We start from the raw sequence: 115,343 nt of genomic DNA on the forward strand, positions 1-115,343 counted from the left end.
CTTTTTTATCATCAATAGTATCTGTACAAATAATAGCAAATGTTTCTGCTAATGCCATCATTACGTTAGTATGGTAAATTGGCATACGTTTCCCATCTACGGTTTGGTTTGCCGTAAAAATTACTGGGAAATAATCAAAATCTTCACAGAATTCAATAAACAATTCCTCATCTGCTCTGTCTGACAATGCACAATAGGCTTTTTTATTTAATCTATCTAAACATATGCTTCCTGTTCCTTCTAAAAAGAAATCATCCTCTTCGGCTGAAGTAAAATCAACAACATCTTTTATTTCAAAACCTTCTTCTTCTAAAATATCTAATATATCTTCACGACGCTCATTTCTTCTATTTTCAGCAAACATTGGATACAAACCAACAATACCTTCTTTATGGAAAGACACCCAATTGTTTGGGAAAATAGAATCTGGAGTATCCGGACTTAGCGTATCATCAACAACAATTACATGTACTCCTTTTTCTTTTAGCACAGTTACAAAAGCATCAAATTCTACTTGTGCTTTTTTATTAATTTCAACATTTTTAAGATCAAGATCTTCTTGAAAAAAATTATTTACAGCCGTCTGTTCGTTCATACGAAAAGCAACTGGTCTTATCATTAAAATAGTATTGGTAACTTGCATAAAACTGCTTTATTTTTTTTGAGTAAAATTATACTTTTATATCAATTCGTTATTAACTTCCAGAGAATTTTACGCTCTAATTAACGGCATTGTACTACAGCGCAACAAACCTTCTTGTTTAGAAATTTCAGCATAAGGAATTTCCTCTACCACAAAACCTTTTACCCTTAACCAAGTATTCAAACGCGTGAAACTTTTTTCTGAAACTACTACTTCTTGAGAAATTGAAAAAACATTACTAAACATCGTATACATTTCATCACTTGTTATTTCAAAAACGTTTTCTTTTCCAAAATAAGCTACCAACCACTGGTACTCTTCTTCAACTAGAAAACCATTTTTATGTAAGATGGCTTTATTATTTCCAATAGGCTGAAAACAACAATCTAAATGCAATGCATTTTCACGTGCATTGGTTGATTTTCTAAGCTCAAAGGATTTAATCTTTTTATTTGGAAAAAAACTTTTAATATACTCCACCGCAATTTTATTAGTTCTTGCGGTGATATGATGTGAATAGTTTTCTGCAGTATATGTTCCTATAAATATATACTCATTCCATGGCATTACATCACCACCTTCTATATGGGCCTCTTCTGGAAGAATAATTACCTTATCCGGAGCTATTTGCGAAATGACGTCACCAATTGCTAAATACTCTTCTTCTCTATCTGGAAGTATATTTGCTTTAAAAAAGAAATCATCAATAACAAAAGCTATATCTCTTGAAAATATCTGATTGCAATCCTTAAGTATTTTCGGCCTAAATATCTGTACATCATACTTATTTAATACTTTTTCAAAAGCATCCATTTCTAATACCATATCAGCTTCAACAGGATAGGTTCCTGCAAGAATATGTTCTAAGGATTTTGGATCGTAAGCTTCTTCTGGTTTTGGAGTAGGCCCACAACTTTTAGCAGTTCCTAAAATAACTGCTAAAAGTTTTGACGTCTCATCCTTAATGTTCAAATCAAGCATAAAATAATATAAAATGAATAATTAGTAATTATTGAGCGTAAAAATAAGAATCTAATAATAAAAAAACTGCCTTTTTGCAAAAAACAAAAAGGCAGTTTAAATTATAATTTGATAAAATATTTATCTTTTTTCTACAGGGATAAAAGATCTTAAGTTTTCACCAACATAAACTTGTCTAGGACGACCAATTGGCTCACCATTTAATCTCATTTCTCTCCATTGAGCGATCCAACCTGGAAGTCTTCCTAATGCAAACATTACTGTAAACATTTCTGTTGGGATGCCTAAAGCTCTGTAAATAATTCCTGAGTAAAAATCTACGTTTGGATATAATTTTCTATCAACAAAATATTGATCTTCTAATGCTTCTTTCTCTAATCCTTGCGCAATAGATAAAATTGGATCTTCAATACCTAAAGCACCTAAAACTTCATCAGCAGATTTCTTGATAATTTTTGCACGAGGATCAAAGTTTTTATATACTCTATGTCCAAAGCCCATTAATCTAAATGAATCTTCTTTATCCTTAGCTTTAGCCATGTACTTTTTAGTATCACCACCATCAGCTTCAATGGCTTCTAACATTTCCAAAACAGCTTGGTTAGCACCACCATGAAGGGGTCCCCATAATGCAGAAATACCAGCAGATAAAGAAGCAAATAAACCTGCATGAGAAGAACCAACTATACGTACCGTAGATGTAGAACAGTTTTGTTCGTGATCTGCATGTAAAATTAGAAGTTTATCTAATGCATCAATTATAGTTTTGTCTTTTTTATATTCTTGGTTCGGTTTCTTGAACATCATTTTATGAATATTCTCTACGTACCCTAAAGAATCATCGCCGTAATCTAAAGGCAAGCCTTTTTTCTTACGTAACGTCCAAGCAACTAATACCGGAAATTTTGCCATGATACGTACAATTGCCCAATACATTTCTTTTTCTGAACTTACATTTACAGAAGTTGGATTAAAAGCAATCAATGCACTTGTTAAAGAAGACAATACACCCATTGGATGAGCCGACTTAGGAAAACCATCTAAGATTTTTTTCATTTCCTCATCTACATGAGATTCAGATTTAATATCTGAATGAAATTTCTCTAGTTCTTCGCTATTAGGAAGTTCTCCAAAAATTAACAAATAAGCAACTTCTAAAAAGTCTGCTTTTTCAGCCAATTCTTCTATTGAATATCCTCGGTAACGCAATATTCCTTTTTCACCATCTAAGAATGTTATAGCACTTTCACAAGAGCCCGTATTTTTATACCCTGGATCAATAGTAATCATTCCAGTTGATGCTCTTAAACTTTTAATATCTATTGCTAATTCATTCTCTGTACCTTTAATTACTGGGAATTCAAATTTATTCCCTTGGTATTCTAATATAGCTTTGTCTGACATGTGTTTTTTTAACTTTTAGTACTCCGTAAATTTAAGAAAAAGACGTGCCATTAACAATTCAAAAAAAATCATTTATTGTATTATTAACAAATGAAGATTTCTTTTGATTATTTTCAATAAATAGCAACAAAAGTCTACTATATCGTTATAGCATAAAGAAATTTATAATACTCATCTACACTTTTCTCCCAAGTAAAGCGTTCTTTTTTTGCACTTAATTTAATTTTATTCCATTGCGGTTTGTCATTTAGAAAAATATCTAAAACCAAATCAAAAGAATCTACCATATTTTTTATCTTATCATCGGTAGTTTTGCCATCAAAAGTAAAGCCTGTTTTTAGATGTTTAACCGTATCTTTTAAACCTCCTGTGTAATGAACTAAACAAGGATGCCCATTTCGCATAGCTAACATTTGACTTATCCCGCAGGGTTCAAAAAGACTAGGCATAAAATATAAATCTGATTCCAAATAAATACTATCTATCAAATCTTCTGATTGCCCATTCGTGAAAATAAAATTTTTATGCTTATAACTTATCTCTCTAAACATCTCCTCGTATTCTGGCGCTCCTGTACCTAATAACATAAAGACACCATTAACTTTTTCTAGCTTATCTAATATGGCTACAAAAGCCTCAGGAGAATGCTTAATGTAATAAAACTTCTGCTCTGTTAACCTTGCTACGCTTGAAACGATAAAGGCGGGTTTTTTCTCTACATAATCCATTATTTTTTCACCAGTATGCGCTAGGAAATCATATTTGTATTGTTTTGATTCCTCTTGTAACCATCCAAATAATGCTCTAATGATATTGCGATACAATCTACCTTTTTCTACAGAGCGAATATTATTATAGTTGGAACCGTTTAGTATACCAAACAATCTTCCTTCCCGGTCTGCATTTTGCAAGTCTATCTCCAAGCTTTCTCCTCCTATAAAATCTGGCGGGTTACTCGGTAATAAAATATCTTCTTTATACGATGGAGAAACCGTATGAACAGCATCTGCAAGACGAACACCTACGGCCATTAAATTAATACAGTCGTGATAACGATAATCTCTTAAGTTATCATAATCAATAGAAATTTCTGGAAAGAAATTATGAATAGATGAATAATTACCTCCAAACGGACGAATACCTTGAATAGCTAAATTATGAATCGTATACACAAAACGTAATTGTTTTAATTTTTCGAATGCTGGATGGTACTTTCTTAAAAATAAAAGCAAACTTGAATGCCAATCATGTAAATGAACAATATCTAAATGACCAAATGCATTCTGATTCACTGCTTCTGCCACAGCGGTACAAAAAATAAAATATTTTACTGCATCATTATAAAAAGGTTCTGTTGGATCATTATGATAAATGTGAGCAATATCACCAGGTTGTATTTCCGGATGATGAATAACATAATGAGATAAATTCTCAAATTCTTTTTTAGGCTGCACTTTATAGAGTTCTGCAGTATACGTTTGATCTCTTAATTGAAAGTTTAAGTTCATAAGAAACTCACCATTCTCATGGAGTCTAGAATACGCAGGAACTACAACATGGGCAGCATCACCTCTCATTGAGATTTGGCGTGGAACATCTCTGACGACATCACCCATTCCCCCAGCTTTACATTTAGGTATAGCATCATTTTCTGCGGCAACAAAAAGAAAGTTATTCATTTAGGAGGGTATTGTATTATAATCTACGTTCAAGATAATTATTTAATTCCTAAAATAATTGATAGAATAAATTTTTCTCAAAAAAAAAGCCTTTCTAAATTAGAAAGGCTTTTAAATAACAGTAAAATTATTGCTTTATCTTGAAAGCTTTCTCCTTTGGATAATAGGCTACGCTGCCTAATTCCTCTTCTATTCTTAATAATTGATTGTATTTAGCCATACGGTCAGATCTTGAAGCAGAACCCGTCTTAATTTGACCAGTATTTAATGCTACTGCTAAATCTGCAATAGTATTATCTTCTGTTTCTCCAGAACGGTGAGACATTACAGAAGTATATCCTGCATTTTTAGCCATATTAACAGCAGAAATAGTTTCTGTTAAGGTACCAATCTGGTTTACTTTAATTAAAATAGAATTAGCGATACCGTTTTCTATTCCTTTAGAAAGACGCTCAACATTAGTTACAAATAAATCATCACCAACTAATTGAACTTTATCACCAATTTTGTCCGTTAAAGATTTCCAACCATCCCAATCGTTTTCATCCATTCCATCTTCAATAGATATAATAGGATATTTAGCCGCTAGATCTGCTAAGTATTGCGCTTGCTCTTCAGAAGTTCTAATTACTCCTTTATCGCCTTCAAATTTTGTATAGTCATATTTACCGTTAACATAGAATTCTGCAGCAGCACAATCTAAAGCAATCATTACATCATCGCCTAATTTGTACCCAGCTTGATCTACTGCTTTAGCGATGGTATCTAAAGCATCTTCAGTACCACCCGCTAAATTAGGAGCAAAACCACCTTCATCACCAACTGCTGTACTTAAACCTCTATCATGTAAAACTTTCTTAAGGTTATGGAAAATTTCAGTTCCCATTTGCATTGCATGAGAAAAGCTTTCTGCCTTCACAGGCATTACCATAAATTCCTGAAAAGCAATAGGAGCATCTGAATGCGAACCTCCATTGATAATATTCATCATTGGTACTGGAAGTGTATTAGCGCTTACCCCACCAATATATCTATATAAAGGCATTCCTAACTCTTCAGCAGCAGCTTTTGCTACAGCCAAAGAAACACCTAAAATTGCGTTAGCTCCTAATTTTGATTTATTAGGAGTTCCATCTAAATCAATCATTGTTTGATCAATAAGATTTTGCTCAAAAACAGACATACCAATTATTTCTTCAGCAATATCAGTATTAACATTAGCAATAGCTTTTGTTACTCCTTTACCCATAAAAGCTTTACCGCCATCACGAAGTTCTACAGCCTCATGCTCACCAGTAGATGCTCCGGAAGGAACTGCAGCTCTTCCCATTATACCATTTTCAGTAAAAACATCTACCTCAATAGTAGGGTTTCCTCTTGAATCTAAAATCTGTCTTGCATGAACACTAATTATGATACTCATATATTTTATTTTTTTATATTGAAAACACAGCAAAGATACAAAAGTAAGGTGTTAGAAAACACTCTCAATACCCTAAAAACTGTGACAAATAACCTTTATTTAAACTATAACGTTTTAGTTAACCTTAACTTTAATCATCTCAAAAAATTGATCAAATAAATATTCAGCATCATGTGGCCCAGGACTAGCTTCTGGATGGTATTGAACAGAAAAAACCTTTTTATTTTTCATTTTGATGCCCGCAACCGTCTTATCATTAAGATGTACATGAGTAATCTCAATGTTTTTATTCGCTTCAGCCTCTTCTCTATTGATAGCAAAGCCATGGTTCTGAGAAGTAATTTCTCCTTTACCAGTTAAAAGATTCATAACAGGGTGATTAATACCTCTATGACCATTATGCATTTTATATGTAGATATCTCATTAGCTAAAGCTATAACTTGGTGCCCTAAACAGATACCGAATAAAACTTCATCATTAGCAATAATATCTTTAGCTGTTTTTATAGCATCTACCAATGGCTCAGGATCGCCCGGTCCATTTGAAATAAAATAACCATCCGGATTAAATGCTTTCATTTCCTCAAAAGAAGCGTTATACGGAAAGACTTTAATGTAAGCCCCTCTCTTAGCTAGATTTCTTAGAATATTTTTCTTTATACCAATATCTAGTGCAGAAATTTTAATAGATGAATTTTCATCACCATAATAGTACGACTCTTTGGTTGACACTTGTGATGCCAACTCCAAACCATCCATACTAGGTATATTTTTCAATTGCTCCTTTAGACTTTCAATATTATCAACTTCAGTAGAAATTACCGCATTCATTGCTCCGTTGTCACGGATATAACTTACTAGAGCACGCGTATCTACATCCGAGATAGCAAATAAATTATTTTTATTTAAAAACTCTTCTAAAGATTGATCTGCAATAGCTCTAGAAAACGTGTAACTAAAATTCTTACAGATTAAACCTGATATTTTAATAGCATCTGACTCTACTTCTTCAGAGTTAGTCCCATAATTACCAATGTGAGCATTCGTAGTCACCATTAACTGACCAAAATAAGATGGATCTGTAAAGATTTCTTGGTACCCAGTCATTCCAGTGTTAAAACACACTTCCCCGAATGCTGTTCCATTTTTATCACCAACTGCTTTACCATAAAAAATAGTTCCATCAGCCAATAACATAAGAGCTTTCTTTCTAGTTTGATACTTCATTTTTAGGAATTATATTAAATATTTTTACAAAATAACACAAAAAAAAGGATAAGCTTTTCAACTTATCCTTTTCTAATATTAAAACTTATAAAACAACCATTTTATTCTTCTGAACTTTCTGGTTGAGTTGTTTCTTGTGAAGCATCAGCAGCCGGAGCTTCTGTTTTCTTAGCTCTACCTCTTCTAGTTGTTTTCTTAGCTGGCGTTTTAGAAGCATTGTATAGCTCATTAAAATCTACCAACTCGATCATCGCCATATCAGCGTTATCTCCTAAACGAGTACCTAGTTTTATTATTCTAGTATAACCCCCTGGACGGTCAGCTATCTTCTCTGCTACATTACTGAATAACTCAGTAACAGCATATTTATCTCTAAGGTTTTTAAAAACAACACGTCTATTATGTGTTCCTTTTTCTGTCGTCTGATTATTCTCAGCCTTTGCCTTAGTGATTAATGGCTCAACAAACTGCTTTAAAGCTTTAGCTTTAGCAACAGTAGTGTTTATTCTTTTATGTTCGATAAGAGAACAAGCCATATTTGCAAGCATCGCAACTCTATGAGCTTTTTTCCTACCTAAGTGGTTAACTTTTTTACCGTGTCTCATTACTTTGTTCTATTTTCTTCCTTATCCGAGATTTTCTCTTCCAACAGAAGTAAAATTAATCTTTATCTAATTTATATTTTGACAAATCCATACCGAAACTTAAACCTTTATTGATTACAAGTTCTTCTAGCTCTGTCAATGATTTTTTACCGAAGTTTCTAAACTTCATTAAATCATTCTTATTAAAAGAAACTAAGTCTCCTAAAGTATCTACTTCCGCAGCTTTTAAACAATTTAGAGCACGAACCGAAAGATCCATATCTACTAATTTTGTTTTTAATAACTGACGCATGTGTAGGGACTCCTCGTCATAAGTTTCAGTTTGTGCAATTTCATCAGCTTCTAAAGTAATACGCTCATCAGAGAATAACATAAAGTGATGAATTAAAACCTTAGCACCTTCTGTTAATGCATCCTTTGGTGTAATAGATCCGTCAGATTCAATTTCGAAAACTAATTTTTCGTAATCAGTCTTTTGTTCTACACGAAAGTTTTCAATACTATATTTTACATTTTTAATAGGTGTAAAAATAGAATCAATTGCGATTGTACCAATTGGTGCTCCAGACTTTTTATTTTCTTCAGCAGGAACATATCCTCTTCCTTTTTCAATAACTAACTCCATATTGAAGTTAACTTTAGCATCCATATTACAGATTACTAAATCAGGATTCAATACTTGAAATCCAGAAATAAATTTCTGAAAGTCTCCAGCTGTAAGTTGATTTTTACCGCTTACTGAAACTGAAACAGTTTCAGAATCTACGTCCTCTATTTGTCTTTTAAAACGAACTTGCTTTAAATTAAGAATTATTTCAGTTACATCTTCTACGATTCCTGATATAACAGAGAACTCATGCTCTACTTTATCTACACGAATAGAAGTAATTGCAAAACCTTCTAAAGAAGATAGTAAAACTCTTCTTAAAGCATTTCCAACAGTCAATCCATAACCAGGTTCCAAAGGGCGGAATTCAAACTTCCCTTCGAAATCTGTCGAATCAATCATTATAACTTTATCAGGTTTTTGAAAATTAAATAATGCCATAATTGGATCAGTGTTATTTATTTAGAGTATAACTCGACGATTAATTGTTCTTTGATATTCTCTGGAATCTGAAGTCTTTCTGGAACAGCTACGAACGTACCTTCCATTTTCTCAGTATTCCAAGTCATCCATTCGTAAACGCTGCTATTAGAAGCTAACGCATCCTGAATAGTTGAAATTGATTTAGACTTTTCTCTAACACCAACAACATCACCAGATTTTAATGAATAAGAAGGAATGTTTACCAACTCTCCGTTTACCGTAATATGTCTATGAGAAACTAGTTGTCTAGCTCCACTTCTAGAATTAGAAACTCCCATTCTAAAAACAACGTTATCTAAACGACATTCACATAATTGAAGTAAAATTTCACCAGTAACACCTTCTTTTCTTTTTGCAGATGCAAAAATGTTTCTAAATTGTTTTTCTAATATACCGTAAGTGTACTTAGCTTTTTGCTTTTCCATTAACTGAACAGCATATTCAGATTTTTTTCCACGACGTCTAGCGTTTCCGTGTTGTCCTGGAGGGAAATTTCTTTTTTCAAAAGATTTATCATCTCCGAATATTGCTTCGCCAAATTTACGAGCAATTTTTGTTTTTGGTCCTATATATCTTGCCATCTTCTTATTGTTTGAAAGTATGATTATGAATTAAGGCTTATCCTTCGATAATCGTATCAATACTTTCTGTGAAATATCCTATTTTAAAAGGACTATTAGTAATTAAAATTATACTCTTCTTCTTTTTGGTGGTCTACAACCATTATGAGGAATTGGTGTAACATCGATAATCTCTGTTACTTCAATACCTGCATTATGTAAAGATCTGATTGCAGATTCTCTACCATTACCTGGTCCTTTAACGTAAACTTTCACTTTTCTTAATCCTGCTTCATGTGCTACTTTAGCACAATCTTCAGAAGCTATCTGAGCTGCATAAGGAGTGTTCTTTTTAGAACCTCTAAAGCCCATCTTCCCTGCAGAAGACCAAGAAATAACGTCACCTTTTTTATTTGTCAAAGAAATAATAATGTTATTGAAAGATGCTGTTACGTGAGCTTCACCTACAGATTCTACAATTACCTTACGTTTCTTTGCAACTTTTGTATTTGACTTTGCCATATTTTTAAGTTTCTAGTTGTTAGTTCTTAGTTATTGGAATCCTAAACCTTTCGATTTCAGACAGATTCTTCTAACGTCCAAATACTAATGACTGTCTAATTATTATTTAGTTGCTTTTTTCTTGTTCGCAACAGTTTTTCTCTTACCTTTTCTAGTTCTAGAGTTATTCTTAGTTCTTTGTCCTCTTAATGGAAGACCAGATCTATGACGAATACCTCTATAACAACCAATATCCATTAAACGTTTAATGTTTAATTGAGTTTCAGAACGAAGTTCTCCTTCTATAGTAAAAGCCGAAACTGATTCACGAATACGACTAATCTCATCATCGTTCCAATCAGACACTTTAGTATCCTCACTTACTTGGGCATTTGCTAAAATTTCTTTAGCTCTACTGTTACCTACTCCGAAGATATAAGTAAGAGCAATTACCCCTCTTTTTTGTTTTGGTATATCAACACCTGCAATTCTTGCCATAACTACCCTTGTCTTTGTTTAAATCTAGGATTCTTTTTGTTTATTACGTACAATCTACCTTTTCTGCGAACAATTTTGCAGTCGGCACTCCTTTTTTTTAATGATGCTCTAACTTTCATCCTATTATCTTAATATCTATATGTAATTCTTGCTTTACTCAAATCATAAGGGCTCATTTCTAATTTTACCTTATCACCCGGAAGTAATTTTATATAATGCATACGCATTTTGCCTGAGATATGGGCTGTAACAACATGACCATTTTCTAACTCTACACGGAACATTGCATTTGACAATGCTTCAATGATGCTACCGTCTTGCTCTATTGCTGATTGCTTAGCCATAACTTATGCTACCTTTCTATTTTTACCTGTCTTCATTAAACCATCATAATGACGATTTAACAAATACGAATTAACTTGTTGTACTGTATCTATTGCCACACCCACCATAATTAAAAGTGAAGTACCACCATAAAACATTGCCCAACCTGGTTGAACATCCATTAGCTTAACAACTATTGCAGGCAATACAGCCAGCAAAGCTAAGAAAATAGATCCTGGTAACGTAATTAAAGACATAATCTTATCTAAAAAATCTCCAGTTTCTGCTCCAGGCCTAATTCCAGGGATGAAACCGCCGCTTCTTTTTAAGTCATCGGCCATTTTATTCGTTGGAACTGTGATTGCAGTGTAGAAATATGTGAATACAATGATTAAAAATGCAAATAATAAATTATAAGCCAATCCAAAAATATCTTGGAATTGAACTTCCATCCATGCACCCCATACCGTATTATTAAATGTTTTCCCAATTAATCCTGGCGCAAACATAATTGCCTGTGCAAATATAATTGGCATAACACCTGATGCATTTAATTTTAATGGAATATACTGTCTAGTTCCCATTGCATCTTTCTCATAACCGCCAGAAGCAGATCTACGAGCATATTGCACTGGTATTTGCCGTGTAGCCATTACCAATAAAACACTTAGTAAGATTACAACAAACCAGATGATAACTTCAATTAAAACTAACATTGGACCTCCTGTACCTTCCCATCTAGAAATAGCTTCTTGAGCGAAAGCTTGAGGCAATGTTGCAATAATACCAACCATAATTAATAAAGAAATACCATTACCAATACCTCTATCAGTAATCTTTTCGCCTAACCACATTGCAAACACCGTACCTGTTACTAAAATAATAACCGCAGGTATCATGAAATCTAAACCTTTTCCAAGAACAAAAGCACTATCTGGAACACCAAACTGACTTAAACCCAATAAATAGGTTGGAGCCTGCAGGATACAAATACCAATAGTTAACCATCTTGTAATTTGGTTGATAGTTTTTCTTCCACTTTCACCTTCTTTCTGAAGTTTTTGCAAGTAAGGAATAGCTATTCCCATTAATTGTACTACAATAGAAGCAGAGATATAAGGCATAATACCCAATGCAAAAACAGAGGCTTTTGCAAAAGCACCCCCTGTAAAAGCATTTAATATTCCAAAGATTCCGTTTTCAGTACCAGAAGTCAAAGCTCCTAGTTGCGTTGTATCTATCCCTGGAAGCGCAATTTGCGCTCCAAATCTATATACTAACAATAAACCAAGAGTAACAAGAATTCTTCCTTTTAACTCTTCAATCTTCCAAATATTAGATAATGTCTCGAAAAATTTCTTCATAGTGTATTTCTTATAAACTTATTGCTTCGCCACCAGCAGCTTCAATAGCCGCTTTAGCAGTAGCAGTAAATTTATGTGCTGATATTTTAAGAGAAGTTTTTAACTCACCTCCACCTAATATTTTTACTAAATCAGATTTTCTAGCTAATCTAGTTTGAATTAAAACTTCTAAGTTAACAGCATCTTTAACGATTCCATTATCTACAAGTAGTTGTAATTTATCTAAATTAATACCTGCGTATTCCTTTCTGTTAATATTTGTAAAACCAAATTTAGGAACACGTCTTTGAAGAGGCATTTGACCACCTTCAAAACCAATCTTTTTAGAATATCCAGATCTAGATTTAGCACCTTTGTGCCCTCTAGTGGCAGTACCACCTTTTCCAGTACCCTGTCCACGTCCTACAATCTTACCTGCACGGTGAACTGAGCCTTCAGCTGGTTTTAAACTATTTAAATTCATCTTTATATTTTTTTAAGCTTCCTCAATTGAAACTAAGTGGTTAACTTTAGCTATCATACCCATAATACTAGGAGTATTCTCATGTTCTACAACTTGACCTAATTTTCTTAAACCAAGTGCTTCAAGAGTTTTTTTCTGTCTAAGAGGTTTTTTAATACCACTCTTAACCTGTTTTACTTTAACTTTTGCCATAATACCTTAATTTATCCCTTAAAAACTTTTTCAAGAGAAATTCCTCTTTGTGAAGCAACTGTTTTAGCATCTCTAATTTGCAATAAAGCATCAAAAGTAGCCTTAACAACATTATGTGGATTAGAAGAACCTTGAGATTTAGATAATACATCATGAACCCCAACTGCTTCTAATACCGATCTTACAGCACCACCAGCAATTACTCCAGTACCATGAGATGCAGGTTGAATATAAACTCTAGCACCACCGAACTTACCTTTTTGTTCGTGAGGAATAGTTCCTTTATTTAAAGGAATTCTAATCAAGTTTTTCTTAGCGTCATCAATAGCCTTAGAAATAGCAGTAGCAACTTCTTTAGACTTACCTAAACCTTGACCAACTACACCATTTTCGTCACCGACAACAACTATAGCAGAAAAACCAAATGCTCTACCACCTTTTGTTACTTTAGTAACTCTTTGTACACCAACTAAACGATCTTTTAAATCAAGACCTCCTGGTTTTACAACTTCTACGTTTTTGTATTTCTGGTACATATATATTAGAATTTAAGTCCTGCTTCTCTAGCTCCTTCAGCCAATGATTTTACTCTTCCGTGGTATAAACAACCACCTCTATCAAAAGCTACTGTCTCAACACCAGCTTTTATTGCTTTCTCTGCAACAGTTTTACCTACTAAGTTAGCAATATCAGTTTTTGTTCCTTTAACATCAGCAATCTCCTTATCTCTAGAAGATGCAGCAACTAAAGTTACCCCACTGTTATCGTCTATAACTTGTACATAAATTTCCTTGTTACTTCTAAAAACCGATAATCTCGGTCTTGCAGCAGTTCCAAAAGAAACTTTACGTATTCTTCTTTTAATTCGCTGTCTTCTTTCAGTCTTTGATAATCCCATAATTCTACTTATTATGCTGACTTACCAGCTTTTCTTCTTAATTGTTCTCCGACAAACTTAACACCTTTTCCTTTGTACGGCTCTGGCCTACGGAAAGATCTAATTTTAGCAGCCACTTGACCTACTAATTGTTTATCAAAAGATTTTAACTTAATAATTGGATTTTTACCTTTTTCAGATACAGTTTCGATTATAACTTCTGGAGCCAAATCTATAACTATGTTATGAGAAAAACCTAAAGCCAATTCTAATCTTTGACCTTGGTTACTTGCTCTATAACCTACACCTACAAGTTCCAATTCTTTAGTCCATCCTTTAGACACACCATCGATCATATTGTTAATCAAAGATCTATAAAGACCATGTTTAGCTTTATGCTCCTTAACATCAGAAGATCTAGTTACAAAAACTTGATCATCTTCAACTTTAATTTCAACAGCGCTATATTCTTGAGTTAACTCACCCAACTTACCTTTTACAGTAATTACATTATCTTTTATCTCAACGGTTACTCCTTGAGGTATCGCAACTGGATTATTACCTATTCTAGACATTTCTTAAATCTTTATAGTATTAATAAACGTAACATAATACTTCACCACCAACTTTTTCTAGCTTAGCTTGCTTACTCGTCATTACTCCATGAGAAGTTGAAACGATAGCAATACCCAATCCGTTAAGTACTCTTGGTAAATCAGTAGAACCAGCATACTTACGTAGACCTGGCTTACTTATACGCATAATTTTTTTTATCACTGGTTCTTTTGTTAGCTTATCATACTTCAAAGCTATTTTAACCGTGCCTTGAACCTTGTTTGGTTCAAATTTATAACTTAAAATATATCCTTGTTCGAATAATATTTTAGTCATTTCTTTTTTCAAATTAGATGCAGGAATCTCGACAACTCTATGCCCAGCACTACTTGCATTTCTAATTCTTGTTAAGTAATCCGAAATTGGATCTGTTACCATATGTATTAATTTGCAGTATTGGTTTTTAACACTATTGCTAAACCTGATACTAGTTAATATTTAAATTTATTACCAGCTAGCTTTTCTAACTCCCGGTATAAGACCTTCATTAGCCATTTCTCTGAAAGTTACACGAGAAACACCAAATGTTCTCATATACCCTCTTGGTCTACCCGTTAATTTACATCTATTATGCAAACGAATTGGATTAGCATTTCTAGGTAATTTCTGTAAGCCTTCATAGTCTCCAGCTGCTTTTAAAGCCTTTCTCTTATCCGCATACTTTGCTACCGTTTTCTCTCTTTTAACCTCACGGGCCTTCATCGATTCTTTAGCCATCTTAATTCTTTTTAAAAGGTAACCCTAATTGAGTTAATAATGATTTTGCCTCTTTATCTGTTTGTGCAGAAGTTACAAAGGTAATATCCATTCCGTTGATTCTATTGATTTTATCAATATTTATCTCAGGAAAAATAATTTGCTCTGTAATACCTAAGTTATAATTACCACGACCATCAAAACCAGTAGCTTTAATTCCCTGAAAATCTCTAACTCTAGGAAGTGCACTTGTAACCAAACGATCAAGAAATTCAAACATTCTCTCTCCTCTTAAGGTTACTTTACATCCAATTGGCATACCCTTTCTAAGCTTGAAAGAAGCAACATCCTTTTTAGATATAGTAGCAATAGATTTCTGACCAGTAATTGTAGTTAATTCTTCAACCGCATGGTCAATTAACTTTTTATCTGCTACAGCTGCTCCAACACCTCTACTAACAACTATCTTCTCTAGCTTAGGTACTTGCATAACATTCTTATACCCAAACTCTTCTTTAAGAGCACCAATAATGCGCTCATTGTATTCTTTTTTTAACCTTGTAACGTAAGCCATAACTATATTACTTCATTAGATTTTTTAGAGACTCTAACTTTTTTCCCATCTCTAACGTCGTAACCTACCCTAGTAGTGCTACCTGACTTAGCATCAATCAATGCTAAATTAGAAATGTGTAAAAGCGCCTCTTTCTTTACGATACCACCTTGAGGATTTTTAGCACTTGGCTTTTCATGTTTAGATACTAAATTAGCACCTTCAACAATTGCCTTGTTCTTATCAAAATCAATCTTCATGATCTTACCTTCAACACCTTTATGGTCTCCAGCTACGATTCTAACGATATCTCCTACTTTTATTTTTAGCTTTTTCATCTGATTCTAAATGTTATAGCACCTCTGGAGCTAATGATACAATTTTCATGAATTGTTTATCACGAAGTTCTCTCGCTACAGGTCCAAAAACACGTGTACCTCTCATTTCACCAGTTGGGTTCAGAAGAACACAAGCATTATCATCAAAACGAATGTAAGAACCATCTTGTCTTCTTACTTCTTTTTTAGTTCTAACAACTACTGCAGTAGAAACGGCACCTTTCTTAATTGTACCATTAGGAGTAGCTTCTTTAACAGCTACTACTATTTTATCTCCTACAGAAGCGTATCTTCTTTTCGTACCACCTAACACTCTAATGGTCAAAACTTCTTTTGCCCCAGTATTGTCAGCTACCTTTAATCTTGATTCTTGCTGTAACATAATTATTTAGCTCTTTCAATGATTTCAACCAATCTCCAACATTTAGTTTTACTTAAAGGACGTGTTTCCATAATCCTTACTGTATCACCAATATTGCAATCATTTGCCTCATCGTGTGCAACATATTTTTTAGTTCTTAATACGAACTTTCCGTACATAGGGTGTTTTACTCGCTTAACTTCTGAAATCACAATTGATTTCTCCATTTTGTTACTCGTAACAACTCCTACTCTCTCTTTTCTTAAGTTTCTTTTTTCCATAAAGCAGAACCAGTTATTGGTTATCCCTTTTAGTTAATTCTGTCGCTATTCTAGCCACTGTTCTTCTCGCTCTTCTTATTTGAAGCGGGTTTTCCAACGGAGTAACGCTGTGCGCTATCTTCAAATCTGAATGTTGCTTTTTAGCCTCTATCAATTTAGAGCCTAACTCTTCAACAGATAATTCCTTTACTTCTGATTGTTTCATAATTCCTTACAATTAAAAATTAAGCTGAATAATCTCTAGCAACAATAAATTTTGTTTTAACAGGTAATTTCTGTGCAGCAAGACGTAAAGCCTCTTTTGCAACCTCCTGAGACACCCCAGCGATTTCGAACATAATCCTACCAGGTAATACCACAGCAACAAAATATTCAGGAGCACCTTTACCTTTACCCATACGAACCTCTAGAGGTTTTTTGGTTATAGGCTTATCTGGAAATATTTTAATCCACATTTGACCCTCTCTTTTCATGAATCTAGTAGCTGCAATACGAGCAGCTTCTATCTGTCTTGATGTAATAAAACTTGTATCTAAAGATTTTATACCGAACATACCATTTGAAAGCTGATGACCTCTTCCAGAGATCCCTTTCATCCTACCCTTTTGTGTCTTACGAAACTTGGTTCTTTTAGGTTGTAACATTTTTCTACTTCTTTAAAAATTACTTTCTACGACGTGGTTTCTTGTTACCATCTTGCTTACCACCTTTTGCACCTTGGCTTTTTTCCATACCAACTAAAGGAGATAAATCTCTTTTACCATAAACCTCACCTTTCATAATCCACACTTTAATACCTAATCTTCCATAAGTAGTATGTGCTTCATGTAAAGCATAGTCGATATCTGCTCTAAATGTAGATAATGGTATTCTTCCATCCTTATAGGTTTCAGAACGAGCCATTTCTGCTCCATTTAAACGTCCAGAAATTTGAATCTTAATTCCTTCTGAATTCATACGCATTGCCGCAGCGATTGCCATTTTTATTGCTCTTCTAAAAGAAATTCTATTTTCGATTTGACGAGCAACACTAGCAGCTACAAGATTTGCATCTAACTCAGGTCTTTTGATTTCAAATATATTGATCTGAACCTCTTTATCAGTAATTTTCTTAAGCTCCTCTTTCAACTTATCTACCTCTTGACCACCTTTACCGATAATAATACCAGGTCTTGCAGTTGTAATGGTAATAGTGATAAGCTTTAAAGTACGCTCAATAATAACTCTTGATACGCTAGCTTTCGCTAAACGAGCATGAACATATTTTCTAATTTTGTTATCTTCGGCCAATTTATCACCGTAATCATTTCCACCATACCAGTTAGACTCCCATCCTCTAATGATGCCTAAACGAATTCCGATTGGATTTGTTTTCTGTCCCATATCTAGCTTTGTACATTATTGTTAGAATCCAACACTAGTGTTACGTGATTGGAACGTTTTCTAATTCTGTGTGCTCTACCCTGAGGTGCCGGTCTAAGTCTTTTCAACATAGCGCCACCATCAACTCTTATCTCTTTAATAAAAAGGTCAGCATCTTCTACACTAGCATCTTCATTTTTAGCCTGCCAGTTTGCAATAGCTGATAAAAGCAATTTCTCTAATTTACGAGAAGCTTCTTTTGAATTGAATTTTAAAATTGCAAGTGCTTGTTCCACTTTAACCCCTCTTACCAAATCAGCTACTAAACGCATCTTTCTTGGTGAAGTTGGACAATTATTCAATTTCGCAAAAGCAATTTGCTTTTTCTCTGCCTTTATTCTTTCGGCCATTTGTTTTTTACGAACTCCCATAGCTTACTTTTTTCCTTTATTTTTCGAACCACCATGACCCCTAAAAGATCTAGTTGGTGAAAATTCTCCTAATTTATGACCAACCATATTCTCTGTAACATATACAGGAACAAATTGTCTACCATTATGAACAGCGATAGTTTGACCAACAAAATCTGGTGTTATCATTGAAGCTCTAGACCAAGTCTTAACAACAGTCTTTTTACCAGAATCTATATTCTGATGAACTTTCTTTTCTAAACTAAAGTGAACGTAAGGTCCTTTTTTTAATGAACGTGCCATTTCTTTCTACTTTTTATTTCTTTCTACGTTCTAATATATATCTATTTGTAGCCTTAGTCTTAGAACGAGTTCTATAACCTTTAGCAGGTATACCGTTCTTAGATCTTGGGTGACCACCTGAAGCTCTACCTTCACCACCACCCATTGGGTGATCGACAGGGTTCATCGCAACCGGTCTTGTTCTTGGTCTTCTACCTAACCATCTGCTTCTACCCGCTTTACCAGATACAAGTAATTGATGATCAGAATTAGATACCGCGCCAATTGTAGCTAAACATAAAACCAGAATTAATCTAGTTTCACCAGAAGGAAGTTTTACCGTAGCAAACTTACCATCTCTTGCCATTAATTGAGCAAATGTACCAGCACTTCTCGCCATAACAGCTCCTTGTCCCGGACGTAGTTCAATACAAGAAATAATAGTACCTAAAGGAATAACACTTAAAGGAAGTGCATTACCTATCTCAGGAATCGCATCAGTACCAGAATTAACTTCCTGACCAACTTGCAGACCGTTCTGGGCTACTATATATCTTTTTTCTCCATCAGCGTAGTTTATTAAAGCTACAAATGCTGTTCTGTTAGGATCATACTGAATAGAATCAACGACACCAGCGATACCCTGCTTATCTCTTTTGAAATCTATCAAACGATACCTTCTCTTATGACCACCACCTCTGTGTTGGATAGTCATTTTTCCTTGACTGTTTCTACCTCCGGACTTTTTTAACGGAGCAAGCAAGCTCTTCTCCGGCTTATCAGTAGTAATCGCGTCGAATCCGTTTACTACTCTAAAACGCTGTCCTGGAGTGATTGGTTTTAATTTTCTAACTGACATTTTTTGTCTTTAGTCTTTATTATAGATTACTGTAATAATCGATTACATCACCATCCGCAACTTGAACTATTGCTTTCTTATAAGCATTAGATTTACCGTGTTGTACTCCGGTTTTTGTATAACGAGTCTTTCTTGAAGGCCCGTAATTCATAGTTCTAACTTTCTCAACAGAAACCCCATAAGCAGTTTCAATAGCTTCTTTTATCTGAAGCTTATTTGCCTTAGGATTTACAATGAAGCCATAACGATTATACAACTCACTATCTGAAGTCATTTTTTCTGTTATAATTGGCTTTATTATCACACTCATGTTCTTATTGTTTAGTTAAGTTAGACTCAATTCCTTCTAAAGAACCTTCTAGAAGCACAATGTTATTAGCATTTAAAATCTTATAAGTGCTTAAATCTGAGTTAGTTATAACTTCAGACCCCTTTAAATTGCGTGACGACAAATATACATTATTATTTGAATCACCCAACACAAATAAAGATTTTTTATTTTCCAAGCCTAAAGACTTCAAAACATTCTTAAAATCTTTTGTTTTTGGAGCATCAAAATTAAAATCTTCAACTACTAAAATTGCTTTCTCATTAGTTTTAATGCTTAAAGCAGATTTTCTAGCTAAACGTTTTAAATTCTTGTTTAATTTTTGCTTATAATCTTTTGGTCTAGGTCCAAAAATACGACCACCACCTCTAAAAACTGGAGACTTAATACTACCCGCACGAGCAGTACCAGTTCCTTTTTGTTTCTTTATTTTTCTTGTACTACCAGCTATTTCAGCTCTTTCTTTAGACTTATGCGTACCTTGTCTTTGGTGCGCTAAATATTGCTTTACATCTAAATAAACAGCGTGCTTATTTGGCTCTATACCGTAAACAGCATCAGAAAGCTCTATGCTTCTACCTGTTTCTTTTCCTTTAATATCTAAAACTGCTACCTTCATTACTTCTCAATAGTTACGTAAGCGTTCTTATGACCAGGCACACAACCTTTTAAAACTAAAAGATTTTTTTCTGGAACTACTTTTAAAACTTTTAGGTTTTGAACAGTTACCTTATCAGTACCCATTCTTCCGGCCATCTTCATACCTTTGAATACTCTCGCAGGATAAGAAGCAGCACCTACAGAACCAGGAGCCCTTAGTCTGTTATGTTGACCGTGAGTTGCTTGACCAACACCAGCAAAGCCGTGTCTCTTAACAACACCCTGAAAACCTTTTCCTTTTGAGATACCTATAGCATCAACAAATTCACCTTCAACAAATAAATCAACACCAATAGTGTCTCCTAATTTGTAACCACCTTCAAAATCTCTGAATTCAACGACTTTTTTCTTAGGAGAAACACCTGCTTTTTTGAAATGACCTGTTTCGGCCTTATTCGCACGTTTTTCTGCCTTGTCATCGAAACCTAATTGAAGGGCACTATACCCGTCTACCTCTTCGGTTCTGACTTGGGTAACTACACATGGACCTAGTTCGATTACTGTACATGGAATGTTCTTTCCATTTTCATCGAAAATACTAGTCATGCCTACTTTCTTTCCTATTAACCCAGACATATTTAATTTAATTAATTAGTATTAACTTTTATAAACTTTCAATTATTGAATAAAAAAAAGGGTCAAAATAAATCGACCCTGATTTTATTTTTCCGTTTTTCCCTTGCGAAACGCTCAGGACATGTTACTCGCAATACAAATTGCTTACAAGTATAATTATACTTTGATCTCTACTTCAACACCACTTGGCAACTCTAATTTCATTAAAGCATCAATTGTTTTTGAAGAAGAACTGTAAATATCTAAAAGTCTCTTATAAGAACTTAACTGAAATTGCTCTCTCGACTTTTTATTAACGTGAGGAGAACGTAATACAGTAAATATTTTCTTATGTGTTGGCAACGGAATTGGTCCAGTTACAACAGCTCCTGTAGATTTTACAGTTTTAACTATTTTCTCAGCAGATTTATCTACTAAATTATAGTCGTATGATTTAAGTTTTATTCTAATTTTTTGACTCATTTTCGTAAAATTAAGCGGTTAAACCTTTTGCTGCTTTGATTACCTCTTCAGAAATACTTGAAGGTGTCTCCGCATAATGTGAAAATTCCATTGTTGATGTCGCTCTACCAGAAGACATTGTTCTTAACGCCGTAACGTAACCAAACATCTCTGATAATGGAACTTCACCTTTTATCACTTTAGCACCAGCTCTATCACTCATGTTAGTAATAGTACCTCTTCTTCTGTTTAAATCTCCAACAATATCACCCATATTTTCTTCAGGTGTTAAAGCTTCAATTTTCATTATAGGCTCCATAATTACAGCACCAGCAGCTTTACCAGCAGCTTTGTACCCCATTTTTGCAGCTAATTCAAAAGAAAGTGCATCAGAATCCACAGGGTGGAAAGATCCATCTGTTAAAACAACTTTCATACGATCCATTTCATAACCAGCTAAAGGACCAGCCTTCATTGCTGCTGTGAATCCTTTTTGAACTGACGGTATAAATTCCTTTGGAATACGACCCCCTTTAATCTGATCTACAAACTGTAAACCAGCTCCTACGAAATCATCATCAGCAGGACCCATTTCAAATACAATATCACCAAACTTACCACGACCACCAGATTGCTTTTTATAAGTTTCTCTATGACCAGCAGTTTTCGTTAAAGCTTCTTTATATTCAACTTGAGGTTGACCTTGATTCACTTCAACTTTAAATTCACGTCTTAAACGATCTACAATAATATCTAAGTGAAGCTCACCCATTCCTGATATAATTGTCTGACCTGAAGCTTCATCCGTTCTTGCTGTAAATGTAGGATCTTCCTCAGAAAGTTTAGCCAAAGCCATCCCTAATTTATCAACATCTGCTTTAGTTTTAGGCTCTACCGCAATACCAATAACTGGATCCGGAAAGTCCATACTCTCTAAAACAATTGGATGTTTTTCAGCAGATAAAGTATCACCAGTTTTAATATCCTTAAAACCAACAGCAGCACCTATATCTCCAGCTTCTATATAATCAATTGCATTTTGCTTATTAGCATGCATTTGATAAATTCTAGAAATACGCTCTTTATTACCAGAACGATTATTTAACACATAAGAACCAGCATCTAATCTACCAGAATATGCTCTAAAGAAAGCTAAACGACCCACAAATGGATCCGTAGCAATCTTAAATGCTAAAGCAGCAAATGGCTCCTTAACATCTGGCTTTCTAGTGATAGGCAACTCAGTATCAGGATCTATACCTGTTATTGCTTCCTTATCCATTGGAGAAGGCAAGTAACGACAAACAGCATCTAAAAGAAACTGAACACCTTTATTCTTAAATGAAGAACCACAAATCATTGGAATGATACTCATATCCATAACTGCCGCTCTTAAAGCTGCATGGACTTCATCTTCAGTAATAGAATTCTCATCTTCAAAGAATTTCTCCATCAAAGTGTCATCATATTCAGCAACTGCCTCTATAAGATTAGCTCTATATTCCTTAACTTCAGCTTTCATTTCTTCAGGAATATCAACTACATCAAAAGTTGCCCCGAAGTTATCTTCATGCCAGATAATAGCTCTATTCTTAACTAAATCTACGACACCTCTAAAATCTGCCTCGTCACCAATTGGCAAAACGATTGGAACTGCATTAGATTTTAACATTTCTTTGATTTGCTTACAAACCATTAAAAAGTTAGAACCCTGTCTATCCATTTTATTCACAAAGCCCATTCTTGGAACTTTGTAATTATCAGCAAGTCTCCAGTTAGTCTCTGATTGAGGCTCTACACCATCAACAGCACTAAACAAAAACACCAAACCATCTAATACACGTAAAGAACGATTTACTTCTACCGTAAAATCTACGTGACCAGGTGTGTCAATAATGTTAAAATGATACGGCTTAGTTTCCTCTATCTTCTCCCCATTTTTCATCGGGAAATTCCAAGTACATGTCGTAGCGGCCGAAGTAATGGTAATACCACGCTCCTGCTCTTGCTCCATCCAATCCATTGTAGCAGCACCATCATGCACTTCTCCAATTTTATGACTTACACCCGTATAAAACAAAATACGTTCTGTAGTAGTTGTTTTACCCGCATCAATATGAGCAGCAATACCTATATTTCTAGTAAATTTTAAATCTCTTGACATTTCTGATAATTAAAATCTAAAGTGAGAGAAAGCTTTATTTGCTTCTGCCATTTTGTGAGTATCTGTTCTTTTCTTAACGGCAGCACCCTCTTCTTTAGCAGCTGCTAATATTTCTCCAGCTAACTTTTGCGACATAGCTTTCTCGTTTCTTTTACGAGCAAAACTAATCAACCATTTCATAGCTGTTGATATTTTTCTATCCGGTCTAATTTGCATAGGAATCTGGAATGTAGCACCCCCAACTCTTCTACTCCTAACCTCTACATGAGGCATAACATTAGAAAGAGCATCTTTCCATATCTCTAGAGCCGATTTTTCTTCGTCTGTTTTCTTTTCATCTACAATATCAATTGCATCATAGAATACTTTGTACGCTATAGACTTCTTACCATCCCACATCATCATGTTAACAAAACGCGTCACTAACTGATCATTAAATCTTGGATCTGGTAAAAGAGGTCTCTTTTTAGCCTGTTTTTTTCTCATTGTTTCTGTTTAAAGCTTGATTACTTCTTAGGTCTTTTAGCACCATACTTAGATCTACGTTGAGTTCTTCCAGCAACACCTGCTGTATCCAAAGCTCCTCTAACGATATGATACCTAACACCCGGTAAATCTTTAACTCTTCCGCCCCTTACTAATACTATCGAGTGCTCTTGAAGATTATGTCCTTCACCAGGGATGTATGCATTTACTTCTTTACCATTTGTTAACCTTACCCTTGCAACTTTACGCATTGCAGAATTTGGTTTTTTAGGTGTAGTAGTGTAAACACGAGTACAAACCCCTCTTCTTTGAGGACAAGAATCCAAAGCAGCCGATTTACTCTTCTTAGTAATCGTGGCCCTTCCTTTTCTTACTAATTGTGAAATTGTTGGCATACTATAATTGTATCTATATATATAACTTACCCTTTTTTAAGGGTCGGCAAATGTAGCAATAAATCCCATTAATTCAAATAGTTAATCACTTTTATTTAATTTAATTCTTTTCTTTAACAAATAAACCGCCAAAAAAAAGCTTTATAAATATTATCAATTTCAAAAAAAGGCATCAAAACAGATTTACAACACAACAAATAATACATGATTTATAAATATATCAAAACATACATTTTAAGATTTTTGAACCAATGAAGATTGAATAAATAAAATTGCCTAAGTGCGTTTGTTGCCATAATACTTTTAAGTTATTGTGATACGGAAAATATAAACCCTATATTAAGTTGCAGTTTCGGAGTAATTTGAAGTATAACTAAGAGTGTTGACTGCTTTAAATACTAATACTGACATAAACGATATCTCTTCCCCCTCTTTTGAGCTTAGTATTGAATTTGTAAATTAATGACTTTGGAAATTTAATTACAGAATATAAAAATATATACTCCCTCTAGAGGTTAAACTATTGTTAATGAAAATGATCCAGATTACAACATACTTACTGAAGCTCTGTTATATTCTTACGACAGCTCTTTATTTATGACAGGAAAAACCTTTCCTGCATATGATTTTATTATTATAGCAGAAAATACTTTTGCGGCCCTTGATTTAGACTTAGCTGTTGCTGAAGGTGAAGATGCTTTGAATTATAAAGATAGAATTACACTTTCAGACGGAAGGACATTTACAACTACAAAGAGTGGAGAAAGTATAAATTCTGATTTATTCTACCATTACGCATTTGGTTTTTCTTCAAAATTTGCATGTTTATTCTCCACGCCTCCTCCTGGGGATTATATTATTGACATGATTGAAACCTATGGTGACAGGTGGAATGGAAATTTCATCAAGATTACAGTAGATGGCCAAGAGGCTCTATTTACAATTAATGATAGCACAGATACATCCCGCTCAATTACAATTCCATCTGGATTAGAATCTGCTACTTGGGATTTTTTACTTGGAGTTTATCCAAAAAGAAGTTAAATTTAAAATATATAGACCTAATAATTAGCTAATTGCTGCTATTTCCGTACTGAGTGAAGGTGAAATTACATTAAATTTAAGTTTATAAAAAAATTACCTATAGCCATCCTAACTGGGGTGATTCTTTAAATTATAACTAAAATCATAAAAAAAAGACTAAAAAAAAATAGCCTCTTCCTTTTATTAAGTATTTGTTTTCCAATCAAAATTTAGTATTTAAAACTTGAGAACACTCATCGAGTATTCTCAAGTTTTAAACAGACCTCTAAAGTCCAAAACTAATTCCTGTAATAAACTACAATACCAATTTAAATCTTATTCACAAAAACCATCTATAAGTGTCTTTTTATCTAAAGAGAAAAATTATAGGTTGAATTAAAAAAATCTATTCAGCTTTAAAACTGCTCAGCCCTCTTTTTCTAATTCAAAAATAATTAACCATGCACTTACCCATAAGTTCATATAGAAAGTAATCCTGATTTTAAGGTTTCACTTTAAAAAAAAGCTGTGGTTAATCTACAAAAAGTCAAAAAATAACGAAACTAGTGTTAAAATTAACATTTCATAAAAAAAAGGCTGATTTTTAAACTATCAGTAAAAACAATACTTCAAGATAAAGACATCCATAGAAATTAAACATAATGATAAAATTATACTAATATTTTTAGGATAATTAACAAGGAATTATCACTTTCGCCACAACTAATTCAAATAACATAATAATGAAAACAAAAGTAAATGGAATCCTTACGCTTCTTTTAGCGTTTGTTGTGCATTTAACATTTGCACAAGAAAAGACGATTTCTGGTATGGTCACCGATCAACAAGGTGTGCCTTTACCTGGAGTAAACATTTTAGTCTCTGGAACAAGTAATGGTACGCAATCTGACTTTGACGGAAACTACACAATTAATGCAAGTGAAGGACAAACATTAGTCTTCTCGTATGTTGGTCAGAAAGAGACCTCCAAAGTTGTTGGAGCTACTTCTTTGATTAATGTTGCTATGACTGAAGATGCACAAGCATTAGATGAGATCGTGGTAACGGCGTTAGGTATCTCTAGAGAGAAAAAATCTTTAGGATATTCTACTCAAGAAGTAAAAGGAGAAGAGTTAACTGCTGTTAAAAGTGGTAACTTTGTTAATGCTCTTTCCGGTAAAGCTTCTGGTATCCAGATTAAGAAAAACAATAACTTTGGTGGTTCAACTAACGTAGTAATACGTGGTAACTCTTCATTACAAGGAAATAACCAAGCGTTATTTGTAATTGACGGGGTGCCTATTAGTAACTTTAACTCCAATGATGCTAATCAAAGTGAAGGTAGTGGTGGTTATTATGATTATGGAAATGCTGCTTCAGATATCAACCCTGAAGATATTGCTTCTGTAAACATTCTTAAAGGTGCTGCTGCATCTGCACTTTACGGTTCAAGAGCTGCAAACGGTGTAATTATGATTACTACTAAAAAAGGTAAAACAACGAATGGCATTGGTGTTACAGTAAGTTCAGGGGTTACTTTTGGAACTGTTGACAAAAGTACATTCGCTAAATACCAAGACCAATATGGTGCTGGTTATGGACCAGGTTCAGATATCATAGGGACAGATATCAATGGAGCTGATATTTTGTGGGAAAATCAACCAGGTGCTGTAAACCCTAGGGATCAATATTTCATCAACAGAGATTTAGATGGCGATGGACAATATACCGACTTATACGCTAATTACGGAGATGACGGATCATATGGTGGGCGTTTTGATCCAAACCTTTTAGTATACCAATGGGATTCTTTTGATCCTGCGTCTCCTAATTACCAAACAGCAACTCCTTGGGTTAATTCTAGAAATGGTGCAATTACATTTTTTGAAACCCCAGTAACTACTACAAATTCTGTTTCTTTAGAAAAAGGTTTTGAAGATGGTTCATTAAGATTAAATTATACTTTATTTGATCAATCTGGTTTATTGCCAAATAGTTCAATTAAAAAACATAACATATCTATGAGTGGTACTGCTAAACTTACAGATAAGTTTTCAGTTACTGGATATTCTAACTACATAAAGACAAGTGGATTAGGAAGAAACTCTACCGGTTATAACGACAATATTATTGCAAACTTTAAACAATGGTGGCAAACTAACGTTGATATACAAGACTTAGAAAACATCTATAAATCTACAGGTAGAAACGTAACTTGGAACCCATCCTCTTCTGATGCTGGAGCTACTCCTGCTTATTGGGACAATCCATACTGGACAAGATTTGAAAATTATCAAAATGATTCAAGATCACGTTTCATTGGTAATATTTCTTTAAACTATCAATTTAACGATTGGTTTAGCGCAATGGCTAGAATAGCTACAGATACGTATGCTGAATTACAAGAAGAAAGAAGAGCTAATGGTAGTGTTCCTACTAGTTTTGGTGTTAGTAGAGGAAATGTTGATTCTGGATATGGTAGAAAAAACATTAACAGAACAGAAACTAATTATGATTTCATGCTTAATTTCAATAAGAATTTAAGTGATAAATTTAATTTAACAGGCATCTTAGGTACCAACATTAGACGTACTAATTTTAACTCCGTTTATTCATCAACAAGTGGTGGACTAAGTGTACCAAAATTATATTCTTTACAGAATAGTGTAGGACCATTACCTTTACCTGTGGAAACAGCAGAAGAAGTTGGTGTAGATGGTATTTTCGCAAGTGCTTCTCTTGGATACAACAATATGCTTTATGTAGATGCTACTATTCGTAGAGATCATTCTTCTACACTACCTACTGAAAATAGCTCTTACTATTATCCTTCGGTAGCAGGTAGTTTTGTTTTCAATAGATTATTAGGAAGTGATGCTATTTCTTTTGGGAAGTTAAGAGCTAGTTACGCAGAAGTAGGTAATGATGCTAGTTTTGATTACTTACAAGACAGCTATGTTATTAATACACCTATAGGTACTGCAAGTACATCTGTATCTAATACAAAGAAAAAAATAGATTTAAAACCAGAGCGTACGCAAAGTTTTGAAGCAGGTATTGAAATGAGATTTGTAAACAACAGACTAGGGTTTGATGTAGCTTATTACAAAACAAATTCTGTAGATCAAATTTTTGGAGTACCAGTATCTACTGCAACTGGTTTTTCTAATAAAATCTTAAACGCTGGTGAAATTGAAAATTCAGGATTTGAAGTTTCTTTAACTGCCATGCCCGTAAAAACTGACGATTTCAATTGGAATGTAAATGTAAACTGGACTAGAAATAGAAACAAAGTTATTTCATTGGAAGATGGCATTCAAAACTTACAATTAGGAAATTTCCAAGGTGGTGTTACTATTAATGCAACTGTAGGTCAACCTTATGGTGTAATACAAGGTACAGATTATACGTATTTAAATGGCGAGAGAGTTGTTGACGCAAGTAATGGGCAATATGTATCAAGTAGCAGTTCTAATGAAGTCATTGGAGACTCTAATCCAGATTGGCAAATGGGGATTACCAACAGTTTTAACTACAAAAACTTAGCGTTTAATTTCTTAATTGACATACAACAAGGAGGAAGTATATTCTCTTTAGATCAATATTACGGAAGAGCTACTGGCCTATATGAAGAAACAGTTTTTACAAATGAACTTGGCAACCCTGTAAGAGATGCTCTTAATTTTAATCAATACGACAGTGATGGAGATGGAATACCATCAGGAGGCTATGTGGCAGACTCGGGTGGTTTTATCAACGAAGGTGTAAATGCTAACGGAGAAGCTAATACGACTAGACTTGATGCTGACAACTTTGGTGCTTTAGGCTATAGAAGAGGCTTACCTAACTCCGCATTTGTATATGATGCTAGTTATGTAAAACTAAGAGAAGCTTCAATTACCTATACTTTTCCAAAGAAAATAATTGAACGAACATTCTTAACAAATGCTTCTTTTAGTGTTGTAGGTTCTAACTTATGGATCATACACAAAAATATTCCTCATGAAGATCCTGAAGGTGGTTTATCTTCTGGAAATATTCAAGGCTATTCTGTAGGTTCATTACCAACAACTAGAGATCTTGGTTTTAACGTTAAACTTCAATTCTAAAAAAAAAACGATGAAAAAAATATTAATACTATTAACAGCAGTAGTCGCTAGCTCTTGTTCTGATAACTTAGAAGGTTTAAATCAAAATATTAAAGACCCTACTGCAGTACCTGGTGAAAGTTTGTTTACTGGCGCACAAAAAAATCTTGTTGACCAAGTTGTTGACCTGAATGTAAATTTGAATAACACCAAATTGTGGGCACAATATTTACAAGAAACCCTTTACACTGATGAAAGCAACTATAATCAAGTTAATAGAACCATTCCTCAAAGTCACTGGGATGCGATGTATAAAGATGTTCTAAAAGACCTGAATACTTCTGCAGAAATTATTGCAGAAACTGAATATGCTTTACCAGCAGATGCGGATACGAAAGCTAATAAGCTAGTTGTTATCGAAGTAATGAAAATTTATGCATATAGTAGTTTAGTTGAAGTATTTGGCGATGTTCCTTACACTGAGGCAGGAGACATTGAAATTTTACTTCCTAAATATGATGATGGTCTAACCATTTACAAAGATTTAATCGAAAGATTAACTATAGCTATTGATGCTTTTGATACTACAAATGGTAGTTTCGGAAGTGCTGATAGATTGTATAGTGGCGATGTAACTTTATGGAAGAAATTTGCTAGCTCCTTAAAATTAAGAATGGGTATTCTGTTGTCTGATGTTGACAATTCTTATGCAGAAGCAACCGTAATTGATGCCATAGCAAGTGGTGTATTTACCAGCAATGAAGACAATGCTACCTATGCTTATCTATCTGCAGACCCTAATACAAATCCTATCTATGATAACCTAGTTTTAAGTGGGAGAACAGATTTCGTAGCTGCAACTACGATTATTGATCACATGAATACTTTAAATGACCCTAGAAGACCATTGTACTTTGAAGCTACTGCTGACGGCACCTTTAAAGGAGGAAATATAGGTGAAAAATCTAGTTATGATAATTTTTCTCATGTTGCTGCTAGACTAGAAACACCTACAGAACCTGGTGTTTTATTAGATTATGCTGAAGTTTCCTTTTTACAAGCTGAAGCCATTGCTAGAAATTTTGCAATCGCAGGAACTGCAAAGCAATTTTACGAAGATGGTATTAAAGCTTCTGTGGCTTATTGGGGTGGAGCATCTGCTGATGCAGATACTTATATAGCACAATCTTCTGTAGATTACGATACAGCACTTGCAGCTAGTACTGCTACTGAACCATGGAAAGAAGTTATTGGAACCCAAAAATGGATTGCTCTTTACAACAGAGGCTTAGAAGGTTGGACTTCTATTCGCTTACTTGACTACCCATTAATGGCCGTTCCATTTAAACCTCTTTCTGGTTACCCAGCAAGATATACGTATCCAATTCAGGAACAAACCTTAAACGGTGCTAACTATGAAGCAGCTACTACTGCAATTGGTGGCGATGCTGCAGAAACTAAACTTTTCTGGGATTTAAACTAAATAGTAAATTCTTAGTTATATTTTTAAAAACCACCTCATTCGAGGTGGTTTTTTTATTTACCTTTGCACCAATGGAAAACAATACTCAGATTTACGGAATAAGAGCAATTATTGAGGCAATAAATGCAGATAAGGCAATTGATAAAGTCTTTATTCAAAAAGGTCTTAAAGGCGATTTATTCAAAGAATTTGAAACACTTATCCGAAGAAACGGGATTAATTCTTCGTATGTTCCTGTAGAAAAACTAAACAGGTTAACAAAAGGGAATCATCAAGGGGTTATTGCTACCATATCACCTATTACATTTTTTACTCTTGAAGAGTTAGTAGAGAAGGTTTCTGCAAAAGAAACAACCCCCCTATTCTTATTACTAGACCAACTATCTGATGTTAGAAATTTTGGTGCTATTATTAGAACTGCAGAATGTACTGGAGTAGACGGGATCATCATTCAAAAAAAAGGTGCAGCACCAGTAACTGCTGACACCATAAAAACTTCTGCTGGAGCTGCTTTTAAAGTTCCCATTGCTAAAGTTGACCATATCAAAGATGCCGTTTTCTATTTACAAGCTTCAGGAATTAAAACAATAGCAGCCACAGAAAAAACAGAAAATTCTGTTTATGACATATCCTTTAAAGAACCTTGTGCTATTATCATGGGTTCAGAAGATTTAGGTATCTCTCCTTCTATTTTAAAAGTAGTAGATGATAAGGCTAAGATTCCTTTATTAGGAGAAATAGGATCATTAAACGTGTCTGTTGCATGTGGGGTATTTTTATATGAAGCCGTTAGACAACGTAGTCTGTAAATATCTTTTACTCCTTCTGGTTTTCACTCTTCTTATAGTGGTATTGTATAATAACCTCTGGCTGGTCTTTTAATTCGACCTCTGGCTCTGGAGTACGTTCTACAAAATTCCCGTTTTCATCAAAGTGTTGGAGGAATTCGTCTTCCTCTTCATTATAACCCTCTCTTTCCCAATCATACTTTTTAGTTTCGGGAATTGGGGTTTGAAAATAATAGGCAAAAACAAAACCCACAAGAAACCCAGACAAATGCCCTTCCCAAGAAATATCATCCTGGATAGGAAAAATATACCATAACATACTTCCATAAACAAAAACCACCATCAAGGACAAGGCTACTAAACGGTAATATTTGGTAAAAACTCCTTTAAAAAAAATAAAACTAGCCAAAACATAGATCAAACCACTAGCTCCTATATGGTAAGACTCTCTCCCTATTAACCATGTTAAGAAACCAGAAACTAGTATTCCAAAAATAATAACTTGGTATGCATTTTTCCTATAAAAATAAAATAATGAGGTTGTTAAAACTACAAGTGGTACTGTGTTATTATACAAGTGCTGGGCAGAACCATGTATAAAAGGACTAAATAAAATACCGCGAAGACCACGTATAGTCCGAGGGTACACTCCATATTTATTAAAATTTATACCCCATCTAATTTCCACTAGAAAAACAATCCAAATAGCCAAAACCAAAAGTAATGGCGCAATAAGCACTGTATTAGAAAATTGAAAGTGTTTGGATCCTTGCATACCAGTAATTTATAAAATGAGAATCAAAAACACAACCAAAATCTCTAAACATGATAAATTGTCATAAGTAGAATTTGTATTTTTGTAGTATGAATGAACCTCTTGCAGAGCGAATACGCCCAAAGACATTAGAAGATTACATTAGCCAGCTTCATTTAGTAGGTGACAATGGCTCTCTTACGCATCAAATTAAAAAAGGAATAATTCCTTCGTTAATACTTTGGGGACCTCCAGGAACAGGTAAAACTACATTAGCCAACATTATCGCTATGGAAAGCGGCAGGCCCTTCTACACCTTAAGCGCAATTAATAGTGGTGTAAAAGATATTCGCGAGGTTATAGACAAAGCAAAACAAAGTGGCGGCTTATTCACAACAAAAAATCCGATATTATTTATTGATGAGATTCATAGGTTTAGCAAATCACAACAAGACTCATTACTTGCTGCTGTAGAAAAAGGATGGGTAACTCTAATAGGAGCTACTACAGAAAATCCTAGTTTTGAAGTGATCCCCGCATTACTATCAAGATGTCAAGTATACATTTTAAAAGAATTTGGCAAAGATGATCTAGTTGCACTGTTAGAAAGAGCTATTGCTTTAGATAAACATTTAAAATCTAAAACTATTACGCTAAAAGAAACCGATGCGTTGCTGCGATTATCCGGTGGAGACGGTAGAAAGTTGTTAAATATGTTTGAACTCGTTATCAATTCTGAAAGCGGAGATACTATTGAAATAACAAATGATTTAGTGCTACAAAAGGTACAGAAAAATACGGTTCGTTATGATAAAACCGGAGAACAACATTACGATATTATCTCAGCGTTTATAAAATCTATTAGAGGAAGTGACCCTAACGCTGCCGTTTATTGGCTTGCAAGAATGATAGAAGGTGGCGAAGATGTAAAATTTATTGCCCGAAGAATGCTAATAGCTGCTTCTGAAGATATTGGATTAGCAAACCCTACAGCTCTTGTCATGGCAAATACGACATTTCAGGCAGTAACCACCATAGGTTATCCTGAAGCCAGGATCATCCTTAGTCAATGTGCAATTTATCTAGCTACATCACCTAAAAGTAACGGAAGTTACATGGCTATAAATAGAGCGCTTAAAACAGTGACAGATACGGGTGATTTATCCGTGCCTATAGCCTTAAGAAATGCTCCAACAAAACTAATGAAAGATATAGGCTACGGTGCTGAATATAAGTATGCACACGACTATCAGAATAACTTTGTTGAAGCCGAATTTTTACCAGAAGACATTTCAGGAACTTCTTTTTACAAACCGAACAACAATCAGCGTGAAAATGCAATAAAAGAATTTCTTAAAAATAGATGGAAAGATAAATATTCTGTTTAAAATTTAATATTTAAAGATTTTACTTTTAAGACTTCACCTTCATAATATTCAAAATACCAAACACCATCCTTTGTATATACAGAGCCTTTAATTCCTGAAGTTTCTTCTGCTAAAAATACATTAGGTTGAGATGTTTTAAGAATTTTCATCACAATTTTAGGAGAACTATCTACCAATTGATAGCCATTTAAAATTTCCTGTGCATATAAATTTTCTTGAGATTGTACTTTTTGAGCTTCCACAACCGGACTAGCTTTTTCTTTAGCTTCAGGTTCTACTTTTTGACCTATTGGCGCATTAGTAGCAATGACAACTTCATCTTTGTTTTGAACAGTAGGAAGGTTTTTAACATCATTCTGATAGGATACTTCAACAAGTTTTGATGAAGCACCTGTATAAGTATAAGAATATCTTGATAAAGATTTCATAGCTGCTCTTATAGCCTCAGAATAGGATGCGTCATATTCTTTTTGCTTACTGGTACCCTCTATAGATGTATACACTTCTTTACCAGAACAATCTTCGAGAATTAAAGTAATTTTCGTGGTAAACATATTTGAATCATCTTTAAGCTTGGCGTATAATGCCAAACACCTATTCAAGTTTAATTCTGAAGGTAATTGATTGCTATAAAGAACATTTACCTTACTTTCTGCAAGTAAATATTTTACAAGCGTACTAGATTTGTATTGATTAGGACTTTTAAATGATTCAAATTGTGTAGGAACAACAACATATTTATAATCATTAATTACATCTTGTCCGTAGAAATTAGCACAAAATGCTAACATTAAAAATGGTACTATCTTTTTCATGAGGTCTCTTATTTCTTGCCCCAAGATATAATATTTAATCCAAATTGTACTGATGCATATTTGCTATTCGCTAAATTTGAATATCCAATTAGGTTATCTGCCATTAAATACATATTTACAGGGCCTGCTTGAAGACTAGCTCCTAGACCAATATTCGTATATGAAAACTTATCTATGGTATATGTAGTTTTTAAAGTCATTATATTCCCTAACCTATGCTGATAAAAAGCACTTAATGCGGCTTGCGGACCTCTTGGCCTATTAATGGCATATAATTGAGCACCATAACTATTTTTATAGACGCTACCTCTATTATTACCTCCGGAAGTACTCGTGCAATAACAAGCCTCTTTGGATGCTATTTCCTTTCCAAAATCTCGTCTTATAGAGGTATAGAATTTTGTGGGTCTGAAGGTGATGTAATTATCATTACCTTCTTCATAAGGCACCAAATCTTCCAAATCATCTACGAAGGTTCTCCATTGGTCTTCGGTAGAATTAAGGTCTTCTGGTAAACGAACCTCTAAACCTTCCGTGCTCGCAAAACCTTTTAAGGAGTAAGTTCTAACATCTTTACTGTGGTAAATAAAGCCAACATCAAGTAAACTACCTGTAAAAACAGTTCTATCATCTATATTATAGGTAAACCCAAGATCAAACCCAACACCTAAATTACCACCTAACAAAGCTCTTTTTGATAAAAGGCTAGAAATAGCAGCGCCATTAGGCTGCGAATCATCATCTATGATATCTTTTATTTCAAAAATACCTGAAGTTTTTATTTCTAAATCTGCCTCTAGCGTACTTTCTAGTAAATTATCATCTCCTTCTCTAGTAACAAAATACCCTTTGTTTTTTGTTGACGTAAAATTGAGTAAACTAGAATAGACCTTAGCACGAAAACCCATGGTTAGCTCATTAGAAATTTTCTTGTTGATACCGAAATGATATACATTTAAAATTTCGCCTCTTGTCTTTAAGTGACTTAAATCAAATCTCTTATTCAGATTATTTGTATTTCCTTCGTAAGCCAAAAGAGCATAATCTTTGAAATAATACCCAATAGCATCGCCTTCATTATAGGCGCCAAAAGAATAAAATACATCTTCATTATTTTTACTTCTAAAGCCTACATTAAGTAATTCTATTTGATAAGTTCCACTTATTTCGTCTTTAAAATCCATTCCAGAGATAACCTTATCTCTAAATTTTGTATTAAAATCTACACCATCATTTGCAAAAAGATCATTGGATTTTAACCCACTACTCCCAGCTTGAAAAGACACTCCAGAAACAATTGGCACACCTGAATACCATTTAAAAGAAGTTTTCATTCCTGGATTTAATAATAGCGCTTGCGGCACTTCATTAAAATCATAGAGTAACTGTTTATTTTGACTGTTCACATAGAAACAACCAAATAATACCACTACAAAAAATGTTTTTTTGAATATCATTCTATCACCCTCAACTTAAAACTAGCACTAGATCTAAAAATTAGTTTAGGATCAGGAAGAGATGATACACTTGTACTTCCGCTATTGTTCGTAAAAATCATTCGTAAGCTCGATGTGCTTTTTATAATATCTATACTCTTCCCTGTTGCTGGACCATAAAAAACTTCTCTATCTACAATTACTGCTGGTGGAGCTGCATCAACTGAGAACGTCTCAACATCTACAGGATCCCCTGCTTCATTTAAAAACTCAAGACGAATCTCTAATTGCTTACTTGTTGTGTTTTCTATTTGAAAAGTAAGGGAACCCGAAATTACTCTATCAGAGAAAAGCTCAGAACTAAAACCATCAAAATTTACATTTTGGGTAATGATAGGAGAGCTATTGATTAAGGCTTCGGTAGACTCAAAATACAAAATTGGTCCCGTAGCATCTGTAATTACATCTAAATCTCTTGCTTGATCAAAATTTTGTTCATCGGAACAAGCAGTGATCACAAACAGAAATAATAGCGGTAGGAATAAATATTTTATGATTTTTTTCATTGCAATTTTTACAATTCTAAAACTATCTAGTTGTCAGAATTAATTAGTGCTCACAGGTTAGCAACGTCATAAGTACAATTTTATTTCACTTAAATCAGTAATCATATCACAATATTCGTGCTTTTGTTCATTATGTGCGTTAAAATGCAGGGCATTTAAACCGGCTGCTTGCGCGCCAAGTATATCTGCCTCAAGACTATCACCAATCATTAATGCCTTTTCCGCTAGAACATTTGCCTTTTCTAAAGCTAAATTAAAAATGATAGGATTGGGTTTTTTTACCCCTGCCATTTCTGAATTAATGACGTGTTGAAAATAGGGTGCTATTTTTGAATTTATAATTTTTTTATTCTGAACCTCTTCAAAACCATTCGTAATAATATGCAAGTTATACTTAGGTTTCAGATAGTCTAAAATCTGAATAGCGTTAGGAAACAAATGATTATAAGCAGATAGGTTATCTATGTAAGCATCAGATAAACTATTTATTACAGCATCACTAACCTCAACTCCTAGACTATCAAAAGTTGTTTTCAAACGTTGATATCTTAATTCCGTTTTTGTAATTTTCTCTTCTCTAAATAAACGCCAAAAAATAAGATTATTAGGCACGTAAACTTCCAAGAAATTATCTAATGAAACCGGAATTTCATTCCCTACTAATATTTTCTCAAAGGTAAGTGCAGAATTTTTTTCAAAATCCCAAAGGGTATGGTCTAAATCAAAAAAAACATCGGTAACTATATTTTTATACATGGTATTTCTTTATTAAAAATTCATACAATTCTTTCCATGATATTTTATTTTTTTCGCCAAAAAGTTCATTGGAAAAAACAGAAATAAATCCTCCATTTACACTTTTAATTTGTGCATAAACGGCATCTAATTTTTCTGTAATTTCTGCTAAAGAAGTATATTTCAAAAAGGTATAGTCATGCACTGCAAAAGGATGAATTTTTATAGGCTGTTGTTCTTCTAAATTAATATCATATAAATAAAACGGAATACATGTACTAGCTCTAAAGCCAATTTCATGGGCGTACCCCATTGTATAATCATCTGTAAATTCAGCCTCAACTAATCGCCTATACGTTGCAGGAACATCTACCCTATTGTATCGTAAACGAGACGAATTTACAGGCCTATGTATAACATTAGAAAGGTTTTTCTTTTCTAATTTAAGAAGATCAGTATTATTAAAAGAACTGTATGATGCGCACAAAGACACCATGCTATAATCTGATATTGATTTGATTAAAAATTTAAACTTATTATTATTAATTGATATATTTTTATCAAAAGTAGAATATTCTGCAAATTGAAAAAAGAACATGCAAAAAGTGTTGTATTTCTTATGAAGGTCAATAAGCCAATCATAATTATTGTAAGGATCTTTTTCTGGATGTATCCAAACGGCTATTCTATCTGCTACTCGTCTAAATTTTAGAGATGAAATATCTAAAAGTACACCTGCTAAACTCCTAACAATACCTTTATGAGAATAGCAATGAGATGAAGTTACATCTACAATTGAAGTAAATTTATATGCCTTTTTCTTTGATTCTAATTCAGGAAAACGTTCCTGTAATTTTTCTAATACCTTATGCGCCCAGATATCTACTACAGGTAATTCTAGAAAATTATTTTTATAGGCCAAACTTTCTTGAGGAGGAAATCTATTATGCTGGTCTTTAACATGAGGCAAATATTCTTCATACCTACTCAACAAGTAAAAACTAGCCGAAAAAATATCAAAGGGTAAGTTACTGCGTTCCCCTGCAGCAAAAAAACAGGGCGTACCTTCCCAATCCTGAACTTTAATTTCTAAATCATTAATACCTTGCTCAAATAGGAGATCATTACTTCTTACAAAAAATTCATTCTGTAAAGGCAATTTGGTATACGTTATTTTAGGACCAGAATGTTTAATAAAATCTTCTACCTTGGCTGTAAAACTAATATCTACGCCCAAAATGCGATCAAAAATCTGTTTCATTACGAAACTAAATCTTGGTGTAATTTTGTGGGTATAAATTAAAAGCATAGTATTTATCTTGTCTGAATACTGGTTAAACTAAAAAAGTCCTTAAAGAATATTTTCATCTGCAAAGCTAAAATATTCTGCTTGAGTGATGATCAAATGATCTAAAACTTTTATGTCTAATCCTTCCGCTGCATTTTTTATTTTCTGAGTAATTTGTTTATCCGCTAAACTAGGCTTTAAAGTCCCTGACGGATGGTTATGTGCCAAAATTATAGCAACAGCGCTTAATTCTAAGGCTTCTTTCATAATTAACCGCACATCTACCAAAGTACCTGTAATACTGCCTTTACTTTGTTGTGAATGATGTAATACTTTATTGGAGTTATTTAAATAAACAACCCAAAATTCTTCGTGGGGCAAATCTCCCATTTTAGGTTGAAGTAGTTCAAACACACTTTTACTACTGGTAATTTTAGTAATTTTAAGAGCATCGTCTCCCCTTCTACGTCTTCCTATTTCTAATGCTGCTGTAATACTAACTGCTTTTGCTTCACCGATACCCTTAAATTGCATTAATTTTTTGACCGATAATTTTCCCAACTCATTGATGTTGTTATTTACGGAGGCTAAAATTCTTTTTGATAGCTCAACTGCACTTTCATTTCTACTTCCAGAACCTATTAATATTGCGATAAGTTCTGCATCTGAAAGTACTGCTTTTCCTTTCTGAATTAATTTCTCTCTAGGCTTATCATCATCTGCCCAATCTTTTATGGAAAGTGAAGTGGAATTTTCTTGCATTCGTTAAAGATAAGCAACTAATTATTTTATCGTAAATTTCGCTTAAATATAAACTGCACACTAATGAAATCTATATTTGATGAAACTACAAAAAATGAGCTTGAAGAGCGCATTGCCTTATTAAATGAAAACTCTGAACGCAAATGGGGAAAAATGACGGTAGGCCAAATGGCTTGGCACTGCCAATATCCATTAAAACTAGCTATTGAAAACAAACCTTCTTCTAAAAAAGGGAATCTTCTAGCGCAGCTGTTCTTCAAAAAATCAATGTATAATAATAAAGCGTGGCGAAAAAATTTACCTACTGCTCCGCAATTAAAGGCTAGAGAACCTAAAAATTTTAGTGATGAAGTAAAAGTATTGCAGCAACTAATGTATGATATGCATCAATTAAAAAGTAGAGAGGCATGGAATGCCCATCCATTTTTTGGTCATTTCACAAAAGAACAATGGGGTCAAGTGCAATACAAGCATTTAGATCATCATTTGACCCAGTTTGGAGTATAACTAATTATTCTCTAAATGACGTTTAAATGCTTCTAAATCTAAACCTCCATAATTACCAGAACTCATAAATAATACTACGGTATTATCATAGTCTTCTGCGTAGACATAGTCTTTAAATGCCAATGCATCTGTCATAATCGTTAAATCATCTCTCTGAAAAGCTTCAGAAATTTGAGCTGCTGTCACAGGATTCAACTTTTTAATAGCAACTGATTCTGGCAGATAAAAAACTACTGGAACATCAGCTGGGTCTAATGCGCCTTTATATTCTTTTAAAAATTCAGGATTAAAACTACTATAGGTATGTAGCTCTAGGAAAGCAATTAACTTTCTATCTGGATATTGTTCTTTTACGGCTTTGGTCGTTGCCGCTACTTTACTAGGAGAATGGGCAAAATCTTTATAAACGATACACGAAGGACTCTCTGCTATTTTCTCTAACCTTTTTGAAGCTCCCTTGAAGGTTCCAATTGCTTCATAGAAATCATCTTCATCAATACCCATATTCTGACAAATCCATTTTGCCCCTGCCAAGTTACTCAAATTGTGTTTCCCAAAAACTTCTATAGGCATAGGACCTTCTGGAGTGTCTAATAAGGTCTGACCATTTTCTACCGAATATTCTGGAGTATGATAAGGCAGTTTACGAATAGCATTTTCTGATGCTTCAACAACTTTTACAACATTTTCATCTTCTTCATTATAAGTTATGCTACCTCCTTTTACGATACTATCTACGAAAATTTGGAACTGCTCCACATAATTATCAAAAGTAGGAAACACATTAATATGGTCCCATGCAATACCACTTAACAGTGCAATATTAGGTTTGTACAAATGAAACTTAGGGCGTCTATCTATTGGGGATGATAAATATTCATCACCCTCTAAAATTATAAAATCGTTCTTTTCTGTTAAATGTACCATACGATCAAAACCGTCTAGTTGCGCCCCTACCATATAATCTACATCGCGATTATGATAATTTAACACGTGCAGAATCATAGAGGTTATTGTTGTTTTCCCGTGGCTACCACCGATAACTACTCTTGTCTTATTTTTTGACTGTTCGTACAAAAACTCAGGATAAGAATATATTTCTAGTCCTAATTCTTGCGCTTTTAACAACTCTGGATTATCTGCTTTGGCATGCATGCCTAAAATTACAGCATCCAAATTAGAGGTGATCTTTTCTGAAAACCAACCAAAGGTTTCTGGCAACAACCCTTCTGCTGCCAAACGGGTCTTAGAAGGTTCGAAAATAACATCATCACTACCGGTTACTATATATCCTTTATGGTTTAATGCTAATGCAAGATTATGCATGGCGCTACCGCCGATAGCAATAAAATGTATATTCATGAAAGTAAAATTATGTGGTAAAGATAAGGATAGCAATCGCTATTTTCAAACCCGATTCTAGTTTTGATTCAAACAAATAAGTACTTTAAGTTAAAAAAAAACTATTTTAAAAAGCGTTTAAACGATATTTTGTAGAGGGCGGTATTGCTTCTTAGCGAATTATAGCTAAAAATTATGAAGTATTGTAACCTCCAATTAAATATATCAGCAATAATACTTGCTCCGAGGAAGAACATGAATTAAATAGAAGGTGCGAATTTGTAATCGTAAAGTGGGAATAAAAAGGCACTCTATTTGAAATTATAATCGATTGTTTCTTTTATCTTTAAGGTAAAATTTAAAGCAATGGATATAAAGTTAGCTGAAATTCGTACCAAAGAGATTATTCCCGGTTATCACGGTAAATTGGTTCATACTAAAAATATGAGCTTGGCTTTTTGGGACGTTGAAAAAGGGGCTATAGTTCCTGAACACTCTCATGTAAATGAGCAAGTAATGCAGGTTATAGAAGGCAAATTTGAGTTTACCCTCAACGGCAAGACAAAAGTATATACTCCAGGCGAATTAGTCGTAATAGGCTCTTATATCCCGCATAGTGGCAAAGCTTTGACTCCTTGCAAATTAATGGATGTTTTTAGTCCCACTAGAGAAGAATATAAGTAAATTCTTTAACTCCCGAAAAGGGAGAAACCCTTAAAACTCTAGTACATGAATATTTCCCTAAAAGGTAAAAAAGCCTTCGTTGGCGGCAGTAGTGATGGCATTGGCAAAGCAATTGCCAAGCAACTTGCCGCCAGTGGTGCCAGTGTAACTTTGGTTTCTAGAAGCGAAGCTAAATTAAAAGACATTATTGCTGAGCTCCCTACAACCGAAGGACAAACACATCAATACCTACTTGTAGACTATACTAATTTTGAAGACTATGCGCTTCAATTAGAAGCTTACTTAAAAAGCAATACTATAGATATTCTTGTGAATAACACCCAAGGCCCAAGCGCAGGAAATACCTTAGAAAAGAATATTTCGGATTACCAGCATGCTTTTGATTTACTGTTTAAAACCACAGTATTTACCACGGAGCTTGCGCTAAAAAACATGATAAAAAATAAATGGGGACGTATTATAAATATCGCCTCTGTTTCGGTGAAAGAACCACTCTCCTATTTGGCGCTCTCTAATACGATTAGGGCCGCTGTGGTTACTTGGGGAAAATCACTAGCTACCGATGTTGGTCCGTATCAGATAACAGTCAATAATATTTTAACGGGGTATTTTGATACCAACAGGATTGCACAACTGAATGCCACGAAGGCAAAACAATTAGGGATTTCAGAAACTGAAGTACGCAACCAAATGGAAGACAAGGTATCTCTAAAACGAATAGGAAATCCTAAAGAATATGGTTATTTAGTTACTTTTTTGGCTTCGGCTAATGCTGCCTATATTACAGGAACTTCCATTCCTATAGATGGCGGCTTATTAAAGTCTCTCTAACTATACTCTTTGCATGATTTTCCAATTTTCCTAAAGTTTCACCGTTAACTCACTGAAAGCAGGGTTTTACTCAACGCTTATTGCACCTAAATTTACCAAGTGGCATATTTGCCATACAACATTCATATTATGAAACAAGCAACAGTATTTGTATTGATTATTTTATTCTCACATATGGCAGAAGCACAAGGTAGCAAAGATTCGTTTGAAACACTATGGAAAAAGGTAGCACAATTAGAACAAGAAGGACTTACAAAATCTGCTCTAAGTGTAGTTAGCGCTATTTCTGAAAAGGCAAAGAAAGAAAGCAATAATGCTCAAGTTGTTAAATCGCTTTTATTTTCAAGCAAGTACTCGTTAACCTTAGAGGAAGATGCACAACTAAAAATCATTTCAGAATTTAAGTCTGAAATTGAAACCGCAACCACGCCCACTAAAAACGTACTAGAAAGCTATTTAGCCAACTTATACTGGCAGTATTACCAACAAAACAGGTATCAATTTTACAAGCGTACAGAGACCGAAACAAAAGTAGATACTACAGATTTTAGAACTTGGGATTTAAACACCCTATTCTATGAGATAGGGATTCATTTTGATGCTTCTCTAGAAAATAGCGAAACCCTCAAAAAAATTCCTGTATCGGCATTTGAAATACTATTAGACACGCAAGATGGTTCTGAAAAACTTAGACCTACCTTATATGATCTATTAGCACATACTGCCTTAAATTTTTATAAGACCGATGAAAATAATATCACAAGACCTGCCGATAAATTTGAAATAAATGATTCTGAGCTTCTGTGTGAGAGCTATCAATTTATACTCCATAAAATTAATACCACCGATAAAACTTCGCTTCAAGCAAAAGCATTGCAGCTTTATCAAGAGTTATTACAATTTCACAGCGCTGATAAAACCTCTGATGCCTATGTAACTATAGATATAGAACGCTTACATTTTATAAAAAACAAGGCTGTTTTCTCAAATGTTGGCGACTTTTATTTGAACATTTTACAGAATTCTGCGGAGCATATTAAAGCACACGAAAACTGGAGCTTATATCAATTTGAAATTGCAAGCTACTACGCTGCATTGGCCAACATGTACGATGCGACTACAAATGACGAACACCGATGGAAAAATAAAGAAGCTTTGGCTTTGTGTGAAACCATTATAAAAAAGCATCCAAAAAACTTAGGTGCTCTTAAAAGTCAAAATCTGAAAGCAACTATTCTGAGTAAGAGTATGCATTTAACAAACGAAGAATACATTCCTACTGATAAAATCTCTCGTTTATTACTTAATTATAAAAATATTGATGCCTTATCCGTCACAGCTTATAACATAACTCGGGACCAATTTCAGGCGCTCGAAGATGCCTATAAAATTGAAGAAAAAGTAGCAATCATAAAAAAATTGAAGGCTGTTAAAAATTGGGAGGCGAGCCTTAAGAATGAAATGGACTACCAGAATCATGCTATTGAAATAGAAATCCCAACCTTAGCTAATGGTTATTATTTATTAGTGGCAAGAGATAATAAACTTGAATCAAATTCTTTTGCGTATAGTTCACTAAACGTGACCGATATAGTGCTTAGTGAGAATCAATTGAACGGAAACCATAGTTTTCAAGTGATTGATAGAAACAATGGTGCACCTATTCCTAATGCACAAGTACGTTTAACCTATAGAATTAATTACGATGATAAATATCTAAATAAAACCTATACTTCTGATGAAAATGGAAATATCAGCTTTGAAAAATCTGAAGAATATTGGACAGATGTAACTATAAGAGTCACAGCAAATAAAGAAGTTGCCTTTTTTACTGGGTTTTATATTAATCATAATTATTCTAGAAATAATGAGGAGTACACCTCCTACACTACATTCCTTTTCACTGATAGAAGTATTTACAGACCAGGACAACCCCTATTTTTCAAAGGAATAGCTGTAGCGGATTCAAACTCAGAAAAATCTATTGTCACAGCTACAGACGTGACGGTTAAACTACTTGATGCAAATTACCAAGAAGTAAGTAGCCAAAATTTTAAAACCAATGAATATGGCTCTTTTTCTGGAGAATTTATTTTGCCCTCTAACGGTCTAACAGGTAATTTTAGCCTGCAAGCCAGTAATAACACCTATGGCTTAAATGGCAGTGCTAACTTTTCTGTGGAGGAGTACAAGCGTCCAAAATTTGAAGCACACTTTAACCCTGTTACAGAAACATATCGTGTAAATGACAGGATTAAAGTACACGGAAAAGCGATGGCCTATGCAGGAAGCGCTATTTCAGATGCCAAAGTTACCTACCGTGTAAAACGCGCTGTATATTACCCTAGATGGTATTACTGGTACCGTTCGTACCACAACAATACCCCACAAGAAATAGCTTTTGGTGAAACTACTACAGATGCCTCTGGTAATTTTGAATTAGACTTTAAAGCTATTGTAGACCACAGTACATCCGCGAAAAACTTACCTACGTTTAGTTATGAAGTAACTGCAGACATTACAGATATTAATGGAGAGACACATAGTACCGCCACTACTGTAAATGTGGGCTACCATGCTTTAAACGCAACTATTGCCGTAGCGAATAGAATAAATAAAAATGCCAACGAAAACAAGTTAGCCGTGTATACGACCAATCTTAATGGCAAAACGGTGGCATCTTCTGGTACTTTAAAAATATACAAGTTAAAAGCACCTTCTGCTGTATTAAGACCTAGACCATGGACTGCGCCGGACTATGATTATTTTGGAAAAGAAAAATTTAAGGCACACTACCCTCATGATGCTTATGCCAATGAGTATGATTCTAATACTTGGGAAAATGCAGACTTGCTATGGGAAACTCAATTTAATACTAGTAAAACAAATGAACTTAGTCTGCCTAATCTTAAAAAATGGCCATCTGGAAAGTACCGCATAGAATTAGTGACCACTGATAAGTTTGGACAACTCGTAGAAGAAAAAGTACAAACTACACTATATAGTACGGATGACAAAAGCTTAGCAGACCAACAGATTTTTAGTATTGCTACAGATAAGCAAAGTTATGAAATTGGCGATAAGGCAAAAATTACCTTAAAAACTGCAGCCAAGGATTTGTATGTGACGCTGACTATTGAAAAAGAATATAAGATAGTCGACACAAAAATCATTCATTTATCAGAAAACAAAAAATCATTTACAATACCTGTTAATGCTGAAGATTTAGGTGGTTTTGCCATCAACTATTCCTATGCTGCATTTAATTCGTATGCCTCGGGGAATGTTATAGTTGCCGTACCTTATCCTGTAACCGATTTACAAATAGAAACCGTAACGTTTAGAGATAAGATAAAACCTGGTACTGATGAAACTTGGTCGTTTAAGATAAAAGGACCTAAAGGAGATAAAGTAGCTGCAGAACTTTTAGCGAGTATGTATGACGCCTCTTTAGATGCCTTTAGAGGTCACTCATGGGGTTTTAACCCACTGTACAAACCTAATTATTATGCCTATCAGCGGAGTAATGCTAACCACAGTTTTGGAACTAGCTCTTTCAGGTCGTATTGGCAATTTCAAACAAGTTATGTTTCTACTTCTCAGTATTACGATACCTTTAAATGGTTTGATTTAAACCTAGGATACAATAACCGTTCATCTGGGTATTTATCTCGGAAAATGATGAGTAAATCTGCTCCTGCTACGGAAATGGCAGAAGACATCATGGAAGTTGCAGAAATGTCTGCACCGCCCACCCCGCCGTCTGAAGTTAAAAAAGAAAAAGATTCTATAGCTAATTCTTCTGAAGCACCTCAGTCAGACACAGAATTTGGAGAAGTACAGATTCGTAAAAACCTACAAGAAACAGCCTTTTTCTTCCCACAATTACAAACAGATAAAGAAGGTGCTATATCTTTTAGCTTTACCACACCCGAAGCCCTAACCCAATGGAAATTACAACTGCTTGCACATACTAAGAATCTAGAAAGTGCAACAACAGCATTAACTACCGTTACACAGAAAGAGTTAATGGTGTTACCAAATGCTCCTCGTTTTTTACGGGAAGGTGATCAAATCGTTGTAAGTTCTAAAATTTCTAACTTAACAGAGAAGAATCTTTCTGGGCAAGCAAAAATTATCTTAACTGATGCTGTATTACATACCGATATTACGGCAGATATTACTAAAAATGCACAGCAAGAATTTTCAGTAGATGCCACCGGAAACACACAGGTATCTTGGACCATAACTGTTCCTGAAGGATTGCAAGCCGTGTCTTATAAAATTCTAGCAAAAGCAGGGGACTTTAGTGATGGTGAGCAAAACATGTGGCCTGTACTTTCTAATAGAATGTTGGTGACAGAATCTTTACCTATGTGGGTAAGAAGCAACCAAACAAAAACATTTAGCTTAGATAAATTAAAAAACAGCAGCTCAAAAACACTACGTAACCATAAACTTACTTTGGAAATTACTTCAAACCCTGCGTGGTATGCGGTGCAGGCTTTGCCATACTTAATGGAATACCCTTATGAATGTAATGAGCAAACATTTGCCCGTTATTATGCAAACACTTTAGCAAGTTACATCGCAAATAGCAATCCTAAAATTCAGGAGGTATTTAATCAATGGGCAAACTCTGATGCTTTACTTAGTAATTTAGAAAAAAATCAAGAGTTAAAATCGCTATTAATTCAAGAAACACCTTGGTTACGTGATGCACAATCAGAAACAGAACAAAAGAAACGTATTGCATTGCTCTTTGATCTAAATAAAATGAGAGCATCGCAAGAAAGTGCATTTAGCAAATTAGCGCAAAATCAAATGTCTAATGGCGCTTGGTCTTGGTTTGCTGGTGGTCGTGAAAATAGATACATCACACAACATATCATTACAGGTCTTGGCCATTTAGATAAGCTTATAATTTCTTCTGAAACAGGGAAAGAAAAAAGCGCTATGATTAAAAAAGCAATTTCGTATTTAGACGATGCCTTTGTTGCTGAGTATGAGTATATGATAAAGCATAATAATAACATTAAACAAGATCATCTGAGTCATTCTCAAGTACAATACCTCTACATGCGTTCTTTCTTTAGTGACCTAAAAACTTCTAAAAAAGTGGATGCGGTTACCGCTTATTACAAAGGGCAAATTCAGAAGTATTGGAAGAACAAGAATTTATATAGTAAAGGAATGTTGGCTTTAATTATGCACCGAATGGGAGATAAAGTTACTGCCACCAAAATAATACATCACCTGGAAGAAAATAGTATTTCTAGTGATGAATTAGGCATGTATTGGAAAGAAAATACCAATTCTTGGTATTGGTATCAGGCGCCTATTGAAACGCAAGCCCTATTAATTGAAGCTTTTTCTGAAATCCAGAAGGATGTAACTACTATAGACAATTTAAAAATCTGGTTACTTAAAAACAAACAGACAAATCAATGGAAAACTACAAAGGCTACTACAGAAGCTGTCTATGCGCTCTTACTACAAGGTAGTGATTGGTTATCTGTAACCAATGCGGTAGATGTGCTTATTGGTGGCGAAAAAATAGCCCCTGAAAAATTAGAAGGCGTAAAAGTAGAAGCAGGCACTGGGTATTATAAAACTTCATGGAATACGTCTGAGATCACCTCTAAAATGGCCGAAGTTCAAATTAGTAAAAAAGGCGCTGGAATTGCTTGGGGAGCCCTTTACTGGCAATATTTCGAGGACCTTGATCAAATTACATCAGCAGAAACTCCCTTAAAATTAAAAAAGAAGTTGTTCTTAAAAAAGAACACTGCTACAGGAGAGAAGATTTCTGAAATTACAGAGAACAGTAAATTATCTGTGGGCGATTTAGTTCGTGTACGTATTGAATTACGATCAGACCGAGATATGGAGTTTATTCATATGAAAGATATGCGTGCTGCTGGCTTTGAACCTATCAATGTATTCTCTCAATACAAATGGCAAGACGGTTTAGGATATTATGAAAGCACTAAAGATGCAAGTACTAATTTCTTTTTTGACTTTTTACCAAAAGGAGTTTATGTCTTTGAATATGATTTACGAGTAAATAACGCCGGAAATTTCAGTAATGGAATCACTACGATACAAAGTATGTATGCACCAGAATTTAGCAGTCATAGTGAAGGCGTTCGGGTGCAGATTGAAACAAATTAAATTTCATGAAAATGTAAACTCATTGAAAAGGTGAGTTTACGCATGGAACAACTAGGTACCCTCATTATAGGTTTTATAGACTGTAGTTATTATATAGTTTAGAGGTATCTAATAAAAACCAAAACATATGAAAAATTCAATTAGCGTATCCGTAAAGAAACCATGTACAGAGAAATTTAGTACGTTTAGTACAACCGATAAAGGCGGATTTTGCGCCTCTTGTGAAAAGGAAGTTATCGATTTTACCACTATGTCTAAAAGCGAAATAGTAGACTATCTATGTACTGCAACGAGCAGCACTTGCGGCCGATTCAAAACCTCACAATTAAATGACTTACAAATGGCAAATTCAAACGTTTCTTCTTTTAATTTTTTAACGAAAAGTATTGGCGCCATGAGTTTCTCTTTATTATCATTATGTGCTATATCTAGTGTAAATGCGCAAGATGAAGCATTAACCTCTAGTGTACAAACTGAATTAGTTTCAAATCCAGAAGCTACTACCAATACCTCTCAAAGCAACAAATACAAAGTGAAAGGTCTTGTGGTAGATCAAGAAAATTTACCATTGCCAGGTGTCTCTATTGTTCTAAAAGGAACAAATGAGGGAGTGTCTACAGATTTTGATGGCAATTTTGAATTCAGCAGACGCTTATCTGAAGGTGATGTTCTTGTCTTTAGCTATGTAGGGTATGATACTCAAAAATACACTATTGCTAAAAGTGCAACAGATACTATAGAAATCTCTATACTTTTTGATTCGGCAGACATAGAACTTATGGGAGATATTTCTATCGAAGAGGTGTATCAACCAAAGAGAAATATCGCTCAGAAAATTGGTTCTATTTTTAACTAATGAGGTATGTATTTCTAATTTTCATTCTATATACAAGCATTAGTTGCGCCCAGCGTTCTGATTTTATAGGCATAAATTTTTCAAAAGCAGACAGCATTGCAATGCAATACAAAGGCGCAAGCTTAAAAAACCTTCCTGTTTTAGTGTATAACTTAACTACACCTTTACCTAGCGAGGTAGAAAAATTTAGAGCAATTTACACTTGGGTAAGTACTAATATTGAAAACGATTACGATTCGTATGCAAAAACGAAAAGTAAACGAAATAAAATTGGAAAAGATCGCGCCTCTTTTTTAGCATGGAATGAACGGTATTCTCCAAAGGTTTTTCAAAACCTAATTGCGAACAAAAAAGCAGCTTGTACTGGCTACGCCTATTTAGTTCGAGAAATGGCAGGTTTAGCTGAAATACCTTGCGAAATAGTTGATGGCCATAGTCGTACTGCAACCGTATTGTTAACATTAAATAGTCTACCTAACCATTCTTGGAATAGGGTACAATTAAACGGAAAATGGTATTTATGTGATGCTACTTGGTCTGCTGGGCAAATAATTTTAAATGAAGACAAACCCGTATTTCAATTTGAATATCATGATGGCTATTTTTTAGCAGCACCAAGTTTGTTTATAAAAAATCATTATCCAATAGAGGCTAAATGGTCCTTAATGGACGAAGTGCCGCCGTTTGAAACATTTGTTTTGGGTCCTATTGTATATAAAGGTGCTTTCAAACATAAGATTCAGCCTATCGCCCCTCTAAAACTAGAAACTGAAATTATCAAAAATGAAACAGTCAAATTTCAATTTAAAAGCTCCACTATTCTAAATGCAGAGGAATTAGTGATGGAAGTTGGAAATGGATATTCTAATACAAAAATTGATACGAAACCTATTTTACAAAACAAAACTTATACCATTACACATAGGTTTACAAAAACAGGACTCTTTGATCTGCACTTAAAATATAATGATGCTATTATAGCAACTTACATTGTACGAGTGAAGAGAAAATAAGGTTTATCTCATATATTAGAAAAAGGGCCTTCTTAAATTAGAGGGCCCTTTTATAATTCTACCTTAATCTTTTATTAGATCAGGAAGGTGTAGTTCTACTTCTGGCGGAATGCGTTTCGCTAAAAATAAAATTTGTCCTAAATGACTAGATTGATGTTCCATCACATGAAACCAGCAATAGTGATTACTTATATCTGCGCTTGGTTGTATTTTTTCAAACCATTTATCATCTCTTTTCTTTAACTCTGCAATAGTTTCTGCTCGTACTTCATTATAGATATCTAAATAGTACTGCACTTCATGCCCCTTGTATTTATCCCGAGCAGCAGCTCCTAAATCTAAGGCATCCAACCAAATTTTATTTTCTTCTTCATTAAAACCACGCCCTTCAAAAGTAAATACTTGATAGTATTTTTCTGCTGCAGCTAAATGCATGATTAAAGCCCCTATTCTATTTGCTTTTTCATCGTGCAGATGATCAAGCTCATATTGAGACATATTTTTCACCCTGCTTTCTACTCTAGATTTCAAATCTTCTAACATAGATATCATGGCACCAATTTGCGGAGAAGCTCCTTCTACGTTACCAATGGTAGCCGAAGAAAGTTCTATTCCTGTTCCAACGAGTTTAACAGATTTCTTACCCGCTGCAGCATCGGAACTTGAGCTTATTTCAAATTCTTTTACTTTTACAGCTTTTTCTCTACCTATTCCTTGACTCCATTTAGGAACAACACCCTTGGAAACTTCACTTTCAAAACTTGAATTATCTATAGTTACTGGCGCCAAAACACCTTCAGCATTCTCAATAAACAATTGAAAATTGTCAAAGAGGTACGTACCATTTCCGTAGCATAAGGCACCAAAATTTAAGGTTTCTGCATCTTTAGTTAAAACACCTTCAATCGTATAAGATTTCCATTCATTTAAGTGTATGGGCCTGTCCCCCATATTATCAAAGAACCCTAATTCATCTCCTTCATTATCTACTCTGGCCCATAAAGCTGCCATAGCTTTATCATCAACCAAATTTGCTTTTGCATACCCTATTAGTTTAAATTTAGTATCCTGCGCTACCGTAACATCTAAAAACTGGCTAATAGAAATCCATTCTTGAGAAACTTCTTTACTGTTTTGAGCATTCGAAAGAAAACTCAACAGTAGTACTGAAAATAATAGTATTTTATTCTTCATAGTTAAATGTTCATGGTGGTTACTATTAAACTGATAAATATTCTATTTAAAATTAAAACTACAAATTTGAATTCAGATCTGTTGGTTTTTGAGATTCCAGTTCGGTTTTTATTTTTTTCATTTCAGCATAATTCAAAGGAATAATTGCGCCTAAGACTATTGGGACAACAATCATCGAAATAAAAAAGGTATTGTCCTCATTGGTCATTAAGCCATATACACAAAATAGAAAGAGAGCTCCCAGAACACCTATTAGTGCTCCTGTTATAACTTTCATTCCTTTTAATTCTCCTTGAAGTTTTTCTGAGGTATTTTCCGTTAAATTCATCTCCTGTATTTTAATTGGTCAAAATTCGTTATACTATATATCTATAGTAATCGCTACTAAAAGCTCATACGGTCTTTAAAGATATACGATTGTCTCCTAGAGACTTCAACCTCTTCCCCATTATTCATAGTAAGCTTAAGCTTACCGTTAAACCAAGGCACTACGTTCTTAATATGATTCATGTTGATGATCTGCTGTCTGTTTACCCTAAAGAAGTTTTCTACAGGTAATTTTTCTTCTACCTGATTTAAAGATTTATAGAGCATTGGTTTCTGATCTTGAAAATAAACTCGAGAATAATTACCAACTATTTCTATTAATAAAATATCCCCAATTTTAACCAACCAACATTTTTCGCCGTCTTTAATAAATATCTGGCTGCTTTCGGTTAAGCGTTCTGTACTTGCGGGTGTCTCATCAGAACTTATTTTATCTAATGTAGCTTTCACCTTCTCTATGGCCTGAGAAAAACGCTTATCATTAATCGGTTTCAACAAATAATCTAAGGCGTTATATTCAAAAGATTTAATGGCGTATTCATCAAATGCTGTAGTAAATACAGTAATCGGCACATCGTCTAGCATCTCTAACAATTCAAAGCCATCTTTTTCTGGCATATTTATATCCAAGAGCAACAAGTCTGGTTTGGTCGCATTTATTAATTCAAAACCCTCATCTACATTTTCTGCCTCTCCTACAAGTTCCAATTCTGGATGCTGCTTTAATAATTCTTTTATTTCATTACGCGCCAAACGAGAGTCTTCTACAATAACAGTTTTAATTTTTTTCATGTGGTCGGTATTTTTATAGTGGCAACAACTTCATTTTCAATTTCCTCTAAGGTAAATTGTCCTTTTGGACCATAGAGCAAACGTAAACGCTGTCGTATATTTTTTAATCCTAATTTAGTTGAATTTTCACTTATACTTAGTTTTCCTGTGTTTTTTACCACAATTTGCAATTCTGTAGCCGTAACTATAGTTTGTAAAAGAATTTTACCCCCATTTTTTAAGTTAGCAATACCATGCTTTGCTGCATTTTCTACCAGCAATTGTATGATCATGGGAGGAATCATGACCTCCAAGCTTTCTGCATCAATTTCCTTTTCATAGTGCAGTCTATCTTCCATTTGTATTTTAGCGAGTGCAACATAATTATCAACCATATCTACCTCTTCACTTAAAGCAATAGCATCTACTGTGTTTTTAGACAGTGCGTATTGAAGCATTTCGGAAAGCTTGGTAATCATCTCTCGAGATTTGCTCACGTCTTCTAACATCAACCCCCTAATATTATTGAGGCTATTGAACATAAAATGCGGATTTACCTGACCCTTTAAGGTATTTAATTGCGCCTCTCTCAATGTGGCGTTAAGCTCTAAATTTTCTAACCTATTTTTATTTGCACTGATTACAAATTTAATAGCAAAATAAATTATAGTCCACCCAAAAACAGTAATCATAGTATTAAATACTCCAGATAGAACACCAATATTTTCTTTTATCCATTCTATCTCCTTAGCCGTTCTTCCTATATAGAATTCATAAATTTCTTCCGTCGTAAATAATAAAAAGTAATAGAGTAAACTACAGGCAAAAAAGGATACCACTAAATTTATAATACTCCTTTTTCCAAATACTTCAATGTCAATATTATTATTTAAATAATGTCTAAAAATTGAGGTACTCACAATACCAATTGCGCTTCCTAATACAAAGCTGTATAGCATGTAGGTCTTACTAAAACCAAAAGGAAAAATAAGAATAAGTGAACTTACTCCCAACCAGCCTACAATTTGCAAGATCCAAAAAAGCAGCTCTTTGTTTGTCTTCGATAATTTCATGGATTATACTTCTGTGATTTTTTCTTCGATGATGGGTAGCACTAATTCTAGTATCGTATGCTCCTCTTTAAAAGTTCTTGAGAACTGAGCCTCCTCTTTATAAAGCAATTTTAACCGCTGCTGAATACTTTTCTCTAATACTTTCCTTTGTGATTTTGGACTAGAAGCTCCGCTATGGGTAACCGTTAAAAAAAGCCTATCTTCTCTTCTTTCGGAATGAATGAAAATCTCACCTTTTATAGTATGAAGTAATACTCCGTGCTTCGTAGCTAATTCTATCATATTAAGTAAAAGCATTGGCGGAATTTCTAATTTTTTGGTGGCTTCTTCTATATGATATTCAATAGTGGATGCTGTTTTGTTGTCTATAAAAACTAGAGCTATAAAATTATGTACATACGTAATCTCTTCCTCCAATAAAACAGTGTTGATATTGTTTTTAGTTAAAGAATAACGTAACAACTCTGCAAGCTGTGTAAGTTTATTTCTAGAGTCTGAAACATCTTCCAACATCAATCCTTTAATATTATTTAAGGACGTAAACATGAACTCAGGATTTATATGCCCCTTCAAAATATTAAGCTGTTCTTGTTTTATTTTATCTCGTAATCGCAACCTATCAATACGTGATCTATTAAAATCAATCAACATTTTTATACCGTAATATAAAACGGTCCAAATTATAATTAAAAACCAATTTAATATAAAAATCAAAAAGCCTATATTAGGTGCTTTTAATAGCGAATTTCTTAATTTCAGTTCTATAGAATCCATCAAAAAACCTACGAGATAACCAAAAAAATAATTTAAGAGAAACCAAAGAATAGTCGCTAAGAATGTTCCCAATAGTATAAGTACTATTTGCTTGAATCCAACCTTATCTATGGAAACAAACTTTTTAAAATAAGCTCTTAAAAGAGAAGTGCTCAAAACTCCAACAACAAATACGCTCCCAAATAAAAAAAATAAGGCCTGAACATTAGCACCTGCTTTATTCACAGAAGCCACAAACAAGCCTGAAACAAACCAGCCTATAATTTGTACGATCCAAAAAGGATTTTTAATTAAAAATTTAATCATTAATTATTTCTTAGCGAATGAAGTTACAAAACACTAGACTACGGCTAGTTGTTTAAAATTGTTTTTCTGGTTATTGCATAATAAACAACATATCCCCAACTGAGAACGGCGTGTAGCATAGCTTTCGATATGGATTTGTTTTTCTCCCAGGATGCAGCTATAGCAATGAAACTACCCATTAAAAATCCGCTTTTTAGAATAAAATTAATGAATACTCTTAAACTAGCCCCCACTCTTTTACCGGTGTTATAGGCATCTATATTTCCTATCTCCCGATGTCCTGATTCATGTGCGACAAAACTTACCACACCAACCACAGCAATAAAAAGAGCGATACCAATTAAGGTATACACTACGTATTTTAGATTTTTATTCTGTGTTTGTGTTTTTTTATTCATTCCCGATATATTCTAAAGTGTAACGTGAATTTACACCCTGTTTTTTTTAAAAAATAGCAATTATTAAAGCAATATAAGATTAATAACTATTTCTATAATGTATTTTACTAAAGAGATCATACTATAGGTTTTAAAGGTTATGGTATTTCTATACCTTAAAAATAAATCTATTTAAGGGGCTATCTAAATGAATTATGGCAAACGGTAAATTAGAATAAGTGAACGGTATACTATTTACAAATTGTTATAAATGCGGTAGGTATCCACCATAAGTTTACGCCAAAAGCTACGGTTGTAATCTCATAGCCTTCACTTGATTTTTGATTTACTAATCGTTCTACATCTATTCTAAGTTGTTCCGTAGACCAGGCCGAATACATTTTTATAATGCTATAATTTTTCATTTGATTTTATGGTATTTAAAATTAATAATTAGTAGCCTAAATTATAGATTAGTTGTCCCAGCATATATCCTAATTTATAGAGCACAAAACCGCCAATAATAGTTGTAAAAATTAAAATCTTCACGATCCCTTTTTGTTTAATACTAGTACTCGTAATGGAAACTTTCATAAGGGTGTATTTTTATGGTTGTTATTATTATCTGATATAAATTTACACTGATTATCAGTCATTTGAAACTACATTATGACTAACGGTAAATTCTTAACAGCGAACGGAAATTAGCACTAACTAATTAAAAATGCAATGACATGCTTAGGATACAGCACATAAAAAAGGAAGCCATTGGGCTCCCTTTTTTTAGCTATTTTTGATTGATTGATTGATTGATTGATTGATGTTTTGTTTTGTTTTTTATTATTTCAATAGTGCTAAAGCTGCTGTTGCTCCAGATAGTTCAGCATATTTTAACGCTGTAAATCCTAGTTTTGAAACTGCTTCTTTGTCTGCGCCATTGTCCAATAGCAATTTGATCATGTCTACATTATTATAACGTGCCGCATACATTAATGGGGTCATTCCGTTTACTTTGGTTTTAACTTCTATATCGGCTCCAAATTCAATAAACTTCTGTACTGTACTCACATCGCTCTGTGCAACAGCGATACTTAAAGGAGCTACATTTTTGATGCTCGTAGTTTCTACTTTTGCGCTTTTGTCAGTAGGATTTACGTTTGCATTTGCAACACTTGATAAAGTCATAGTAGCAATAATTCCGAAGGTGTACACTAAATTTTTCATAAGATGATTATTTTTAAGATTGATGATTTGTTTTCTATTATGAAGTAAAGATATAGTGATTATCAAGTATTTAAAACTACTTTATGACCAACGGTAGTTTTTCAAGAGCGAACGGGCATTACCTAAACCTGAATCGGTTTACGCTATTCCTATAGAAAGTAATAGACATAAAAAAAGGAGCCATTGGGCTCCCTTTTTTATGATTGATTGATGTTTTGTTCCGTATTATTTCAATAAGGCTGAAGCTGCTGTTGCTCCAGATAGTTCTGCATATTTTAAGGCTGTAAATCCTAGTTTAGAAACCGCTTCTTTATCTGCACCGTTATCTTGCAATAACTTAATCATGTCTACATTATTATAACGTGCCGCATACATTAAGGGTGTCATTCCGTTTACTTTGGTTTTAACTTCTATGTCTGCTCCGAACTGTATAAATTTCTTAACCGTATTTAAATCGCTTTTAGCAACTGCGATACTTAACGGAGCTACATTTTTGATGCTTGTAGTTTCTACTTTTGCGCTTTTGTCAGTAGGATTTACGTTTGCATTTGCAACACTTGATAAAGTCATAGTAGCGATAATTCCGAAGGTATAGACTAAATTTTTCATAAGATGATTATTTTTAAGATTGATGATTTGTTTTTTATTATGAAGTAAAGATATAGTGATTATCAAGTATTTAAAACTACTTTATGACCAACGGTAGTTTTTCAAGAGCGAACGGGGATTACCGAAAACTGAATCGGTTTACGCTAGTATTATAGAAATTAGCACGCATAAAAAAAGGAGCCATTGGGCTCCCTTTTTTATGATTGATTGATGTCTTGTTCCGTATTATTTCAATAAGGCTGAAGCTGCTGTTGCTCCAGATAGTTCTGCATATTTTAACGCTGTAAATCCTAGTTTTGAAACAGCTTCTTTGTCGGCACCGTTATCTAGCAATAATTTGATCATGTCTACATTATTATAACGTGCCGCATACATTAAGGGCGTCATGCCGTTTACTTTGGTTTTAACTTCTATATCAGCGCCAAACTCTATAAACTTCTTAACCGTATTTAAATCGCTTTTAGCAACAGCTATACTTAAAGGCGCTACATTTTTGATACTCGTAGTTTCTACTTTTGCACTTTTATCAGTAGGATTTACGTGTGCATTTGCAACACTTGATAAGGTCATAGTAGCGATAATTCCGAAGGTGTAAACTAAATTTTTCATAAGATGATTATTTTATTGATTGATGATTTGTTTTCTATTATGAAGTAAAGATATAGTGATTATCAAGTATTTAAAACTACTTTATGACCAACGGTAATTTTTCAAGAGCGAACGGGGATTATCGAAAACTGAATTGATTTACGCTACTCCTATAGAAAGTAATAGCCATAAAAAAAGGAGCCATTTGGCTCCCTTTTTTTTAGCTATTTTTGATTGATTGATTGATTGATTGATTGATTGATGTTTTGTTCCGTATTATTTCAATAACACTGAAGCTGCGGTGGCTCCAGATAGTTCTGCATATTTTAAAGCAGTAAATCCCATTTTTGAAACAGCATCCTTGTCTGCCCCATTGTCCAATAATAATTTTATCATCGATACATTATTATAACGTGCAGCATACATTAAGGGCGTCATGCCGTTTACTTTGGTTTTAACTTCTATATCGGCTCCAAATTCAATAAACTTCTGTACTGTACTCACATCGCTCTGTGCAACAGCGATACTTAAAGGAGCTACATTTTTGATGCTCGTAGTTTCTACTTTTGCACTTTTGTCATTAGGATTTACGTTTGCATTTGCAACACTTGATAAAGTCATAGTAGCAATAATTCCGAAGGTGTACACTAAATTTTTCATAAGATGATTATTTTTAAGATTGATGATTTGTTTTCTATTATGAAGTAAAGATATAGTGATTATCAAGTATTTAAAACTACTTTATGACCAACGGTAGTTTTTCAAGAGCGAACGGGGATTATCGAAAACTGAATCGGTTTACACTACTCCTATAGAAAGTAATACGCATAAAAAAAGGAACCATTTGGCTCCCTTTTTTTAGCTATTTTTGATTGATTGATTGATTGATTGATTGATGTTTTGTTCCGTATTATTTCAATAACACTGAAGCTGCTGTTGCTCCAGATAGTTCTGCATATTTTAATGCTGTAAATCCTAGTTTTGAAACAGCTTCTTTATCTGCGCCATTGTCCAATAATAATTTGATCATGTCCACATTATTATAACGTGCCGCATACATTAATGGGGTCATTCCGTTCACTTCCGTTTTAACTTCTATATCGGCGCCAAATTCTATAAATTTCTTAACCGTATTTAGATCACTCTGCGCAACAGCGATACTTAAAGGCGCTACATTTTTGATGCTTGTAGTTTCTACTTTTGCGCTTTTATCAGTAGGATTTACGTGTGCATTTGCAACACTTGATAAAGTCATAGTAGCGATAATTCCGAAGGTGTACACTAAATTTTTCATAAGATGATTATTTTATTGATTGATGATTTGTTTTCTATTATGAAGTAAAGATATAGTGATTATCAAGTATTTAAAACTACTTTATGACCAACGGTAATTTTTCAAGAGCGAACGGGGATTACCTAAACCTGAATCGGTTTACGCTATTCCTATAGAAAGTAATAGCCATAAAAAAAGGAGCCATTGGGCTCCCTTTTTTATGATTGATTGATGTTTTGTTCCGTATTATTTCAATAACACTGAAGCTGCGGTGGCTCCAGATAGTTTTGCATATTTTAAAGCAGTAAATCCTAGTTTTGAAACAGCTTCTTTGTCGGCACCGTTATCTAGCAATAATTTGATCATGTCTACATTATTATAACGTGCCGCATACATTAAGGGCGTCATGCCGTTTACTTTGGTTTTAACTTCTATATCGGCTCCAAATTCAATAAACTTCTGTACTGTACTTAGATCACTCTGTGCAACAGCGATACTTAAAGGAGCTACATTTTTGATGCTTGTAGTTTCTACTTTTGCACTTTTGTCATTAGGATTTACGTTTGCATTTGCAACACTTGATAAAGTCATAGTAGCGATAATTCCGAAGGTGTAGACTAAATTTTTCATAAGATGATTATTTTTAAGATTGATGATTTGTTTTCTATTATGAAGTAAATATATGTTGATTATCAAGTATTTAAAACTACTTTATGACCAACGGTAGTTTTTCAAGAGCGAACGGGGATTATCGAAAACTGAATCGGTTTACGCTATTCCTATAGAAAGTAATAGCCATAAAAAAAGGGAGCCATTGGGCTCCCTTTTTTATGATTGATTGATGTTTTGTTTCTTATTATTTCAATAAGGCTGAAGCTGCTGTTGCTCCAGATAGTTCTGCATATTTTAAAGCGGTAAATCCTAGTTTAGAAACAGCTTCTTTATCTGCGCCATTGTCCAATAGCAATTTGATCATGTCTACATTATTATAACGTGCCGCATACATTAATGGGGTCATTCCGTTTACTTTGGTTTTAACTTCTATATCGGCTCCAAATTCAATAAACTTCTGTACTGTACTCACATCGCTCTGTGCAACAGCGATACTTAAAGGAGCTACATTTTTGATGCTCGTAGTTTCTACTTTTGCGCTTTTGTCAGTAGGATTTACGTTTGCATTTGCAACACTTGATAAAGTCATAGTAGCAATAATTCCGAAGGTGTACACTAAATTTTTCATAAGATGATTATTTTTAAGATTGATGATTTGTTTTCTATTATGAAGTAAAGATATAGTGATTATCAAGTATTTAAAACTACTTTATGACCAACGGTAGTTTTTCAAGAGCGAACGGGCATTACCTAAACCTGAATCGGTTTACGCTACTCCTATAGAAAGGAATAGCCATAAAAAAAGGGAGCCATTTGGCTCCCTTTTTTTAGTATCAGTATTTAAATCACTTTATTGCTGTCCTAAATGTTTTGCGTAGAAGCCTAGCATAGCTTCATACAACGCAATTCTGTTTTCTTCTTTAGAAAAACCATGCCCTTCATCATATTTTACCATATAAGGAACATCTACTCCTTTAGCTCTCAATGCACTTACAATCTGATCTGACTCATCTATATTTACACGAGGATCATTAGCGCCTTGTACCACGAATAATGGTTTCTTTATTTTATCAATATGAAATACAGGAGAAACTTCTTCCATGATTACCTTTTCTTCCGGAACTGCTTCATCATACCAAATCTCTTTAATTATCTTCACATAAGGCTTCCAGTAAGGAGGCATGGTATTCATAAAGGTAAAAATATTAGAAACCCCTACATAATCTACCCCGCAAGCATACAAATCTGGGGTTTTTGTTAATCCTCTTAGTACTGCATAACCACCGTGACTTCCACCATAGATTGCCGCCTTATCTTTAGCAACCCAACCTTGTTCAATAACATAAGCTAATCCGTCTTCCACATCATCCATCGCTTTTCTTCCAATTTGTTTGAAACCAGATTCCAAAAACTTTTTGCCATATCCGCCAGAAATTCTAAAGTTCACTTGTAAGGTTGCATAGCCTCTACTTGCAAAAAGTTGAGCTTCCGGATTAAAACCCCAAGAATCACGTACGCCTTGTGGCCCACCATGTGGGTTAACAATCACAGGAACTTTCTCTCCGTTTAAAGCAGCTTTTGGCATGGTAATATACCCATGTAAGGTAAGGCCATCTCTACTTTTAAAAGTAATAGGACGAACATCAGCCATATCTTCCTCTTTTAATTGAGGCATGATATTATAGACCATTTTAAACTCGTCTTTCTTTACATCATAAGAATAGTAAACTCCCGCTAACTTATCACTTGTTACATATAACAAATAATTGTTCTCATCATCCGTAGCATCTGCAATTCCGAATTGCTTTCCTTTAAATTCTTTTTCAAATTTCTTATGAAGCTTCTTATAATAGTTACTTACCGGAACAATTACAGATTTTTCACCTTCATACTGGAAGTAATCTAATTCATAGTTTCTTTTTCTAGATAACGAAAGGTTAGACACGTCATACATATCATGTGCAAACACCTTTTTTATTTCTTTCTTTTCTTTAAAATCATATAATATAATTTCTGACTTATCGCTATTTAAATTAGAAACCACATACGCGTCATCTGTATTCTCTGAAGCATAATTAAAGCTAAGAATAGAGAAAGAATCTTTCCAATTTAAGCTATTGACAATTTCAAACTTACCTGCTGCATTTGCATAGTATAAATCTTGCTCCACACCATCACGTAATTTTGTGAAGGCTTTTAAGTTTCCATCTTTATCAAAGTTGTATCCCATAATTGGGTTGGCTACGTCTTCATTGGTATACAATTGCTCTAATGCACCTGTAACAATATTTACTTTATAAGGGTCAAAAATTTGAGGATTGTTCTTATTCAAAGAAATGATAATATGATCTTTATCTTCTTTTAGAAGCTCTAAAAAGTTTGCTTTTACACCCTCAAAAGGAGTAAGATCTTTTTGGTTTGCACCGTCTAAATCTGCTGCATACAAATGGAAGTTTTCATCACCACCTTGATCCATTAAGTATACCAATCGGTTATTATTAACCCAGCCATATCCTCTAATCAACTCTTCTTTTTCTTCAATAGCTCTGGTTATTTTCCCGGTCGCAATTTCTTTTACATACACATGACGTTTTCCATCATCGTCTTTTTCCATATATGAAATATACTTTCCGTTAGGCGCATAATTGAAAGATGATGCTTTTGGTTTTGCAAAATAATCTGAAACTGAATATTTAAAATCACCGTTATCGGCCTGTGCTAATGCTGTTAACGCCTCATCAGAACTAGGTAAAGCGGTATTTCCTGGAATCATTTTCTCTGTTTTCTCCAAAATTAAAGGAAATTCCATTCCTGCTTGGTAAAATATCCCAGTAATTTTAACGCCATCGACAGCTCCTACGTATTTAATGCCTGCCTGCTTGAAATGAATACTCAACTCTTCTCCTACTAATGTGGTTTCATCCATAGGGATGTCTGTAGCACCTTGAGCAGGACTATCCATTGTTGACGTTAATATGCCCTCCTCTTCAGAGATATTGAAAACTAGCGGCATTTCTGTACCCTGTACAGCAAGTGTTCCTTTCCAAGAGCCAACGACATCTTGAGCTTTCGTCATTTGCATACTCAATGCCGTAAAGGCAAAAAGCAACATAAGTTTAATTTTGTGATTGATTTTGTGATTGATTTTTTTCATCGGTGTGTTATTAAAGATTAATTCTCTTTCTAAATCTCATTAGCTATCTGAAGAACAAATACTTAATTTGTTATGAAAGAAAAGATTCATTTTTTTCTCAAAACAAAATTACACACGAAAGCTACCCTATTCTTTGAAAATATGGGGAACGGTAAAATTAAAGTTGTAAGTGGAATATGGAGAAACTAGCCCCAGATAGCAGCATATAATTTAACACCAATCATGAACCCTAACCAAATACCTACTGCTATTACGAGTATTAATAAAGTTCTAGAGCTACGTACAATAGAGTTTTCTAAATTTACGGGAACACTATTCTTATGTACCTTTAAGGTTTTTGCTACGGGCTTAATAAAGTTAGGAGCTAGTCTAAGATCATAATTGCTGCCATTAAGTTTAAAATAATGCTCAGCCTGCAGGAAGCCAAACTTTTCAGAAACACGCTTGCCATTTAGGTGCACAAATTGTTTCCATAAAGAATGAAAAACTTCAACTTTATTATTTTCAATATAAAACTCCGCACGCTTCACCATAAAAAAAGACATATTACTACTACTACAAATTAATGTTTGTTTGTTTTCTTCGAATTGGTTTGGGGGAAATTCTATATAGATACGTTGGGTAGCCAAAAAAAGACTTCCTAAAAACTTAAAAAAAACTTAAAAAAAACTTAAAATGTATGCACTGCAAAGAAATACTATGCTCAGAAGATAAAAAAGCGTTTAATTGGCTTTTGGAGGATACTTATTAAAGACTTTGTCAACAATTTCTCTTAGTTTTTGTTCCCGAACTTCTGGGGTCGCATTTTCTTTAAATCCGCTTGCGCTTACCGCTTGCCAGAATAAAAATTCTTTTTGGCTATCTACAAAATCAATTTGAATTTCGCGTTCTAGTTTTGGTTGTCCAACCGGGAGACCTATAGAGATACCACCACCAACATTTCTACCACTACCTCCTAGTCCTACGCCCACATTATTGTTTTGCGCAGCTTTAAATTCATTGCTTTGTATATTGATTAAAAAGTCTGGCTCTTCAGCAAGCTGAATGCCTTTGGCTTGCATCGTAGAATCTATAAGTACTAGAATTCTCTTTTCATCAAGACCACTTAATCCCGATACCAGATCGGGATAATAATTATATGTTGTATAAGAAGTAAAATCTGTTTTGGTATCGTAATCGTAATTTACGCGCACCGCGCTGCAAGAAACAAGAAAGAATAAGACCACTAAAAAACCTATCTTTTTCATATATAATGATTTATACAAAAATACTTAAAAAATAATCGGCCTAAAAAATTAATCGTTAAGCATCTTCCAGAGCTTATCTTTTAACTCTACTAACCCTAATTGTGCTACCGATGATATAAACATAAACGGCACATCTTTTATTTGCTTTTCTAATTCACTTCTCATTTCAGATTGCAATTCTTCATCAAGCATATCGCTCTTAGAAATTACGACCAAACGTTCTTTATCTAACATTTCAGGATTATACCTACGCAATTCATCCAAGAGAATTTCATACTCATTCTTTACATCCTTACTATCTGCTGGGATTAAAAAGAGTAAGGTAGAATTACGTTCTATATGTCTTAAAAAATAATAGCCTAATCCTTTACCTTCTGCTGCTCCCTCTATAATACCAGGAATATCTGCCATTACAAAACTCTGAAACTCACGGTATTTTACAATTCCTAAATTTGGTTTTAGTGTCGTAAACTCGTAATCTGCTATTTTAGGTTTTGCTGTGGTTAAAACAGACAATAAGGTAGATTTCCCTGCATTTGGAAAACCAACTAAACCAACATCTGCTAATAATTTTAATTCTAAAATTACAGACAATTCTTGCCCAGGAATTCCTGGTTGCGCATATCTAGGCGTCTGGTTTGTAGAGGTTCTAAAATGCCAGTTTCCACGACCCCCTAAACCACCAGGAACTAATATTTTCTCTTCTCCTTCTTCCGTTATTTCAAGGAGTACTTCTTCTGTATCAGCATCTTTAATAACGGTCCCTAAAGGCACATCTAAATAGACATCTACCCCATCGGCTCCTGTACTCCTACTTTTTGCACCATGTTCACCATGACCAGCTCTAAAGCTTCTCTTAAATTTGAAATTTAAAAGAGTCCATAAATCTTTACTACCTCTCAGAATAACATGACCACCACGACCACCATCTCCACCATCAGGACCTCCTTTAGTAATAAATTTTTCCCGGTGTAAATGCACGGATCCTTTTCCGCCTTTACCCGATTCTAAATTTACTTTTACGTAATCTACAAAATTCCCTTCCGTCATTGTGTTCTATCTATAGTGTATCTGGTTGTGCTACAACCTAAAGCGTATCTATCACTTTTTTTAATCTTTCGGTAATTTCAGAAATCTCTCCAATTCCGTTTACACTGAAAAATTTATCTTTACCCTCATAATAAGAAATTAAGGGTGCTGTTTTTAAATTGTATTCTTCAAAACGATTGCGAATTTTATTTTCGTCTTGATCGTCTGGTCTACCACTTACTTTGCCTCGTTCTAATAAACGTTGAATTAACACCTCATCATTTGCTTCTAAAGCAATAGTCGCATTAATCTTCATGTCTTTAGAATCCAAGAAAGCGTCTAAAGCTTCTGCTTGAGCCGTTGTTCTCGGGAATCCATCAAAAATAAATCCTTTGGCATCTGCATTTTTGATGACCTCATCTTGCAACATTTTAATCGTAACCTCATCGGGAACTAAATCTCCTTTATCAATAAAAGATTTGGCCAAAATACCTAATTCAGTACCATTTTTAATATTATATCGAAAAACATCTCCTGTAGAAATATGTTTTAAATTATATTCTGATTTTAAAAATTCAGCTTGTGTGCCCTTGCCAGCACCAGGTTTTCCAAATAATACAAGGTTAATCATAGTATTTTGATTTAATTGGTATACTTCTTTTAAATTTCTTCCTAATTCGTTATAATCTAATCCATACCCAACAATAAACTTATCGGGTATTTCCATACCTACATAATCAATTTTGTATTCTCCGTTATAGACCGATGGCTTATGGAATAAGGTAGCAATCTTAAACTCTTTTACATTTGTTTGTGAAAATAAATGCACAAGCTCTTTTAATGTTCTGCCTGTATCTATAATATCTTCAAGAATAATAACACTTTTACCGCTAATATTTTCCGGAAGATCTAATAGTGTTTCTACAATCCCTGTAGAAGTTAACCCACTATAAGAACTTAATTTTACAAAAGACACCTCACAAGGGTGTTGGTATTCTTTTAAAAAATCTGAAACAAACATAAAAGAACCATTCAAAACCCCTACAAACAAAGGTGTTTCGTCTTTGTAATCGGCCGCAATTTTATCTGCAACATTCTTTACCGCAGCCAGAAGCTGAGCCTGACTTAAAAATGGTTTAAACTGTTTATCGTGGAGCTGTATCACGGTTATTTTTTTTGAATTGACAAATATAGCGTTTTGATTTCTCTTTTTACTCGTAACCTCGTCGGTTTTAAGAAATCGGTGTATTTTTGTATTTCAATCAGAATTTACACACAACCATGTCAAACAAAGATTCAAAAAATTATTTTTCATCTGACTTCAAACTAGGTATTTTAGGTGGCGGACAGCTTGGGAAAATGCTGCTTTATGAAACTCGAAAGTTTGATATCTATACTAAAGTTTTAGAAGCTTCTGAAGATGTACCTTCTAAAATTGCTTGTGATGAATTTATTCTGGGTGATTTAATGGACTTTGATGCCGTTTATAATTTTGGCAAACAGGTAGATGTGCTTACTATTGAGATAGAAAATATAAATCTTGATGCCTTAGAAAAATTAGAAGATGAAGGTGTAAAAGTATACCCTCCTTCAAAAACATTAAGAACCATACAAAACAAAGCCAGACAAAAGCTTTTTTATCTAGACAACAATTTACCAACGGCAGAATTTTCGCGCTTTGCGTATGCTAGTGAAATTAAAGATAGCGTTGACAATGGCGGCTTAGCGTTCCCTTTTGTTTGGAAAGCAGCTCAATTTGGGTATGACGGCCAAGGCGTAAAAGTAGTACGCAACTTTAGTGATCTTGATGATTTACCTAAAGGCGAATGTATTGCTGAGAAGATGATTCCTTTTAAAAATGAATTAGCCGTTATAGTTGTCCGCAATCCTTCCGGTGACGTAGTTACCTATCCGGTGGTCGAAATGGAGTTTCATCCTGAAGCCAACCAAGTAGAATATGTAATTTGCCCTGCGCGGATTAATGAGGAGGTTGCCCAAAAGGCTACTGAAATTGCGCTTCAAGTATCCGAAAAAATGCAACATATTGGCATCTTGGCTGTAGAAATGTTCCAGACCCATGATGATAAAATATTGATAAATGAGGTTGCTCCGCGCCCACATAATAGTGGCCATTACAGTATAGAAGCAAGCTACACCAATCAATTTGAACAACATATTCGTGCTATGTTAGACCTTCCGTTAGGAAGTACTGCAAGTAAAGTTGCCGGTATTATGGTAAATCTAGTTGGTGCCGAAGGCTATAGTGGTGATGTTGTGTATGAAAACATGGAAGCTATTTTAAAGCTTGAAGGGGTTACTCCACATATTTACGGCAAAAAGCAAACAAGACCTTTTAGAAAAATGGGCCATGTTACCATTGTCAATAAAGATATTGCTGTTGCACGACGTATTGCGCAGCAAGTAAAAGAAACAATTAAAGTGATTAGCAAATAACAAAATACTAGAGCACTACTTTTATATGAAGTACACCTACCTCATTTTACTGCTATTCATAACGTTTTCTTGCAAAACAGAAGAAGATAAGCACCCTGAAATGTTGTTTTTTGAAGAAGCTTTGGAAAAAGACTTCACCGTGGAAAATGTTGGGAACAAACCTAATTACTATAGTGATACTGAGAACTATGTTTTCTTCAAAACAGATAATTTAGCCTCAAAAAAAGAGCTCATCATCTACAATAAACAAAATAGAGCACCGTTAAAAACGATCCGCATAGATAACCTTGAGTTTGTTATTGATAGTGAAGGAAGTATTTTTGGATTCAATAGCGAGTCAGAAAAAGCTATTAGCTACGAAGCTCCCATTTTTGACAAAAAACAGCTTGAGATGGTTTCATTAGAACAGCTCTCGGACAACAATTTAAAAGAAACTTACGCCTCTGATATTGCTCAAAAAGAACTTGACGAAGCTGCAGCTACCAAATTAATCAACGAAATTCGAAATAAAACCATTCAAACAACATTTGTAGACTCCCTAGATTGCGCCATTGAGTTGTATGGGTCTTATGAATTAATTCTGAAATATCCTTCAAAAGAAATTTACGTAAATGATGGGTTACTTTTCAAAGGAACATTTTTGAAAAGTAAAATGTACGACATGAAAGATTGTTTTTTAGCGCATACTAATTTAGAAGAAACCGGATATTTTGCTGCGAAGCATTTAAAATTAGAAGATGAAATTACCTTAGCCTATCATTTAGAAGGTAGTAATCATTTTGTAATGGGCGTATCTTCGAACAAGCTGTATTATTACGAGTTTAGGCTAAACGATAAAATCACGAAATTTAAATCTGCCTATCCTATTAAAGAAATTGATAATTTTGAAGATCAAATCTTATTAGAAATGGGATCTGACAAATATAAAATCACCACGAAAAAATAAACAACATGAGTAAAGTAGCCGTAGTAATGGGTAGTACAAGTGACCTGCCCGTAATGCAAGATGCCATAGATATTTTAAAAGGTTTTGATATAGAAGTTGATGTAGATATTGTTTCTGCCCACCGTACGCCTGAAAAATTGTTTGATTTTAGTAAAAATGCACACCTTAAAGGGTATACTGTAATTATTGCAGGGGCCGGTGGTGCTGCACATTTACCAGGAATGGTAGCTTCTATGTCGCCTCTTCCTGTAATTGGAGTGCCCGTAAAAAGCAGTAATTCTATAGATGGTTGGGATTCTGTGTTATCTATCTTGCAAATGCCTGGTGGCGTTCCTGTTGCTACAGTAGCGTTAAACGGTGCTAAAAACGCAGGTATTCTTGCTGCTCAGATCATCGGTAGCGCTGATAAATGCGTATTAGATAAAATAATTCTTTACAAAGAAGGTTTAAAACAAAAGGTAATTGAAGGCGCTAAATCTTTAAATAAAAATAGTTAATGCTTGTCTATTGATCATTATTGGCACTTTTCACAGCCAATACCTTTCATCAACTAACAGTCAATGACCCTAACAAAGAATAATACCATGAATCCATTATTATCCCCATTTGATACTGCTCCATTTTCTAAATTAAAAAACGAACATTTCATGCCTGCCTTTACGCAAGCTATAGCAGGTGCTCGTGCAGAAATAGATGCGATCACCCACAATACGGAAGCAGCAAGCTTTGAAAATACGATTGCAACATTAGATTACTCTGGCAAGCAATTAGATCGTGTTTCTAGTGTATTCTTTAATTTGAATTCTGCAGAAACCAATGAAGAAATTCAGAAAATAGCACAAGAAATTTCTCCTATTCTTTCTGAGTTTGGCAATGACATCACTTTAAACGAAGATTTGTTTAAACGTGTAAAAGCAGTTTATGATCAGAAAGATCGTTTAGCTTTAACAACCGAAGAACAGACACTTTTAGATAAAAAATACAAGGGTTTTAGTCGCAATGGCGCTAATCTATCCGAAGATAAAAAGAAACGTCTACGAGAAATAGACGCCGCTTCTTCAAAATTAAAATTAAACTTCGGAGAAAACATATTAGCAGAAACAAATAAGTTTCAAATGCATTTGACCGATGAAGCAGCGCTAGACGGACTCCCAGAAGGAGAGAAAGAAGCAGCTGCACAAATGGCAAAAGCAAAAGAATTAGAAGGTTGGTTAATTACTTTAGACTACCCTAGCTATATTCCGTTTATGAAATATGCCAAAAACAGAGCACTACGCAAAAAGTTAGCTACGGCCTTTGGCAGCAAAGCTTTTCATAATGATGAGTTAGACAACCAAGAAAATGTACTTAAAATAGCCAAGCTACGTCATGAACGTGCCAATTTATTGGGCTATAAAACGCATGCTCATTTTGTGTTGGAAGAGCGTATGGCGCAAACCCCAGAAAAAGTACAAGAGTTTTTAAATGAATTGTTGGAAAAAGCAAAACCTGCTGCCGAAAGAGAATTTAAGGAACTAGAAGATTTTGCTAAAGAATTAGATGGTATTGACCGCTTAGAAAAATGGGACGGTGCGTACTACTCTGAGAAATTGAAACAAAAGCTTTTTAATTTAGATGATGAAAAACTAAAGCCTTATTTTAAGCTAGAAAATGTCATTGCTGGTGTTTTTCAGGTAGCTGAAAAATTATATGGTTTACAGTTTGAAGAAGTTTTTGATATTGATAAATACCATGAAGATGTAAAAACATACCGCATTTATGATGAGGACCGTACATTGGTCGCTATTTTTTATGCAGATTTTCACCCAAGAGCAGGAAAGCGTGGGGGTGCATGGATGACTTCTTTTAAATCACAATATGTAGAAAACGGAGAAAATGTGCGTCCGCATATTTCTAACGTTTGTAATTTCACCAAACCTACTGCTAGTAAGCCATCTTTGTTAACCTTTAATGAGGTAACTACCTTGTTTCATGAATTTGGACACGGTTTACACGGCATGTTAGCAAACACCGTATACCCAGGATTATCGGGAACTTCGGTGTATTGGGATTTTGTAGAACTTCCTAGTCAAATCCTAGAAAACTGGTGCTATGAGAAAGAAGCTTTAGCACTTTTTGCTACACACTATGAAACCGGAGAAGTTATCCCGATGGAATTGGTAGAAAAAATTAAAGCCTCTGCTACCTTCCAAGAAGGAATGCAGACCTTAAGACAATTAAGTTTTGGTTTGTTAGATATGTCTTGGCATGGAACAGACCCTACGACTATCACGAATGTAAAAACGCATGAGGATCAAGTTTTTAAAGATACTGATCTATACCCTCCTACTCCAGAAACCTGTATGAGCACGTCTTTTGCTCATATTTTTCAAGGCGGCTATTCTTCTGGATACTACAGTTACAAATGGGCAGAAGTTTTAGATGCTGATGCTTTTGCATACTTTAAAGAAAAAGGAATTTTCAATAAAGAGGTGGCTACTAAATTTAAAGAACATGTACTTTCTAAAGGAGGTACAGAAAACCCAATGGAATTGTATAAAAAATTCCGTGGTGCAGCACCTAAGATAGAACCGCTTTTAGAGCGCGCTGGTTTATTATAAACTAGCTATACGTTTTTAAACAATCAGTATAAGAATTATTTCTTATGTTGATTGTTTTTTACACCTCGTATAGAAAATGGGATATAAATTGATATCTTTAATTTTTAAAGAAAGTGACTATTCTCTTTCTAAAACTAAATTAAAGATGCTATAATTTTGGATGTACTAAAGCCTGGAGAAAAAATAATAGCTAAAGAAACGGACTATACTTCTGGAAGTATAGGCTTGTTAGGTGGTGGTGTAAATGATGCCTATGACCTCTATTTGGTCTCAGATGCTACCAAACATTTGACCTTAATTATTTTTATGAAAATTCAGGTACTATTTGAAGATAGCGGAACTATAGTATGGTCTGCCTTTGACAAAACAAAATTTGTAAAAGATTTTGAAAGCACTGTTAACGCAAAATGGGGCAATAAAAGAGTCTTAAAAAAATTGAGCAAAGGCAAAAAAGTTTTTATTGATTTTCGTTTTGAATTTATTACCAACGGATGGTCTATTACCGAACATTGGGAAGTTCATGTAAAAAAAATAAAGAAAGGTGCTTTTAGCACTAGCTCTGTCAACCCCGTTACAAGCAGGGTAAATTTAGATAGTGAAGATTTTACGACTGTGATGAAAAATGGCGGAGGAAAACAAAGAGGTATTGTTCATGAATTTGGTCATATGTTAGGTTTACCTGATGAATACAAAGAAGGTACTCCTCATGAAAAAGATTTTAATTCTATTATGAATGGTGGTGAACAAATTAAAAAAAGACACGACGCCGTTTATTTAAAATGGGTAGATAAAACCCTATCCAAACAAAACATAAAATGAAAACATCTATGGTATCAGCTGCGTTACTTGCCCTAATAGGCTTTTGCTTATGGTTCTTTGTGCTTAAACCTAAAACAGAAATTACAATGGAAAAACAATGGCAAACACTTGTAACGAGTACCACTGTAGAAAGTGAAAAAAACGCAATTGCTGCATTAACAGAAAAAGTAAGTGCCAAAGGCGGCTATTGGGAAGTTATTGGTAACACCTATGACGGGAATGCCACAAATATGAGTACCTACGATGGCGATTTGAGCAAAATTAAAAATATAACTGCAAATTTTTATTGGGACTCCGCTACTTTTCAAGGTACAGATTGGACCCCTTTAGACCCACAGAATATTTATATTTTCTTTAGAGAGAAATAAAAACAAAATGATTCTGCTTTTTAAGCATTATTCTATTTCTGAATTATTTTAAAGTGAGCTAAACAGCGCTTTTATTGAGCGTACCTCATCAATCATATACCCTAAAAATATGGAGCAACGCCTATTTCTTAAATTGGGGCTATCTATAATGTGTAGTGATAATTATTATCAGGCCTTATAAAATACATTTCTTTTGTGATCGTTGTACATAGAAAACCGCCAACACAGTAATACGCTATGAAAAAAATCTGTTACAAATGTGCTACAGAAATAAAAGATGATGGCGAATTTTGCAAAATCTGTGGTGCTCCAACCGCAAGAAAACAAGTAGAAACACAAGTAGTTCTTAACAACATATGTCCAGTTTGCCATACCACTTACGGACTAGAATTTAAATTCTGTCAGAATGATGGCGAAATGCTACTCCCTTCAGAAGCTCTACTTCCTAGCTGTGTTTTATGTAACACACGTTATCCTAAGGAGGTTACCATCTGCCCAAAAGATGGTGCAGAAGTTAGCTATAACACCAAAGTGAAAACGACACCGGCACCTAAAAATAGTAGTACAGTAACGAATACTCCTAAAAAAAACAGCTCCCTAAAGATATTTTCTTTTAAAGGAAGAATCAACCGAACTTCATACCTATTCACAGTGCTTATGTACTGCATAGTAAATGCTATCATAATAGCCAATACCACCATGTCTAACCTTGGAATAGCTATAGTTGTGTTTTCTGTTTTTAATCTACTCATGTCCTGGATCCTTCTGGCCCAAGCCGCTAAACGTAGTCATGATATTGGGAATAGCGGTTGGTATGTGCTCATTCCTTTTTACGGAGCCTTTATTTTATTCTTAAAAGGTGCAGAAGGCACAAATCAATATGGAAGTAGTCCTAAGTAACTAATTTAAAACGAAAACCATGAAGTGTACTGCCTGTAGGATCGAAAATAAAGAAAATGCTCAATATTGTAGAAATTGTGGCGCTCCGCTGCATCCCACAAATCAAGCTCCAGATTCTAGTTCTAACAAAACCATCTGGTTGTTACTCGCTGTAATTGCCTCCTTTGTAGTGGTAGAACTAGGTTATTTTTTGATCAGCACTTTTGAGCTAGATTTTATCTATGATGTGGTCAATCTATTCTCATTTATGACCTTGATCCCTACACTAACCCTATTAATTGCCGCGGTATTAATACCCAATCAAAAAGCTAAAATAGCATTATTCATAGGTTTTGGCCTTATGCTGCTATTTCTAGCAGGCTATTATATTTCCTAAAATTGGAGGCTATAAAATAGATAAACACAATTACCGTTATACTCTTACCGACCAACCTGAAATTATTCTATGAAAAACATTTGTACAAAATGTGCTACCCTCATTACTGAAGGTGCTAGTTTCTGCCAAGTATGTGGCACAGCAGTTGCAGTAATCCCAGAAAAAGAGCCTGCAACAGCTAAAGTAAATAGCTGCCCCTTATGCCAAACTACCTATTCCGAGGCATACGTTTTTTGTGAAAAAGATGGAGAAAGGCTACTTACCCCAGAAGACAAAACCCCTAGATGTGTTAAATGCTATACCAGTTATACGGATGATACCACTATTTGTCCAAAAGATGGTGGAGAAGTAAAGTATATTCCCAAACGTTCTAATCGTGTCCCGCATAGTAACCTAGACAATAGCGGTATGTTTCAGCGTATATTCTCATTTGAAGGAAGAATAAGAAGAACAGAATACGGACTCACCATGCTCCTATACACGGTCTTTTATTTTTTACTCCTATTCATTGTAGAAAGCACCCGAAGTAGCAGCGCTGGAATAATAATTCTACTGCTATTAATTCCTTGTATTTGGATACTCTGGGCACAAGCTGCCAAACGCTGCCACGATCTTGGTAATTCTGGTTGGTTTCAATTAATACCATTTTACGGACTCTTTCTATTATTTCAAGAAGGAGACAAAGGATCTAATGAATATGGGAGCGATCCTAAAAATTAATTAAAAAAGTATATCATGAACTGTATAGCCTGTAGTACCGAAAATATACCATCAGCCTTATTTTGCAAAAATTGTGGTGCTAAATTAGTACCTCAAAAAAATCAAAACAATGAGGATGTAGATAAAATTGTAAATCTCTTTATGTTAATTATAGGCTCTGGCCTAGTGGTAAGTTTATTTTACTTTTTCATTAACCTAATAGAATACATAGATGTGTATTCCATACGGCCTTTGAGAATAATCACCAACTTGGTGGTCCCTGTGGTTACCCTAGTTGCTGCTATAGTAATGCCGCATCAAAAAGCCAAAGTATTTCTATTTGTTGCGTTTGCTTTAGAATTTGTAATATTTATTAAATATAGTCTCTTATAATAGCTACAGCACCTGCAGTTTAGATCAACTTAGACAAGAACAACTATGATGAATCGTTTTTAACGGACAACTATATTTTTTAACAGGAAAACAATGGAATCCTAAAATCAACTAAAATGGCAGCACTAAACGAACAAGATCCTAAATTTATGGACTTTATGTTTCACGGGTTAGACCACGGAGTAGCTTCTATAGCTGAGTCTGGTGGTCCTCTTGTTCCTTTTTTAATGACACAAACCGGAGACAAGAAAGAATTGAAACGCTTTGTTACAGCAAAATATGAAGATGGTATTTCTGCTGCAAAGAAAACATTAATAGCACTAAACGTAAAACCAGATTTTGCCTTAATCGCTTTTGATGGTTTTATTACTTGGGAAGAAAAAAAGTACGATGCCATTTATGTCTCAGCTTTTGATAAAACTCAGGATGAAGGGTTTGAATTTTGCCAACGGTATCTTCCTAAAAAAGAAGGAATTGGAATTGAGCCAACAGGAAACTCTGCCTTCATCGGGAAAATAGAAAACGTATTATTAGTATCTTCCAATACTAAAAAATCCCAGGACACAGAAAAGAAAAAACCTTGGTGGAAATTCTAAATGTAAACGCTAAGGATGTCACAGTACTATTCATCATACAGAAATAGACATTACAAATTTGGCAATTCTTTTTTAGTACATTTAGATAACATTTGTATTCAAAATCTAATACTATATTATTTAAAAAAATATGACATTTAAAATCTTCAGAATAACACTAGTAGTATGCTACGGCATGCTCCTATCATGCAAAAACCCAAATCAAAAAACAACACTTATTACAGATGAAGAAACTACAGAACAAGAAGCGAAAATAACACCTGCTATAAATGTTACTATCGAAAATGAAGACCTTCAGAAAATAATTCAACAATCTATTGATTTACCTGAATTGCAGCAATACTTTCATAGTACAGAATTACCAGAACGCTCTCCTTTGATTATAGTAAGTAACAACAAAATTCCAACAAGCCTAGAGCTTGATAAGTTTGGCAAAAAAGTACAGATTTTAGATGTTTCGAAATTGAAAAATAAGGAACAAGCTCACCTACTTTTTTCTACTATTGTTATCTCTGAAAATACAGCAAGTATCATTTTTAATTATCCCATAGAGGGGATTCATGTTTCTATTGAGTTTGCAAAATTGAATAACGAATGGACCGTTGTTACCTCAAAACTAAACGAACAATAATTAAAAATTATATCTATGAAAATGTCAAAAACTGATATTAGAAAATATCCAAAACTAGCTTACTATGTTAAGGTTAATTTACCTCAAGTAGTACATGTTCCTGCAATTGTTCAAGCCTTAAAAAAGATAGCTAATCTTAATGACGTGAAGTTAAGAGATGCGTTAATATGGGGCAAAGGTCCACAAATTAAAGTAACCTACCTCGTAGATGCATATGGAGAATTCTCCCCAAATCAACAATCAAATGAACTAAGGATAGATACTTCTTTAGTGACTGATTTTGAAAAAGGAAGAGGAAAACGTATGGCTAGAGCTGGGAATGTATACTTGGTTGGTATCACGTTACTGCATGAGTTAACCCATTGGGGAGATGATCAAAATGGAATAGACAGACCGGGAGAAGAAGGTGAAGAGTTCGAAAAATTAGTGTACGGCAAACTTCTTTACTAAAAGGGAACGTTAGATCACATTCGTAAAAAAATAATAGTTTTTAAAATCGTTACCCAAATGACTTACTGAAAAATGTCACCCAAAATCTAATCAACAACGAGTCCTACTCCGATCGTCGTAATTTTCATAGCTTCGCATCTTTTATTTAATTACAACCAATGAAACTCAATATAAAAAGATTTCTCCTCATTGTAAACCTTCAAACGGTTATCATCTCTGGATTAGCCGTAATTTCTACCGCGATCTGCATTCACTACAAGTACGAAGCGGAGTTCCCACTAACTTTAGTCGCTACCTCTATTATTTTTCCCATTGTATTTTCTATTGGCGGCGCCTACAACAGAAGAGAAGCTGCACTTAGAGAATATGCAGCAATAAAAGGCTATTTGCGTGCTATTTACTTTGTTTCAAGAGATTGGATTGAAAACCCCAAGCCAGAAAACGTAACAAAAATGTCGACTTTAATATTTGATTTTTTTAATAATTTCAGGATTTTGTTTACCGATCCAAAATCGAATTTAATAGAAAACGAAAAAAAAGTCTATGATAATTTTTCTGATTTCTCGCTCTATATCAAACATGAGTTACGAGAAGAAGGCTTATCTGCAGGAGAATGTTCTAGAACCAATCAATATCTACAAAAAATGATGGTTTCCTTTGAGTCCATCAAGCATATTTACCAATACAGAACACCAAGAACACTACGGGCTTTTAGTTCTTTATTCATAAAAATACTTCCTATTATTTATGGCCCTTATTTTGCTTTTAAAGCAGAAGAAATGTCTTGGGGTTTAGAGTTTGTAATTCCTATCTTACTTACCATGATTCTGGTAAGCTTAGAAAACATTCAAGAGCATCTAGAAAACCCTTTTGACCAGATAGGCGAAGATGATATTAAATTTAATGTAGAGAAGTTTATAGAGCGCTTAAACCACACCACTGGCGATGCTGATTGATGGGCTACTAATTTCCAAATAGGTGCTCGTGCCCGTTATAGGGGTATTTTATGTCTATAGACTAAATAACTAGGTGCTACAGTTAAAAAAAAAGGAATGAAGAAAATTATTTTAATGGTACTAGCGCTATTCACGGTAGTGTTAATGCATAGCCAAGAGACGTATTTTAGCATCGCTTCTAGCGGATTAAATATTAGGGAAGCACCAAATAGTACCGCAAATAGAATAGGAAAATTACCCTACGGAAGCACTGTAGATGTAGTAGAGAACACGGGGTTAACCTACCAAACTATAGAAGATGGGACTCCTGTGCTAGGCGAATGGGTGAAAATTAAGTTTTATAATTTCCCTTATATTGTTTCAGAAACTAAGGACTACGATTACCACGAAGAAGGCTATGTTTTAAACACCTACCTAGAAAAACTTCATAAAGCGACCATTACACACAAAGAAATAGACAGCTTAACATTTTATAGCCTTTATAAAGAACAGGTCCCTACAGATGATATGCCTAGCATCACCTCAGCACAAGAAGCCGAAAAATTGTTAGCCTCAAGAGTCCGTTGGAAAAATGTACCCGGTTTAGGGCGCAGCATTGATGAAATTATACTGGAGAACGGACAAGTGCTTCGCATCAATCAAGAAAGTAATGATTATGAGTTTGTGGCCTACTACCCTACCGAAGAAATTATTTTATTTGAAGGAGGCCATACTAGTGATTATTCTATTTCTATAAGAACAGGAGAATCTCTAGAAACGGTAGGAAATCCGAAGTATATTGTAGCCTCTCCAACTAAAAAAATGAGACTGAATGGCTGGTTTCCTGGACAAGAATGCAGTAGTTATTTTTTTCAAGAACAGCTAGGAGACAGCTATACCTATTTAATAGATTTTGGTTGGGGCACAGAAACGTTTGGTCAAAACGTTTGTAATTTCAATACATTTTACTGGATCAATGAGGATACCTTTATGTATTCCTATACCGCCTATTCTGATGAACAAACAACGGAAAAATATGGTACCGGTCAGATAACTAAACTTAAATAACACGGAATGCAACTATACGTAAAATAGCATCCACACTCGCAACATGTTACAAAGCATCAGAACAAAAATAGCAGCTACCCTTATTACCAGCAATCTAATTCTTGGCAACGGAATCTTATTTATAGGCGGTAAAAGTTCTTTTACCGAAGCTGTAAATTACCCATTAATGGGTGGGATGTCTCTAGCATGTATTATTTTGTACACGCTATTTTTTTATTATTCAAAATTTGAAACCTACTCAAAATTTAAATTGATTCTTCTTTCTGTTTTAAGTTGTATGGCAATTATACTTTTAGGATGTTGGTTTACAGTACTACTTAAAGAACCTATAGCAGAATTTTTTATGAATATCCCCACAGCACTACTCATGGGTATCATGGGGAATATAATGTTCTTCCCGGTTTCAATAGTACTAGGGCTTTTAAATTTTGGAATTATACGTTATTATAAAAATAAAAAAAACGTTATAAGCTTCTAAATTGCTAGCTATATACTCCTAAGAAAACAAAAAACATGTTCGGTTCTGGTAAACAGAAAGGTTTCTTTGCCCAGCCTAACCACTAAATAAAAAATAAATGAACACAGAAGAATTTGTACAAGGATTTTATAAAGAAAAACAAGATATCATAAAAGAATACCTATCCAGAAAACCAACAACTTCAGTGGGTGCATTAATAAAATCTCTAAACCTTTCTGACCATCAAAATAAAATAATGGAAGAAATAATAAACAATACGTGTACGGACATTTATTATAGTATTCTTTTAGGACTAGAAGGTAGCGCTGCTATAGGAGGTGTACAACAACGATATGACTTGAAAGATTCAAGCGGAAATCAATTAAATGATGGAGATATAGGTGGGTATGCCTATGAATATTTTCAAGAAACCAATTAATAGTTAAGGCATTCTATTTAGACCAGCTCACGAGGTGTTTTAATAATGCGTTAAGTAATCAAGGAAAACTAAAATACCTATTGCTGTTGTTCAGGACCAAAGAAGTAGTTATACCCCTTGTAATCAAAACACTAAAACCTTTAATGTAAACGTATCTTAAATTCTAAAAATGATATTATTTATAGTCTTAGTACTGTCCATAATTTATGCGATTATTCTGGGGGTACGCAAAAAACACGCCTCTAGAGAACCCAAAAAATTTCTTCGTACCCTATTGCTTATTGCTACCCCCGTAAGTATAATTACCGGACTTTTAGAAGGTACTTGGTATTCTCACGGCTTTAGTATTCAATGGTGGATTTTTAGTATCTTAATTTTTATAGTTAGCCTTCTTACTGGTTTAATTATAGTTGGTTTAACGCGTATTAAACTTTTATAAAGAACCACCGTGTTCCTTGGGGAACAAGTTGCAAACTAAAAATAGCGTATTTATGGTACCGAGAAGCGATTGCCTATTTTAAACCTTAGATCCTATTTTAGTATTTAGATTTAGTTTGCTAATTAAATCGGCTATAATATTGAGGTCTTTTTGTATTTCTTCTACCGTATTGACTTTTATTTGCTCCTAATATGGTAGTAATTTCAAGGGCAACACTTGGTTTTACCGCAATACATACTTTCATGACAGGCGCAAAAATAGTTAAAATAGCTTGACTAGCATATGCCAATATTCCCTGTACCTTAAGTTGACTTAACGGAGGCTTAAAAAGTACGGCTATCTAGTAAAGCAAAATTCCGAGCCTCCTTAACAAGTAGGTGCAGCTTTATTTACTTCTGTACGCCATTTTAGAGCGAAATAAAGGCGTTTTTTATACATAAACCGAAGCCTAAAAAGTTTACTCCTATTTTTTTAACAGGATAAATTCCCTAAAAACGCTCCTTTTACCGATGTTATCATACAGGTTATAGAATAATCCCTTAAAAAAGCACTCCACTGTGGAAAACCGCAGCCAACTATAGAAAATAGCAACTATTTTTATATGAAGTAAATCTCCCCCCAGAAAAAAGAATAAATAATATAACATGCGTATATCCGCTTGTTGCTGGTAATGCAGAAAATAGTCCCTGATTAAAAATGAACGAACTTGAACAATTTTACGAAAAGCTAAATGAAAGTGATTACGATTGTCGCTCAAATCATACTATAAACTCTGAATTACAAGCTATATCCCAGATTCTTAATGACAAAGAGGACTTTTTAACTTTAGAACTATCTGAACTTGAAAGACAAGCTTTTTCTATTTCAAAATCATTCGATAAAAAAGAAAATGATGATGATGGAACATTAGATGGTTTAGGTTGGAAAACGGCTGGCACACAAACCTTTGAAGATGGAACAACTAGACCTTTTTATTGGCCAAATGTGAGCGATTTACAAGAAAAAGAGTTTCAATATTTTGAAAACAGGTATAAGAATTGTAGCAATCTTTATGCAAAAACTGAATTTGGTCTTCTAATTTATTTTGGTAGTAAGACAACCTATTCCAAACATACTAACTTTAAAAAACAACTCTTTAAGGAGTTATATTCTTTAAGTCAGAAATACCTTGAGATTGCTAAAAACCCAAGTGATAAAAAACATTATGTATTAGAGTATTTTACGAGTTTTAAAAATGCATTCTTATTGGCTCATAAGTCTAAATTAACGGATGAACTTGACCAAATAATAAATTCAGTATCAAATACACATAATGAATGGAATATAACTCTGGATGGCACGCTTCGTGTTCTAATTGATTTATCTAGATTAACTTCAGAATATTTTAAAGTATTCAAGAATAAAGTTGATTACGATAAAATCCTACTTAAAAATAATAAAGGAGCAGAAGAATTAGAAAGAACTGATACTTGGGGGGCGATTTACGTTACAGACTTAAATATCGATATTGCTAAAAAAACTGATAAAGAAATTGACAGATATTTAGAATACAAAGCCGAACTTTATTTGAAACTTTCTGATAATGCAGAAAATGGCAACAATATGGCTGCGGTTACATTTACCGAAAAGGCTTTAAGGTTATACCAACAAATAAAGAAAAAAGAAAAAATATCTGAAGTTGAAAAAAAATATTCTGAACAGAGAGGTAAATTTAAATTAGCAACAATTCGGCAAGATTTCCCAAAGGAACATACAGACCAAATCACCAAAAACATAAAAGAAATTGTATCAGCGGGAAATGAAAATGATATCATTCATTACCTCATAGTAACACCTTGGTACAATAAAATTGAGAACATTCAATTAATGGCTGATGACACAAAAAAGAGAAATCCATTTATGTCAATGCTTGGTTCTTCAATTTTAGATAAGTATGGTAATACTATAGATACTTTTCAAACAGAAGAAGAAAAAGATGCCTTTAATTTCTGGCAATCATATGGTTTCAATTTTCAAATTGGAACTCAAACAATGCATCAATTTTTCTTAGAGGCATATAAAGCTGACAAAATAAGTTACGACTCAATATTAACCTATTTAGAAAAAACTTGGTTCAACGAGCCCATAATAAGAAATTATAATGGCGAGACTTATGGAATAGTTCCAATCGATTTAATAAAACCTGGTATAAAACGAGTGTTTATAGAATTAGATTCTTATTCCGCTGACAATGAATATGAATTAGATTATGTAACTATTACCGACAGTTTAGTTTTAAAAATTGAAACTTTAATTAGAAATTTTTGTGAAAAAATTGAAATAGCTACTTTTAAAACACGACAGAAAGGTAAGGAAGAATTGGTAATGGAAAAATTATTAGATGATTTGCTTGCTGACATTAAAAGTTCAGATAGTAATCATACTAGATTTGACGAAGAAGACAGGATTTTCATAAAATATGTTCTATCTGAAAAAGCCGGATTGAATTTAAGAAATCAGGTCGCTCACGGATTAATGGATATAAATGAATATTCTTTTTCTAATATAATTTTATTACTTTCTATAATTCTTAAAATCAGCAAGTATTCATTCTCTAAAATTTAAAAAAACAAGGGTGAACGGAAAACACTACCGACAACAACTTATATAAAACACAGCTTTAACTCATGTTCATTCTATTTTAATTGGGTACTTATTGTACACAAAACGGAGCTATTAAACTTCTTCCTCTTTTTTTTTTATAAAAAAAACACATTAAAAACACACCATTCACCGATTATATAAAACACTTTATAGAGTAATCACTAAATAGTGCCCTCTAGTGTGGAAAACCGCAGACAACTATAGAAAATAGCAGTTACTTTTATAATCAGTATTCCTCCCCCCACAAGCAAATTAATATGGAACATGCGTCTATGCGCTTATTGGGCACAATTAAAACGAAATGAAAAAAAAATATTTTTGTAGAAACTGTAAAGGTATTAGAAATCAATCTGCACTTCACAAAGTTGAAAAAAGAGGTGGCGACGACGATGGTTATTTCCAATGGGTAGACAAATATTTTATAATTGAATGTAATGGATGTGAAACTATTTCATTCTTGAATATTTATGGAAATACAGAAATGACAGAGCCGAATGAAGAAGGTTATCAAGACTATTATGATGATGAATTTATATATCCATATTCACTAGAGAAAAGTTATGAAATTGAAACCTTATCATATCTTCCTGAAAAAATTAGAATAATCTATTCCGAAACTATAAATGCATTAAAAGCCAATTCTTATATTTTAACAGCTGGAGGTTTAAGAGCAATAATTGAAGCACTTTGCAATTATTTAAAAATAAGAAAAGATAACCTAGAAGAAAGAATTAATCTTTTAAACGAAAAGGGACATCTAACTGTAAGCGAGTCAAAAAGACTACATTCAATCCGGTTTTTAGGAAATGACGCTCTTCACGAAATAGCAAAACCTAAAAAAGAACACTTATATATTTTATTAGATATTATCAACCACCTACTAGTCAATTTGTTTGTAAACGACAAAAAAATAAAAGGTCAGATTGAAACTCAAATAGATAGCTACGAAGATTTTCTGCGATTAATAAAGAATAAAATAAACAAAGAAATGATTGATAAAGAATATTCATTGAATCAAATTATCGATAAATCTAAACGACTATTTCCAAAAGGAAAAATAGCAGAATTAGAAGTTCAATTAATAGAAGAGATAAATAAAAATAATTTGACTTTTTTGAAAATTGTTACAAACGGAGATAATACTAATTATAAAGTAATTGAAGTCCCTTCTACATTCGATTTCGGAATATTTTAAAATAATAAATATTAGAAAATTATAATAACTGTGAGCAACAAAGAACTGAAGTAAAAAACAAACAAATTCTTCCTTAATCTGAGACACTAGTTTTCTAGGCTCAAAGATTCTAAAATCAGGATCTTTGAGCTTTTTTTATTTTCGAACACATTACCACCAAAATTAATCAATGACTTTTTCTACACCGTTTTCATCCTATTGGAATAGATTAAAAAAGGACAAAATTACAGGACTTGAATATCGAAAATTTGACATAATAAAAACTACCAATAAAACGTTACTAAAACGAAGCGATTTTGTGTCACCCCAAAAACTTTGTATTTACTAGCCTGACAGTAGGCAGATTTATAAAGTCCACTCCTTATAAAACTTTATATTTATATAAAAAATAAAAGTGAAATATTTATAACTAGCTAAGTAATAAACCGAAGCGATAGCGCTTATCACCTGCCTTACGTTTCTTATACTTAACGTTGTAAAGAATTAACCAAAACTGAGAAAACCAAGAAACTAAAAGATAAATGGCAAAATTTTTAAACACGAGAAAAGCAGTATCTGAAATAGAAGATTTAATACGAAATGCGGAAACTAGACTGATTTTAATCTCACCATATCTAAAACTATCAAAAGATTTTAAAGAATTACTGACATACAGAAACAGCAAAGATAAAATAACAACTGTAATTTTTGGAAAACAAGAGCTGAATCCACACGAAATGAAATTTCTTCAAGGATTGAGATTTGTAATTTTAAAATACAATCAAGATTTACACGCAAAATGTTATCTGAATGATGACAAAATGATTATTACTTCCCTTAATCTTTACGAATTTTCAATGAATAATAACAAAGAAATGGGAGTTTTAGTGGACTTGAATGACGAATCGGATAAAGAATTATTTGAAGACGCATATAAAGAAATAGATTTCATTGACGAAACGAGTGAAAGGTTTGAATTCACCTCCATTCCTGAAGTAGCTAAAACGGAAAAGAAAGAAACACAACCGAAAGTTCTGAGCTCTTCAAGTTCTAAACTTTTAACTACAAAAGAACTAGCTCAAATGACAGGATTAAGTAGTCGAAAAGTTAATAGCTGGTTGACGGATAATAAACTTATGTATAAGAAAGAAGATGATTGGGTTACCACAAAACGCGGGAAAGAAGTTGGCGGAATTGAAAAAAGTGGTCAATATGGACAATTTATAATTTGGCCAGAGGAAATGGGAAAACAAATAGTGGAATAAAAACTGTTTACAACAAAGAACTGAGGTAAAAAAAAAACAAATTCTTCTTTAATCTGAGACACTATTATTCTAGGCTCAAAGATGCTAAAAACAGATTCTTTGAGCTTTTTTTATTCGGTTTATTTGCTTTTTATTTACGCAATACAGAAACGTACCTTTCATCATAGGGGCTGCCAGATTTTGCGATAGCAAAGGACTGTTTCAATAGTTAGTTGTCAAAGGCTATCAGTGCCAATTTCTTGCTCTTACCCTTGTTCACGATTCGCTCATACACCTCTTTGCATTCCTTGTTGTGTTTACAGGCATTGAAAGAACATAGAAACAATAGCTACTGAAGCTTTCTAGTACCGACCTTACTTATGAGCGCTAAACCGCTTACACTGCTCCCCGACCCTCGTATCATTGAAATTATACCAACATAACTTACAAAGCAGTGATGCCGTTTTAAACTTGTTTAAAACGCACCATTCACTTTTTATAATAATCACTAGCTAGTGACCACTATTTTGGAAACCGCAGAAAACTATAGCAAATAAACCTTATTTTTATAATTAGTACTTCTCCTAAAAAGAAATAATAGTTAACATGCGTATATGTGCTTGTTACCTGCAAGTACCAAACTAGTAAATACAGACTAAAAATTGAACAAATCAGATTTTATAGCAGAATTGAAATTTCAAACTACTGAAAAAAGTGGAAGGAAAAATTATGCTAAATCTGGATACCGACCTCATATTGAATTTGAAAATTATCCAGAATACTGGACTTCTGGACAACAAACTTATATTGGAACTGATTTTGTGTTGCCTGGAGAAACCGTAAATGCTGAAATTGGAATTTTAAGCACCGAATATTTTGCTAAACGTTTATATGAAAATATGGAATTTAAGTTTTGTGAAAGCAATCGGACAATTGGATTTGGGAAAATAATCAGGATTATTAATACTGACTTAAAATGCGAACCTGATATTGACCAAAAAACTATTAATTTGAATTTATATCCAACAGACATTATTGACAAAATAAAATTAGACTATAGACAAAGTTGGAATAAAGCATTTTCAGAAATTCAAGAGCTAATCATTTCGAATGAATCCTTTAGGAATAAACGAATTATAAGAGCAATAATTCACTTAGGAAATAAAGACTTAGCTCATTTAGAAAAGATAATAGAACAAACCAAAATAGATTGGAGAGATATCTTATTATGGGCTGAGTATGATAAAAAAGAAAAGCGCATAAGAGATTTTAATAATGAATTCGGAAAAGAAGAAATAAAAGCCATCAGGTAATAAGGTATAAAAAACATAGGGCGTTTGTACTTAACCGAAAGGTCTGTGAATATTACATAGTCCGCTAATTATAAAATTTGACGTTTATGGTAGAAAAGATAAAAGCAAAATATTTATATTTAGCTAAGTAATAAACTGAAACAAAGTGCTTATCACCTGTCCTACGATTTCTAATACTTAACCTTCTAGTACATTTTAAAAAATGGGATATTTAGCAGACATATATATAATTAAAAAGACAAGGTCTAAGAAAATAGTAATTGATTTCTTGAATCACTTTCTTCCAAATAGAAAAGAAAACGGAGAAGAATACTGGATTCCTGAATATTCTGACAATCCGACTTATGAATTTGACAATGCAAACGATTTAATGTCGTTTTTAGAAATAAATAAAAATTATTCTAACAGAATATATTGGAAAAATACTGACGAAAGGAACCCCAATAAACACGGAATGATTTTTTACTTGAAAGACGGAACTACTATTTTTGGAATTTCTAGGAATGCTGATATGAGCGGAAATATGAATACAGCAAACGAAGACCAATGTTTGATTGAAATGAAAAAATACTTTAACACAAATCTTGGATATATTCATTATGAAAATCCACCAGTAGACAATTATCAAGAATTCCTTGATATACTAAACAAACTGGAAAAATAAAAGCACAACAACATGTGCTATAATTAATACAGTTTTTGTGCTTAACCGAAAGGTCTGTGCATATTTACAAAGTCCGCCAACTATAAAATTTGGCATTTATAGTAGAAAATATTTACAGTTAGCTAAGTAATAAACTGAAAAGATAGTGCTTATCACCTGTCCTACTTGCCATACACTAAACGTTATCTATAATATTTAAAAAAATGAATAAAATACAATGAGATATTGAAATTATACTGACTCTTCCCTCTACAGCTTTAGTTACTTTTCCTGATGAGAACAAGGATGAATATTACGAAAATGAATCCTTCAAAGTTATTCGTGAATTTTTAGATATAGATATCAATATTCACAACTGGTATAATAGATGTAATCAAATCGCTTTTGGAAAAAAACATCTTCAAAAAATCGAGTTGTATTATTCAAAAGATGATAAAAGTTATATTCTTCTCGATAATTATGCAGACCCTTATGACCAGCTAGGGTTAATAAGACTCGGTATTAAAACTACGGCTGAATTAGGAGCTGATATCCGAAATTTAACTAGGAAACTAAATGACGAATCTAATTATAACATAAACTATTCTGAAGGAAGTAATCCAGTGTTTAAACTTTACCCTATTGACGAGAAGACTAAAAGTAAATATCGAGAGCCTCAAAAATCTGACTATTTAGAAGGAAAGCAAATTGAAATAATAAAAAGTAGATAACAAAGAACTAAGGTAAAAAACAAACAAATTCTTCCTTAATCCGAGACAATAGTATTCAAGGCTCATAGATTTAAAATAAGATTCTTGTGCTTTTTTATTGTATTTATTTGCTATTTATTTAGGCAATACAGAATCGTAAGTTTCATCATTGGGTGTACCAGATTTTTAGATAGCAAAAGACTGCTTTACTAGTTTGTTGGCAACGGCTATTAATGCCAGTTTCTTACGCTGCACTTTGTTCGTAATGCGCTCCTATATTGCTCTACATGCCTTTTTATGCTTACAAGCACTGAAAGAACATAGAAACAATAGCTACCCAAGCTTTCTATTACCGATCTTGCTTATGAGCGCTCAACTGCTTACACTGCTCCCCGACTCTTTTATCTTGGGGTTATACCGTTATAACTACAAAGCTGTGCTACCGTTTCATAGTTGTTTAACAACATACCATTCAACGATTAAATCAAATACTTTTTATAATAATCACTACCTAGTGACCACTCGTTTGGAAACCGAAGACAACTATAGGAAATAAACCTTATTTTTATAATCAGTATCTCTCCCCCCCGAAAAAAATAATATGGCACATGCGTATATGAGCTTGTTGTCAATAATATTGAAAAAAAAACTGTAACAATAATGAAAATAGGCAATCTTTATAGTAAGTCATTAAAAATAAAATAGACAGATGAAATATAACTTAATAAGCTTTTTATTAGTAATTCTTTTGCTAAATCCAGTAATATCAAGTGCTTGTAGCATGTATAAAATTACAAAAGATGGAAGAACCTTTGTTGGAAATAATGAAGATTTTTTAAGTCCAAATAATCAGTTTTGGTTTGAAGTTGCTGGAGATAAAAAATATGGTGTGATGTATATGGGGCAGTTAAATAACTTTGCCCAAGGAGCAATAAATGAAGCAGGTTTAGTATTCGATGGTTTCACCGAACCAGAATTACCTATAGAAAATACAGAAGGAAAAACTAATGTATTTATTGGTAACGCCATTAGTAATATTATGCAAACTATGTCCTCTGTAGAAGAAGTTAAAGTTTATTTGGAAACAATTAATTTAAGTTCTCTTTCAAGTAGTATGATTGTATTTGTTGATAAATCAGGAACATATTTAATTGTTGAGGGAGATCTATTGGTTATCGGAGAAGAATCAGAGAAGTCATTTTCTAACTTTTATTATTCACAAATAGAAACTCTTGAAGATGTTACTCTTCCTTGGTTCCAAGAAGGTCAAAAATTTATTAAAGCTACAGATGGCAATGCTTCTTTAGGCTATTGCAGTAATGTTATGGAGAATTATAAGCAAATAAGTTCAGACCTATTTTCTACTCAATTTTCTACAATATATGATTTAACATCATTAAAAATAAGGGTATACCTTTATGGGGACTTTACAGAATATATTGAATTAGATTTAATAGAGGAGTTAAAAAAAGGCAATCATAAAACTATGATGGTCGACTTATTCCCTAAGGAATCAATGGGAAATAAATTTTACAATAAATACAATGATATCAATAACCCCATCTTATTCCTACAAGAACAATTAAACCCAGAGGCATATTCGGAAACAGAATTAATAAAAATGGAATTCAATGAAACTATTAACATACTTGGGTATGAATGGTTAGAGCAAAAAAAGAATACAGAGATAGCAATAAAAGTTTTTCAAAATGGAATTAGTTTAATGCCAAACGATTATGACCTTTATGATAGTTTGGGAGAGGCTTATCTCGAAAAAAAAGATTGGAATAATTCGATAAAAAACTATGCCAAATCTTTAACCTTAAATCCCGAAAATAAAAATGCCATAAAAAAATTAGTAAAATGTAAAGAAGGTAGAGAGAAGTCTGAAAATTGATACTCGCCAAAAATACTATTGCCTACACGATATATAACAAATAGGGTCTGTTACTGATTAATTCAAAGGTTAGTGCCTAGCTGCCCGCCGGAAGGCAGGTTTACTAAGTTGCCAAATCTCTTGATTTGGTATTAAAAGAGAAAAATTAAAATAAACGATTTTTGCTTATGGCTAAACCGAAAGAAATCTCTTATTTTCTGTCCAACTTGCCATATATTTATATGTTGGCAATAATTTAAACAAACCCAAAAAACATATGAATAAACTATTTTCTTATCTAGTATTAATTTTTGTAATCTCTAGTTTTACCACAAGAAAAGAAGTGTTAAAAACTAACTATATTAAGGAGATTCCGTTCAATTTTGATTACGGAGTTCCAATTATTAAAGCCTCAATTAATACTATAGAATACAACTTTCTATTTGATACAGGAATGCCAACTGTGCTTTCTCAAGGTATTGTTAAAGAACTTAATTTAAAAAGTATAAGCTCTATAATGGGAAGTGATGTTAATGGTAACAGACAACAAGAAAGTTATGTTATAGTTAATGAGATTATTGTAGGCGGAATCAGATTTACACAAGTTAAAACGCTTTCAACCGATTTAAAATCTGGTTTTGAAATCGGTTGCCTTAATTTAGACGGCGTCATTGGAAATAATTTAATAAAGGATGCTATTTGGGAAATAGATTATGAAAAAAAGGTAATTCGCTTAACTGATAATATTGATAATTTTAAAATTCCTGAAAGTGCAAATGTCATTAAGTTTAAAACAAATGCAAAAAGAGAAAATTACTCACCAAATATTGATATTACAGTAAATAAAAAGAAAAGGAAAGATGTGAAATTTGACACGGGTTCAAATGGTGGAATTAAATTACCGTTAACCCATTACTCAAGTGTTCTTGATAGCAATAAAAGTGTTGAATATTATGGACAAACTTCTGCCGCATTGTATGGTAAGGGTCAAAACAAAAAACATTTGGATTCAAAAGTGGAATCCATCAAAATGGGCGATTTACAATTCCAAAATCAAATTGTAAAATTTGATGACAGTTATCCTACAATTGGCAACAAATTATTTGAGAATTTTAAAATTATCATAAGCTATGATGATCATAATATATATATATGATTAAACAAAAAGAATACGCTAATGCACTATTAGAAAACTTCGGTTTCCAAACTGCTGTGGTTGACCAAAAAGCTATTGTGGCTATTATATATAAAAACTCAAATGCTAAAAAAAACGGGCTTCAATTAGGAGATGAAATTATCACGGTAAATAACCTAAATTTCCCAGAATTAATAGCTAAAAATGCTTGTCATTTTTTTTTAAACAATCCTATCAAGGAAATGGACTCAATTAATATTCTTTTTTCAAGAAATGGGAATGAACAAACGTTACAACTAGATAAAGAAATTTTGATAAACTAAAAAAGTATTGCCAAAAAAGAACTGAGGTAAAACAAACAGTTTCTTTGAGCTATTTTTATAAGCAGTATTTCTCCCCCTTAGAAAAAATAATATGGAACATGCGTATATGCGCTTGTTGGCAAAAATTAAAACCAAATCTAATCCTGAAAATGAAACTCAGAAAAATTATATTTATACTATCTCTAATTCTTGCAAATAATTATTCTACTGCTCAAAGCATAAATGATACAATTATTAGGAATGTTATGCTAATCCAAGAAAAAGATATTGTAAAAAATATTGACGATTATTTATTAGATGTTATAATAGATTTTGATACTCAAAAACCATCAATTGTTTTTAATAATTCTAAGCTTCCAACTCAATTTTTCAGCAATCAGTTATTTAAAAACAAACCATATATTTTAATTAAACCTGATGATGAATATTATAATGCCTTAAGCAACGGAACAGATACCGAATTGAATGAATGTGATCTACCTCTTAACATAAATATTTATCACCAAAGAACATATTTTAAAAATAAACCGAAAATAGATAGCATTAAAAGGTTTGACAATCATCAACCAAAATTGATTTTTAACTCAAGTATAGATAAATTAAAAACTAAAGATAATATTGTATTTTACTACACTTTTGGTTTTGGTTCAACCTGTTGTCCTAGAGACCCAAATTGGGATATAAAAGAGAAACTAGATGAATTTATAAGTGGATTTGAAAATTTTAATAATGTTAAAATAGGAGATGTCTATAAAAAAATAACAGGAAAAGAAGGAGAACATAAGCTTTATTTTACATTATCAAATTTGAATAAAAAACAGAAACTTAAATTTTTACAAAAAATAAGATATTGGACATACATTGACCGACATATAGAAGACATTAAGTTTGAACCTCAAATTTTCACACCAAGTTTTGTTAAAAAAGAAGGATTAAAATTAATAACTGAAAAATAACTTTTGCTAACAAAGAACTGAGGTAGAAAACAAACAGTTTCTTTGAGTTTTTTTTTATAATCAGTATTTCTCCCCCAAAAAAAATAATATGGCACATGCGTATATGAGCTTGTTGTGCCCAATAAAAAAACACTCGATAAACTTAATAAATTCATAATTGATTGTATATTTGATAGCATCAATTGATAGCATCATCATGAAACCACCTTACAACATTACTCCAAAAATATTAAAACTGATTTCTATAATATCAGAAAAATTAGGAGAAATTAATGCTAACTTTTTAGACAAACCTTCTCCTACTCTAAGAAAACAGAACAAAATTAAAACGATTCACTCTTCTCTAAAAATAGAGGGGAATACGCTTACCGAAGAGCAAATAACTGCTTTGCTTGAAAATAAAAGAGTAATCGGACCTCAGAAAGATATTCAAGAAGTCTTAAACGCGATTAAAGTTTATGAAAAATTAGACAGTTATCAATCAACAAACGGAAAATCATTTTTAAAAGCTCATAAAAAATTAATGAGTGGTTTAATAGAAAAACCAGGAGAATATAGAAAACAAGGAGTTGGAATTGTAAAAGGTTCAAAAGTTGAACATTTAGCTCCTCCTTTTGAGAGAGTACCTTTTTTAATGCAAGACTTATTTGACTATTTAAAAACAGAAGAAATTGAATTGATTAAAAGTTGTGTTTTTCATTACGAAATGGAATTTATTCATCCTTTTATAGATGGAAATGGAAGGATGGGAAGATTATGGCAAACGTTAATTTTGACTGATAAACATCCTATTTTTGAATACCTTCCTTTTGAAACTTTAATTAGTGCTGACCAAGCTAAATATTATAAAACTCTATCAGAATGTGATAAACTTGGACAATCAACTAAATTCATTGAATATATGCTTGAAGTTATAGACAATTCATTGAATAGTTTACTGTCTTTTAATAATCGGAACTTTAATAGAACTGAACGATTGGAATACTTTAAATCTTTAAACAAAATAGAATTCACAAGAAAAGATTATATGGACATTTTTAAAGACATTTCTTCTTCTACAGCTACAAGAGATTTAAAAACAGGACTTGAATTAAGTATTTTATCCAAAAAAGGAGAAAATAATAAAACAACATACACAATTACTGGGCACAACAATATATAAAAAACATAGGGCATTTGAGTTAACTTCAAAGACCTGTGCTTTTTTACAAAGTCCATCAAATATAAAATTTGGCATTTCAATAAAAAAGCTAAATACAAAATATTATATTTGGCTAAGCGTCAAACTCGAAGTGTAGTGCTTATCTCCTACCCTGCGTGTTTTATATTTAACGTTGTGCGCAAGCTAAAAAAACATTGTGACTGAATGAAAAACACCACGATTGACATAAATGAATTAACGATAAAAAAGTTTGTTGAATCATTACGTCCAGAAGATATAGAAATAAGAAAGCAACTTGATATTGGTTATTCTTATGACGGAAAAGTAATAATACTATTCGAAATAAGACCTTTTTGGGACAATCCAAGTGAAATTCAGAATATTGAGTTTGCCAAAATTAGATTTTATAAGTCAAGACGACAATGGAATCTATATTGGATGCGTGCGAGCGGAAAGTGGGAACTTTATGGCCCATTTCCAGAATCAACCTATTTAGACAAAATGATTGAAATAATTAAGGAAGATAATCACGGATGCTTTTTTGGATAATACTGAACTAAATATAATTAAAAGAATTGCGCAAGAATTGGATTGCGGATTTGACTGTTTCTATAACATCAGAACTAGCGAAATGGTTACGATTCCAAATTTTGGCCAAATGATGACCGAAGATGATTCTGGTGATACTTTTGGTGCTGAATTGGAAAAAGTAAATCAAAGCAAAGTGGATTTTATCAAATTTGAGGTTTTGTAGAGTTTTGAGTCGTTTAAAATTATGGAACGATTTGTTGCGGAATTAACTGATAAAAATCTTCAGTTAGAATTGGAAAGTGTTCTAGCGAATAGAAAACCTTTTCAGAATTTTAAAAAGAACTGAGGTAAAAAACAAACAGTTTCTTTGAGCTATTTTTATAATCAATATTTCCCCCCAGAAAAAATACTAGTTAACATGCGTATATGCGCATGTTGTAAATAATTATGAAGAAAGCCTTACTAATACTCTTTCTATTTTGCTTTAATACCATACTATTAGGACAAGCAAATTTTTATGGTTTTCAAGTTTCACCTAAATATAAACTTACAACTGTAGATTCAACATTACTTATAAGCGATATTTCAGAAAATAAAAAAACCTCTATTTTTTTAATAGACCATAAAGGAAATAAGTTAAAAGAATTTAAGGTATATCCTAGACAATATAAGCCAGGTCTGGGAATATCTTATGTGAGTGAAATTTCTCGATATGAACCGAAATTATCCTTAAAAGACATAAATAACATAGTTACGGTTCAAATAGTACAATGTAATGTAATTTGTAAATACACTATTTACTATTGGTTAATTAACACTAAAAATGAATGGATTGAACTCCCAGTGATAGAGTATAGTTATGAAGAAGAAAACGCTATTAAAGATTACTATTTTCAATATGATATGACTAACCAAATTAGGCTAGATAAATATAAAATGGTTGAATCCACGACTGGGAAAACAGGATTTACGGCACAGGAATTTCAGTGTACGCTAAAATATTTAAATTGGGACGGAATTATATTATCTGAAGAATAATTATTTACCACAAAGAACTAGAGGTAAAAAACAAACAGTTACTTTAAGTTATTTTTATAATCAGTATTTCTCCCCTCCAGAAAAAAATTAATAGTGAATATGCGTATATGCGCTTGTTACCAGCAAGCAAAAGTAACGACCGTGCAACGAATAATGAGGCTATTTAATGCGAAATAAGCAACGATTAAATTTAAACTTGCCTTGCTGGTAGGAAGACAAAAAAGCTTTAGCTCCGTGTATAGACGAGGAAAGAGAAATTTCGCTACCTGCTCAATACGCTTAGAACAACTCTTGTATATCATCCAGTACGCGAAAACAACATCGAAATAAAATACCTTTTAGTTATTCTTGTACAATTCGCTATAAGTTGTACAGAAAAGAAAGGCTTTGATTCAGTTGGGAACTATGAAACTGAAATCGATAATGGAAATTTAATAGTTTATGGTTATCGGTAATAAATAACTACTGTAACACTATATATAATAAATAGAGCTGGTCAGTGTATTTTTGAAAGTCGCCAAACTTTTGAATTTGGCTTAAGAACAAAAAAAACTTGCCTTGACGGCTTGCAGGCAAAATAAAAGTTGGTTTTGAAATCACAGCAACTAATCTGGTTGAGTGCTTTTTTTTGTAAAAAATGAAAATATAGAAGAACTATTTTCCGAAGGTCCAATACGTATTAAAAAAGAAATGAATACATTAAATGAAATACAAAAGAGGGATTGCTGAAATTTAAAAAAAACCACTTAGCACGTAAAAAATGAATTATTATCTAAAAACTCTACTTATTTCTGCCTTCATTGGCTTTATTAATATTTTAATATATTTTGTAATATTAGACGTTAGTATTGTCCATAACAGTAGTATTATACCAAAAGAACTCGGTGTCATTGTTTTAATTCTAATAGCAATTCCGATACAGTTTTTAATATTGTTAGTAGTAGGCTACTTTTTTGATAAAAGTGATAACTCTATTTTTATCACATCCATTTTATGTATTCTGACTTGCTCCCTTATACTTTGGTTCACATCTGCACATGACAGAGCGGTATTTGACAACCAACAAATTTATAATCAAACAGAAAATTATGAATACAACCAAGGCATTTCTGTACCAGAAGGTTATCCTATAAAATTATTATCAGGAAGTAATTTTTCCCTTGCTGTAAAAAGTAATCGAAACCCATCTACACTTTTAGAAACTGACAAAGTTTATTATAAACAATGGGGACTTTCAGAAAGTACTGTTAAGTCAGAATCAGCAGGGAAAGCTGCAGTACCTAATAGTTTAAACCTCTATTGGTATTCTTATGTAGAGAATAAATATTATGAACTAAATACAGAAATTGACGAAGAGAAAATATCAGCCTATTTCAGAAAAGGATTTGTAAGGGATAATCAAGGTAAATTAACCAATGCAGAGTCCGTGAATGGAAAATACAACGACCTGTTTGCCGGAATTGCTCCTGGTGGAGATGTGGTGCTTTGGATAGGAGGTGTAAACCAAACGGATGAACTAGCCGTTTTTAAAGCGAATGAAATAAGTGTAAACAAGATTCGTGAGGAGGATATTGTAAACGAAGAAGCAAGAAAAAAAGTTTTAAATGATACGTGTACCTGTGTAGATAATTATCAGTTTAGAAAAATAATAAACAATAACAAGCCAATACCATTTGGAATTTGGACCAATAAATACCGACAAAAATATAATTGGAAGATATTAGTTAATGATTTTGGACAAGGGAAATCTGCCTATAATTTATCTTTTTTCAATGGAGAGGATTTTGCTATATACAATGAAGATGTACTAAAGTTAAGCTATCTAAAACTGGTAACGCCAAATTACATCATATTTACATTTATAAAAAATGAACAAAAATATAGAGCATTTATTGAGTTTGAAGAAGATGAAATATTTAATCATTTTGAAAAACTAACAGAAAACAATAAAGAGGAACCCTTAGATTTTGTAATAAACATCAGTTCAGACTTAACGGAAATGAGCGTTCAACTCGTTTCGAAAGATACCAGTCTTAATTTTGAAAAATTAAAAACCGCTAGCATACGAATTCGTTAAAATTGTAGCTATATTAAAATTTTCAGAAAGAAGCAAAAAGTAATGTCGTGAAGAGATCGATAAAAAGACGAGAACAAATAATGGCATATTAATCGAGGTCAAAAACCTTTCTATAGTTGACCAAATATGGAAGAATTCTTAGATAAACAAATAGCATTAATAAAATTATAGTAATAAATAAAAAACTATGAAAATTGAACCTCTTAAGAAAGGACAAAGTAGTAATGAAATAATTTGCAAAAGTTTTCTCATAAGTGATTACTCAACTATCGAAGAAATAATAGCTACCTACCAGCAACTTTCAAAACAACATAAAGAAAATTCAGTATTACTTACTCTTGATGATTTAGGGCAAGCAGAATATACAAGTAGCCATGCAACCATGAATCATAATTTAGATAACACGGAAAATTATGATTTATCAACGGTTGACTCCGCTGCTTTTGAAGATGGAGAACATCTTGGATACTTATCAACACCTTCCGAATTCTTTATAAGAAAAAATAATTTTGATAAATTAGTTAAAGGTATAGCATACACCTCTATTCATCAAAAGGATCTAAGTTTAGATAAAGAAGAGCTAGAAAGATTAGTTGCTGTAAATGCAAATCCTTATTCATGGATTGATGAGTATGTAATAGCAAAAATAGTTCCTGTACAAAAATCTTATGAAGTTATTTGTGCCTTTCCAAATGGGTATTTTGATGGTGACTTAAATCCTTTTGAAAATTATATTTTGGCAAAAAGACTGCACGAAAAATATGGATATGAATTATTTGGAGTTGGAGGGTCCCTTCTTGGATTTATTAAAAACGAAGAACTTCTAGAAAATGAATATAGAGGATTGGTAACTGATTTATCTAAACTTTACCATCAACCTGAAGTTGAAATCGAAAAAATAGTAAACAATAAATCTAATTTACTTTTCTTAAAATATACAGAACAGTTGGAATAGTAAAACGGACAGCAACTAACAATAAAAAAAAGTGATTTATACGAAATATGTGAATAGTTAGGAAGCGTACTGAAGAACAACCCAAAATGTATCGCTCTTTATCTGTCCTACGTTTTTGATAGTTTAAGTTATTGATAATCTGGCCATCGTAAAGCAGCAATAGAAGAAAATGAGAGACCCTATAAAATTAATTGAGGTAATTGAAAAGTATATAGTTTATCCCTATAAGGAATTATTATTAAAAGAAATTCAAGCTTCAATTCGGTTGAAAACAACAGGAAATTTATGTAGCGATTTAGGCAAAACTAAATTAGGAGGTAGTCCCGATTTACCCAAAAACAAAAACTGGCCCAGAAGTAAATATTATAATACTCCACTTTCTTTTCTAGGTCAAATAAATTGTAATGAAATTAAGGAACTAGATGAATTAAATGTGTTACCAAAAGAAGGAATGTTGTACTTTTTCTTCAATTTAGATTCAGGTGATGATGGTAAAGTGATTTTTTCTAAAGAAGTAAAAGAATTAGAAAGAGCTATTCCTCCCCATGAATTTAAAGAACAGAAAACGTCTTTCTTAAAAAGGCTACTAACTGGGAAACCAAAAAAACGAATACTAAAAGAAAGTGAAGTTAACATTTACAAAGAGTATAATTTCCCGTCCTGGGATTCTCTTCGGGTAGCATTAATTCAAAAAAAAGCACAAACAAATATTTCACCTATTAACGCTTTTGAAGAAGGTTTTTTCGAGAATGATTCTGCTGAATCTGAAACAACTTCTAATCATCATTTATTAGGGAATTATAACGGAATTCAAGACGAATTTCACGAATTGAATTTTATAAATAATGAAGTTAAAGAGCTTGGTAATTTGAGCCTTGAACAAATACAAAAAGCTTTAAAATGGAAATTGTTGTTTCAGTTTGATTCTGATAACAATCTTGAAATGAGTTTGGGGGATTGGGGAAGAATATACTTTTTTATACATGAAGATGATTTGAAAAATAAAAACTTCGATAACATTAAAATATCAATAGATAGTTATTGATTACTATTATGGATGCTAAACAATTATTGTGTTGATATAGACCTTAACCGGAGAGCGCTATCCAATTTACTGAGAAAGACAAACTTCTAATTTTGGTTTTAGCTTAAAATCCAAAAAAATCTTTTCCACACAATTATCAATCTAGGCAAATGTTAGCTAACAAAATACAAAGTGAATTACACGCTATATATCTTTATCGGATTTGCAATTGCTCCCATGGTTAAAGTATTCGCATACTACAAGGATTACCAAACAGACAAAAAAAATTACTCCTTAAAAAAAGGAGGTAAAGGACTCACAAACGGATTAATCAAACTTGCAATTTTTGATGCTCTACGTTTAATTATTTTAACAATTATATTTTATATAAATGAAATATCTTTCTCAAAAATACATGCGTGCAAATTTAATTTTAGTGTTCTTATTCATTGTAGCTGCGCAATTAAATGCACAAGAAAGTGCCATAGATTTACCCTTTAAAGAAATACATTATTCCATAGGAAGAGCATATAGAGGTAGACTCATTGATACGTATAAAGAGGCGGTAAAAATTGGCTTGAGTAAAGAAAACAAGCAAGAAGAGCAATTTTACACTACTAATGCTGTCTTTTTATTTAATGTAGGCGGTGGTTGTTTTAGTGCTAGACCTAGCCAAATAGCTATAAAACTAACAAACAATTTGGTAGCTATAAATTGGGATGAACCCAAACAGCCTTGTCCACGTGTTGGGGAAGCTAGTTCTTTTTATGCTATGATTATTATCAATAAAAAAGAGTACCCCAATTACAAAGAATTAAAATTTAAATACTATTGGGAATAAATACAAAGCGTAACAAAGATTACTTTCTATTCCCTTTATTATTCAAAATATACGAACACTTAGATTTTCATATTCCTATATCGCTATTAATGGTTAAAATTATACCGATAGTAAGGGATGATTATTGAAAAGTGCCCACCAAATATCCTTCTTTAAACCTCCTTTAGTCTTTAGAAAAATGCGAAAATCTGGAAGAAATACATTCTAGCCTTTTAATACCTTGTGAGCCACCTATAAAATTGGACATCATATATGTTCCACAAGAGATCATGTGGTATGTATTGAAAGAAATACAACTATTAAAAAAAGCATAGCGCTATGCTATATACTAATCATCATGAACTAGAAATATTTAATACCCGCTACTTTCGAGGATCTACCTTATCAAGGCTGTTTCCGACAGAACCACTGCGGGCTGATGAACTTACATTATCAAGATATAAAATTCGTGTTTCATCTGGTGTATAATTAGCCGTATCAAAGCAGTACATACCCATTTTTACTCCAGCAACAGAAGTTTCTGCATTATCATTTGCATCAAAGCTGCCGAAACCAAGATTAATATTTTTAAGATCTACTATAATTTCGCCATCCAATACTACGGCAAGGGTTCCGCGATTAGTCCCTGAAAGTACGGCTCTAATTTGAAATGCCAATTCTTTATCTGTTTCTATACCATCAAGAATTTTAACTACAGTGGGGCTCACACAAGCATTACGATAGCTAAGATAAAGAGCCTTACCTTTTAGCTCAAGATGTGCTGTCCAATTACTACACCCATCCGTATTCCAGTTATACAGCTGCCAAATAATAGTGTTTTTGTTAAGCAAATTATTGTTTTGCCCTGAAGGGATAAAAAGATAAAATCCTGTGTAAATCTCATCATTATTATTAACCCCTAATTTAATTTCATGACCACGCTCCCTGCGACTGCCGTCATATTCAGATTCTTTCCAAACAAGTTTAAGCCTTTTTCCTCCCGTAAAATCTCTTTGAAAACTCATACCTTCCCCATAAATATCGGTTCCTGTAAATCCTTGATCCTCTGTGAAAGGGTCTAACTGTCCGTCATTAAAATTATGTGCCTTGTACGTTTCAGAATTTACTTTTGCTACAAGTGTTGCTATAGATAAATCTGCTGTAGAAACTGTACTAGGCTCCTCTTCTTTTGCGCAACTTGATGTAATGGTTATTACCACCGATAACATAATACCTCTTAAAAGCATACATTGTTTAATACTAAAATTGTTCCTCATAATTAATTTTAAAATTGTTATTTTTTGTTTTCTTCAGAATTTTTTAATCCTGATTATCAATAGATTAGAAGCTGTAAAAAATATACCACCCCCTACATTTCTCTTTAACTAGGTATAAAGGCATAGGTTTAAATAAACTATTAGCATTTTCTTATGTCGTATTTATACGACAAATATAATTGATTATATAGAACATAATAACATTATATTGAGAATAACCGCTTTTACATATAAATTATAACAATTAACTATATGTAAAACGAATTTGGTGCTAACTTGAAGTTGCTTACTTTTAAGGTTCATAACAACGTTTATCCCACACCTAATTACCATCCGTATAGCACAAAATTTAATGGAAATTATTCTGATTGTTTTTAGTGGTATCATCATCATTGGCTTCTTACTTGGATTTTCTATATTGATGAAGCCTTCCTTTAAAAGTGATACCAATAAATACTGGGGATTTACTGTACTGACAATTTGTATCCTTTTAGTAAAGTTAATACTACCAGAATTTTATTATTTCCGTACACCTCAAAAACTAAATATCATTTGCACTATTGAATGGATTCTATTAGCTCCTGTTTTCCTGTTTCTATTTAGTATAAAAAGTATGGACAACAGAATTTCTTCTTATAGCATATTGAAATTCAAGTACGATTAAGAATAAGTATTTAAGGATGTCTAACATGTAATTTAAAAAGTATACCCGCAAGATTGGGAGGTTAAAGATTACAAGGAATTAGAAAAATCTAATCCTGTGAAAATAATAATTAGCAATCCCAAATGCTAAAGAAGACTCTAAAAAATACGTAAATTCATACTAAAAAAAGCATGAACTATTCTAGCGCAGCCACTGCTATTTCTAGACAAGGTGCCACTATAAAAATTAAGCAGTCTACAGTCGCTTTTGGTATTACAGCAGCTACCGCAACCACCTTACCCAATCCTGCTGAGTTATTTTTAGGCTCACTATCTGCCTGTATGCTAAAAAATGTAGAACGTTTTTCGTTGCTTATGGATTTTACGTATACCACTGCAGCAATAACTATTGAGGCTACTCGCTTAGAGAAACCCCCACGCATAGATGAGATTCAATATTTATTAAAAATACACAGTAAAGATGAGCATCTAAACCTAAGCTTGCTCAAAAAAAATATTGAAAAATACGGTACCATTTACAATACCGTTAAAGAGGTGTGTAGCATTACTGGAGTTATTGAAATTGTCACAGAATAAATAAAGACAAACGCATTACCTGCAGGAACTTTTTTTATCTTCGCTCTCATGAATAAGATTGATATTCGGACGGTAAATGTAGTGCAGTACATTAAACCACTGCGCGAAGGCGGCTCTATGCCTGCTATTGTAAAAGCAGATGATGGTTTCCTGTATGTGCTAAAATTTAGAGGCGCTGGACAAGGACAAAAAGCTTTGGTTGCCGAACTTATGGGGGGCGAACTTGCACGTACTATTGGTCTAAAAATGCCAGAATTGGTATTTATGCACCTAGACAATACGTTCAGCAAAACGGAACCAGATGAAGAGATTCAAGATCTTTTAAAGTTTAGTGTTGGCCTTAATCTAGGGCTTCATTTTTTATCTAGTGCTATTACCTTTGATCCTTTGGTTTCTAAAATAGATGCCCTTACCGCATCAAAAGTAGTGCTATTAGATAGTCTAATGGGTAATATAGACCGTACCGCAAAAAACCCTAATCTTCTAGATTGGAATAATGAATTATGGGTCATTGATAATGGCGCTAGTTTCTATTTTCACCACAATTGGAATACCTATAAAAATCATCTGACACGTACTTTTCCGCTTATAAAAGACCACGTACTACTAGATCGTGCTACGGAATTAAAAGAGGCATCTATTCTTATTAAAAATGCCTTAACCGACGAAAAACTAAATGAAATTATAAACTTGATTCCCGAGGAATGGTTAGAAAGTGAAAGTGATGACCTTACTCCTACCGAAATGCGAGCCGCCTATTTAGAATATTTTAAAGCTAAACTTGCCCTGATAGATTCACTAGTTAAAGAAGCGGAAGATGCAAGATAGAGTGAAGTACGAATTTGCTATTATTAGAATAGTTCCGAAAGTAGAGCGCGAAGAATTTTTTAATGTGGGGGTGATTGTATTTTCTAGGCCTAAGAAATTCTTAGCCATGAAATACCATATTAACCAAAAAAAACTGGGCAGCTTTGTCTGTGAGAAAGATTTTGAGGCTTTAAATGCCTATTTAAAAGGTTGGGATTTGGTATGTAAAGGCGAAGCTTCTGGCGGTGCTATTGGTAAATTGGATATCACAGATCGGTTCCGTTGGTTAACCGCTTCCCGCAGTACCATCATCCAAAGTTCTATGACTCACTCTGGTTTAACAGAAGATCCTGAAAAAGAGTTAGAAACTATTTTTAAAGATTGTGTGCTGTAAACTACTAGGTCAGTTCGAGTGGCGGTTGAGAAGTGAACCGGAACAAACGTTGTATCGAGAACTTTTTGGAACATTGAAGACTTCTCGATACTAATTATTCTTCCACTAACGTTCCAAAATAATTCACTCGAAGTGACAAGCGTTTTCATAAGCCCTACTCCACAATCAGTTCTGTTTCTGCATCTAGACGGGCATCACTATTTTTATCCCAAATAGTTACTTGAAAATTAATAGGATTTTTTAACTCCCCTTTATTTAATTTTAATTGTGCCCCTACCCCTCTTTTAATTTCAGCTTCACTTGTATACTGTTCTCCAAACACATCTTCCATATTAAGAATTACGGTATCATTAGCATCGGTAACTCTAATTTTTAAACCCAATTCTACCAATCCGTTCACCATTGTATACCCTGAAACATCTTGAAAATCCATCAAAATAACCTCTTCAAAGTCTACTTTCCCATCGTTTATTACCGCATTTTTAGTTAGAGACAGTAAATATCCTTCTTTAAAATCCAGTCCCTTTTTAGCTATTTTTATAGCAGGATCAGGAACAATATCAAATTTGAGACTAGAGCTAAAAGTACCCGCTCCATTTTTATCTGTAATAACATACTTTAAAAGATAATCTTCTCCAGAATATATAGGTCGGGCAAGAATCATATTACCTGTTAATGTTTTCAAAGAAACATCAAAACCTGTATTCTGACTTAGTAAATTAGGCTCATACATAATAGTATCTCCAGCTTTAGAAACTAAAGTAACTTCCATTTGCGGATGGTACGTATTGTTCTCTACAACAAAGCCATCCATATTTTCGAAATTAGTATAAATATTCTGCCCATAATAAAACTCGTTATCACTAACTTTTTCATTATTAACCGTAACAAAAATCTGTTCCGCAGAGAGTCCGTTTCCTTGAGTAGAAATTCCCGTGATAAAATCTTTACTAACTGATTTATTGAAATTACAAGACGTTATCCCTGTAAAAATACTGCACACAAAAAGTGTTTTTTGAACTATATTCATCCTTGGTTTTTTTTTATTTTAGTTATTCATAATAGCTTACATATAAACCGGCCATTTTTTGATAGTAAGCAGCATCTTTGGTGACCGTCTTAGCATATTTTTTAAAGAGTACATACACCTCAACATACTTTACTTCTGTCGTATTATAAGTATAAGCCCCCGCTAATAGATATTGATTTGCTGCAATCATCCAGTCTTCACCCCCTTCTTCTAATTCCAACCCTTTTTCTAAATAAGGTTCAGAGATATAATATTTACCCTGTTGATTGTATAACAGACCCAACATTATATTTGCGCGGCCATGGCAATCACAATTACTAATGGCATTTCTGTATGCTTTCTCTGCTTCATCAATAATTTTTTGAGCCGGACCAGAAAGTTCTTTTTCACTCGCCGATGCCAAACCAGGTTGTAATGCTATCGTAAGAATACGCCCATAATCAAAAATACGATTGGTACTCGCAGGTGTTGTTAAAACATCCGCATATTCTGCATCTAATTTTTCCAACTGTTTTATATCTACCTCGCCATTTTCTTTGGCTTCTGTAAGCCAAGTATCTAAACGCTCTTTTTCTACAGGAACAAAAGTAGCTTGCGCCATAGCAAATGGTGTGATAAAAAGAAATAAGAATAGCTGTTTCATCTGTTTATAATTGATCTAATAATTGTTGCTTTTTGGCTTGAAACTCTTCTTCTGAAATTAAGTCTTCTTCAAAAAATTCCTTGAGTTCTTTAAGCTTTATTTTGATATTATTTTTAGGCGCCTCTTGCGGAGCAGCAGTAGTACCGCTCATTGCTTTTCCCATTTCCATACCAGTAAGCATTCCCATACTAGCTCCTGCCATTCCCTCATTCTTGGCAACATCACGCATGGCTCGCAACCTTTGCAGTTCTGCAAAATCTATTCCCGCTATGCTTGCCGCATTAACATCGGCTTGCACATCACTAATTTCACTAATCCGTTTGTTGGTCTCTGGATCAAACGAAGTGCCTTCTATTCTAAAATCTGTTAATTGAAAACCTAGCTTTTCAAAGATTTCAGTTGTTTTTAGTTGTGCCTGTTGCGCAATGGTTTCTATATGTCCATCTATTTCTGCGTAAGAGAACTTAGCATTGGCTAAGTAAGATGAAATGGGCTGTGTAATACGCGATAGAAATACTTCTTGCAATTGGTCCACAAAATAATCTGTCTGGCCCGCTAAAATGTTGATAAAAAATTCTTTTGCATTGGTAATCCGCAGGGAATAATTGCCATAAGCTCTAAGCTTTACAGGAAAACTATAGACAGGATCATTATAGGTGATTGGAATTCTTGTTCCCCAACGCACATTTAATAGCTCCGCCTTTCTGTAAAACCAAAGTCCTGTTTTATGTTCACTTTCAAAAGCGTTCATAAACTTTTTAATGGTGGTCCAAAAAGGAGTATTCGATGTTTTTAAATCGTAAATACCTTCCGTTTCAAAAAATCCTTCAATTTTACCTTCATAGGTAAAAATACAACCTTGTCCCGGTTGTAGAATTAATTTAGATGCGTTTTTTAACTCATCACCCCTATCGGTGAATTTGAAAAACAGTTGGTAATCTTTAGGATCTTCCCATTGAATAACTGAACGCATTTGCTTTTTAAGATCCATACTTGTTGTTTTATTCGTGTTTAAAAATCAATATCGCCACCTAAATCAACAGCATCCTCCTTAAAGTTTTCTTTCCAGTACTGACTCCATTTATCCATAATAGCAGATATTTCTCTGAATCGTTGTTCATATTCCGCACCATTGGGGTTTAAATACTCATTAGACCACGTAGAATAATGCATGCTTATCTGTGACCATTCTTGCAGATTAAAACCATATTGCTCTAATGCAGAGACAGGATCATGGCCATACTCAGAAGCTGCCGACTGATGGTTGAATATTTTCTGGTAGGCGTCAAAATCTGGCACTTTTTCTAAGAGCGAAGCTAACGAAGGTACGTCTGATTTTACCCCTGCAAACTTCCCTACTTTCGGATTTGTAAAATACCCACCATAGGTAGTAGCGATAGACATATCCTGCGCCATTAAATCGCCTAATTTGCCACCCCACTCTTCATTTGTTTTTTGCCATACAGGAAGTTCTATTCCTAATATTTCACAGACCTCTTCGGCGCTCATTCCCATAGCGATATTACCGCTGGCTGCACCCCAATCTTCAAAAGTTACTCCGTTTATTGCTTCCATAATTTTAGTATTTATTTAGTTTGTATTTCTTTAAAATTTTCAAATTCCTTATGTTTCCGTGCCATGTCTGAATCATATCTTTCTTTTAAATCTGTGTTCAGAGCCATCCGTTCTGTAAAATAGGCACTCCAATAGGTGTTGTAAACTGTGTAATAATCTGTCCAAAAAGAAGCTGGTTCTTTGCCTCTATATGCCCTAATAGCTTCTTCTGCTTCAGTCATGGCCTTATATTGAGGTGAAGTTTTCAATGCCGCTATATGATCTACAATACCCCAACCTATTTTTATAAACTTAGTCTCTGGGGCAATTGTATTTACCGTATTACAAAATGTACAAGAAATATATTGTGCCCTGAAAATGTCTTTTTTAATCTCTAAATCGGCATTGCACTGGCTACAGGATGCTTTTTTATTAGCGACTTGTATGGCATGATCATAGAATTTTCGCGAAAGTTCTCCTTCCAATTTTCGTTGAAAATCTTCCAAAGAATACAGCAACTTATGCCTTAAATCATAGGCTTTATTTCCTTCGTCATGCGCAAAATCGCCAAAAGCTTCCATTTCTGGCGCTACTTTTCCGGCCCAAACCTCATCAATTTTCTCTATCAATACATGCACTTGTGCTTTCATACCGCTCCAAGAACGCATCACAGTGTCATATTCATAAGTGGTCGCTACTAACTGCTCATGACAGGCTTCTTCTGCATGCCCTAAAGATTCATTAAAACGGACTTCTATTTTTTGTAAAAAGGAATCCCAACGTTGTATTAGTTCTTCTTTGCTTGCCATAGTTTAAGAGTCTTCTTTAAAAAAATCAACATGTGCCATAAAAGGTTGCCTACAATAATCACAGGTTACCAAATTTGTTTTTTTTGGCCGTGGTGCGCCACAAGTTTTACAACTCTCGGAACTTGTGCTCGTTTCGGTTTGTTGCCCTCGCGTATGCATGGCACTTTTGGAAGTCTCTGCATTTGTTGTAATTTTCTTAAAAGGATTTGACATGTTGCTTGGTTCGTTACTTTTAATGGAATGCAAGTTAATAGCTTGTTTTTGACTACAATACCCTGTTTTAAGGGATATTCGCTATTAAATTCTAATATAGAACGACCTAAGCTTAGAAATTAGTACATAACCACCTCATAATACCAGAAATAGCCCTTCCATAAATAAACTTTCACAAATTACTGAAAGTTCAAAAACATTAGTTATCTTTGCTTCATGGATTATAAAGAAGCAAAAGATAAGTTTATAAGTACGTGGGGAAGTTTGGGTACGCTTTGGGGCATTAATAAGGCCATGGCACAGATACAAGCGCTACTTTTCATTTCTACAAAACCATTATCTACTGAAGAGATTATGGAAGAGCTTCAGATTTCTAGAGGTAATACAAGCATGAATGTACGCCAGTTAATTGATTGGGGCATTGTTACGAAAGAATTGGTACCTGGAGAGCGTAAGGAATATTTTTCTACAGAGAAAGATGTACAAGAGTTAGCACGTGTCATTGCAAAAGAACGTAGCCGTAGAGAAATTCAACCTGTTATAAAAACGCTTAAAGAAGTCTCTACTATTAAAGATGATGGTACAGAAAAGACAAGAGAATTAATTAAACAAACTAAGGCCCTGTATGATTTAGCAGATACTGCAGATGTGATGTTAAACAAATTAGTGAACCAAAATCAAAATTGGTTAACAAAATCATTATTCAAAATTTTTAAATAAAAAATTTAATCTAAACTTTCATTTTTTTCTGAAACTTCTAAATACATAGATTATGAAAATATTACATGCCATAAATACGTGGAGTTTTACCATAACAGTCTTACTTTATATTACCATCTTCGGAGGATTAATGGCTCAATTTATTTTGGGGATAATACAGGTAATTATGGCTCTGTATCTAACCTATCAAATGAATAAAAATGGTAAAATTCATACCGCTATTCGTACGTATTGGTCTTATGTCATTCCTTACCTCATCTTACTTTTTGTTTTTTCAAACATTAATATATATCCTCATGAACTTTTAGTTTGGATCTATTTGGGTGTTATTCCTATGGTATTAGCCGGGTATTTTGTGCATATCACAAAAACGCTAAAAAATGAAATGCTTCTTTTAAACAACTCTACCAACGAGGAAACCATTGAAAAAATATAACTAAAAAAAAAATTAAACTACACTTTCAATACTTCCTGAAAGTTCTAAACACGAAATTATGAAATATAACGTTCCAAATTGGCTCATTATCATTGGAGGCTTAGGCCAAATATTTACAGCTTTGATTTACCCGTACATACGCCACAATGTCTTTGATTGGTATACCGATGTAAAAAAGTTAAAACCTCTAAATCAGGAGATTGCAAAAACGTACGGCAGGTATATCCAAGGACTAAATTTTTCTTTTGGGTTGATGGCTATTTTGCTAACCAATGAATTACAGGAAGGAAGCAAACTAGCCATTGCCATTACTGGACTAATAGCCGCCTATTGGATAGGAAAAGTAGCCACACAGGTTGCCTACTACCCGATGTATGAAATTCCTAAAAAACCACTTTTTAGAATTGGCGGGTATTTTATGAACGGACTCTTTACTCTTTTTGCTATCGTATTTACTTGGTTACTACTCGTAAACTGTATTCAATTTTTTAATCTTTAAAAGCTCATCTATGGAAACCACACTACTAAATCTATCAGAAATTACCACACCTAAAACTACTCAAAACCGTATGGAGATGGTCAGTTTTTATAATGGTGCTACCGCAGATTATAAGTTTTGGAGTACGGACTACAACATGCATTTTGGCTATTTTATTCCTTTTAAAACCAACCCGTTTAAAAGGGACTCCATGCTAAATGAGATGAACAATCAAGTACTTAAGAAATTAGCACTTTCTACTACATCAAATACCCTTGTAGATTTAGGCTGTGGTATGGGCGGCACCATGCGGTATGCATTAAATAGACATGAAAAATTATCGGCTTTCGGGGTTACCTTATCAAATTTTCAAGTCAAAAAAGGAAACCATTTACTTAAAAAAATGAAAGGAGTTATTCTTAAGCAGAATTATAATCAAACCTCCTTTAACGCTAATTTTTTTGATGTTGCGACCGCAATAGAAAGCTTCTGTCACTCTGGTCATAGCAATCAATCATTCAAAGAAGCGTACCGTATTTTAAAACCAAATGGGAAACTTGTTATTACAGATGCCTTTTTAAAGATAAATGAAGAGGAACTATGTCATGGTGGGAACTATGCTTACCAAAAACTTTGCAACCACTGGAGTTTAGAAAGGCTAGGAACCATAACTACTGTTGTACAAGATTTAAAAGATCAAGGTTTTTCTAAAGTTGAGGTGGAAGACGCCTCCTTTAGAGTTGCCCCTTCGGTACTACATGTACCGTTTGCAATTTTAGGTTTTGCCCTCAAAAGTTTATTTCAAAACAAGCACTTAAAAAAAGAAAGTTTCCATAATTTGAAAGGCTCATTTTATGCACTGCTTACAGGGCTACACATGCGTAGCTTTGGTTATTATATCATTACCTGTACTAAATAAATTACCCATGAAAAAATTAATTATTGCTGGCGGTTCTGGTTTTCTAGGAAAAGAGATTGCTAGCTATTTTACTACAAAATTTACGGATATTGTTATTCTTACACGAGGTACTACCGAAACCAAAAATGGGTGTCGCTATGTAACTTGGGATGGAAAAACACTTGGCGCTTGGCAAGAAGAATTTAGGTCTTGTGAGGTACTCATCAATATGGCAGGGCGCTCTGTAGATTGCCGGTATACCCCTAAAAATAAAAAACTAATTATGGATTCTCGTGTAGACGCTACCAAAATATTGGGCGAAGTAATTACTAAAAGTAAAAATCCGCCGCAAGTATGGATCAATTCTTCTACAGCCACAATCTACAGACACTCCTTAGATCAACAAATGGACGAAGCAACGGGTGAAATTGGTACAGGGTTTTCTGTTGCTGTTGCCAAAGCTTGGGAGGAAGCGTTTTATGCGAGTATCACACCTAACACCCGAAAAGTAGCCTTACGCACCTCTATTGTATTGGCTAAAAATGGCGGAGCGCTGGTTCCTATTGTACAATTAGCAAAAATGGGCTTTGGCGGTAAACAAGGTAAAGGAAACCAGCAATTTAGTTGGATTCACTGTGATGACTTTTTAGAAAGCATCAACTTTATCATAGAAAACGATCACTTAATTGGTGCTGTAAACAGTGTTGCTCCAGAACCTGTTACCAATTCATTTTTAATGAAAACTATCCGTAAACAATTAAAAATTCCATTTGGGATTCCCCTTCCTAAGTTCCTGTTGGAAATTGGCGCACGACTCATTAAAACAGAAACTGAACTTATTTTAAAAAGTAGAAATGTAATTCCTCAAAAATTAACCGATGCAGGATTCAAATTTAAATTCAACACTATAAAAGGTGCCTTAGAAGATTTAATATAGGCTAGTCCTTTGCCTTTATATAGGTATCATATCCACCTTCTAGATTTACAACGGTATATCCTAAAGCAGTCAACTTATCGGCTGCTTTAGCACTGCGGCCACCTACCTTACAATACACATATACCGTTTTATCCTTAGCCACATGTTCCGATATTTGTGTCTGAAAATCAGCATCAAACCAATTGATATTCAAAGCATCATTTAAATGCCCTGCATTAAACTCATCAGGTGTTCTTACATCTAGTAAAGTGACATTTTTAAGTTCATCTTGTGAAACTTCTGTGATAGGTTTTGATTTTATTTGCGAACAACCATAATTTAAAAACGCTAAAAAGGCGAACAATACTGAATATTTCATAAAATATATTTAAAAGTTAAATGTACAATAATCGTTGTTAAAAAAATTAAGTAGCTTTGAGAACTCTAAAAAAGTATATGACATCACATTCATTGCATCCAGATACATGGGTAGACCAATATGCCGATTACTTATTTAACTATGCAGTAATCCGTGTTAGTGATGCCGAAATAGCCAAAGACATTGTTCAAGAAACTTTTTTAGCCGGATTAAAATCTGCTAAAAATTTTAAAGGAGAAGCTGCAGAACGTACTTGGTTAATCTCTATTCTTAAACGAAAAGTCATTGATCATTATCGAAAAATTAATTCGAATAAAGGTAAGGCCGAGGTAAGAATGACCTATAATTCTAGTGTTGATAGTGATGGCGATTGGTTAGAAGAGCAAGTAGCCGATCCCTTTAGTATATTAGAAAACGACGGTATTGAAAATGAAGAATTAGGTTCTGCTATCCATGATTGCATTAGTAAATTACCAAAAAAACAGGGCCAAGTTTTTAAAATGAAAACAATTCAAGGAATAAGTACTGAAGATATTTGTAATGAATTAGAAATTAATCCGTCAAATCTTTGGGTAATGATTCATAGGTCAAGAACAGCCTTGATGGATTGCCTTAATCAAAATTGGTTTAATATATGATTTCCTGCGAAAAAGCTGCACTTATTTGTGATAAAGCCCAATATGAAGAAGCTACTTTTGTTGAAAAAGTAAAATTAAAATTTCATATTCTTTTCTGTAAATTTTGTTCAGTACACACTAAAAAAAATACACAGCTTACGTCCTTATGTGATAAAGCGAAGCTTACAAATTTATCTGAATTAGATAAAGAGAAAATGAAGAATGATTTAAAGAATAGCATTTAAATCCCTATTTCTACTAAAAGTATAGAAATCCACCAGAAAATTGGAATTGCTTCTACCCAAAAAGAAGCATAATATTTGTTTTGGTTCTTTTTAGTATACAGCATTATATGTCCTAATATTAGGAACAAAACACCTTTTGTAATAGCATCTAATGGGGTTAAATCTTCTTTTAAAAAGGTTAAACCATAAAGTATAATTGCTAAAAAACCACCAAAAACCAGTGTTTTATGTGCTCCAAAACGTTGTGGAATGGTTTTTAGAGCAGCAGCATCGTATTTTAGATCCCTGATTTCAAAAGGCACAAGCAGTATTAGAACTAGCAAAATACGTTGTATTACTTCGATAGCCACATCCCAAAGAATAACATTTGGTTTTTCAAAACTAGGCAATACTACCGTAACTCCTGCCCAAACTAATGCGACGATAAAAACTTTGAGTCCCGCTAAATTTCTTAAATTTTTAGTATGCGGCAATAACGGAACAGCATATAAACCTGTTAAAAAAAATAAGCCTACCATTAAATACAATTCATTTTCATTTAAATAAAAAGCGCTGTAACAGGCAATAATTAAAGCTATGATACTAAAAAACTGAATGTTCTTATGGTATCGGTTGGCAACCAATATATATTTCTTTGCTTCTACCCCATACTTTACAAAATTGTAGGCAGTCATCGTACCAAAAAATACCAAAAACTTCAAGTGACGATCGATAGAAATGTTCAACAATATAGCCGTAACTTCCATAAGAGCAAGTACTGCAAAAGCAACGTGAATACTAGCATCTAAATAAAAATCGAAAAGACGTTTTGCATACTTCATCAAACAAAAATAAACAAACTGTTTATAACCTTCCTTTTTAGTTCAAAACTTTAAATATACAGGAGTCTAAATAACCTATTTTGAGCAAATTAATCATTATTTTTGTGCGACTAATTCTAAGAAAAACTGCATACTTAATGAAAACAGACGTGTTTGCATCGCGCCATATCGGCATAAGAGAAGAAGACCTTCAACACATGTTTAAAACAGTGGGTGTTGAAAACCTAGAACAACTAATTTACGAGACCATTCCGAATGATATTCGTTTAAAAACACCACTTGCGCTTGAAGCGCCAATGAGTGAACATAAGTTTTTAGAACACCTTCAAAATCTTTCTGAAAAAAACAAAGTATTTACTACCTATATCGGTTTAGGATACCATGAAAGCTTAACGCCTTCTGTAATTAAAAGAAATATTCTTGAAAATCCAGGATGGTACACGGCATACACCCCTTACCAAGCAGAAATTGCTCAAGGAAGATTAGAGGCATTGCTTAATTTCCAAACCATGATCTGTGATTTAACAGGTATGGAATTGGCAAATGCATCACTCTTAGATGAGAGTACTGCTGCGGCAGAAGCAATGACCATGTTGTATGAAGTACGAAGCAGGGAACAAAAGAAAAATAATGTTGTTAAGTTTTTTGTTTCTGAAGAAATATTGCCACAAACACTTTCGCTACTAAAAACAAGAGCTATTCCTTTGGATATAGAATTAGTGATTGGCAACCATGAAACTTTTGAATTTGGTGCTGATTTTTACGGCGCTATTTTACAATACCCTGGCAAACATGGGCAGGTAAATGATTATGCTAGTTTTATAGCTAAAGCAAAAGAACAAGAAATTAAAGTTGCGGTTGCAGCAGATATCCTAAGCTTAACCCTTTTAACACCTCCAGGAGAATTTGGTGCTGATGTTGTGGTAGGTACCACACAACGCTTTGGAATTCCTTTAGGATATGGTGGGCCACATGCTGCCTTTTTCGCCACCAAAGATGCGTACAAAAGAAGTATTCCTGGCCGTATTATTGGAGTTACTAAAGATACGGATGGCAATCCTGCATTGCGTATGGCATTACAAACTAGAGAGCAACATATTAAACGCGACAAAGCAACCTCTAATATTTGTACCGCACAAGTTTTATTAGCCGTTATGGCAGGAATGTACGCGGTATATCATGGTCCTAAAGGTTTAAAATATATTGCTAAAAAAGTACATACTTCTGCGGCAACACTCGCGGATGCTTTAGAGCAATTAGGCGTATACCAAATTAACACCTCTTATTTTGATACCATTACGGTTAAAGCGGATGCGACATTAGTGAAGCCGGTTGCGGAGAAAAATGAGGTTAACTTTTTATACAGTGATGACCAAACAATTTCTATTGCATTAAATGAAGCTACCTCTTTAGAAGATCTTCAAAAAGTTGTTGCAATTTTCGCGGAAGCTTTAGATAAAGATGTTATTGCTATTGATGTAGTAAAAGACCTATCAGCAATTGCTCCTGTATCTCAAAGAACTTCGCCATTTTTAGAAAATGTAGTATTCAATTCGTATCATTCGGAAACTGAAATGATGCGGTATATTAAAAAATTAGAGCGTAAAGATTTAGCCTTAAATCATTCTATGATTTCATTAGGTTCATGCACCATGAAATTAAATGCTGCTTCTGAAATGCTTCCATTAAGTTCAGCACAGTGGGGAAACATTCATCCCTTTGCTCCAATTGAGCAAGCAGAAGGCTACCAAACAATGCTAAAAGCATTGGAGGTCGACTTAAATATTATCACAGGATTTGCAGGTACTTCATTACAGCCAAATTCTGGTGCACAAGGAGAATATGCCGGTTTAATGGTGATCCGTGCCTACCACGAATCTCGTAATGATAGCCACAGAAACATTTGCTTAATTCCTGCTTCTGCTCATGGTACAAATCCTGCTTC

General features: G+C 33.5%; 132 protein-coding genes and 2 pseudogenes (2 of these 134 cut by a window edge). 58 read left to right on the plus strand and 76 right to left on the minus strand.

Annotation, left to right across the window (positions count from 1 at the left end; translation table 11 throughout):
• From ctlX to rpsL, 38 genes are all read right to left on the minus strand, one after another.
• Positions 1-643: the 5' portion of a citrulline utilization hydrolase CtlX gene (gene ctlX, locus CELAL_RS02930; RefSeq protein ID WP_013549425.1), read on the minus strand. 287 nt of this gene lie to the left of the window's left edge; the window shows 643 of its 930 coding nt (coding positions 1-643); it begins with the start codon at positions 641-643; its stop codon lies off the left edge, out of view.
• A 69-nt stretch (positions 644-712) separates the two neighbouring features.
• Entirely contained in the window at positions 713-1,624 is a 912-nt protein-coding gene (locus tag CELAL_RS02935; RefSeq protein ID WP_013549426.1) for a dimethylarginine dimethylaminohydrolase family protein, read from the minus strand.
• Positions 1,625-1,744: 120 nt separating this feature from the next.
• Complete coding sequence (locus CELAL_RS02940; protein ID WP_013549427.1) at positions 1,745-3,028, minus strand: citrate synthase; 1,284 nt, start codon at positions 3,026-3,028, stop codon at positions 1,745-1,747.
• 137 nt (positions 3,029-3,165) lie between these two features.
• The gene (locus tag CELAL_RS02945; protein ID WP_013549428.1) at positions 3,166-4,707 is read right to left on the minus strand and encodes a glycogen synthase; all 1,542 of its coding nucleotides are present in this window, start codon (positions 4,705-4,707) and stop codon (positions 3,166-3,168) included.
• 127 nt (positions 4,708-4,834) lie between these two features.
• Positions 4,835-6,130 carry a phosphopyruvate hydratase gene (eno, locus tag CELAL_RS02950; protein WP_013549429.1) on the minus strand — a complete coding sequence of 432 codons (1,296 nt, stop codon included), beginning with the start codon at positions 6,128-6,130 and terminating at the stop codon, positions 4,835-4,837.
• 114 nt (positions 6,131-6,244) lie between these two features.
• On the minus strand, positions 6,245-7,357 hold the full coding sequence (carA, locus tag CELAL_RS02955; protein ID WP_013549430.1) for a glutamine-hydrolyzing carbamoyl-phosphate synthase small subunit: 1,113 nt from the start codon (positions 7,355-7,357) through the stop codon (positions 6,245-6,247).
• Positions 7,358-7,458: 101 nt separating this feature from the next.
• The gene (rplQ, locus tag CELAL_RS02960) at positions 7,459-7,962 is read right to left on the minus strand and encodes a 50S ribosomal protein L17 (protein WP_013549431.1); all 504 of its coding nucleotides are present in this window, start codon (positions 7,960-7,962) and stop codon (positions 7,459-7,461) included.
• Between the two features lie 55 nt (positions 7,963-8,017).
• Positions 8,018-9,010 (minus strand): DNA-directed RNA polymerase subunit alpha, encoded by a 993-nt coding sequence (locus tag CELAL_RS02965; protein WP_013549432.1) that lies wholly within the window; start codon positions 9,008-9,010, stop codon positions 8,018-8,020.
• Between the two features lie 17 nt (positions 9,011-9,027).
• Positions 9,028-9,633 carry a 30S ribosomal protein S4 gene (rpsD, locus tag CELAL_RS02970; RefSeq protein WP_013549433.1) on the minus strand — a complete coding sequence of 202 codons (606 nt, stop codon included), beginning with the start codon at positions 9,631-9,633 and terminating at the stop codon, positions 9,028-9,030.
• Between the two features lie 108 nt (positions 9,634-9,741).
• Positions 9,742-10,134, minus strand: a complete 393-nt coding sequence (gene rpsK, locus CELAL_RS02975; protein ID WP_013549434.1) for a 30S ribosomal protein S11 — start codon at positions 10,132-10,134, stop codon at positions 9,742-9,744.
• Between the two features lie 102 nt (positions 10,135-10,236).
• Complete coding sequence (gene rpsM, locus CELAL_RS02980; RefSeq protein ID WP_013549435.1) at positions 10,237-10,611, minus strand: 30S ribosomal protein S13; 375 nt, start codon at positions 10,609-10,611, stop codon at positions 10,237-10,239.
• 2 nt (positions 10,612-10,613) lie between these two features.
• Entirely contained in the window at positions 10,614-10,730 is a 117-nt protein-coding gene (ykgO, locus tag CELAL_RS21790; RefSeq protein ID WP_010181906.1) for a type B 50S ribosomal protein L36, read from the minus strand.
• 9 nt (positions 10,731-10,739) lie between these two features.
• Positions 10,740-10,955 (minus strand): translation initiation factor IF-1, encoded by a 216-nt coding sequence (gene infA / locus CELAL_RS02985; RefSeq protein WP_013549436.1) that lies wholly within the window; start codon positions 10,953-10,955, stop codon positions 10,740-10,742.
• Between the two features lie 3 nt (positions 10,956-10,958).
• Positions 10,959-12,299, minus strand: a complete 1,341-nt coding sequence (gene secY, locus CELAL_RS02990) for a preprotein translocase subunit SecY (RefSeq protein WP_013549437.1) — start codon at positions 12,297-12,299, stop codon at positions 10,959-10,961.
• A gap of 10 nt (positions 12,300-12,309) precedes the next feature.
• Complete coding sequence (gene rplO / locus CELAL_RS02995) at positions 12,310-12,762, minus strand: 50S ribosomal protein L15 (RefSeq protein WP_013549438.1); 453 nt, start codon at positions 12,760-12,762, stop codon at positions 12,310-12,312.
• A gap of 12 nt (positions 12,763-12,774) precedes the next feature.
• Entirely contained in the window at positions 12,775-12,954 is a 180-nt protein-coding gene (gene rpmD / locus CELAL_RS03000; RefSeq protein ID WP_013549439.1) for a 50S ribosomal protein L30, read from the minus strand.
• 11 nt (positions 12,955-12,965) lie between these two features.
• Positions 12,966-13,490: a 30S ribosomal protein S5 gene (gene rpsE / locus CELAL_RS03005; protein ID WP_013549440.1), complete on the minus strand. Its 525-nt coding sequence runs from the start codon at positions 13,488-13,490 to the stop codon at positions 12,966-12,968.
• A 5-nt stretch (positions 13,491-13,495) separates the two neighbouring features.
• A complete protein-coding gene (gene rplR, locus CELAL_RS03010) occupies positions 13,496-13,852 on the minus strand; it encodes a 50S ribosomal protein L18 (protein WP_013549441.1) in 357 nt (118 codons plus the stop codon).
• An 11-nt stretch (positions 13,853-13,863) separates the two neighbouring features.
• Positions 13,864-14,406 (minus strand): 50S ribosomal protein L6, encoded by a 543-nt coding sequence (gene rplF, locus CELAL_RS03015; RefSeq protein WP_013549442.1) that lies wholly within the window; start codon positions 14,404-14,406, stop codon positions 13,864-13,866.
• Between the two features lie 19 nt (positions 14,407-14,425).
• On the minus strand, positions 14,426-14,824 hold the full coding sequence (rpsH, locus tag CELAL_RS03020; RefSeq protein WP_013549443.1) for a 30S ribosomal protein S8: 399 nt from the start codon (positions 14,822-14,824) through the stop codon (positions 14,426-14,428).
• Between the two features lie 69 nt (positions 14,825-14,893).
• Positions 14,894-15,163, minus strand: coding sequence for a 30S ribosomal protein S14 (gene rpsN, locus CELAL_RS03025; protein ID WP_013549444.1), 270 nt, complete (start codon positions 15,161-15,163; stop codon positions 14,894-14,896).
• A 1-nt stretch (position 15,164) separates the two neighbouring features.
• Entirely contained in the window at positions 15,165-15,716 is a 552-nt protein-coding gene (gene rplE / locus CELAL_RS03030; protein ID WP_013549445.1) for a 50S ribosomal protein L5, read from the minus strand.
• A 2-nt stretch (positions 15,717-15,718) separates the two neighbouring features.
• Positions 15,719-16,033 carry a 50S ribosomal protein L24 gene (rplX, locus tag CELAL_RS03035; RefSeq protein ID WP_013549446.1) on the minus strand — a complete coding sequence of 105 codons (315 nt, stop codon included), beginning with the start codon at positions 16,031-16,033 and terminating at the stop codon, positions 15,719-15,721.
• Positions 16,034-16,046: 13 nt separating this feature from the next.
• Complete coding sequence (gene rplN, locus CELAL_RS03040) at positions 16,047-16,415, minus strand: 50S ribosomal protein L14 (RefSeq protein ID WP_013549447.1); 369 nt, start codon at positions 16,413-16,415, stop codon at positions 16,047-16,049.
• 2 nt (positions 16,416-16,417) lie between these two features.
• Positions 16,418-16,675, minus strand: coding sequence for a 30S ribosomal protein S17 (gene rpsQ, locus CELAL_RS03045; RefSeq protein WP_013549448.1), 258 nt, complete (start codon positions 16,673-16,675; stop codon positions 16,418-16,420).
• 13 nt (positions 16,676-16,688) lie between these two features.
• Positions 16,689-16,880 (minus strand): 50S ribosomal protein L29, encoded by a 192-nt coding sequence (gene rpmC / locus CELAL_RS03050; protein WP_013549449.1) that lies wholly within the window; start codon positions 16,878-16,880, stop codon positions 16,689-16,691.
• A 19-nt stretch (positions 16,881-16,899) separates the two neighbouring features.
• The gene (gene rplP / locus CELAL_RS03055) at positions 16,900-17,319 is read right to left on the minus strand and encodes a 50S ribosomal protein L16 (RefSeq protein ID WP_013549450.1); all 420 of its coding nucleotides are present in this window, start codon (positions 17,317-17,319) and stop codon (positions 16,900-16,902) included.
• A 19-nt stretch (positions 17,320-17,338) separates the two neighbouring features.
• Complete coding sequence (gene rpsC / locus CELAL_RS03060; RefSeq protein WP_013549451.1) at positions 17,339-18,058, minus strand: 30S ribosomal protein S3; 720 nt, start codon at positions 18,056-18,058, stop codon at positions 17,339-17,341.
• Between the two features lie 2 nt (positions 18,059-18,060).
• The gene (rplV, locus tag CELAL_RS03065) at positions 18,061-18,468 is read right to left on the minus strand and encodes a 50S ribosomal protein L22 (RefSeq protein WP_013549452.1); all 408 of its coding nucleotides are present in this window, start codon (positions 18,466-18,468) and stop codon (positions 18,061-18,063) included.
• A gap of 3 nt (positions 18,469-18,471) precedes the next feature.
• On the minus strand, positions 18,472-18,750 hold the full coding sequence (gene rpsS / locus CELAL_RS03070; protein WP_013549453.1) for a 30S ribosomal protein S19: 279 nt from the start codon (positions 18,748-18,750) through the stop codon (positions 18,472-18,474).
• A 13-nt stretch (positions 18,751-18,763) separates the two neighbouring features.
• On the minus strand, positions 18,764-19,588 hold the full coding sequence (gene rplB / locus CELAL_RS03075) for a 50S ribosomal protein L2 (protein ID WP_013549454.1): 825 nt from the start codon (positions 19,586-19,588) through the stop codon (positions 18,764-18,766).
• 19 nt (positions 19,589-19,607) lie between these two features.
• Entirely contained in the window at positions 19,608-19,898 is a 291-nt protein-coding gene (gene rplW, locus CELAL_RS03080) for a 50S ribosomal protein L23 (RefSeq protein WP_013549455.1), read from the minus strand.
• Between the two features lie 4 nt (positions 19,899-19,902).
• On the minus strand, positions 19,903-20,535 hold the full coding sequence (gene rplD, locus CELAL_RS03085) for a 50S ribosomal protein L4 (RefSeq protein ID WP_013549456.1): 633 nt from the start codon (positions 20,533-20,535) through the stop codon (positions 19,903-19,905).
• Positions 20,535-21,152, minus strand: a complete 618-nt coding sequence (gene rplC, locus CELAL_RS03090; RefSeq protein WP_013549457.1) for a 50S ribosomal protein L3 — start codon at positions 21,150-21,152, stop codon at positions 20,535-20,537. The genes rplD and rplC overlap by 1 nt, the downstream gene beginning before the upstream one ends.
• Before the next feature lie 156 nt (positions 21,153-21,308).
• Positions 21,309-21,614 (minus strand): 30S ribosomal protein S10, encoded by a 306-nt coding sequence (gene rpsJ, locus CELAL_RS03095; RefSeq protein ID WP_008992279.1) that lies wholly within the window; start codon positions 21,612-21,614, stop codon positions 21,309-21,311.
• 10 nt (positions 21,615-21,624) lie between these two features.
• Positions 21,625-23,757, minus strand: coding sequence for an elongation factor G (gene fusA, locus CELAL_RS03100; RefSeq protein WP_013549458.1), 2,133 nt, complete (start codon positions 23,755-23,757; stop codon positions 21,625-21,627).
• A gap of 9 nt (positions 23,758-23,766) precedes the next feature.
• On the minus strand, positions 23,767-24,243 hold the full coding sequence (gene rpsG / locus CELAL_RS03105; protein ID WP_013549459.1) for a 30S ribosomal protein S7: 477 nt from the start codon (positions 24,241-24,243) through the stop codon (positions 23,767-23,769).
• Positions 24,244-24,263: 20 nt separating this feature from the next.
• Positions 24,264-24,638: a 30S ribosomal protein S12 gene (gene rpsL / locus CELAL_RS03110; RefSeq protein ID WP_013305196.1), complete on the minus strand. Its 375-nt coding sequence runs from the start codon at positions 24,636-24,638 to the stop codon at positions 24,264-24,266.
• Between the two features lie 597 nt (positions 24,639-25,235).
• On the opposite strand from rpsL, the gene CELAL_RS03115 reads away from it, so the two are divergent.
• The 4 genes from CELAL_RS03115 (at position 25,236) to rlmB (ending at position 32,041) form a co-directional block, all read left to right on the plus strand.
• A complete protein-coding gene (locus tag CELAL_RS03115) occupies positions 25,236-25,682 on the plus strand; it encodes a hypothetical protein (protein WP_013549460.1) in 447 nt (148 codons plus the stop codon).
• Positions 25,683-26,404: 722 nt separating this feature from the next.
• Entirely contained in the window at positions 26,405-29,770 is a 3,366-nt protein-coding gene (locus CELAL_RS03120; protein ID WP_013549461.1) for a SusC/RagA family TonB-linked outer membrane protein, read from the plus strand.
• Positions 29,771-29,780: 10 nt separating this feature from the next.
• Positions 29,781-31,232, plus strand: a complete 1,452-nt coding sequence (locus tag CELAL_RS03125; RefSeq protein WP_013549462.1) for a SusD/RagB family nutrient-binding outer membrane lipoprotein — start codon at positions 29,781-29,783, stop codon at positions 31,230-31,232.
• A 71-nt stretch (positions 31,233-31,303) separates the two neighbouring features.
• Entirely contained in the window at positions 31,304-32,041 is a 738-nt protein-coding gene (gene rlmB / locus CELAL_RS03130; protein ID WP_041557457.1) for a 23S rRNA (guanosine(2251)-2'-O)-methyltransferase RlmB, read from the plus strand.
• A 7-nt stretch (positions 32,042-32,048) separates the two neighbouring features.
• On the opposite strand, the gene CELAL_RS03135 is transcribed toward rlmB, so the two are convergent.
• Entirely contained in the window at positions 32,049-32,795 is a 747-nt protein-coding gene (locus CELAL_RS03135) for a rhomboid family intramembrane serine protease (protein ID WP_013549464.1), read from the minus strand.
• Between the two features lie 89 nt (positions 32,796-32,884).
• Between CELAL_RS03135 and CELAL_RS03140 the strand changes: the two genes are divergently transcribed.
• Entirely contained in the window at positions 32,885-34,162 is a 1,278-nt protein-coding gene (locus CELAL_RS03140) for a replication-associated recombination protein A (RefSeq protein WP_013549465.1), read from the plus strand.
• On the opposite strand, the gene CELAL_RS03145 is transcribed toward CELAL_RS03140, so the two are convergent.
• From CELAL_RS03145 to radC, 6 genes are all read right to left on the minus strand, one after another.
• Positions 34,159-34,977: a hypothetical protein gene (locus CELAL_RS03145; RefSeq protein WP_013549466.1), complete on the minus strand. Its 819-nt coding sequence runs from the start codon at positions 34,975-34,977 to the stop codon at positions 34,159-34,161. The genes CELAL_RS03140 and CELAL_RS03145 overlap by 4 nt on opposite strands.
• Before the next feature lie 8 nt (positions 34,978-34,985).
• Complete coding sequence (locus CELAL_RS03150) at positions 34,986-36,434, minus strand: DUF5723 family protein (RefSeq protein ID WP_013549467.1); 1,449 nt, start codon at positions 36,432-36,434, stop codon at positions 34,986-34,988.
• Complete coding sequence (locus CELAL_RS03155) at positions 36,431-36,979, minus strand: hypothetical protein (RefSeq protein ID WP_013549468.1); 549 nt, start codon at positions 36,977-36,979, stop codon at positions 36,431-36,433. Before CELAL_RS03155 ends, CELAL_RS03150 begins: the two co-directional genes overlap by 4 nt.
• A gap of 66 nt (positions 36,980-37,045) precedes the next feature.
• A complete protein-coding gene (locus CELAL_RS03160) occupies positions 37,046-37,735 on the minus strand; it encodes a YjjG family noncanonical pyrimidine nucleotidase (RefSeq protein ID WP_013549469.1) in 690 nt (229 codons plus the stop codon).
• A complete protein-coding gene (locus tag CELAL_RS03165; protein WP_013549470.1) occupies positions 37,728-39,023 on the minus strand; it encodes a polysaccharide deacetylase family protein in 1,296 nt (431 codons plus the stop codon). The genes CELAL_RS03160 and CELAL_RS03165 overlap by 8 nt, the downstream gene beginning before the upstream one ends.
• A 42-nt stretch (positions 39,024-39,065) precedes the next feature.
• Positions 39,066-39,764, minus strand: a complete 699-nt coding sequence (gene radC / locus CELAL_RS03170; protein ID WP_013549471.1) for a RadC family protein — start codon at positions 39,762-39,764, stop codon at positions 39,066-39,068.
• 63 nt (positions 39,765-39,827) lie between these two features.
• On the opposite strand from radC, the gene CELAL_RS03175 reads away from it, so the two are divergent.
• Positions 39,828-40,271, plus strand: a complete 444-nt coding sequence (locus tag CELAL_RS03175; RefSeq protein ID WP_013549472.1) for a DUF1569 domain-containing protein — start codon at positions 39,828-39,830, stop codon at positions 40,269-40,271.
• Here CELAL_RS03175 and CELAL_RS03180 read toward each other — a convergent pair whose 3' ends face one another.
• Entirely contained in the window at positions 40,272-41,633 is a 1,362-nt protein-coding gene (locus tag CELAL_RS03180) for a UDP-N-acetylmuramate--L-alanine ligase (protein WP_013549473.1), read from the minus strand.
• A 345-nt stretch (positions 41,634-41,978) separates the two neighbouring features.
• Here CELAL_RS03180 and CELAL_RS03185 point away from each other — a divergent pair, with 345 nt between their 5' ends.
• The 5 genes from CELAL_RS03185 to CELAL_RS03205 all read left to right on the plus strand — a co-directional run bounded on the left by CELAL_RS03185 (position 41,979) and on the right by CELAL_RS03205 (position 51,170).
• Complete coding sequence (locus CELAL_RS03185; protein ID WP_013549474.1) at positions 41,979-42,296, plus strand: cupin domain-containing protein; 318 nt, start codon at positions 41,979-41,981, stop codon at positions 42,294-42,296.
• Positions 42,297-42,341: 45 nt separating this feature from the next.
• Entirely contained in the window at positions 42,342-43,127 is a 786-nt protein-coding gene (locus CELAL_RS03190) for an SDR family oxidoreductase (protein WP_013549475.1), read from the plus strand.
• A 129-nt stretch (positions 43,128-43,256) separates the two neighbouring features.
• On the plus strand, positions 43,257-49,301 hold the full coding sequence (locus CELAL_RS03195) for an alpha-2-macroglobulin family protein (RefSeq protein ID WP_013549476.1): 6,045 nt from the start codon (positions 43,257-43,259) through the stop codon (positions 49,299-49,301).
• 127 nt (positions 49,302-49,428) lie between these two features.
• Positions 49,429-50,157, plus strand: a complete 729-nt coding sequence (locus tag CELAL_RS03200; protein WP_013549477.1) for a carboxypeptidase-like regulatory domain-containing protein — start codon at positions 49,429-49,431, stop codon at positions 50,155-50,157.
• Positions 50,157-51,170, plus strand: coding sequence for a transglutaminase domain-containing protein (locus CELAL_RS03205; RefSeq protein WP_013549478.1), 1,014 nt, complete (start codon positions 50,157-50,159; stop codon positions 51,168-51,170). Before CELAL_RS03200 ends, CELAL_RS03205 begins: the two co-directional genes overlap by 1 nt.
• A 63-nt stretch (positions 51,171-51,233) precedes the next feature.
• On the opposite strand, the gene CELAL_RS03210 is transcribed toward CELAL_RS03205, so the two are convergent.
• The 20 genes from CELAL_RS03210 to CELAL_RS21795 all read right to left on the minus strand — a co-directional run bounded on the left by CELAL_RS03210 (position 51,234) and on the right by CELAL_RS21795 (position 66,893).
• Positions 51,234-52,364 carry a mycothiol transferase gene (locus CELAL_RS03210; RefSeq protein WP_013549479.1) on the minus strand — a complete coding sequence of 377 codons (1,131 nt, stop codon included), beginning with the start codon at positions 52,362-52,364 and terminating at the stop codon, positions 51,234-51,236.
• A gap of 58 nt (positions 52,365-52,422) precedes the next feature.
• Positions 52,423-52,692, minus strand: coding sequence for a hypothetical protein (locus CELAL_RS03215; protein ID WP_013549480.1), 270 nt, complete (start codon positions 52,690-52,692; stop codon positions 52,423-52,425).
• 56 nt (positions 52,693-52,748) lie between these two features.
• Positions 52,749-53,483 carry a LytR/AlgR family response regulator transcription factor gene (locus CELAL_RS03220; RefSeq protein ID WP_013549481.1) on the minus strand — a complete coding sequence of 245 codons (735 nt, stop codon included), beginning with the start codon at positions 53,481-53,483 and terminating at the stop codon, positions 52,749-52,751.
• Positions 53,480-54,535 carry a sensor histidine kinase gene (locus tag CELAL_RS03225; protein ID WP_013549482.1) on the minus strand — a complete coding sequence of 352 codons (1,056 nt, stop codon included), beginning with the start codon at positions 54,533-54,535 and terminating at the stop codon, positions 53,480-53,482. The genes CELAL_RS03220 and CELAL_RS03225 overlap by 4 nt, the downstream gene beginning before the upstream one ends.
• A gap of 3 nt (positions 54,536-54,538) precedes the next feature.
• Positions 54,539-55,615, minus strand: a complete 1,077-nt coding sequence (locus CELAL_RS03230; protein ID WP_013549483.1) for a sensor histidine kinase — start codon at positions 55,613-55,615, stop codon at positions 54,539-54,541.
• Positions 55,616-55,659: 44 nt separating this feature from the next.
• Positions 55,660-56,013, minus strand: coding sequence for a hypothetical protein (locus CELAL_RS03235; RefSeq protein ID WP_013549484.1), 354 nt, complete (start codon positions 56,011-56,013; stop codon positions 55,660-55,662).
• A gap of 230 nt (positions 56,014-56,243) precedes the next feature.
• A complete protein-coding gene (locus CELAL_RS22275) occupies positions 56,244-56,417 on the minus strand; it encodes a hypothetical protein (RefSeq protein ID WP_013549485.1) in 174 nt (57 codons plus the stop codon).
• A 28-nt stretch (positions 56,418-56,445) separates the two neighbouring features.
• Entirely contained in the window at positions 56,446-56,586 is a 141-nt protein-coding gene (locus CELAL_RS22280) for a hypothetical protein (RefSeq protein ID WP_013549486.1), read from the minus strand.
• Positions 56,587-56,832: 246 nt separating this feature from the next.
• On the minus strand, positions 56,833-57,216 hold the full coding sequence (locus CELAL_RS03240; protein ID WP_013549487.1) for an ankyrin repeat domain-containing protein: 384 nt from the start codon (positions 57,214-57,216) through the stop codon (positions 56,833-56,835).
• Between the two features lie 225 nt (positions 57,217-57,441).
• Complete coding sequence (locus CELAL_RS03245; protein ID WP_013549488.1) at positions 57,442-57,825, minus strand: ankyrin repeat domain-containing protein; 384 nt, start codon at positions 57,823-57,825, stop codon at positions 57,442-57,444.
• Positions 57,826-58,050: 225 nt separating this feature from the next.
• Entirely contained in the window at positions 58,051-58,434 is a 384-nt protein-coding gene (locus CELAL_RS03250; RefSeq protein ID WP_013549489.1) for an ankyrin repeat domain-containing protein, read from the minus strand.
• A 255-nt stretch (positions 58,435-58,689) separates the two neighbouring features.
• Positions 58,690-59,073 carry an ankyrin repeat domain-containing protein gene (locus CELAL_RS03255; protein WP_013549490.1) on the minus strand — a complete coding sequence of 128 codons (384 nt, stop codon included), beginning with the start codon at positions 59,071-59,073 and terminating at the stop codon, positions 58,690-58,692.
• Positions 59,074-59,323: 250 nt separating this feature from the next.
• Entirely contained in the window at positions 59,324-59,707 is a 384-nt protein-coding gene (locus tag CELAL_RS03260) for an ankyrin repeat domain-containing protein (protein ID WP_013549491.1), read from the minus strand.
• Between the two features lie 225 nt (positions 59,708-59,932).
• Positions 59,933-60,316 carry an ankyrin repeat domain-containing protein gene (locus tag CELAL_RS03265; RefSeq protein WP_013549492.1) on the minus strand — a complete coding sequence of 128 codons (384 nt, stop codon included), beginning with the start codon at positions 60,314-60,316 and terminating at the stop codon, positions 59,933-59,935.
• Between the two features lie 226 nt (positions 60,317-60,542).
• Positions 60,543-60,926 (minus strand): ankyrin repeat domain-containing protein, encoded by a 384-nt coding sequence (locus tag CELAL_RS03270; protein WP_013549493.1) that lies wholly within the window; start codon positions 60,924-60,926, stop codon positions 60,543-60,545.
• Between the two features lie 222 nt (positions 60,927-61,148).
• The gene (locus CELAL_RS03275; RefSeq protein WP_013549494.1) at positions 61,149-63,410 is read right to left on the minus strand and encodes a S9 family peptidase; all 2,262 of its coding nucleotides are present in this window, start codon (positions 63,408-63,410) and stop codon (positions 61,149-61,151) included.
• A gap of 227 nt (positions 63,411-63,637) precedes the next feature.
• A complete protein-coding gene (locus CELAL_RS03280) occupies positions 63,638-63,997 on the minus strand; it encodes a hypothetical protein (RefSeq protein ID WP_169311395.1) in 360 nt (119 codons plus the stop codon).
• Positions 63,998-64,174: 177 nt separating this feature from the next.
• Complete coding sequence (locus CELAL_RS03285) at positions 64,175-64,699, minus strand: DUF4136 domain-containing protein (protein ID WP_013549496.1); 525 nt, start codon at positions 64,697-64,699, stop codon at positions 64,175-64,177.
• Positions 64,700-64,747: 48 nt separating this feature from the next.
• Positions 64,748-65,749: a GTPase ObgE gene (gene obgE, locus CELAL_RS03290; RefSeq protein WP_013549497.1), complete on the minus strand. Its 1,002-nt coding sequence runs from the start codon at positions 65,747-65,749 to the stop codon at positions 64,748-64,750.
• A 37-nt stretch (positions 65,750-65,786) separates the two neighbouring features.
• Complete coding sequence (locus CELAL_RS21795) at positions 65,787-66,893, minus strand: adenylate kinase (protein WP_013549498.1); 1,107 nt, start codon at positions 66,891-66,893, stop codon at positions 65,787-65,789.
• Positions 66,894-67,009: 116 nt separating this feature from the next.
• Here CELAL_RS21795 and CELAL_RS03300 point away from each other — a divergent pair, with 116 nt between their 5' ends.
• The 21 genes from CELAL_RS03300 (at position 67,010) to CELAL_RS03400 (ending at position 85,380) form a co-directional block, all read left to right on the plus strand.
• The gene (locus CELAL_RS03300; RefSeq protein WP_013549499.1) at positions 67,010-68,182 is read left to right on the plus strand and encodes a 5-(carboxyamino)imidazole ribonucleotide synthase; all 1,173 of its coding nucleotides are present in this window, start codon (positions 67,010-67,012) and stop codon (positions 68,180-68,182) included.
• Between the two features lie 25 nt (positions 68,183-68,207).
• Positions 68,208-69,128 (plus strand): hypothetical protein, encoded by a 921-nt coding sequence (locus CELAL_RS03305; RefSeq protein ID WP_041557465.1) that lies wholly within the window; start codon positions 68,208-68,210, stop codon positions 69,126-69,128.
• 5 nt (positions 69,129-69,133) lie between these two features.
• The gene (purE, locus tag CELAL_RS03310) at positions 69,134-69,625 is read left to right on the plus strand and encodes a 5-(carboxyamino)imidazole ribonucleotide mutase (protein WP_013549501.1); all 492 of its coding nucleotides are present in this window, start codon (positions 69,134-69,136) and stop codon (positions 69,623-69,625) included.
• A gap of 87 nt (positions 69,626-69,712) precedes the next feature.
• On the plus strand, positions 69,713-71,728 hold the full coding sequence (locus CELAL_RS03315; RefSeq protein WP_041557911.1) for a M3 family metallopeptidase: 2,016 nt from the start codon (positions 69,713-69,715) through the stop codon (positions 71,726-71,728).
• Between the two features lie 156 nt (positions 71,729-71,884).
• Positions 71,885-72,547 carry an immune inhibitor A domain-containing protein gene (locus CELAL_RS03320; protein WP_013549503.1) on the plus strand — a complete coding sequence of 221 codons (663 nt, stop codon included), beginning with the start codon at positions 71,885-71,887 and terminating at the stop codon, positions 72,545-72,547.
• Complete coding sequence (locus CELAL_RS03325; RefSeq protein ID WP_041557468.1) at positions 72,544-72,915, plus strand: hypothetical protein; 372 nt, start codon at positions 72,544-72,546, stop codon at positions 72,913-72,915. Before CELAL_RS03320 ends, CELAL_RS03325 begins: the two co-directional genes overlap by 4 nt.
• A 237-nt stretch (positions 72,916-73,152) precedes the next feature.
• Positions 73,153-73,815 (plus strand): DUF805 domain-containing protein, encoded by a 663-nt coding sequence (locus tag CELAL_RS21800; protein ID WP_013549505.1) that lies wholly within the window; start codon positions 73,153-73,155, stop codon positions 73,813-73,815.
• Between the two features lie 19 nt (positions 73,816-73,834).
• On the plus strand, positions 73,835-74,191 hold the full coding sequence (locus CELAL_RS03335) for a zinc-ribbon domain-containing protein (RefSeq protein WP_013549506.1): 357 nt from the start codon (positions 73,835-73,837) through the stop codon (positions 74,189-74,191).
• Between the two features lie 69 nt (positions 74,192-74,260).
• Positions 74,261-74,911, plus strand: coding sequence for a DUF805 domain-containing protein (locus CELAL_RS22100; protein ID WP_013549507.1), 651 nt, complete (start codon positions 74,261-74,263; stop codon positions 74,909-74,911).
• 15 nt (positions 74,912-74,926) lie between these two features.
• Positions 74,927-75,283 (plus strand): zinc ribbon domain-containing protein, encoded by a 357-nt coding sequence (locus CELAL_RS03345; protein WP_013549508.1) that lies wholly within the window; start codon positions 74,927-74,929, stop codon positions 75,281-75,283.
• Positions 75,284-75,399: 116 nt separating this feature from the next.
• On the plus strand, positions 75,400-75,879 hold the full coding sequence (locus tag CELAL_RS03350) for a hypothetical protein (RefSeq protein WP_013549509.1): 480 nt from the start codon (positions 75,400-75,402) through the stop codon (positions 75,877-75,879).
• A 130-nt stretch (positions 75,880-76,009) separates the two neighbouring features.
• Positions 76,010-76,510: a hypothetical protein gene (locus tag CELAL_RS03355; RefSeq protein ID WP_013549510.1), complete on the plus strand. Its 501-nt coding sequence runs from the start codon at positions 76,010-76,012 to the stop codon at positions 76,508-76,510.
• Positions 76,511-76,525: 15 nt separating this feature from the next.
• A complete protein-coding gene (locus CELAL_RS03360) occupies positions 76,526-76,960 on the plus strand; it encodes a hypothetical protein (RefSeq protein ID WP_013549511.1) in 435 nt (144 codons plus the stop codon).
• Between the two features lie 158 nt (positions 76,961-77,118).
• The gene (locus tag CELAL_RS03365; RefSeq protein ID WP_013549512.1) at positions 77,119-77,916 is read left to right on the plus strand and encodes a hypothetical protein; all 798 of its coding nucleotides are present in this window, start codon (positions 77,119-77,121) and stop codon (positions 77,914-77,916) included.
• A gap of 96 nt (positions 77,917-78,012) precedes the next feature.
• Positions 78,013-78,963: an SH3 domain-containing protein gene (locus CELAL_RS21360; RefSeq protein ID WP_013549513.1), complete on the plus strand. Its 951-nt coding sequence runs from the start codon at positions 78,013-78,015 to the stop codon at positions 78,961-78,963.
• 43 nt (positions 78,964-79,006) lie between these two features.
• Entirely contained in the window at positions 79,007-79,441 is a 435-nt protein-coding gene (locus CELAL_RS03375; RefSeq protein ID WP_013549514.1) for a hypothetical protein, read from the plus strand.
• 97 nt (positions 79,442-79,538) lie between these two features.
• Entirely contained in the window at positions 79,539-79,859 is a 321-nt protein-coding gene (locus tag CELAL_RS03380; RefSeq protein ID WP_013549515.1) for a hypothetical protein, read from the plus strand.
• 169 nt (positions 79,860-80,028) lie between these two features.
• Entirely contained in the window at positions 80,029-80,298 is a 270-nt protein-coding gene (locus CELAL_RS03385; RefSeq protein WP_013549516.1) for a hypothetical protein, read from the plus strand.
• Positions 80,299-80,994: 696 nt separating this feature from the next.
• Positions 80,995-82,902 carry a DUF4209 domain-containing protein gene (locus CELAL_RS03390; RefSeq protein ID WP_013549517.1) on the plus strand — a complete coding sequence of 636 codons (1,908 nt, stop codon included), beginning with the start codon at positions 80,995-80,997 and terminating at the stop codon, positions 82,900-82,902.
• A gap of 340 nt (positions 82,903-83,242) precedes the next feature.
• Positions 83,243-84,136 carry a DUF4145 domain-containing protein gene (locus CELAL_RS03395; RefSeq protein WP_013549518.1) on the plus strand — a complete coding sequence of 298 codons (894 nt, stop codon included), beginning with the start codon at positions 83,243-83,245 and terminating at the stop codon, positions 84,134-84,136.
• A 521-nt stretch (positions 84,137-84,657) separates the two neighbouring features.
• Positions 84,658-85,380, plus strand: a complete 723-nt coding sequence (locus CELAL_RS03400) for a phospholipase D family protein (RefSeq protein ID WP_013549519.1) — start codon at positions 84,658-84,660, stop codon at positions 85,378-85,380.
• A gap of 130 nt (positions 85,381-85,510) precedes the next feature.
• On the opposite strand, the pseudogene CELAL_RS22560 reads toward CELAL_RS03400, so the two are convergent.
• Positions 85,511-85,832: pseudogene (locus CELAL_RS22560) on the minus strand (transposase); the annotation flags it as partial.
• A 189-nt stretch (positions 85,833-86,021) separates the two neighbouring features.
• Between CELAL_RS22560 and CELAL_RS03405 the strand changes: the two are divergent.
• The 3 genes from CELAL_RS03405 (at position 86,022) to CELAL_RS03415 (ending at position 88,046) form a co-directional block, all read left to right on the plus strand.
• Entirely contained in the window at positions 86,022-86,672 is a 651-nt protein-coding gene (locus CELAL_RS03405) for a hypothetical protein (protein WP_013549520.1), read from the plus strand.
• 202 nt (positions 86,673-86,874) lie between these two features.
• The gene (locus tag CELAL_RS03410; RefSeq protein WP_013549521.1) at positions 86,875-87,336 is read left to right on the plus strand and encodes a hypothetical protein; all 462 of its coding nucleotides are present in this window, start codon (positions 86,875-86,877) and stop codon (positions 87,334-87,336) included.
• Between the two features lie 413 nt (positions 87,337-87,749).
• Positions 87,750-88,046, plus strand: coding sequence for a hypothetical protein (locus tag CELAL_RS03415; protein WP_041557472.1), 297 nt, complete (start codon positions 87,750-87,752; stop codon positions 88,044-88,046).
• Positions 88,047-88,211: 165 nt separating this feature from the next.
• On the opposite strand, the pseudogene CELAL_RS22930 reads toward CELAL_RS03415, so the two are convergent.
• Positions 88,212-88,477, minus strand: a pseudogene (locus tag CELAL_RS22930) (transposase); the annotation flags it as partial.
• Positions 88,478-88,734: 257 nt separating this feature from the next.
• Here CELAL_RS22930 and CELAL_RS03420 point away from each other — a divergent pair.
• The 12 genes from CELAL_RS03420 (at position 88,735) to CELAL_RS03475 (ending at position 99,943) form a co-directional block, all read left to right on the plus strand.
• Entirely contained in the window at positions 88,735-89,922 is a 1,188-nt protein-coding gene (locus tag CELAL_RS03420) for a hypothetical protein (RefSeq protein WP_013549522.1), read from the plus strand.
• 256 nt (positions 89,923-90,178) lie between these two features.
• The gene (locus CELAL_RS21365) at positions 90,179-91,057 is read left to right on the plus strand and encodes a retropepsin-like aspartic protease (protein ID WP_052303974.1); all 879 of its coding nucleotides are present in this window, start codon (positions 90,179-90,181) and stop codon (positions 91,055-91,057) included.
• Complete coding sequence (locus tag CELAL_RS03430; RefSeq protein WP_041557474.1) at positions 91,054-91,359, plus strand: PDZ domain-containing protein; 306 nt, start codon at positions 91,054-91,056, stop codon at positions 91,357-91,359. The genes CELAL_RS21365 and CELAL_RS03430 overlap by 4 nt, the downstream gene beginning before the upstream one ends.
• Positions 91,360-91,508: 149 nt before the next feature.
• Positions 91,509-92,315 carry a hypothetical protein gene (locus CELAL_RS21370; protein ID WP_013549523.1) on the plus strand — a complete coding sequence of 269 codons (807 nt, stop codon included), beginning with the start codon at positions 91,509-91,511 and terminating at the stop codon, positions 92,313-92,315.
• Positions 92,316-92,511: 196 nt separating this feature from the next.
• The gene (locus tag CELAL_RS03440; RefSeq protein WP_041557476.1) at positions 92,512-93,477 is read left to right on the plus strand and encodes a Fic family protein; all 966 of its coding nucleotides are present in this window, start codon (positions 92,512-92,514) and stop codon (positions 93,475-93,477) included.
• A gap of 204 nt (positions 93,478-93,681) precedes the next feature.
• Positions 93,682-94,026 (plus strand): DUF3024 domain-containing protein, encoded by a 345-nt coding sequence (locus CELAL_RS03445; RefSeq protein ID WP_013549525.1) that lies wholly within the window; start codon positions 93,682-93,684, stop codon positions 94,024-94,026.
• Complete coding sequence (locus CELAL_RS03450) at positions 94,019-94,231, plus strand: hypothetical protein (protein WP_013549526.1); 213 nt, start codon at positions 94,019-94,021, stop codon at positions 94,229-94,231. Before CELAL_RS03445 ends, CELAL_RS03450 begins: the two co-directional genes overlap by 8 nt.
• A 224-nt stretch (positions 94,232-94,455) precedes the next feature.
• Complete coding sequence (locus CELAL_RS03455) at positions 94,456-95,046, plus strand: hypothetical protein (protein WP_013549527.1); 591 nt, start codon at positions 94,456-94,458, stop codon at positions 95,044-95,046.
• 760 nt (positions 95,047-95,806) lie between these two features.
• Positions 95,807-97,123, plus strand: coding sequence for a DUF2931 family protein (locus CELAL_RS03460; RefSeq protein ID WP_013549528.1), 1,317 nt, complete (start codon positions 95,807-95,809; stop codon positions 97,121-97,123).
• A gap of 187 nt (positions 97,124-97,310) precedes the next feature.
• Positions 97,311-98,078, plus strand: a complete 768-nt coding sequence (locus tag CELAL_RS03465; RefSeq protein WP_013549529.1) for a hypothetical protein — start codon at positions 97,311-97,313, stop codon at positions 98,076-98,078.
• A gap of 169 nt (positions 98,079-98,247) precedes the next feature.
• A complete protein-coding gene (locus tag CELAL_RS03470; RefSeq protein WP_013549530.1) occupies positions 98,248-99,123 on the plus strand; it encodes a DUF1963 domain-containing protein in 876 nt (291 codons plus the stop codon).
• A gap of 370 nt (positions 99,124-99,493) precedes the next feature.
• Positions 99,494-99,943: a hypothetical protein gene (locus tag CELAL_RS03475; RefSeq protein ID WP_013549531.1), complete on the plus strand. Its 450-nt coding sequence runs from the start codon at positions 99,494-99,496 to the stop codon at positions 99,941-99,943.
• A gap of 362 nt (positions 99,944-100,305) precedes the next feature.
• Here the strand turns inward: CELAL_RS03475 and CELAL_RS03480 are convergent, their stop codons facing one another.
• Positions 100,306-101,199, minus strand: a complete 894-nt coding sequence (locus CELAL_RS03480; protein WP_013549532.1) for a hypothetical protein — start codon at positions 101,197-101,199, stop codon at positions 100,306-100,308.
• A gap of 834 nt (positions 101,200-102,033) precedes the next feature.
• On the opposite strand from CELAL_RS03480, the gene CELAL_RS03485 reads away from it, so the two are divergent.
• From CELAL_RS03485 to CELAL_RS03495, 3 genes are read left to right on the plus strand one after another with little or no spacing between them, the layout of a single operon-like run.
• The gene (locus tag CELAL_RS03485; protein WP_013549533.1) at positions 102,034-102,438 is read left to right on the plus strand and encodes an OsmC family protein; all 405 of its coding nucleotides are present in this window, start codon (positions 102,034-102,036) and stop codon (positions 102,436-102,438) included.
• A 48-nt stretch (positions 102,439-102,486) separates the two neighbouring features.
• Positions 102,487-103,266, plus strand: coding sequence for a HipA family kinase (locus tag CELAL_RS03490; RefSeq protein WP_013549534.1), 780 nt, complete (start codon positions 102,487-102,489; stop codon positions 103,264-103,266).
• Positions 103,256-103,639, plus strand: coding sequence for a DUF3037 domain-containing protein (locus CELAL_RS03495; RefSeq protein ID WP_013549535.1), 384 nt, complete (start codon positions 103,256-103,258; stop codon positions 103,637-103,639). Before CELAL_RS03490 ends, CELAL_RS03495 begins: the two co-directional genes overlap by 11 nt.
• Before the next feature lie 154 nt (positions 103,640-103,793).
• Here the strand turns inward: CELAL_RS03495 and CELAL_RS03500 are convergent, their stop codons facing one another.
• From CELAL_RS03500 to CELAL_RS03520, 5 genes are read right to left on the minus strand one after another with little or no spacing between them, the layout of a single operon-like run.
• Positions 103,794-104,669 carry a hypothetical protein gene (locus CELAL_RS03500; RefSeq protein ID WP_013549536.1) on the minus strand — a complete coding sequence of 292 codons (876 nt, stop codon included), beginning with the start codon at positions 104,667-104,669 and terminating at the stop codon, positions 103,794-103,796.
• 22 nt (positions 104,670-104,691) lie between these two features.
• Complete coding sequence (locus CELAL_RS03505) at positions 104,692-105,312, minus strand: tetratricopeptide repeat protein (protein WP_013549537.1); 621 nt, start codon at positions 105,310-105,312, stop codon at positions 104,692-104,694.
• A 4-nt stretch (positions 105,313-105,316) separates the two neighbouring features.
• Positions 105,317-106,303 carry an SPFH domain-containing protein gene (locus CELAL_RS03510; RefSeq protein WP_013549538.1) on the minus strand — a complete coding sequence of 329 codons (987 nt, stop codon included), beginning with the start codon at positions 106,301-106,303 and terminating at the stop codon, positions 105,317-105,319.
• Positions 106,304-106,323: 20 nt separating this feature from the next.
• Entirely contained in the window at positions 106,324-106,887 is a 564-nt protein-coding gene (locus CELAL_RS03515; protein WP_013549539.1) for a hypothetical protein, read from the minus strand.
• An 11-nt stretch (positions 106,888-106,898) separates the two neighbouring features.
• Positions 106,899-107,675 carry a hypothetical protein gene (locus tag CELAL_RS03520; RefSeq protein ID WP_013549540.1) on the minus strand — a complete coding sequence of 259 codons (777 nt, stop codon included), beginning with the start codon at positions 107,673-107,675 and terminating at the stop codon, positions 106,899-106,901.
• Between the two features lie 429 nt (positions 107,676-108,104).
• Here CELAL_RS03520 and CELAL_RS03530 point away from each other — a divergent pair, with 429 nt between their 5' ends.
• From CELAL_RS03530 to CELAL_RS03550, 5 genes are read left to right on the plus strand one after another with little or no spacing between them, the layout of a single operon-like run.
• On the plus strand, positions 108,105-108,608 hold the full coding sequence (locus CELAL_RS03530; protein WP_013549542.1) for a GbsR/MarR family transcriptional regulator: 504 nt from the start codon (positions 108,105-108,107) through the stop codon (positions 108,606-108,608).
• Positions 108,609-108,660: 52 nt separating this feature from the next.
• Complete coding sequence (locus tag CELAL_RS03535) at positions 108,661-109,044, plus strand: hypothetical protein (protein WP_013549543.1); 384 nt, start codon at positions 108,661-108,663, stop codon at positions 109,042-109,044.
• Positions 109,045-109,102: 58 nt separating this feature from the next.
• Positions 109,103-109,543, plus strand: coding sequence for a hypothetical protein (locus CELAL_RS03540; protein WP_013549544.1), 441 nt, complete (start codon positions 109,103-109,105; stop codon positions 109,541-109,543).
• Between the two features lie 10 nt (positions 109,544-109,553).
• Positions 109,554-110,441: an SAM-dependent methyltransferase gene (locus CELAL_RS03545; RefSeq protein WP_013549545.1), complete on the plus strand. Its 888-nt coding sequence runs from the start codon at positions 109,554-109,556 to the stop codon at positions 110,439-110,441.
• Positions 110,442-110,448: 7 nt separating this feature from the next.
• Entirely contained in the window at positions 110,449-111,357 is a 909-nt protein-coding gene (locus tag CELAL_RS03550; protein ID WP_013549546.1) for a TIGR01777 family oxidoreductase, read from the plus strand.
• A gap of 1 nt (position 111,358) precedes the next feature.
• Here CELAL_RS03550 and CELAL_RS03555 read toward each other — a convergent pair whose 3' ends face one another.
• Entirely contained in the window at positions 111,359-111,715 is a 357-nt protein-coding gene (locus tag CELAL_RS03555) for a rhodanese-like domain-containing protein (RefSeq protein WP_013549547.1), read from the minus strand.
• Between the two features lie 77 nt (positions 111,716-111,792).
• Between CELAL_RS03555 and CELAL_RS03560 the strand changes: the two genes are divergently transcribed.
• A complete protein-coding gene (locus CELAL_RS03560; RefSeq protein WP_013549548.1) occupies positions 111,793-112,353 on the plus strand; it encodes a sigma-70 family RNA polymerase sigma factor in 561 nt (186 codons plus the stop codon).
• Entirely contained in the window at positions 112,350-112,577 is a 228-nt protein-coding gene (locus CELAL_RS03565) for a hypothetical protein (protein ID WP_013549549.1), read from the plus strand. Before CELAL_RS03560 ends, CELAL_RS03565 begins: the two co-directional genes overlap by 4 nt.
• On the opposite strand, the gene CELAL_RS03570 is transcribed toward CELAL_RS03565, so the two are convergent.
• A complete protein-coding gene (locus tag CELAL_RS03570; RefSeq protein ID WP_013549550.1) occupies positions 112,574-113,398 on the minus strand; it encodes a UbiA prenyltransferase family protein in 825 nt (274 codons plus the stop codon). The genes CELAL_RS03565 and CELAL_RS03570 overlap by 4 nt on opposite strands.
• A 137-nt stretch (positions 113,399-113,535) precedes the next feature.
• Between CELAL_RS03570 and gcvP the strand changes: the two genes are divergently transcribed.
• A protein-coding gene (gene gcvP, locus CELAL_RS03575; protein ID WP_041557483.1) for an aminomethyl-transferring glycine dehydrogenase crosses the window boundary here: on the plus strand, positions 113,536-115,343 show its 5' portion. The gene runs 1,042 nt beyond the window's last position; 1,808 of the gene's 2,850 nt are visible here — the first part of the coding sequence; the start codon lies at positions 113,536-113,538; its stop codon lies off the right edge, out of view.

This window comes from Cellulophaga algicola DSM 14237, assembly GCF_000186265.1.
Classification (GTDB): Bacteria; Bacteroidota; Bacteroidia; order Flavobacteriales; family Flavobacteriaceae; genus Cellulophaga; species Cellulophaga algicola.

What these genes read in the sequence shown, in the direction of transcription:
- CELAL_RS02935 (WP_013549426.1), bottom strand. Translation starts at nt 1,624, where the DNA reads ATGCTTGATTTGAACATTAAGGATGAGACGTCAAAACTTTTAGCAGTT.
- CELAL_RS02940 (WP_013549427.1), bottom strand. Translation starts at nt 3,028, where the DNA reads ATGTCAGACAAAGCTATATTAGAATACCAAGGGAATAAATTTGAATTC.
- CELAL_RS02945 (WP_013549428.1), bottom strand. Translation starts at nt 4,707, where the DNA reads ATGAATAACTTTCTTTTTGTTGCCGCAGAAAATGATGCTATACCTAAA.
- eno (WP_013549429.1), bottom strand. Translation starts at nt 6,130, where the DNA reads ATGAGTATCATAATTAGTGTTCATGCAAGACAGATTTTAGATTCAAGA.
- carA (WP_013549430.1), bottom strand. Translation starts at nt 7,357, where the DNA reads ATGAAGTATCAAACTAGAAAGAAAGCTCTTATGTTATTGGCTGATGGA.
- rplQ (WP_013549431.1), bottom strand. Translation starts at nt 7,962, where the DNA reads ATGAGACACGGTAAAAAAGTTAACCACTTAGGTAGGAAAAAAGCTCAT.
- CELAL_RS02965 (WP_013549432.1), bottom strand. Translation starts at nt 9,010, where the DNA reads ATGGCATTATTTAATTTTCAAAAACCTGATAAAGTTATAATGATTGAT.
- rpsD (WP_013549433.1), bottom strand. Translation starts at nt 9,633, where the DNA reads ATGGCAAGATATATAGGACCAAAAACAAAAATTGCTCGTAAATTTGGC.
- rpsK (WP_013549434.1), bottom strand. Translation starts at nt 10,134, where the DNA reads ATGGCAAAGTCAAATACAAAAGTTGCAAAGAAACGTAAGGTAATTGTA.
- rpsM (WP_013549435.1), bottom strand. Translation starts at nt 10,611, where the DNA reads ATGGCAAGAATTGCAGGTGTTGATATACCAAAACAAAAAAGAGGGGTA.
- ykgO (WP_010181906.1), bottom strand. Translation starts at nt 10,730, where the DNA reads ATGAAAGTTAGAGCATCATTAAAAAAAAGGAGTGCCGACTGCAAAATT.
- infA (WP_013549436.1), bottom strand. Translation starts at nt 10,955, where the DNA reads ATGGCTAAGCAATCAGCAATAGAGCAAGACGGTAGCATCATTGAAGCA.
- secY (WP_013549437.1), bottom strand. Translation starts at nt 12,299, where the DNA reads ATGAAGAAATTTTTCGAGACATTATCTAATATTTGGAAGATTGAAGAG.
- rplO (WP_013549438.1), bottom strand. Translation starts at nt 12,762, where the DNA reads ATGAATTTAAATAGTTTAAAACCAGCTGAAGGCTCAGTTCACCGTGCA.
- rpmD (WP_013549439.1), bottom strand. Translation starts at nt 12,954, where the DNA reads ATGGCAAAAGTTAAAGTAAAACAGGTTAAGAGTGGTATTAAAAAACCT.
- rpsE (WP_013549440.1), bottom strand. Translation starts at nt 13,490, where the DNA reads ATGTACCAGAAATACAAAAACGTAGAAGTTGTAAAACCAGGAGGTCTT.
- rplR (WP_013549441.1), bottom strand. Translation starts at nt 13,852, where the DNA reads ATGGGATTATCAAAGACTGAAAGAAGACAGCGAATTAAAAGAAGAATA.
- rplF (WP_013549442.1), bottom strand. Translation starts at nt 14,406, where the DNA reads ATGTCTAGAATAGGTAATAATCCAGTTGCGATACCTCAAGGAGTAACC.
- rpsH (WP_013549443.1), bottom strand. Translation starts at nt 14,824, where the DNA reads ATGGTAACAGATCCAATTTCGGATTACTTAACAAGAATTAGAAATGCA.
- rpsN (WP_013549444.1), bottom strand. Translation starts at nt 15,163, where the DNA reads ATGGCTAAAGAATCGATGAAGGCCCGTGAGGTTAAAAGAGAGAAAACG.
- rplE (WP_013549445.1), bottom strand. Translation starts at nt 15,716, where the DNA reads ATGGCTTACGTTACAAGGTTAAAAAAAGAATACAATGAGCGCATTATT.
- rplX (WP_013549446.1), bottom strand. Translation starts at nt 16,033, where the DNA reads ATGAAAAAGCTAAAAATAAAAGTAGGAGATATCGTTAGAATCGTAGCT.
- rplN (WP_013549447.1), bottom strand. Translation starts at nt 16,415, where the DNA reads ATGTTACAGCAAGAATCAAGATTAAAGGTAGCTGACAATACTGGGGCA.
- rpsQ (WP_013549448.1), bottom strand. Translation starts at nt 16,675, where the DNA reads ATGGAAAAAAGAAACTTAAGAAAAGAGAGAGTAGGAGTTGTTACGAGT.
- rpmC (WP_013549449.1), bottom strand. Translation starts at nt 16,880, where the DNA reads ATGAAACAATCAGAAGTAAAGGAATTATCTGTTGAAGAGTTAGGCTCT.
- rplP (WP_013549450.1), bottom strand. Translation starts at nt 17,319, where the DNA reads ATGTTACAACCTAAAAGAACCAAGTTTCGTAAGACACAAAAGGGTAGG.
- rpsC (WP_013549451.1), bottom strand. Translation starts at nt 18,058, where the DNA reads ATGGGACAGAAAACAAATCCAATCGGAATTCGTTTAGGCATCATTAGA.
- rplV (WP_013549452.1), bottom strand. Translation starts at nt 18,468, where the DNA reads ATGGGAGTTCGTAAAAAACAAATGGCCGAAAGAATAAAGGCAGAGAAA.
- rpsS (WP_013549453.1), bottom strand. Translation starts at nt 18,750, where the DNA reads ATGGCACGTTCATTAAAAAAAGGACCTTACGTTCACTTTAGTTTAGAA.
- rplB (WP_013549454.1), bottom strand. Translation starts at nt 19,588, where the DNA reads ATGTCAGTTAGAAAATTAAAACCAATCACTCCAGGACAGCGTTTTAGA.
- rplW (WP_013549455.1), bottom strand. Translation starts at nt 19,898, where the DNA reads ATGAGTGTGATAATAAAGCCAATTATAACAGAAAAAATGACTTCAGAT.
- rplD (WP_013549456.1), bottom strand. Translation starts at nt 20,535, where the DNA reads ATGAAGGTAGCAGTTTTAGATATTAAAGGAAAAGAAACAGGTAGAAGC.
- rplC (WP_013549457.1), bottom strand. Translation starts at nt 21,152, where the DNA reads ATGTCTGGGTTAATAGGAAAGAAAGTAGGCATGACTAGTATTTTCGAT.
- rpsJ (WP_008992279.1), bottom strand. Translation starts at nt 21,614, where the DNA reads ATGAGTCAAAAAATTAGAATAAAACTTAAATCATACGACTATAATTTA.
- fusA (WP_013549458.1), bottom strand. Translation starts at nt 23,757, where the DNA reads ATGTCAAGAGATTTAAAATTTACTAGAAATATAGGTATTGCTGCTCAT.
- rpsG (WP_013549459.1), bottom strand. Translation starts at nt 24,243, where the DNA reads ATGAGAAAAAAACAGGCTAAAAAGAGACCTCTTTTACCAGATCCAAGA.
- rpsL (WP_013305196.1), bottom strand. Translation starts at nt 24,638, where the DNA reads ATGCCAACAATTTCACAATTAGTAAGAAAAGGAAGGGCCACGATTACT.
- CELAL_RS03115 (WP_013549460.1), top strand. Translation starts at nt 25,236, where the DNA reads ATGACAGGAAAAACCTTTCCTGCATATGATTTTATTATTATAGCAGAA.
- CELAL_RS03120 (WP_013549461.1), top strand. Translation starts at nt 26,405, where the DNA reads ATGAAAACAAAAGTAAATGGAATCCTTACGCTTCTTTTAGCGTTTGTT.
- CELAL_RS03125 (WP_013549462.1), top strand. Translation starts at nt 29,781, where the DNA reads ATGAAAAAAATATTAATACTATTAACAGCAGTAGTCGCTAGCTCTTGT.
- rlmB (WP_041557457.1), top strand. Translation starts at nt 31,304, where the DNA reads ATGGAAAACAATACTCAGATTTACGGAATAAGAGCAATTATTGAGGCA.
- CELAL_RS03135 (WP_013549464.1), bottom strand. Translation starts at nt 32,795, where the DNA reads ATGCAAGGATCCAAACACTTTCAATTTTCTAATACAGTGCTTATTGCG.
- CELAL_RS03140 (WP_013549465.1), top strand. Translation starts at nt 32,885, where the DNA reads ATGAATGAACCTCTTGCAGAGCGAATACGCCCAAAGACATTAGAAGAT.
- CELAL_RS03145 (WP_013549466.1), bottom strand. Translation starts at nt 34,977, where the DNA reads ATGAAAAAGATAGTACCATTTTTAATGTTAGCATTTTGTGCTAATTTC.
- CELAL_RS03150 (WP_013549467.1), bottom strand. Translation starts at nt 36,434, where the DNA reads ATGATATTCAAAAAAACATTTTTTGTAGTGGTATTATTTGGTTGTTTC.
- CELAL_RS03155 (WP_013549468.1), bottom strand. Translation starts at nt 36,979, where the DNA reads ATGAAAAAAATCATAAAATATTTATTCCTACCGCTATTATTTCTGTTT.
- CELAL_RS03160 (WP_013549469.1), bottom strand. Translation starts at nt 37,735, where the DNA reads ATGTATAAAAATATAGTTACCGATGTTTTTTTTGATTTAGACCATACC.
- CELAL_RS03165 (WP_013549470.1), bottom strand. Translation starts at nt 39,023, where the DNA reads ATGCTTTTAATTTATACCCACAAAATTACACCAAGATTTAGTTTCGTA.
- radC (WP_013549471.1), bottom strand. Translation starts at nt 39,764, where the DNA reads ATGCAAGAAAATTCCACTTCACTTTCCATAAAAGATTGGGCAGATGAT.
- CELAL_RS03175 (WP_013549472.1), top strand. Translation starts at nt 39,828, where the DNA reads ATGAAATCTATATTTGATGAAACTACAAAAAATGAGCTTGAAGAGCGC.
- CELAL_RS03180 (WP_013549473.1), bottom strand. Translation starts at nt 41,633, where the DNA reads ATGAATATACATTTTATTGCTATCGGCGGTAGCGCCATGCATAATCTT.
- CELAL_RS03185 (WP_013549474.1), top strand. Translation starts at nt 41,979, where the DNA reads ATGGATATAAAGTTAGCTGAAATTCGTACCAAAGAGATTATTCCCGGT.
- CELAL_RS03190 (WP_013549475.1), top strand. Translation starts at nt 42,342, where the DNA reads ATGAATATTTCCCTAAAAGGTAAAAAAGCCTTCGTTGGCGGCAGTAGT.
- CELAL_RS03195 (WP_013549476.1), top strand. Translation starts at nt 43,257, where the DNA reads ATGAAACAAGCAACAGTATTTGTATTGATTATTTTATTCTCACATATG.
- CELAL_RS03200 (WP_013549477.1), top strand. Translation starts at nt 49,429, where the DNA reads ATGAAAAATTCAATTAGCGTATCCGTAAAGAAACCATGTACAGAGAAA.
- CELAL_RS03205 (WP_013549478.1), top strand. Translation starts at nt 50,157, where the DNA reads ATGAGGTATGTATTTCTAATTTTCATTCTATATACAAGCATTAGTTGC.
- CELAL_RS03210 (WP_013549479.1), bottom strand. Translation starts at nt 52,364, where the DNA reads ATGAAGAATAAAATACTATTATTTTCAGTACTACTGTTGAGTTTTCTT.
- CELAL_RS03215 (WP_013549480.1), bottom strand. Translation starts at nt 52,692, where the DNA reads ATGAATTTAACGGAAAATACCTCAGAAAAACTTCAAGGAGAATTAAAA.
- CELAL_RS03220 (WP_013549481.1), bottom strand. Translation starts at nt 53,483, where the DNA reads ATGAAAAAAATTAAAACTGTTATTGTAGAAGACTCTCGTTTGGCGCGT.
- CELAL_RS03225 (WP_013549482.1), bottom strand. Translation starts at nt 54,535, where the DNA reads ATGAAATTATCGAAGACAAACAAAGAGCTGCTTTTTTGGATCTTGCAA.
- CELAL_RS03230 (WP_013549483.1), bottom strand. Translation starts at nt 55,615, where the DNA reads ATGATTAAATTTTTAATTAAAAATCCTTTTTGGATCGTACAAATTATA.
- CELAL_RS03235 (WP_013549484.1), bottom strand. Translation starts at nt 56,013, where the DNA reads ATGAATAAAAAAACACAAACACAGAATAAAAATCTAAAATACGTAGTG.
- CELAL_RS22275 (WP_013549485.1), bottom strand. Translation starts at nt 56,417, where the DNA reads ATGAAAAATTATAGCATTATAAAAATGTATTCGGCCTGGTCTACGGAA.
- CELAL_RS22280 (WP_013549486.1), bottom strand. Translation starts at nt 56,586, where the DNA reads ATGAAAGTTTCCATTACGAGTACTAGTATTAAACAAAAAGGGATCGTG.
- CELAL_RS03240 (WP_013549487.1), bottom strand. Translation starts at nt 57,216, where the DNA reads ATGAAAAATTTAGTGTACACCTTCGGAATTATTGCTACTATGACTTTA.
- CELAL_RS03245 (WP_013549488.1), bottom strand. Translation starts at nt 57,825, where the DNA reads ATGAAAAATTTAGTCTATACCTTCGGAATTATCGCTACTATGACTTTA.
- CELAL_RS03250 (WP_013549489.1), bottom strand. Translation starts at nt 58,434, where the DNA reads ATGAAAAATTTAGTTTACACCTTCGGAATTATCGCTACTATGACCTTA.
- CELAL_RS03255 (WP_013549490.1), bottom strand. Translation starts at nt 59,073, where the DNA reads ATGAAAAATTTAGTGTACACCTTCGGAATTATTGCTACTATGACTTTA.
- CELAL_RS03260 (WP_013549491.1), bottom strand. Translation starts at nt 59,707, where the DNA reads ATGAAAAATTTAGTGTACACCTTCGGAATTATCGCTACTATGACTTTA.
- CELAL_RS03265 (WP_013549492.1), bottom strand. Translation starts at nt 60,316, where the DNA reads ATGAAAAATTTAGTCTACACCTTCGGAATTATCGCTACTATGACTTTA.
- CELAL_RS03270 (WP_013549493.1), bottom strand. Translation starts at nt 60,926, where the DNA reads ATGAAAAATTTAGTGTACACCTTCGGAATTATTGCTACTATGACTTTA.
- CELAL_RS03275 (WP_013549494.1), bottom strand. Translation starts at nt 63,410, where the DNA reads ATGTTGCTTTTTGCCTTTACGGCATTGAGTATGCAAATGACGAAAGCT.
- CELAL_RS03280 (WP_169311395.1), bottom strand. Translation starts at nt 63,997, where the DNA reads ATGTCTTTTTTTATGGTGAAGCGTGCGGAGTTTTATATTGAAAATAAT.
- CELAL_RS03285 (WP_013549496.1), bottom strand. Translation starts at nt 64,699, where the DNA reads ATGAAAAAGATAGGTTTTTTAGTGGTCTTATTCTTTCTTGTTTCTTGC.
- obgE (WP_013549497.1), bottom strand. Translation starts at nt 65,749, where the DNA reads ATGACGGAAGGGAATTTTGTAGATTACGTAAAAGTAAATTTAGAATCG.
- CELAL_RS03300 (WP_013549499.1), top strand. Translation starts at nt 67,010, where the DNA reads ATGTCAAACAAAGATTCAAAAAATTATTTTTCATCTGACTTCAAACTA.
- CELAL_RS03305 (WP_041557465.1), top strand. Translation starts at nt 68,208, where the DNA reads ATGAAGTACACCTACCTCATTTTACTGCTATTCATAACGTTTTCTTGC.
- purE (WP_013549501.1), top strand. Translation starts at nt 69,134, where the DNA reads ATGAGTAAAGTAGCCGTAGTAATGGGTAGTACAAGTGACCTGCCCGTA.
- CELAL_RS03315 (WP_041557911.1), top strand. Translation starts at nt 69,713, where the DNA reads ATGAATCCATTATTATCCCCATTTGATACTGCTCCATTTTCTAAATTA.
- CELAL_RS03325 (WP_041557468.1), top strand. Translation starts at nt 72,544, where the DNA reads ATGAAAACATCTATGGTATCAGCTGCGTTACTTGCCCTAATAGGCTTT.
- CELAL_RS21800 (WP_013549505.1), top strand. Translation starts at nt 73,153, where the DNA reads ATGAAAAAAATCTGTTACAAATGTGCTACAGAAATAAAAGATGATGGC.
- CELAL_RS03335 (WP_013549506.1), top strand. Translation starts at nt 73,835, where the DNA reads ATGAAGTGTACTGCCTGTAGGATCGAAAATAAAGAAAATGCTCAATAT.
- CELAL_RS22100 (WP_013549507.1), top strand. Translation starts at nt 74,261, where the DNA reads ATGAAAAACATTTGTACAAAATGTGCTACCCTCATTACTGAAGGTGCT.
- CELAL_RS03345 (WP_013549508.1), top strand. Translation starts at nt 74,927, where the DNA reads ATGAACTGTATAGCCTGTAGTACCGAAAATATACCATCAGCCTTATTT.
- CELAL_RS03350 (WP_013549509.1), top strand. Translation starts at nt 75,400, where the DNA reads ATGGCAGCACTAAACGAACAAGATCCTAAATTTATGGACTTTATGTTT.
- CELAL_RS03355 (WP_013549510.1), top strand. Translation starts at nt 76,010, where the DNA reads ATGACATTTAAAATCTTCAGAATAACACTAGTAGTATGCTACGGCATG.
- CELAL_RS03360 (WP_013549511.1), top strand. Translation starts at nt 76,526, where the DNA reads ATGAAAATGTCAAAAACTGATATTAGAAAATATCCAAAACTAGCTTAC.
- CELAL_RS03365 (WP_013549512.1), top strand. Translation starts at nt 77,119, where the DNA reads ATGAAACTCAATATAAAAAGATTTCTCCTCATTGTAAACCTTCAAACG.
- CELAL_RS21360 (WP_013549513.1), top strand. Translation starts at nt 78,013, where the DNA reads ATGAAGAAAATTATTTTAATGGTACTAGCGCTATTCACGGTAGTGTTA.
- CELAL_RS03375 (WP_013549514.1), top strand. Translation starts at nt 79,007, where the DNA reads ATGTTACAAAGCATCAGAACAAAAATAGCAGCTACCCTTATTACCAGC.
- CELAL_RS03380 (WP_013549515.1), top strand. Translation starts at nt 79,539, where the DNA reads ATGAACACAGAAGAATTTGTACAAGGATTTTATAAAGAAAAACAAGAT.
- CELAL_RS03385 (WP_013549516.1), top strand. Translation starts at nt 80,029, where the DNA reads ATGATATTATTTATAGTCTTAGTACTGTCCATAATTTATGCGATTATT.
- CELAL_RS03390 (WP_013549517.1), top strand. Translation starts at nt 80,995, where the DNA reads ATGAACGAACTTGAACAATTTTACGAAAAGCTAAATGAAAGTGATTAC.
- CELAL_RS03395 (WP_013549518.1), top strand. Translation starts at nt 83,243, where the DNA reads ATGAAAAAAAAATATTTTTGTAGAAACTGTAAAGGTATTAGAAATCAA.
- CELAL_RS03400 (WP_013549519.1), top strand. Translation starts at nt 84,658, where the DNA reads ATGGCAAAATTTTTAAACACGAGAAAAGCAGTATCTGAAATAGAAGAT.
- CELAL_RS03410 (WP_013549521.1), top strand. Translation starts at nt 86,875, where the DNA reads ATGGGATATTTAGCAGACATATATATAATTAAAAAGACAAGGTCTAAG.
- CELAL_RS03420 (WP_013549522.1), top strand. Translation starts at nt 88,735, where the DNA reads ATGAAATATAACTTAATAAGCTTTTTATTAGTAATTCTTTTGCTAAAT.
- CELAL_RS21365 (WP_052303974.1), top strand. Translation starts at nt 90,179, where the DNA reads ATGAATAAACTATTTTCTTATCTAGTATTAATTTTTGTAATCTCTAGT.
- CELAL_RS03430 (WP_041557474.1), top strand. Translation starts at nt 91,054, where the DNA reads ATGATTAAACAAAAAGAATACGCTAATGCACTATTAGAAAACTTCGGT.
- CELAL_RS21370 (WP_013549523.1), top strand. Translation starts at nt 91,509, where the DNA reads ATGAAACTCAGAAAAATTATATTTATACTATCTCTAATTCTTGCAAAT.
- CELAL_RS03440 (WP_041557476.1), top strand. Translation starts at nt 92,512, where the DNA reads ATGAAACCACCTTACAACATTACTCCAAAAATATTAAAACTGATTTCT.
- CELAL_RS03445 (WP_013549525.1), top strand. Translation starts at nt 93,682, where the DNA reads ATGAAAAACACCACGATTGACATAAATGAATTAACGATAAAAAAGTTT.
- CELAL_RS03455 (WP_013549527.1), top strand. Translation starts at nt 94,456, where the DNA reads ATGAAGAAAGCCTTACTAATACTCTTTCTATTTTGCTTTAATACCATA.
- CELAL_RS03460 (WP_013549528.1), top strand. Translation starts at nt 95,807, where the DNA reads ATGAATTATTATCTAAAAACTCTACTTATTTCTGCCTTCATTGGCTTT.
- CELAL_RS03465 (WP_013549529.1), top strand. Translation starts at nt 97,311, where the DNA reads ATGAAAATTGAACCTCTTAAGAAAGGACAAAGTAGTAATGAAATAATT.
- CELAL_RS03470 (WP_013549530.1), top strand. Translation starts at nt 98,248, where the DNA reads ATGAGAGACCCTATAAAATTAATTGAGGTAATTGAAAAGTATATAGTT.
- CELAL_RS03475 (WP_013549531.1), top strand. Translation starts at nt 99,494, where the DNA reads ATGAAATATCTTTCTCAAAAATACATGCGTGCAAATTTAATTTTAGTG.
- CELAL_RS03480 (WP_013549532.1), bottom strand. Translation starts at nt 101,199, where the DNA reads ATGAGGAACAATTTTAGTATTAAACAATGTATGCTTTTAAGAGGTATT.
- CELAL_RS03485 (WP_013549533.1), top strand. Translation starts at nt 102,034, where the DNA reads ATGAACTATTCTAGCGCAGCCACTGCTATTTCTAGACAAGGTGCCACT.
- CELAL_RS03490 (WP_013549534.1), top strand. Translation starts at nt 102,487, where the DNA reads ATGAATAAGATTGATATTCGGACGGTAAATGTAGTGCAGTACATTAAA.
- CELAL_RS03495 (WP_013549535.1), top strand. Translation starts at nt 103,256, where the DNA reads ATGCAAGATAGAGTGAAGTACGAATTTGCTATTATTAGAATAGTTCCG.
- CELAL_RS03500 (WP_013549536.1), bottom strand. Translation starts at nt 104,669, where the DNA reads ATGAATATAGTTCAAAAAACACTTTTTGTGTGCAGTATTTTTACAGGG.
- CELAL_RS03505 (WP_013549537.1), bottom strand. Translation starts at nt 105,312, where the DNA reads ATGAAACAGCTATTCTTATTTCTTTTTATCACACCATTTGCTATGGCG.
- CELAL_RS03510 (WP_013549538.1), bottom strand. Translation starts at nt 106,303, where the DNA reads ATGGATCTTAAAAAGCAAATGCGTTCAGTTATTCAATGGGAAGATCCT.
- CELAL_RS03515 (WP_013549539.1), bottom strand. Translation starts at nt 106,887, where the DNA reads ATGGAAGCAATAAACGGAGTAACTTTTGAAGATTGGGGTGCAGCCAGC.
- CELAL_RS03520 (WP_013549540.1), bottom strand. Translation starts at nt 107,675, where the DNA reads ATGGCAAGCAAAGAAGAACTAATACAACGTTGGGATTCCTTTTTACAA.
- CELAL_RS03530 (WP_013549542.1), top strand. Translation starts at nt 108,105, where the DNA reads ATGGATTATAAAGAAGCAAAAGATAAGTTTATAAGTACGTGGGGAAGT.
- CELAL_RS03535 (WP_013549543.1), top strand. Translation starts at nt 108,661, where the DNA reads ATGAAAATATTACATGCCATAAATACGTGGAGTTTTACCATAACAGTC.
- CELAL_RS03540 (WP_013549544.1), top strand. Translation starts at nt 109,103, where the DNA reads ATGAAATATAACGTTCCAAATTGGCTCATTATCATTGGAGGCTTAGGC.
- CELAL_RS03545 (WP_013549545.1), top strand. Translation starts at nt 109,554, where the DNA reads ATGGAAACCACACTACTAAATCTATCAGAAATTACCACACCTAAAACT.
- CELAL_RS03550 (WP_013549546.1), top strand. Translation starts at nt 110,449, where the DNA reads ATGAAAAAATTAATTATTGCTGGCGGTTCTGGTTTTCTAGGAAAAGAG.
- CELAL_RS03555 (WP_013549547.1), bottom strand. Translation starts at nt 111,715, where the DNA reads ATGAAATATTCAGTATTGTTCGCCTTTTTAGCGTTTTTAAATTATGGT.
- CELAL_RS03560 (WP_013549548.1), top strand. Translation starts at nt 111,793, where the DNA reads ATGACATCACATTCATTGCATCCAGATACATGGGTAGACCAATATGCC.
- CELAL_RS03565 (WP_013549549.1), top strand. Translation starts at nt 112,350, where the DNA reads ATGATTTCCTGCGAAAAAGCTGCACTTATTTGTGATAAAGCCCAATAT.
- CELAL_RS03570 (WP_013549550.1), bottom strand. Translation starts at nt 113,398, where the DNA reads ATGAAGTATGCAAAACGTCTTTTCGATTTTTATTTAGATGCTAGTATT.